The sequence below is a fragment of the Mesorhizobium sp. WSM4820 genome (assembly GCF_055811075.1).
On the sequence record NZ_JBVVQN010000006.1, the window covers coordinates 93,802 to 209,144 of the forward strand.

Genomic DNA, 115,343 nt, shown 5'->3' on the forward strand with positions numbered 1-115,343 from the left:
TCCACCACCCCGGCGCCCCCCCCTCCCTCTCAAACCCCCCCCGGGCGGGGGGCCCCCCCCCCTCCCCCCCGCCCGCCGTTGTGGGGGCGGCCGCCCTGACCTGAAGCGATTGCCCTGCTGGACCGAATTCGGCCGGCGCCTGGCGTAGCAAAAGTCGATTCCGATTTTCGGGGTCATGCGCTACGGTCGCGCCAAAGCATCGGGCCCAAAAGTGGAAACCGGTTTTGGGAAAACCCGATGCTCAAACATAAAAGCTGGATGTGAGCGGCGGAACGGGTCGACTAGTCCGCCGCTCGCATCCAGCATCCGAGGAGAGGCCATGATGTTCCAGACCTTTGATTCCGCAGGCGACCCCGCCGTCGGCAAGCCGCGTGTGGCGTTGCTGCGTCAATGGCTGGCCGCCAACGGGCTGGATGGCTTCATCGTGCCTCGTGCAGACGAGCATCAGGGCGAATATGTCGCCGACCGCTCGGCGCGGCTGAAATGGCTGACCGGCTTCAGCGGCTCGGCCGGCGTCGCCATCGTGCTCGGCGACCGTGCCATCATGTTCGTCGACGGCCGCTACACGCTGCAGGTGCGCCACGAGGTCGATCTCGACATCTTTTCGATCGAAAGCCTGGTCGACAATCCGCCCGCCACCTGGATCAAGGACAATCTCGGCAAGGGCGTGCGGCTTGGCTTCGATCCGTGGCTGCAGACGATCGGCGACGTGAAAGCGCTGAAAGCGTCGGCCGAAAAATCGGGAGCGACATTGGTGCCGCTCGAGAGGAATCCGATCGACGCCATTTGGGAGAACCAGCCCGAACCGCCGCTGGCGCCGGTCGAGCTTCATCCTATCGGCTTTGCCGGCGAATTGGCCAAGGACAAGCTGGCGCGGCTGGCCGAGTCGATCGGCAAGGATGGCGCCACCCATGCCGTGCTGACCGACCCGTCCTCCATCGCCTGGGCCTTCGACATCCGCGGCGGCGATGTGCCGCACACGCCGCTGGCGCTCGGCTTCGCCGTGCTCGCCGCCGATCGATCGCACCTGCTTTTCATGGATCAGCGCAAGTTTTCACGCACCGTCGCGGCCTATCTGACGCAGCTCGCCGAATTGCACGAACCCGGTGAATTCGAAGCTGCGATCGCGGGATTGGCCAAGGGCGGCGCGAAGATCGCGCTGGATCCGGTGCTGGCGGCGGAGAAGCTCAGGATGCTGGTCGAGGACAATGGCGGCACCGTCATCACCGCGCCAGACCCTGCCCGCATTCCACGCGCGACGAAAAACCAGGCCGAAATCAACGGCGCCCGCGCCGCGCATCGCCGCGATGGCGCCGCCGTTGCCAACCTGCTTTGCTGGCTCGACCGCCAGGAACCCGGCAAGCTCGACGAGATCGCGGTCGTCACCAAGCTTGAGGAGTGCCGCCGCAGCACCGGCGAGGAAACGCAAATGCCGCTGCGCGACGTGTCCTTCGATACCATCGCCGGCGCCGGCCCGAACGGCGCCATCATGCACTACCGCGTTTCCCGCGCCACCAGCCGAAAGCTCCAGTCTGGCGAACTGTTCCTGCTCGATTCGGGCGGGCAGTATCAGGACGGCACCACCGACATCACCCGCACCGTACCGATCGGCACACCGACCGAGGAAATGCGCGAACGCTTCACGCTGGTGCTGAAGGGCATGATCGGCATTTCCATGCTGCGCTTTCCCCCGGGCACGCGCGGCTCCGAGATCGACGCCGTGGCGCGCCTTGCCCTGTGGAAACACGGTTGCGATTTCGCCCATGGCACCGGCCACGGCGTCGGCTCCTATCTGGCCGTGCACGAGGGCCCGCAACGCATCGCCAGGACCGGCACCGAAAAGCTGCTGGCGGGCATGATCGTCTCCAACGAACCGGGCTACTACAAGGAGGGTTCTTACGGCATCCGCATCGAGAATCTCATCCTGGTAACGCCGGCCGAGCCGATAGAGGGCGGCGACATCGCCATGCACGGCTTCGAGACGCTGACGCTGGCGCCGATCGAAACCAGGCTGGTGCGGTCGGACCTTTTGACGCGCGACGAGTTGCATTGGCTCGACACATACCACGCCCGCGTGCTGGCCGAGATCGGACCGATGCTCGACGGCGAGGCGCTGGCCTGGCTGGAAAAGGCAACCGCACCACTGCCGCACGACCAGAAGATTTGATTTTTCGGAAAGGCGGTGGGTCAGCTATCGACGCGGGATGCCGGTCTGCAGGGAATGGCCTGCAGCCTTATCGCTGCCTTCTAACGCCTCAGCCCGGGTCGCCGACGGATTTTGCAGCGAAACCCGTTGAAGACACATGGCGGGTGCAGGATGACGGTCGTGTCGGCAGAAGGTCTGGCGTGGTGGAACGAGAAGGCAGAGCGTGGGCGAAACCGACGAGCGGCTGCTGGCGCTGATCGCTCAGAACAATGCGGCTGCGGTGGAAGCCATGGTCGAGCGCAAGCTGCCGCGGCTGATCCGTCTCGCCACGCGAATGCTGGGCGACCGCGGCGAGGCCGAGGATGTCGCGCAGGAGACGTTCTTGCGCATCTGGCGGGCGGCTCCGGGCTGGCGCGCCGGCGAGGCGAAGTTCGACACCTGGCTGCATCGCGTCGCACTCAATCTCTGCTACGACCGGCTGCGCAGGCGGCGGGAGACGCCGGTGGCGGAACTTCCCGATCGCCCCGACCAACGCCCGGGCGTGGAAGCGGATATGCTCGCGGCCGACGATCAGCACCAGGTGCGGCGCGCGCTGGCCGAGCTGCCGGAGCGCCAGCGCGAGGCGATCGTGCTGCAGTATTATCAGGAGCTTTCGAACAGCGATGCGGCAGAGGTCATGGGGATCAGCATCGAGGCATTGGAAAGCCTGTTGTCGCGGGCGCGGCGGCAGCTGCGCTCCAGGCTCGGACGAGACAGGGACGAAATGACATGACTCCAGATAGGTTTTCCGAGCTCGTTGCCGCCTATGGCGGGTCGCCGCAGCGCTGGCCTGAAAACGAGCGCGCGGCAGCGCTGGACTTCATCGCCGCCAATCCGGCTCAAGCCGAAGCCGCACTTGCACCGGCGGTGGAGCTCGACGATCTGCTGTCGCGCCATCGCGTCGCAGCTCCGGACGACGCGCTCGCGCGAAGGATCATCGCCACGGCGCCGTCTGCGCTTTGGCGCCGCACCCAACTCGTCTGGCGGTGTGCCGGATTGGCCGGCATCGGACTGGCGGGCGCGCTGGCCGGGGCGCTGACAGTCGCCGTGCTGCTGCCGCCCAACAGCGCCCCTGACGATGGCGACACCTATGCGCTGACCGCATTCGGCGACATGCAGGGGGACGTGCAATGAGCGAACGCAGCATCAGGATCCTGCTTGCCGTCTCGCTGGCACTGAACGTTTTCGTGCTCGGCGCCGCCGCCGGCGCTGGCTATATATGGCAGGCGCAGCAGGGGCAGCGCGACAGGGCGGGCGACCAGCGCGGCCTGCGCTTCGCCGCGGCCGGCCTGTCGCCCGACCAGCGCAAGGCGTTCCGCCAGGCGCTCGCAGAGGCGCGGCGCCAGTCGGCTGCCGACATCGAAGCGGCTCGGGTCGGCCGCGAGGCGGTGGCGCGCCTGATCGAGGCTGAGCCGATCGACGCAGCGGCGGTCAATGAGACGCTCGCCTCGGTCCGGCAAGCCGATATGGCGCTGCGCGGCCGGCTCGAACAGGCAATCGTGACCTTCGCGACGGGACTGACGCCAGCCGACAGGGCGCGACTTGTCGACGGCCTGCGCGGCCGCAGCAACATGCTGCGCCGAGCGGGCGAAAAATAGAGCTGGAAACAGCGACGGATTCCAGTCGCTGCCGCGTTGAAGCCTCCAAAAGCAATGCTGACGGAGGCACCATTGGCAAGTCCGAGCGATGTCGCGGTTGCGCTCAACCGCTTCGGCCTGGGCGCCCGGCCCGACGACGAGGCGCCGGCCGACCCGAAATCCTGGCTGATAGCGCAGTTCGAAAGCTACGACGCAAACCCGGCGGTCTTTTCCGGCGCGCAGGACTCGGCCACACTCGGCGCCGGCTATGCCGAAGCGATGCTCGAGGCCAAAGACGCCGACGCCGCCGCAAAGATGGCCGCCCGCAAGGCGGCGCGCCAGGAGGCTCAAGCGCTTTATCGCGACGAGGTCGACATGCGAGCACGCGCAGCGCTCGAAACACCGACCCCCTTCGTCGAACGGCTCGTGCATTTCTGGTCGAACCATTTCGCCATCTCGGCGGAGAAACCGCAGGTGACCCTGATCGCCGGCGCCTTCGAGCGCGAGGCGATCCGCCCACATGTGCTCGGCCGCTTCGAAGATATGCTGCTCGCCGCCGAGCGCCACCCGGCGATGCTGTTCTATCTCGACCAGGTGCGCTCGATCGGTCCCAACTCGAAACTTGCCAAACGCGCCGCAAAACGCAACGCCAAGCGCAAACCCGGCATCAACGAGAACCTGGCCCGCGAAATCATGGAACTGCACACACTCGGTGCACGCTCCGGCTACAGCCAGGCCGACGTGACCGAATTAGCACTGGCGCTGACCGGTTTCAGCACCGGACGCGCTAAAGGGCGAGGCCAGGCCGGCGCTTTCACCTTTCGACCCGGGCTGCACGAACCGGGCCAACGCACGATCATCGGCCAGACCTACGACCAGCGCGGCGACAAACAGGCGCTCGCCGTGCTCGGCGACCTCGCGGCGGCCGAGGCAACCGCAACGCACATCGCAACCAAGCTGGCGCGCCACTTCATCGCCGACGAACCGCCGGCCGCGGTCGTGACGCGGCTCGCCGAAGCCTTTCGCCGGTCAAAGGGCGATCTCGTCGCGGTCTACCGCGCGCTCCTCGACAGTCCAGAAGCCTGGCAACCAGCAGCGGCGAAGTTCAAGACGCCGTGGGAATGGACGATCTCGGCGCTGCGCGGCCTGGGCCGCAGCGAACTCGGCAAGCCGCGTCTGGCGCAACTGCTCAACCAACTCGGCCAACCGGCATGGCGGCCGCGTTCGCCGGCCGGCTATGACGATGTTGCCGGGAGCTGGGCAGCACCCGACGCACTGGTCCGCCGGGTCGAGGTGGCGCAGCGCCTCGCCGCGCAGGTTGGTGATATCGATCCGCGAGATCTCGCGCGAAAACTCTTTGCCGGCTCACTCGGCGACCTGACGATGGCCGAGATCGAGCGCGCCGAGAGCCGGCGCACCGGCATCGCGCTGCTGCTCGTGTCGCCCGAATTCCAACGAAGATGACTTTCAGCGAAGATGATTTCCAGAGGAGATGACAAGATGGAACGCCGTCAATTCCTTACTCTCGCCGGCGCCGGCCTCGGCTCGATGCTGATCGCGCCGCGCATCGTCTTCGCCAATGTGGAAACCGATCGCCGCTTCGTTTTCATCATCCAGCGCGGCGCCGCGGACGGGCTGGACACCATCGTTCCCTATGCCGACCCCGCCTACCGCGCACTGCGCGGCCCATTGGTTATCGACGATCCGATAAAGCTTGACGGCACGTTTGGCCTGCATCCTTCGCTCACCGGTCTCCGCAAGCTGCATCAGGACAAGCAGGCGCTGTTCGTCCACGCGGTCGCTTCGCCCTATCGCGAGCGCTCGCATTTCGATGGTCAAAATGTGCTCGAAAGCGGCGGCAGCTCGCCCTATGAGCGCAAGGACGGTTGGCTGAACCGGCTGGTCGGCATGCTGCCGAAGTCTCGCGGCGAAGCAATCGCTTTTGCACCGACCATCCCGCTGGCGCTTCGAGGCGAGGCAGACGTCACCTCCTATGCGCCGTCCGCCCTGCCGGAGGCGCCGGACGACCTGATGATGCGCGTCGGCAAGCTCTATGACGCCGACGAACAGCTGCATGCGCTGTGGAGCAGCGCGATGGAGACACGGGCGTTGGGCGCGGTGAACGCGCAGCGCAAGGACGCAGCGAGCGTCGGCCGCACCGCCGCGGGCTTCCTCGCCAAGGCCGGCGGACCGCGCGTTGCCATGATCGAAACCAGCGGCTGGGACACCCATAGCGGCCAGCAAGCCAGGCTGGCCAACCAGCTCAGAGCGCTCGACGCGCTCATCGATGGGTTGCACGTTGGCCTCAGCGATGTCTGGAAGGATACGACCGTGCTGGTCGCCACCGAGTTCGGCCGCACTGTCGCCGTCAACGGCACTGGCGGCACCGACCACGGTACGGCATCGGCTGCGATGATCGCTGGCGGAGCGGTGAATGGCGGGCGGGTGCTGGCCGATTGGCCGGGACTGTCTGCCGGTGCGCTCTACCAAGGACGCGACCTCGCCCCGACGCTCGACCTCGACGCGCTGATTGCGGTGACATCAGCCGAAACGTTTGGTCTCGATCCGCAAGAGACGATGCGCAGGCTCTTTGCAGGAAGTCGATTCGATCCCGCGATCTCCAACATCGTGCGCAAGTAAGACTGGCGTACTCAGCCGGTCCGGTTACCCGACGAACTGCCGGGCCAGCACCAGCACGACGGCGCCGGCCAAAAACATCGCCATCAGCCCGCCGCGCAGCGAGACCAGCCCGGCAACGATCAAAGCCGCCCATTCCGCCGGCCCGCCGCCAAGTGCTGCCGGCGCCACCAGCGTCGTCAGCACCGCCGCCGGCACGGCGTTCAGCCCCGCCTCGACGCGCGGATGGATGTTTTCGAAGCGCGAGATCACCAGATGGCCGCCGATGCGGGTCAGATAGGTCGCGATCGCACCGGCGATGATGATCCACAAGGTTGTGCTCATGGCCGCGCCTCCACGCCGCTGTGGCGCGGCGGCAGGATGACCGCGAGCAGCACGCCGGCCACGGCGCCAATCGAGACGTGCCAGGGCGAGCCCACCGTCTTGTAGGCTATGATGGAGGCAGCAGCACTGGCGACGACCACCGGCAGCCACAGTGGCCGTTTGCGAAAGCCCATAACCAGTCCGAGAAAATAGATCGGCAGCAGAAAATCGATGCCCAGCGCATGGGTATCGGGAATAAGCCTGCCGAATACCGCGCCAAGCGCGCTTTCGGTCACCCAGAACACATAGACCGGCAGGCCAAGCCCCATATACCAGGCGAAGCCGACCGTCTCGCCAGCCTCCGCCTTGCGCTCGGCCACGGCGAACTGCGGATCGGTGAGCAGGAAATAGCCGACTGCCTGCTGCACCGGCGGCCAGTGCGCGATGCGCCGGCCGATGCCCGCGGAATAAAGCACATGGCGGAAATTCACGGCGAAGATCGACAGCACGATCAGCCATGGCGCGACATGCTGCCCGAACAATTCGATGCCGACCATCTGGCTGGCGCCGCCAAAAACCATGGCGCTCATCAGCAAGGCTTCAAGCACCGAAAATCCGTTGTCGACGGCGAGCGCCCCGAACAGCAGTCCAAACGGCGCCGCCGCCACCACGACGGGCATGCTGAGCCGCACGCCTTGCCAGAAATCGCTTTTTGCGCGGTTTTCGGAGATTGCTTCCGCCGACATCAGCCACTCCTTAGAGCGCCGCTCGTCCTTTTGGACGAGCAAAGGACGCTCTAACACTTTGAATCCACGCGTCGGGCCATCCGAAAATCAATCCCGATTTTCGGGCCGATGCGGGGAGAAAGATCGTATGTAGGGAGCGCGGTCAGCCTTGTCACACCAATTCGCTTGAGCCGACGATCAGCGGAAATGATCCCTCGACGCAGGTTCCAGGCGTGCGCGTTTCGGCCAGTGCTCAGTCCACCGGGACCTTGGCTTCGATCGCCCTGCCCCAGTCGAGCAGCGGCTTGGCCCGCAAGGCGAAATCGACCAGCTCGTCGACCAGCGCCGGCCCGTGGATTCCCGCAGGGTCGATTTCGTGCCGGACGGCGAAATGCCGGTTGCGGATGGCCGCCGCGAGATCGGCCGCCGTGACATGCTCGAAGCCGCGTGGCGCGCGCTTCATGCAGCCTTCCGCATCGAGTCCGAGGCGGTTTTGCTTCAGCGCCTCGATCAGCGCCCGGAATTCACCCGGCCGCGTCGCGATGGCGTTGCGCATTGCCAGCAGCAGCGCCGGTCCGGGCTGCCACCAGGCGACGCCGGCAAAGCAGCGCTCAAGCCCGATATGGACGAAGAACACGCCCTGTTCCATCTTGGTGCCGTCAGGCGAGAGGATTGCCGACAGATGCCGGTTGTAGGGTCGCTTGTCCCTGGCGAAGCGCACGTCGCGATTGATCCGGAACAGCGACTTCTTGCGGTCGCCGCGCAAGCCCAGCCCTGCCGCTGCGAAGCGCTCGGAGAGCGTTTCGACCAGATCGCCGAAGGGGTCGCGCAGCTCGCTTTCGAAGAGGTCGCGGTTTTCCAGAAACCACTCCCGGCTCTGGTGAAAATCGAGCGCCTTAAGGAAGGGAATTGCCTTTTGGCCGAAACCGGTGAACGCGCCTTCCGTCACGCCTTGCCGATCCGCGCCAACCAAGCGTCTTCGTCGATCACTTCGATGCCGAGCTCGGTGGCGAGCTTGAGCTTGGAGCCGGCACCTGGTCCGGCAACGACGAGATCGGTCTTCTTCGACACCGAGCCGGCGACCTTGGCGCCGAGCTTTTCGGCCATCGCCTTGGCCTCGTCGCGCGACATCTTTTCCAGCGCGCCGGTGAAGACCACCGTCTTGCCGGAGACCGGCGACGACACGCCACCGACCGGCTCCTCGTCGAGCACAGTTACTTCCGCCAGCAATGCATCGAGCGCCTGCCGGTTATGATCTTCAGCGAAGAAATCGACCACTGCTTCGGCAACGATCGAGCCGATGCCGTTGATGCCGTTCAGTTCCTGCCAGGCAGCGTTGCCAGGGTCGCCCTTGCCGGCCGGCATGACGGCGTTCTGCCCGGCTTCGCGGAAGGCGGCAAAGGATAGGAAATGGCGGGCCAGCCGCTTGGCGTTGGTCTCGCCGATGTGGCGGATGCCGAGCGCATAGAGGAAGCGCGAGAACTCGACCTGCCGCCGATCGTCGATTGCCGCGAACAGCTTGCGTACCGAGGTCGCGCCGAAACCGTCAACGTTCTCGAGCTTGGTCAGCGATGCTGCCTGCCGCTTCTTCAGCGTGAAAATGTCGGCCGGCGAATAGATGCGTAGTGACGGATCCTCGGCGTGGAAGAAGAACTCGATCTGCTTCTCACCGAGCCCCTCGATATCGAAAGCACCCCGAGAGACGAAATGGCGCAGACGCTCCACCGCCTGCGCGGGGCAGATCAATCCGCCGGTGCAGCGCCTGACTGCTTCCCCCTCCTCGCGCACGGCGTGGCTGCCGCAGGCCGGGCAAAGCACTGGGAAAGCATATGGCACACTGTCGGGCGGCCGCTTTTCCATGACCACGTCGATGACCTGCGGAATGACATCGCCAGCACGCTGGATGCTCACCGTGTCGCCGATGCGAATGTCGCGGCCTTCGCGGATCGGCTGGCCGTTGTTGCCGATGCCCTTGATGTAGTCCTCATTGTGCAGTGTCGCGTTGGTCACCACGACGCCGCCGACCGTTACCGGCACCAGCCGCGCCACTGGGGTCAGCGCGCCGGTGCGGCCGACCTGGATGTCGATGCCGGTCAGGATCGTCGTCGCCTTCTCGGCCGGGAATTTGTGCGCGATCGCCCAGCGCGGCGAACGCGAGACGAAGCCCAGCCGCTGCTGCAGCTCAAGGCTGTTCACCTTGTAGACGACACCGTCGATGTCGTAGCCGAGCGTCGCCCGGTTGGATTCGATCAGCCGGTATTGCTCGAGCAGTCCCACGACGCTGTCGAACAGCTTCATCAGCGGATTGACCCTGAAGCCAAAGCGCTCGAACGCCGCCACCATGCCCATCTGCGTGTCGGCGGGCATGGCGCTCACCTCACCCCAGGTATAGGCGAAAAACCGCAGCGGCCGGCTGGCTGTTATCGAGGTGTCGAGTTGGCGCAAGGAGCCTGCCGCCGAGTTGCGCGGATTGGCAAAAACCTGCTTTCCGGCCTCGGCATTGCGGCGATTGAGCTCGGCAAAGTCGGTGAGGCGCATATAGACCTCGCCCCGCACTTCCAGCACATCGGGAAAATCGCCTGAGAGCACGTTGGGAATCTCGGCGATGGTGCGTGCGTTGGCCGTCACATCCTCGCCGACCTGGCCATTGCCACGCGTTGCCGCCGTCACCAGACGTCCGGCCTCGTAGCGCAGCGACAGCGACAGGCCGTCGATCTTCGGCTCGGCAGTCATCGCCAGCGGCGCGTCGGCGCCGAGCCTGAGGAAACGGCGGATGCGGCCGACGAAATCGATCACGTCCGCATCGGCGAAAGCGTTGTCGAGGGACAGCATCGGAATGGCATGGACGATCTTGCGGAATTTCTCCGACACCGCCGCGCCGACTTTGCGTGACGGCGAATCCTCGCGCACAAGGGCAGGAAACCGCTGCTCGATGGCAAGGTTGCGCCGCCGCAGCGCATCGTAGGCCGCGTCCGAAATCGTCGGCGCGTCCTCGGTGTGGTAACGCTGGTCGTGGGCGGCGATTTCCTCGGCCAACCGCTTCAGCTCGCTGGCTGCTTCACTTTCGCTGAGCGAATCGACTGGTTTTTCGGGCATGCACGGCTCCTCGACGCTGACCCGGAACGATTTCCTGGGCCATGCGCGAAATCAAATTGCTACAGCGTCCTTGCGCGTTCGAAGGACGCGCGGCGCGCCACAATAGATCAGGATTTTGAGAAAATCATTGCTGAACAGCAGGATGGAGCCACATCCTGACTCGATCCACAACGCCGAGCATGAGCTCCGCTAATGCATGTCGCGCAAAAGCATGCCCTCGGGCTTGAACCGAGCGTGCGCAGCGGTTTTGCGATAACGACATGCATAAAAACAAGAACCTAAAGCGCGTCGCATGAATCCGTTCAAATGCGACGCGCTTTAGGCCGCGGTGTTTTCGCGAAGCAGCCGCTCGGCGGCCGCACGCGCCTCGTCGGTGATGGTCGCCCCGGCAAGCATCCGCGCGATCTCTTCCTGGCGCGCCGCCCGGTCCATCTCGGCGATGCCGGTGGCGACGCGATCGGCGCCGCCGGATTTGGAGATCAGGAAATGCGTCGCCGCGCGTGCCGCCACTTGCGGCGCGTGCGTGACCGACAGCACCTGCACGCGCTTCGACAGCCGCGCCAGCCTTTGCCCAATGGCGTCAGCCACCGCGCCGCCAACGCCGGTGTCGATTTCATCGAACACCAACGTCGGCGCCGAGCCGCGGTCGGCCAGCGCCACCTTCAGCGCCAGCAGGAACCGCGAAAGTTCGCCTCCGGAGGCGACTTTCATCATCGGGCCCGGTCTTGTGCCGGGATTGGTGCGCACCCAGAACTCGACCTGATCGATGCCGTCTTCCATGCGGCTCTCGGCCTCGCTTGTCATTTCGACGATGAAGGCTGCCCGTTCGAGCTTCAGCGCCGGCAGTTCGGCCATCACCGCCTTGGTCAATCCGACCGCCGCCGCATGGCGAAGCGACGAAAGCTGGGCAGCGGAAATGTCATAGGTCTCGCGCGCGGCGCCGGCCTGCTTCTGCAGCCCGTGCAGGCGCTCCTCGCCGGCGTCGAGATCGGCGAGGTCGGCGGCCATCGTATCGCGCAATTGCGCCAGGTCGTCGACCGCCACACTGTGCTTGCGTGAGGCGGCGCGCAGCGAAAACAGCCGCTCCTCGGCCTGTTCCAGCCGCCGCGGATCGTATTCGGTGGCGCGAAGTGCAGCTTCCACGCCCGATTGCGCTGCGTCGAGCGACAGCATCGCCTCATCGAGCGATTTGACCACGTCGTCGAGCAGGCCGGGCGCCTCCGTCACCTTGCGCTGCAGCCGCCGCAACAGGCTGGCGAGTTGCGGCAGGGGCGAAGACGGGCCTGACAGCACATCTTGCGCATCGTGGATTTCCAAGGCGATCTTTTCCGCCCGCATCATCGAGGCGCGCAACTCGGCAAGGTCGGCTTCCTCGCCTGGCTGGGGGTCGAGCTTCGTCAATTCGGCGACCGCGGCGCGCAGATAGTCGGCTTCGCGGGCCGCCGCTTCCACCTTGGCGCGATGCCGCGAAAGTTCCTGTTCGCAGGCCCGCCAGTACCGCCATGCCTCGCCGGTCGCCCGCACAGCGCCGAGATGACCGCCAAAACTGTCGAGCAATTCGCGATGGGCGCCGGGATCGACCAGGGCACGTTCGTCATGCTGGCCGTGGATCTCGACCAGCGCGTGACCGACATCGCGCATCAGTGTCACGCTGGAAGGCTGGTCGTTGACGAAGACGCGGGTACGGCCATCCGCCGTCTGCACGCGGCGCAGGATGATGTCGCCATCGTCCTCGATAGCGTTGTCGGCAAGCAGCATGCGGGCAGGATGGTTGCGCGGCACGTCGAACACGGCGATGACCTGGCCCTGTGCCGCGCCATGCCGCACCAGCGAGGCGTCACCGCGGGCGCCAAGCGCCAGCGACAGCGCGTCGAGCAGGATGGATTTTCCAGCACCGGTTTCGCCGGTCAGCACCGAAAGACCGGACGAGAAGTCGATGTCCAGCTTCTCGATCAGAACGATATCGCGGATCGACAGTCTGGAAAGCATGGTGACGCGCCGCTCAGGCGCCGGTGATCAGCTTCCCGGCCTTGGCGATCCACGAGCCCGCATTCTCGCGCGGCTCGAGCCCACCAGTCTGCAGGAGCTTGTAGGAATCCTTGTACCACACGCTGTCGGGATAGTTGGTGCCGAGCACAGCAGCGGCAGTCTGCGCTTCCGATGTCAGCCCCATCGCGTAATAGGTTTCGGTAAGACGCGCGAGCGCTTCCTCGACATGGCGCGTATTGGAATAGGTCTCCACCACGACGCGGAACCGCTTGACGGCGGCGATGTATTCACGGCGCTCGAGATAATAGCGGCCGATCTGCATCTCCTTGCCGGCGAGCTGGTCGTTGGCGAAGCGGATCTTTTCCTTGGCGTCGTCGACATATTCGGAATCGGGCCAGCGCGTCACCAGATCCTGCATCGTCTGCACGGTCTGACGCGCTTCCTTCTGATCCTGGGTGACATCCCTGATTTGCCGGTAATAGCTCAGCCCGATGATATACTGGGCATAGGCTGCGTCGTCGGTCGACGGATAGAGCGTGAGATAGCGCTTGGCCGAACCGATCGCCTCGGTATAGTTGCCTTGGCGATAGTCGGCAAAGGCGCCCATCACCATCGATTTGCGGGCGTATTCGGAATAGGGATGCTGGCGGTCGACCGCACCGAATTTGCGGCTCGCCTCCTGCAGGCGCCCGGCATTCAGATTGGCGAGGCCCTGATTGTAGAGAACGTCTGCCGGCTCGGTCTGCTCGACATAGGTCGACAGGTCGACATCCTTTTCGGACGACATGCAGGCCGACAGGAACAGCGATGGAACAACCACCGAAAGCGCCAGCAAAACAGCCCGATGCGGCGCTTTCGATTGACCAATTCGCTTGAAGAACATGATTGGATTCCGCCCTTTCGGCGTCATTTCAGTCGACATCTCGCCCTGGGGCAGCAGGCATAACCATAATCGCCGTGCCCGGCAACGCTATCTCCGGCCATTCGCACATTTTTGTGGCAGCCTGGCGCAACCCGCACACTTGCGTGATTTCGCCGGCCGATGGTGCATTCATGCAACACAGGCCGGCGGCCATAAAACCCGAAAAACGTTAAGAATCAGATCATCCAGGGTGCGTAGACAGGTGCATAGACGGCGCTCTTTTCGACGGTGCGACCGCGCTCGCGGCGTGTCGTCTCGACGATCTCGAACGCCGAACGGTCCGACAAAAGGCGGCGCAGCGCTGCCGCATTCAGCCTGTGGCCGCCGCGATAGGAACGGAAGCAGCCAATGAACCGGGCGCCGGCCAGCGCCAGATCGCCCATGGCGTCCATCGTCTTGTGGCGCACGAATTCGTTGGGATAGCGCAAGCCTCCGATGTTGATCACGCGGTTGTCGTCGCCGATCACCAGGGAGTTTTCCAGCGAGGAGCCGAGCGCATAGCCGGCTGCCCACAACCGCTCGACGTCCTTCATGAAACCAAAGGTTCGGGCCCGCGCGATATCGCGGCGAAAAATGTCGGCGTTCATGTCGGATGCAAAGAGCTGACGGCCGATCGCCGGGCTTTCGAAATCGATCTCGATTTCGAAGCGCGTGCCGTCATAGGGCCTGAACTCCGCCCAGGAGGCTCCGTTCTCGATGCGAACCGGCTTGACCACCCGGATGTAGCGGCGCTTGACCGGCAGCGTATCGATGCCCGCCTGGTCGATAGCCTCGACGAACGCAATGGCGCTGCCGTCGAGGATCGGAACCTCACGGCCGTCGATCTCGATGACGACATTGTCGATGCCGAGCCCGAAAACCGTGGCCATCAGATGTTCGACTGTAGCGATGTGCTCGCCTGCCGGATCGCCGAGCATGGTGCACAGATCGGTGGCGCCGACCTCGGAAACCAGCGCGCGGAACTCCCGGACTTCGCTTCCATTCGAAAGCTGGAACACGACACCCGTATCAGCGTCTGCCGGCAGGAAATGAACGGTAACGGAATTGCCGCTGTGAACGCCGGTGCCGGTCAGCGTCGCACGCGATCTAAGTGTCGTCTGATAGTCGTGCAAAACAAACCCCATAGCCCATACTGCCTACGTCCGCTTCATAAGCCCAAGGGCGCGGCTCTTTGATCGGCAGGCAGGGCCACTTCCCCGAATCCCAGCAAACCGAAATTGATCGCGGCGAAGATAGTGGTCCGGCAGGAAGTCTCCAAATCACGGTTTCTTACTCTGTGTAACCGCGATCCGAAGCGGATGCGGTCTCCTAACTCCTTGTTTTACAGGCACTTTTAACATTAACAGGCAAACAATTTCTTGTCTGCCTGTTAACAACTATTACGGACCGTTAACAGGTCAGTTGGCCTGGCGGCGCAGGAATGCCGGAATCTCCAGCTGATCGTCTTCCTGGACAGCCCTGCTCTGCGGCGTCAGCCGGCCCTGGTCGTCCAACTGGCCGCGGCGTGGCGCGTAAAGCTGCGGATCCTGGCTGGCAAGGCGGCGCACTTCGGGTGCCGCCTGGCGCAGTTTCGGCTCGCGCGGCTGCGCCGGCTGCAGCCGTGCAGGCTCTTCTTCGCGACGGGTAAGGCCGTTGGTCAGGCGCTTGAGCAGTCCCATCGGTCCGCTGTTCTCGTGGTCGGCCGGGCGGCTTTTGGCTTCCACCTCGGCTTTCACCACCGGCGGAAAGTCCTCGACGCGCGGCATGCGCTGGGGCGCTGCCGGCTGAAGCACTTCACGCTGCGGCGCGGGCTGCATCGTTTGCTGAACCATTGGCTGCAGCATCGGCTGCGGCTGGGCCGGCGGCGCCTGGAAGATCTTGCTCTGCGGGCGGAAATCTTCCGCCTGGGAGGCCGGCGCGGGACGCGCCATCGCCGCCGCATTCGCCTCGGCGAGCTGGATTGCCTCGGCGACCGGATCGGCGGCGCGCGGCTCATAGCCTCCCTGCTGGACAGGCGCCGGACGGCTTTCCGTGACCGGAGCGGCCGGGCGGCTGACCGGCTTTGGCGGAGCCGTGCGGATGGCGATCGGCGCGGCAGCGATGTCTGCTGCCGATTTGTCGATGCCGGTAGCAACCACCGAGACGCGGATGACGCCTTCGAGATCCTCGTCGAACGTCGCACCCAGGATGATGTTGGCTTCCTGGTCGACCTCCTCGCGAATTCGGGTCGCCGCCTCGTCGACTTCGAACAGGGTCAGGTCGCGGCCGCCGGTGATCGAGATCAACAACCCCTTGGCGCCCTTCATCGAGGTCTCGTCGAGCAGCGGATTGGCGATCGCGGCTTCGGCGGCGGCCATGGCGCGCCCCTCGCCGGAAGCTTCGCCCGTCCCCATCATCGCCTTGCCCATCTCGCGCATGACCGAGCGGACGTCGGCGAAGTCGAGGTTGATCAGCCCTTCCTTGACCATCAGGTCGGTGATGCAGGCGACGCCGGAATAGAGCACCTGATCGGCCATGGCGAAAGCGTCGGCAAAGGTCGTCTTGTCATTGGCCAGCCGGAACAGGTTCTGGTTGGGGATGACGATGAGGGTATCGACGCATTTCTGCAATTCCTCGATGCCCAGATCCGCCGTCTTCATGCGGCGCTGGCCTTCGAAATGGAACGGCTTGGTGACGACGCCGACGGTGAGAATCCCCTTCTCGCGCGCCGCACGTGCAACGACCGGCGCGGCCCCCGTGCCGGTGCCGCCGCCCATGCCGGCAGTGACGAAGCACATATGGGTGTTGGAGAGATGATCGACGATCTCGTCGATGCATTCCTCCGCCGCGGCGCGTCCGACTTCCGGCTGCGACCCCGCACCCAGGCCCTCGGTGACATGCGCGCCGAGCTGGATCAGGCGATCCGCCTTGGACATGGTAAGCGCCTGCGCATCGGTATTGGCCACCACGAACTCGACGCCGCGCAAGCCGGCGGTGATCATGTTGTTGACGGCATTGCCGCCGCCGCCGCCGACACCGAACACGGTGATACGCGGCTTCAGCTCGGTGATGTCCGGCTTTTGCAGATTGATGGTCATTGTCTCCGTCCTTTGCCTTTCCCGCCGCTTCGCCGCTGCGGCCGCCTATGGGGCTGTCCCCGTCAATTTAAAAACTGTCTCTCAACCACTGACTCATTCGATGCAGTTTTCCGCCTGTTCCGGTCATCCTGAGACCAGAAATTCCTTTCGCCGGATGGCTCTCGAAATTCGCCATCTGCGGGTAGATCAGAAGCCCGACTGGCGTCGAGAAAGCCGGCCCCTTGGCCGCCTCCGGCAGGCCCGCTACACCGAGCGGACGGCCGATGCGCACATTGCGTCCGAGAATGCGGCGCGCTGCCTCGGGCAGGCCGGAAAGCTGGCTGGCACCGCCGGTCAGCACGACGCGCTTGCCGGCCGCGTTGCCGTAGCCGGACCTGTTCAGCCGGTCGCGCAACAGTTCGAGCGTCTCGTCGATGCGCGCCCGGATAATGCGCGTCATCACCGAACGCGGGATCTGAAGCGGCACCTCGCCGTCCTCGCCGATCGGCTGTATCGAGACCAGGTCGCGGTCGTCGGCACTGCCGGGCAGCGCCGAGCCATGCATCACTTTCAGCCTCTCGGCGGCATCGAGCGAGGTTGACAGGCCCTTGGCCATGTCCAGCGTGACGTGGTTGCCGCCGATGGCAATGGCGTCGCCATGAACGAACTTGCCTTCCGAAAACATCGAGATCGTCGTGGTGCCGCCGCCCATGTCGATGCAGGCTGCGCCCATCTCGAGTTCGTCGTCGACCAGTGCGGCAAGCCCGCTGGCATAGGGCGTCGCCACCATGCGCTCGACCGACAGGTGCGAACGGTTGATGCAAAGCTCCAGATTGCGCAACGGTGCCGCGTCACCCGTCAGCACGTGCATGTCGACGCCGAGCTGGTCGCCGACCATGCCGCGCGGATCACGCACGCCGCGCTCGGCGTCCAGCGAAAAACCGACGGGAAGCGAATGGATCACTTCGCGCTCGGCCCGCAGCGCCTGCTTGGCGCCGGCGGCAAGCACGCGCTTGATGTCGGCCTCGTCCGCCTCATGGCCGCCAAGGTTGATGGTTGCCGAGAAGCTTTCGCTCTTCAGCCGGCCGGCCGTCATGTTGACGATCAGCGAATCGACGGTCAGCCCGGCCATGCGCTCGGCGGCATCGACGGCAAGGCGGATGGCGTGCTCGGCCCTGTCGAGATCGATGACGACACCCGATTTCACGCCTTGCGATTTCTGGTGGCCGATGCCGATAACCTGTATGCGATGCGAGCGCCCGCGCAGCAGCATGCCGTCCTCGCGCGGCTTGAGCTTGGCCACCACGCAGCAGACCTTGCTCGAGCCGACATCCAGCACCGTCATGATGCCGGACCGGCGCGACGAGGCATCGCTGTTGCCGCCAAGCCAGCTCATATCTTCGTCTCCGGCTTGCGCTTCGGCATTTTCGGCTTTTCATTGAGCGTGGCCTGACGCTGCGTCGCCGCCTCCGGCGTCAACTGGACGACGAGGCGATCGGAAAGGCGCATGTCGACGGCGGCGATATCGCGCGTCAAAAGCCCGTTCTCTCGGTCCATCCTGAGCAGATCGGCGATCGCCTGGTCCTCGCCATCCTCGGGGAGCTTGACCGTGATGCCGTTTTCCAGCTTCAGGTCCCAACGCCGTTCGCCGATGCGGATGTAGCCTTTGATCCGTGCGGCAAGCTCTGGGTATTTCTTGATCCTGGCCAGGAAATCCGGCGCCTTGGCCGGGGCGCCGGTGCCGACGATCAGCGGCAGCAGCGACTGCTTGCCGCCGGAGAATGGCGCGATCACGGCGCCGGAGCGCTCGATGACCGAAAGCTCGCTGCCCTGCTGCCAGAGCGCGAAGGGCTCACGCTCCTCGATGCGCACCTCCAGCGTGTGCGGATAGACCTTGCGCACCGCCGCAACCTCGACCCAGGGCAGCGTGGCGATACGTTCCCGCGCGGCTTCGGCATCGAAGCCGATCAGCGACGTCCAGCCGTCGAGCTGCATCCTGTCGAGAATATCGATCTCGGAGGTTGCGCGGTTGCCGACGACCTTGATCTGGTCGACGGCAAAGCCGGTGCGGGCGGTGATGCCCTGGACGATAGCGTCGACATGCCCGCCGAGATAGGCGCCATAGGCACTGCCCGATACGAGCAGCGCCGCCGACAGCACGGCTGCGGAAAACGGCGGCACCTCGAAGTCGTCCTCGCCCAGACGCGCCAGCATGCGCGCCGGCCGGCGAAGCAGGCGCGGCAGCACGAAATGGTCGAACGACAACGCCACACCGAACAGCGTCGGCCCGGCCGCGCCCTTCCCCTTGCCCTGTCCCCACCTCAACGCAGACACGAAGCGTCCTCCACCATCCAACTCAACAAATCGCCGAACGAGTGTCCCGCCTGCGCGGCGATCTCAGGCACCAAGGATGTCGGCGTCATGCCGGGCTGAGTGTTGACCTCGAGCCAGACAATTTCGCCGTTCTCGGAGTGTCGATCATCATAACGGAAGTCCGACCGGGAAACGCCCCGGCAGCCGATAGCTTGGTGAGCCCTGAGCGTCAGTGTCTGTATTTTTTGGTAAATATTCGGTGAAATTTTTGCAGGGCATTCGTGTTTTGATCCGCCCGCGATGTATTTTGAATCATAGTCGTAGAAGGAATGGCCGGTCGGGATGATCTCGCAGACGCCAAGCGCCACATCGCCCATCACCGCACAGGTCAACTCCCGCCCGTGCACATAGCGCTCCGCCATGACGGTATCGCCATACTTCCAGTCGGACGAACCGATGACCTGCGGCGGATGCGACTGCCCTTCGTGCACGATGACGACACCGAAGCTCGACCCCTCATTGACCGGCTTGACGACGTAGGGCGGCTTCATCGGGTGCTTGTTCTGGATGGCGAAGCGATTGACCACCTTCGATTCGGCAACCGGTATGCCGACAGACTTGGCGATCTTCTTGGCTTGCTCCTTGTTCATGGCAAGGGCGGAGGCGAGCACGCCGGAATGGGTGTAGGGGATGGCAAGATATTCGAGGATGCCCTGGATGGTGCCGTCCTCGCCGAAAGGACCATGCAGCGCATTGAAGACAACATCAGGCTTGAGCTCGGCCAGCACCGATCCAACATCGCGCGAGACGTCGACGCGAGTGACCTGGTAGCCTTCCGTCTCGAGCGCATCGGCACAGGCTTTCCCCGAAGACAAGGACACGGGCCGCTCGGACGAGAATCCACCCAGAAGGACGGCCACGTGCTTGCTTTTCATTTCCCGTCATTCCCTATCACGGCGGGCCCTTTCACTGCGGGTCTGCATCTCACACGCCCCGGAAAGGGCCATACACTCAAACGCTCGGAGCAGTCCCTGCTCTGATGATTTCTGCACCATCGAGTCCCCAAGCCTCCCGGCAGGCAGCCCCTGACGGAAAAACGCTGGTGACGCGTCGAAACGACTCAAATCAGGAAACGCTTCAGGGCAGAGAATCAGAGAGTTGAATCGCTGGCAAGTCCTTACGATTCCGCGAGATTCACTTTCCGCAAAAACGGCTGCGAAAACTGTGTTGTTGAGTCCTTACAGCAACTGTCCGAGGAATTCCTGGACCTCGTGCCCTGGCCGGAACTTGCCGATGCGCTTGATTTCCCAATGCAGCCGGATGCCCGACCGTTCGAGCACGCGCGCGCGCACCGTCTCGCCAAGATATTCAAGGTCGTAGCCGGTCGCGGTTCCCGTGTTGATCATGAAGTTGCAATGCATCGGCGACATCTGCGCACCGCCGATCATCAGCCCCCGACAGCCCGCTCTGTCGATCTCCTTCCAGGCCGAGGTGCCCTCCGGATTCTTGAAGGTCGAGCCGCCGGTCTTTTCGCGGATCGGCTGCACGGTCTCGCGATGGTGCTGGACGGCGTCCATTGCCGCCTTGATCGCGGCCTTGTCTGCCAAAACGCCTTCGAACACCGCTGATGTGAAGATCAGCCCGGCAGGTGCTGCCGAATGGCGATAGGCGTAGCCCATATCGGCGTTGCTCAGCGTATGCACATTGCCCTTGCGGTCGAGCGCCCGCACCTCGACAACGCGCTCGCGCGTCTCGACGCCGTTGGCGCCGGCATTCATCCTCAGCGCACCGCCGATGGCGCCCGGAATGCCGTGGTAGAACTCAAAGCCGCCTATGCCAGCCTGATAGGCGACAGCGGCAAGGCGTTTGTCGGGCGTCGCCGCACCCGCCTTGATTGTGGTCGGCGCAATCACTTCGGCTTCGCCAAAGCCCTTGGCCGAAAGCCGGATAACGAAGCCCGCAATACCGCCGTCACGGACAAGCAGGTTCGAGCCGATACCGACGGTGGTCAGCGGTATCTCTTCGGGCACTGCTCCCAGGAATGCAGCGAGATCGTCCTCGTCGGCCGGCTGGAACAGTGCGTCGGCCAGCCCGCCGGCGCGGAACCAGGTGATCTTGTCCATCTCGGCATTGGGCGTGATGCGGCCGCGCAGGCCGGCAAGCCGGCCGCCAAGCTTGTCGATCAATGCCTGGCCACGCATCATGAGACAGTACCGCCGAGTTCCCTGGGCAGCGCGTAGGCCCATTGGGTGATGTTGCCGGCACCGAGGAAGACGATGAAATCGCCTGGTTTGGCCAGGTCGCGGATAACCGGCGCAATCGCCGCGGGGCCTTCGATGTAGCGCGCGTCGCGATGGCCGCCGGAGCGGATGCGCGACACCAATGCCTCGGACGTCACCCCGTCGATCGGCTCTTCGCCTGCCGCATAGACCGGCGCCACCATCACCGTGTCGGCATCGTTGAAGCAGACGGAAAACTCGTCGAACAGGTCGTGAAGCCGGGTGAAGCGGTGTGGCTGGGCAATGGCGATGACGCGGCCCTTGGTGGCATCGCGCGCCGCCTTGAGAACCGCCGTGATCTCGACCGGATGGTGGCCGTAATCATCGAACACATCGACGCCGTTCCACGAACCGGTACGGGTGAAGCGCCGCTTGACGCCGGCGAAGGACGACAGGCCCTTCCTGATCGCCTCGGCCGAAAGGCCGAGCTCATGCGCGACGGCGATCGCCGCCGTCGCATTGGCGACGTTGTGACGGCCGGGCATCGGCAGGCGCAGGCCTGATATCGTCGACTGGCCGCCGGTCTTGCGGTCGCGGATCACCACGTCGAATTCCGAGGTCGGGCCATCCATGCGGTGATTGATGAAACGCACGTCGGCCTGTGCGTTCTCGCCATAGGTGATGACGCGCCGGTCCTCGATGCGGCTGACCAGCGCCTGCACCTCCGGATGGTCGGTGCACATGACGCCGAAGCCGTAGAACGGCACGTTTTCGACGAACTGGCGAAAGGCCTCGCGCACCTTGTCGAAGGAGCCGTAATGGTCGAGATGTTCGGGATCGATGTTGGTGACGACGGCAATCTCGGCCGGCAGCTTCAGGAACGTGCCGTCGCTCTCATCGGCCTCCACCACCATCCATTCGCCATCGCCCATGCGGGCGTTGGTGCCGTAGGCATTGATGATCCCGCCATTGATCACGGTCGGATCGAGCCCGCCGGCCTCGAGCAGCGTCGCCACCATCGAGGTCGTCGTCGTCTTGCCATGCGTGCCGCCGATGGCCACCGCCTGCCGGAAGCGCATCAGTTCGGCCAGCATCTCGGCGCGACGGACGATGGGAAGCAGTTTCTCGCGTGCCGCCTTCAGCTCCGGATTGGATTTCTTGATCGCCGTCGAGACGACGACCACTTCGGTATCGCCGATATTGTCGGCATGATGACCGACAAAGCACTCGATGCCCTTGTCGCGCAGCCGCTGCACATTGGCGCTGTCGGCCTGGTCGGACCCTTGCACCTGGTAGCCGAGATTATGCAGCACCTCGGCGATGCCGCTCATGCCGATACCGCCGATGCCGATGAAATGCACGAGGCCGATCGTCTGCGGCATCTTCATACGTGCGTCTCCTTCCTGAATTCCGATACGCTTTTCTTCGACGCAATAGCCTCTGTCAGATCGGCGAGCAACCGTGCCGCGTCCGGTTTTCCGGCCGATTTCGCCGCCGCTGCCATTGTCGTCAGCCGCTCCGGATCGTCCATCAGCGCTCCGACGAGCTCGGCGATGCGCTCGGACGAAAGCATCGATTGCGGATGCACTTCGGCGCCGCCTGCCGCCGCCAATGCCGCCGCATTGGCGGCCTGGTCGTGGTCGAGCGCATGCGGATAGGGCACCAGCAGCGCCGGCCGGCCGATCACCGCGATTTCCGATACGGTCGATGCGCCGGACCGCGACATCACCAGGTGCGCCGCAGCCAGGCGCGCCGCCATGTCGGTAAAGAAGGGCGACACCTCAGCCTCGACGCCAAGGGCGGCATAGGCCGCCTTCACCCGCTCGACATCGTCGGCACGCGCCTGCTGGGTGATATCAAGCCGCTTGCGTTGTGCATCGGAAAGCTGTCGAACCGCCGCCGGCACCGCATCGGAAAAGAACTGTGCGCCCTGGCTGCCGCCGAACACCAGAAAGCGGAACCGCTGCTCCCCGGTCGACGCCGCATAGGGCGTCTTTGCCGCCTCCAGCACTTGCGGCCTGACCGGATTGCCGGTCGTCACCGTCTTGGCGCCTGCAGCGCTTGAATCTTCCGGCAAGAACCCGCCGGCGATGGCATCGACACGGCCGGCGAGCGCCCGGTTCGCGCGCCCCATCACCGCGTTCTGCTCGTGGATCAGCGTCGGCACCTTGCGCCGCGTCGCCGCATAGAGCGGAGGCAGCGTCGGATAGCCGCCGAAACCGACCACGACGGCTGGCTTGACCCGACCGATCACGGCCGATGCCTGCCGCACGCCGCCCCAGATCTTCCAGAAGGCGGCGAGCACGGCGAACGGGTTTTTCGAGCCAATGGTCGCCGACTGGATCGGATGGATGCCCGCCGCCGGGAACTGGCCGGCAAAACGCTCGGCACGGTCATCGGCGGCCAGATGCACCGTCCAGCCGCGCCTGATCAGCTCGTGCGCCAGCGCCTCGGCCGGGAAGAGATGCCCGCCCGTGCCGCCGGCCGCCAGAAGGATCGCGCCCCTCGACATTTCACTCCGCCGGCATGGCGCGCCGCGACGGCGCGAAGCCCAATTGCTTGCGCTTTTCCGGCCGCTTGCGCGTCAGCGCCAGCACCATGCCCATCGAGATGGCGATGGCGATCTGCGAAGAGCCGCCATAGGAGATGAACGGCAAGGTCATGCCCTTGGCCGGCATCAGCTGCAGATTGACGGCCATGTTGATGACCGACTGCAGACCGAAGACCGTGACCAGGCCGCCGACCGCATAGCGTGTGAAATCGTCCTGCTCCTTGAGCGCGGTGCCGAGGCCGCGCAGCACGATGAAGGCGAAGATGGTCATGATGAAGAAGCACATGATCAGTCCGAACTCCTCGCCGGCCACCGAGTAGACGAAATCGGCATGGCTGTCGGGTATCACCCGCTTGACGGTGCCCTCGCCCGGCCCGACGCCGAACCAGCCGCCATTGATCAGCGCATCGCGGCCCATGTCGACCTGGAACGTGTCGCCCTCGCCGGTCATGAAGCGATCGATGCGGCCGGCGACATGCGGGAACACGGTGTAGGCGGCAAACACGCCGCCGACGCCGACAGCGCCCAGCGCGATGATCCACAGCCATGGCAGCCCGGCCATGAAGAACATCACCCCCCAGGTGCCGAGCACCAGCATGGTCTGGCCGAAATCGGGCTGCGCCACCAGCAGCGAGATGACGAGGGCCAGCAGCAGCATGGCGAACAGATTGCCTGGAATGTCGGGCTGGCGCTTGTGTTCGGCAAACAGCCAGGCGCAGATGACGACGAAGGCAGGCTTCAGGAATTCCGACGGCTGCAGCGACACGCCGGCGAGCGACACCCAGCGACGCGCGCCCTTCACCTCGACGCCGATGTAGAGCACCGCCACCATCAGCACCAGCGTGATGCACAGCATCGCCAGGGCCATGCGCCTGATCTGCCGCGATTCCAGGAAGGAGACGGCCAGCATCACGCCAAGTGCGGGAATGGTGAAGATGATCTGCCTCGTGGCGAAGTGGAAACTGTCCAGCCCGATGCGCTGGGCCACCGCCGGGCTTGCCGCGAAGGACAGCACGATGCCGAGCCCCATCAGCGACAGGAACGCAGCCAGGAACCAGCGATCGATCGTCCACCACCAGGTGGCAACCGGGCTTTTGTCGAGACGGCTTTGCATTATCGTGCCCCTCCGATGAGCTTCACGCCATCAATAGTGCTCGCAGCTTGCCTGAAGGCTTCGCCGCGCACTTCGAAATTCTTGAACTGGTCGAAACTGGCGCAGGCCGGCGAAAGCAGCACCACCACCTCGCCGTTGCCATCGTCCCTGGCCGCGTCGCTTGCGGCATGCTCGACTGCTGCGGCCAGCGTGCCGGAGATCTCGTAGGGCACCGCCTCGCCGAGCGTCGCCGAGAAGGCTGGTGCGGCCTCGCCGATCAGATAGGCCTTGGCGATGCGCGGAAAGAGGCCGCGCAACGGCTCGATGCCACCCTCTTTCGGCAACCCGCCGGCGATCCAGTAGATGCGCGGAAAGGAGGACAATGCGGGCGCTGCCGCATCGGCATTGGTCGCCTTGGAATCGTTGATGAACAGCACATGGCCCTTGCGGCCGACCTGCTCCATGCGGTGCGCCAGCCCGGGAAAGCTGTCCAGCCCCGACTGGATCTCGCCCAGCTCGAGCCCGACCTTGAGGCAGGCGGCGAGAGCGGCCAGCGCATTCTGCGCATTGTGCTGGCCGCGCAGCGAGCCGATGCCCTCGAGAAAGGCGACCCGGCTGTAACGGCCGTGCACCGCCTCCATCAGATCGGTGCCGTCGGCGAAATAGCCGTCGGTCAGCGGCAGGCGCTTCGAAATGCGGATGACGTGCCGGCCTGCCCGCTCCAGCCGGTCGGCGAGCTGGGCGCACCAGGAATCGTCGACGCCGACGATGGCCGTTTCGCTGCCGGCCGCCAGCCGCTCCTTGATCGCGGCGTAGTGCTGCATCGTGCCATGACGGTCGAGATGATCGGGCGTCAGGTTGAGCAGGACGCCGGCGGTCGGATTGATCGAGGGCGCCAGGTCTATCTGGTAGGACGAGCATTCCACGACATAGTGCCGCCCCGGTTCCGGCGGATCGAGGGTCATCACCGCGCGGCCGATATTGCCGCCCATCTGCGTGTCGCGTTCGGCCGATTTCAGGATATGCGCCGTCAGCGCCGTGGTCGTCGATTTGCCGTTGGTGCCGGTTATGGCGATGAAGGGTGCAGCCGGCGCCAGCAAGGTCCGCTGCCGGCAGAACAGCTCGATGTCGCCAATGATCTCGACGCCTGAAGCGCGCGCCAGTTCCACTGTCCAGTGCGGCTTCGGATGCGTCAGCGGCACTCCGGGCGACAGCACGAAGGCCGAGAACTTCGCCCAGTCGGCGCCACGCAGGTCGCCGGTCGCGATACCGACGGCCGCGGCATTGGCGACACTGCCGGGATTGTCGTCCCAGGCGAGCACGTCCGCCCCGCCCTCGATCAACGCGCGCGCAGTAGCGATCCCCGAGCCGCCGAGCCCGAAGAGTGAAACGCGCTTGCCTGCGAAGGATGCGGCGGGGATCAAGCGGCCTCCTATCGCAGCTTGAGGGTCGACAAGCCGACCAGCGCCAGGATGACGGCGATGATCCAGAAGCGGATCACCACCTGGCTTTCGGTCCAGCCGAGCTTTTCGAAATGATGGTGGATCGGCGCCATCAGAAACACCCGCTTGCCGGTCATCTTGAAGTAGCCGACCTGGATGATGACCGACAGGATCTCGACGACGAACAGGCCGCCGACGATGACCAGCACGATCTCGTGCTTGGTGGCAACCGCAACCGTGCCGATCAGGCCGCCAAGCGCCAGCGAGCCGGTATCGCCCATGAAGATCGCCGCCGGCGGTGCGTTGAACCACAGGAAGCCGAGGCCGGCGCCGATCACTGCGCCGAGGACCACCGCCAATTCACCGGTGCCGGGCACGAAATGTATCTGCAGATACTCGGCGAACACCGCATTGCCGGACAGGTAGGCGATGACGCCGAAGGACGCCGCCGCGATCATGATCGGCACGATCGCCAGACCGTCGAGGCCATCGGTCAGGTTCACCGCGTTGCCGGCGCCGACGATGACGAAGCACGAGAACGGGATGAAGAACCAGCCGAGATTGATGAGGAACTCCTTGGCGAAGGGGAAGGTCAGCGACGACGAGAACGGCGCCTGGCCGTTGTGCATGATCACCCAGGCGGCGATGCCGGCGATGACGAATTCAAGCCCCAGCCGCGCCTTGCCGGAAAAGCCAAGATGCGATTGCTTCGTCACCTTGAGATAATCGTCGTAGAACCCGATCGAGCCGAAACCCAGGGTCACCAGCAGCACCACCCAGACATAGATGCTGGACAGGTTCGCCCACAGCAGCGACGAGCCGATGATGCCGCACAGGATCATCAGCCCGCCCATGGTCGGCGTGCCGGCTTTCTTGAAATGCGTCTGCGGCCCGTCGGCACGGATCGGCTGGCCCTTGCCCTGCCGCAGCCTCAGCGAATTGATGATGGCCGGGCCGAAGATGAAGACGATCAGCGCCGCGGTGATCAGCGCGCCGCCGGTGCGGAAGGTTATGTAGCGGAAGACGTTGAAGACCGAGATCTTGTCCGCGAATTCGACGAGCAGTGTGAACATGCGATTCGGTCCCCGGACCTGGCTCTAGGTCTGTTTGGCGGTTGCGGCTGCCGCCGGAAATTTGCTGAGCAGTGCGTCGACCAGTTTGGAAAACCCGATGCCTTTCGACGATTTGATCATCACCACGTCGCCCGGCTTCAGCGCCGACAGAAGCACCAGTTTCAGATCCTCTGCGCCGGCGCGATACTCTGTCTCGATCTCATCAGGCAGGATATCGGCCAGCGCCCGCATTTGCGGGCCGGCAAGAAACACCGTGCGCGTGTCGGTGCCGACGATGAGATCGGCAAGGGCAGCGTGCAGCTTCGCCGAATGGTCGCCGAGCTCGAGCATGTCGCCGAGCACCGCGATGCGCCTGCCTTCGCCCGACACCGGCGTCGCGTTGAGCAACGCCATTGCTGCGCTCATCGACGCCGGATTGGCGTTGTAGCTCTCGTCGATCAGCGTGATCGGACCTTTCGGGTGGCGCAGCACATGACGCTTGCCGCGTCCGCGTTCGGCCGAAAGATCGGCCAGCGCCAGCGCCACCCTGGCGATGTCGGCGCCGACCAGGTGCGCGGCGCCCAGCACGGCCAGCACATTCTGCACCATGTGTCGGCCCGGCGCGCCGACCCTGGCGGTGATCTCCTGACCGCCGATCTTGGCGGTGATCACGGAATGATCGGCATGCAGCGCGCATGTCAGCAGCTTGAAGGTTGCACGGGCATTCTCGCCAAAGCCGTAGATGTGCTCGACGCCGGCGGCTCTCGCCATCTTGTCCAGAAGCTTCCAGCGCGGGTCGTCGCGGTTGAGAAGGACGGCGCCGTCCGGTTCCAGTCCTTCGAAAATCTCGGCCTTGGCCTTGGCGATCTCGTCCAGATTGCGGAAGAAGCCGAGATGTGCCGCGGCGATCAGCGTGACGATGGCGACATGCGGCCGGACCATCCTGGCCAGTGGCCGGACCTCGTCGGGATGGTTCATGCCGATCTCGAACACGGCATAGTCGCAATCCACAGGCATCCGCGCCAGCGTCAGCGGCACGCCCCAGTGGTTGTTGAAAGACTGCGCCGATGCGTGCACCTTGCCGACCACTGACAGCACATGGCGCAGCGCTTCCTTGGTGGTGGTCTTGCCCGCCGAACCGGTCACCGCGATGATCTTGGCATTCGAGCGCGCGCGGGCGGCCAGCCCCAGCTTTTCCAGCGCGGCCAAGACGTCCTGCACGACGATCATCGGCGCCGTCAGCCGCCCGAGCGACGGCAGCTTGCCCTCGGCGACGACTAGCACGCCGGCGCCGGCCTTGATGGCGGCGGTCGCGAAATCATGGCCGTCCATCGCCTCGCCCTTGATCGCGAAGAAAGCATCGCCCGGCTCAAGGCTGCGGCTGTCGATCGAGATGCCGCTGATACCCTCCGGCATCGGACCGAGCGGTCGTCCGCCCATGGCGGCGACGAGATCCTCTGAGGTCCACAGGAAGCTCATGCGGCGTGCTCCTGGAGCGCGGCGCGGACTTCCTCATGGTCGGAAAAATGCAGCGTTTCGGCGCCGACGGTCTGGCCTTCCTCATGCCCCTTGCCGGCCACGATCAGCGTATCGCCGGCATGGAGCATGGCGACTGCCTGGTGGATCGCCTTGCGCCGGTCACCGATCTCGATGGCGCCGGGTGCAGCGGCAAGAATCGCGGCACGGATCGTTTCGGGCACTTCCGAGCGCGGATTGTCGTCGGTGACGATGACGACATCGGCGAGCCGCGTGGCGATCTCGCCCATGATCGGACGCTTGCCACGGTCGCGGTCGCCGCCGCAGCCGAACACGACGATGACGCGGCCGGTGGTGAACGGCCGGACCGAAGCCAACACGTTTTCCAGCGCGTCCGGCTTGTGCGCGTAATCGACATAGACGGGCGCACCGTTGGCAGCGGTGCCAACAAGGTCCAGCCGGCCCGGGGCGCCCTTCAATTTCTCCAACGCAATCAGGGCTTTGGCGGCAGGTGTTCCAGTAGAAATGGCGAGGCCCGCCGAAACCAGGGCATTGGCGATCTGGAAATCGCCGGCCAGCGGCAGATCGATCTCGTGGAGAACGCCATCGACTTCCACCTCGGCACGCTGGCGGTGGCGCTCGTGCTCGACCCGCTTCAGTGTCAGGAACCCGCCGTGGCGGCCGACCGTCAGCACATCCAGTCCCGCGACCCTTGCCGCCTGGATCGTCGGCTCCGACCAGGGATCGTCGGCAAAGATGACGGCCGGCGCGCCCTTCGGCAGCAGCGCGTCGAACAGGCGCAGCTTGGCGCGATGATAGTCCTCGACCGTCGGATGATAGTCCATATGATCGCGGCCGAGATTGGTGAACCCGCCGGCTGCGAGTTTCACGCCGTCAAGCCGGCGCTGATCGAGACCATGGCTGGAGGCCTCCATCGATGCGTGGGTGACGCCGGCATCCGCCAGTTCGCGCAGCAGCCTGTGCAGGTCGACCGGGTCGGGAGTGGTCAGCGAGCCGTACTCGTTGCGGCCCGGCGCCACCACGCCGGTCGTGCCGATCGAAGCAGCGGCAAAGCCTGACTGCTCCCAGATCTGCCTGGTGAAAGCCGCAACCGATGTCTTGCCGCTGGTGCCGGTCACCGCGACCATGGTTTGCGGCTGCCTGCCGAAGTAGCGGGCCGCACTCAGCGCCAGCGCCAGGCGCGGATCGTCGACAGCGAAAACCGGCACCGGCAGTCCGGTGACGGCGCCGCTGCCCTTGCCGGTCACGATCGCTGCGGCGCCGCGCTTGGCGGCATCGGCGGCATAGGCCGCGCCATCGGTCTTGGTGCCAGCGAGCGCGAAGAAGACCACGCCCGGTCCTACCTGGCGGGAATCCGAAGAAATCCCGGTAACCTCCGTATCGAAGGACGCTGTCCCCTCGACAGGCAGGATACCGGCTAGGTCTTTCAGCTTCATCGAACCCCGTTCATAGCAACAAAATAGCGCGCAGTTGCCGGCGCGCCCTCAGAATCACTGATAGGAAACCAGCGTTGCGCCATTTTCATGGCTGAAATCTGGCTTCACGCCAAGCATGGAAGCCGAACGTCGGATAATGTTTGCAGCCATGGCGCCAGCATTCGAGGCGGCCGTCGCACCCATGCCGGGTTTTTCCGGCTTCGGTTCGTCGGCGATGGTAAGCACGATGTATTGCGGATCGTCCATCGGGAACGCCGCGACGAAGGCATTGAAGTTCTTGTCCTTTGAGTAGCGGCCGTTGACAACCTTCTCGGCCGTTCCCGTCTTGCCGCCGACGCGATAACCTGGAACCCTGGCGTTCCTGCCTGAGCCTTTCTCGGCATTGAGTGCATAGAGATAGCGCATGTTCTCGGAGGTCTTGTCGCTGACGACTTTCTTGGCCACCGACATCGCCTGTTCCTGCGCCCGTCTCAGAAATGTCGGCTGGATCAGATAGCCGCCGTTCATCAGCGCGGCACAGCCGACCGCCGTCTGCAGCGGCGTCGTCGACACACCGTGACCAAAGGCGATGGTGATCGAATGGACCTGTTTCCAGACTTTTGGCTCGGTCGGGCGGGCGACCTCAGGCAGTTCCGTCTGCATTCTCTCGAGGATGCCCAGGCGATGCAGGAATTCGCGGTGCCCCTCGATGCCGACCGCTTCGGCTTCCTTGGCCGAACCGATGTTGGACGAATAGATGAACACTTCGGGCACCGACAGCACCCGGGACTTGCCATGAAAATCATGGATGGTCTGGCGGCCGATCCTGATCGGGCGCGTAGCGTCGAAACGGCTTTCCAGCGTCACTTTGCCGGAATCGAGCGCCATGGCGGTGGTAAAGCTCTTCAAGGTCGAGCCCATCTCGTAGAGCCCGGCCGACATGCGGTTCAAGCGGTCCTTGTCGTGCGCATTATAGGGGTTGTTCGGATCGAAATCCGGAACCGAGGCCATCGCGACCACTTCGCCGGTCTTGACGTTGAGAACGACGGCGCCCGCCGCGATTGCGCGGTATTTTTCCATGCCGGTGGCGACCTCGTCACGCACGATATGCTGGACGCGCAGGTCGATCGAGAGCTGCACCGGCTTCAGATCCTTGGCCACCGCCAGACCGGACGCCTGAAGATCGCTCAGCCCCTGTTCGTCGATGTATTTCTCCATGCCGGAGATGCCCTGGTTGTCGATGTTGGTGAGGCCGACAATGTAGGACGAGGTTTCGCCGGCCGGGTAGAAGCGGCGCTTTTCGGTGCGGAAGCCGATGCCGGGAATGCCGAGCTGCAGAATCTCCGATTGTTGCTTGGGCGTCAGTTGCCGCTGCAGCCAGACGAAGCCGGCGCCGCTCTTCAGCTTGTGATAGGTCTGCTCGTAGTCGATTTCGGGAAGCACCGTCGCCAGTTTTTCGATCGCCTCGTCGGCGTCGACAATGCGGCGCGGTTCGGCAAACAGCGACGCCGTCTTGATGTCGGTCGCCAGAACTTCGCCGTTGCGGTCGACGATGTCGGGCCGCGACGCCGTCACCCGGCTCTGCGGACCGCCGGACAGGTCGGGGTTCTGGAAACCGAGATAGACCAGCCGCCCGGTGATGGTCAGATAGATGCCCAAAAACACCGCCATCGTCATCACGACGCGGGTCCTGCCCTTGCCGCCGGTCGCCTTGCGGGCGCCTTCGACCACAATCGATCCGTCGTCGCCGGACTTGGCGCGGCGCGTCAGCAGACTGGTGATCACTGGAAGTCTGGCGATCATTGGACGATGCCTCCGGTGACCACGGGGTCGTTGCCCATCGGTTCCCTGCCGGAATTGTCGGCCATGCCGCCCAGCCGCTCGGACGAAAGGTCCTCGATGGTGAGGGATTTTGCCGGCAGATCGTCCAGCCCGATGATCTGGCGGGCGCTGACCGGCTCGAGTTCGAGTTGCGATTTATAGGTCTCGGCCAGCTTTTGCAGGCGCGACGGTTGGGTAAGCAGGCTCCAGTCCGCCTTGAGGAGATCGATCGTATCCTCCTCGTAGCGGATCTGCGCCTGGATCTTGTGCACCGCCGCCAATTGTTCCTCGGCCTCGCGCTTGGTCTTGAAGGTCAAGGCCGCGGCCGAAACCATGACGGCGATAAGGACTATGTCGCTGGTACGAAACACGTGCTCACCTCTCTCCCGACCGCTCGGCACCGGGAAGTTTTGGATCAGGAAGTTTTGGAAGTCCGAAAATCGAAAAATCGCCGGCGCGCGCCGGCGCGTCGGTGCGGATCGCCGCGCGCAGCCTTGCCGAGCGCGCCCGCGGATTGGCCGATATCTCGGCCTCACCGGGCGTCACGCCGCTGCCCACCTTGTTGAAGGTGGCGCTGCGCGCCTGCGCCTCGGGCAGGTGCCGCGATCCGGTCGCCGCATCGGCGCGATCGGCGATGAAGCGCTTGACGATGCGGTCTTCCAGGGAATGGAACGTTACTACGGCCAGCCGTCCGCCCGGTTTCAGCACGCGTTCAGCCGCAAACAGCGCTTTGGCCAGTTCGCCGAGTTCGTCATTGACGAAAATGCGCAGCGCCTGGAAGACGCGGGTCGCTGGATGGATCTTGTCCTTCGGCGCGCGGCCGATATGCGTTTCAATGGCGTCTGCAAGGTCGAGCGTGCGCTCGAACGGATGTTTTTCGCGACGGCTTTCAATCATGCGGGCGATGCGGCCGGCATGGCGCTCTTCGCCAAGAAACCCGAAGATGCGGGCAAGATCGCCCACCTTGAAAGAGTTGACGACATCGGCGGCGCTGAGGCCAGCCTGCGCCATGCGCATATCGAGCGGTCCGTCGGCACGGAACGAAAAACCGCGCTCCGCCTGATCGATCTGCATGGAGGAGATGCCGATGTCGAGCACGACGCCGTCAGCGCTTTCGACATGCTCGTCCAATGTCGAGAACGGCGCCTGGACGAGCCGGAGCCTGCCGCCCGATTGTTGCTCGAGAACACGACCGGCAGCAATCGCATCCGGATCGCGGTCGATCGCGACAACCGAGGCGCCCCTCGCCAGAATGGCTTTGGTGTAGCCGCCGGCGCCGAATGTGCCGTCGACGACCACCTCGCCCGTTTTGGGCGAAAGCGCCTCCAGCACTTCGGCAAGGAGGACCGGAATGTGACGGGCCGGTCCGCCAACGGCGTGAGGGTCATCGCCGTAGCCCGCCATCATTCCGGCCGCTCCCCAGGCTTCGTCCCCTGCCGAAGCTGCAAAAGCCGGGCGCGTGCTTCCGCCCCATAGGCGGTGAGCCGTCCAGGTTCCCAGATCTGAAAGAAATTGCCGCGGCCGACAAAAGCCGCTTCCGCGGAAATGCCGGTATGCTCGCGGATGAAATCGGTCATCGAGATGCGGCCGTCCTGATCGAGCTTGAGAAAGGTTCCATCGCCATGGCAGAAGAACGACATGTCGTCCGAGGTCTGCAGGAAGGGGTCTTCCTGCGCGATGCGCTGCTCGTAGCGGTCGAGCAGGTCGAGCCCGCCGACATCCATCGCCGGACGGTCCAGGCAGCGCAGCGCATAGAGTTCCGAATAACCGCGCTTCTGCACAACCGCACGGAAATGCGCTGGAACGGACACCCGCCCCTTCGCATCGATCCTGTTCACTGCGCTTGACAGAAACCGGTCCATTACGCGTTACGGCCGCTTGCGCCGCCGCACCCCTCTGCATCTTCCCGCCCGCGCCGCCGCAGCGCGGTCCCTGCCCAAAACTCACTTCGTTCCAGATGGCAAAAACAGGCGAACGCGCAGCCGCCGCGGCTGCCCGATTGGCGTACGCTTCACCCTGACGCGGAACGAAGGCTTGAATATCTGAATGGGATATCATGGGGCACTATGGGCGTCAACGGGAACAGGCTTCACAAAACGCGCGCCACAACCGATGAGGGCAGCTTTGACGGCACTCCCGTGTTTATGCTCCATTAAGCCTAACGAACCGTTTAGAGCCGATTGGCCTAACCGGAGGCGGCTTGCCGCGGAGCGCCACCACACATAGCGTTGGCTGTCTTTTCTCGGTCAGAAACAGGTTCTTTTCTCGGTCAGAAGGTTGAAAATACATGTCCGAAACAGCCAAGTCGCGCGCGGCCACCCTCGCCCATTTGCGTGGCGTCAAGCTCGCCAAGGGCGATCCGGTCTCGCTGCCGCTGACAATGACGACCACTTTCCATCTGCCCGGCAATCCGGCCGGCGTCAGCCAGTACGGGCGCTACGACAATCCGACGTGGGAAGCGGTGGAAGACATGCTCGGCCACCTCGAGGACGCGCCGTCCGTGGCGTTCCCGTCGGGCATGGCCGCGATTGCGGCGGTCTTCTTCGCGCTGCTCAAGGCGGGCGATCGCATCCTGTTGCCGTCCGATGGTTACTACACGCCGCGCCTGCTTGCCGAGCGCTTCCTCAAACCTTTCGGCCTCCCGTTCGACACACGACCGACCAAGTCCTTTGTGGACGGCGGTTTTTCCGGCTACCGACTGGTGTTCGTCGAGACCCCATCCAATCCTGGGCTGGACATTTGCGACCTGGCCGGCGTGGCGCGCCTTGCGCACGAGGCCGGCGCGCTGGTCGTCGCCGACAACACGACGATGACGCCTTACGGTCAGCGCCCGCTCGACCTCGGCGCCGATATCGTCGTTGCCGCTGACACCAAGGCGCCCAATGGCCATTCCGATGCGCTGTTCGGCCATGTCGCCAGCCGTGACGCCGGGATCATCACCGCCATCCGCGAGTGGCGCAAACTGTCGGGCTCGATCCCCGGACCATTCGAAGCCTGGCTGGTCCATCGAGGCCTCGAGACGCTGGAAGTCCGCTTCGAGCGCATGTGCAAATCGGCCGAACTGATCGCCCGGCGCCTGACAAATCATCGGGCCGTGAAATCCGTCCGCTTTCCTGGACTGGAGGATGACCCTTCACACATTCTGGCGACCACCCAGATGGAGCGTTTCGGCTTCCTCATCGGCCTCGACCTGGGGAGCGAAGCCAGGGCCGAAGCGTTCATCGGCGCCTGCGCGCTGATCCAGCCGGCGACCTCCTTCGGCGGCGTCCACTCTTCGGCCGAGCGGCGCGCCCGTTGGGGTGATGCAGTGCCGCCCGGCTTTGTTCGCCTGTCGGTCGGCTGCGAGCCGGTGGAAGCGCTTTGGCAGGCGATCGAGGCGTCGCTGGCCCCGGGGCTAGACTGCGTCGACGGTTGAGCGAACCGATCACGAAGCCAGATCGTCGGCTTCGATATTGCGCCGGCCATGCAGCACACGCAGGATCTCGACTGCATCCTCGCCGACACGGTACAGTGTGAGGTATTCGCCGACGACCAGATGGCGGATGCCGTGCGCGATGTCTTCGCGCGGTGCGCCCGAGAAAGGATAAGTCGTCAGTTGCTGCCAGCGCGCTTCGATCCGGTCGAGCAGCCGGTCCGCTGCAGCCTCGTCGCCTCGCGCGATATGAAGCCAGATCGCGATCAAATCCTCTTCTGCATTTGCAGTTCGGACGATGGGCAGCAAATTCATGCTGCGTTATCGGATTTCAATCGTCTACGTGCTTCGGCCTTGATTTCATCGATCGACGCAAATCGTCCCGGTCCGCTGTCGATCCCCTCCTGCACCAGCTTGCGCAACTCCTCGACCGTGTAGCCGTGCAAGTCACGGCGGTCCTTCCATTGCCTGAGTGCGTCGCGGATCACCTCGCTCGCCGAAGCATATTCGCCGGCGGCGACCACATCGTCGACCGCCGCCGCCAATTCCGGCGAAAGCGTGATGCTGCGCTTGTCGACCTGACCCATGGTGCGCTCCTGATACTGCCCGTACTAATGCATGTCGCGCAAAAGTGTGCAGCGGTTCTGCGATAACGACATGCATAAACAACAACCTAAAGCGCGCCGCGAGAGGACGGTCGAACGCGACGCGCTTTAGGAAAGTACGATTTAATCGCACCAGTTTCAAGAAACGCTTGCTCCATGCACAGCCCAGTAAAAGCTGATTCAGTCAATGAAGCGCCTGAACCAGCAAGCGCGCCCGAAGACGCAACCTGCTGATATCAGGGAATTTCCTTGTAAAAATCTGGACGAAAATTGCCAGCTGGCCTGTAAGCCGGGTTCTGTATGGCCCTCGCCCCTTGCGGCGCGAGAACGTGGCGGCCATTCATCTTGGGCGCATGTTGCCATGCGCCTCACGCAACCTACCCGGGCGGTGAGCCGGAAACAGCCCTCGAGGGTTTCCCCTCGCACCGCCCCTATTCGGTCTTGCTCCCGGTGGGGTTTACCGTGCCGCTCCTGTTGCCAGTCGCGCGGTGGGCTCTTACCCCACCCTTTCACCCTTACCACGACGGATCGTGGCGGTTTGCTTTCTGTGGCACTTTCCCTAGGGTCGCCCCCGCCGGCCATTAACCGGCACCGTGTCTCCATGGAGCCCGGACTTTCCTCACCCGCAGCCTTTCGGCTTCGCGGGTGCGGCCGCCCGGCCAGCTGGCAAGGCGTATAAAGGGATTCACATTCGAAAACGCAAACAAAAAAGCAGGTCCCAGTCTATTACGATCTATTACGTCTATTACGCCGGCGCTCCAAGCGCGGCCAGCTGCACTTTGACCTTGCCGCAATAGGCCGCGGAAATCGGGTTCATCCGCTTGGCGCCATGGCCGGCATTGTACTTCAGGATCGTGCCGCAGGTCGTGCCGTCGCCGAGGTTGCGCGCCATGGCGAGGTATTTCATGCCGTATTTGATGTTGGTCTCGGGATCGTGGAGACCCTTGATCGAGCCGCTGTAACCCATCATCCGCGCCGTCGACGGCTTGATCTGCATCAGGCCGATCTCACCGGCGCGGCCGACCTGGTTCGGCTGAAACCTGCTCTCGATCATGATGACGGCCTTGGCGAGCGAGACCGGCACACCATTGCTGGCCGCATGACGCTCGATGATCGTCGAATACTGGCCGCTATCGCCAGCGGCCGCCGGCTTCGGCGCCGCCGCCCGGCTTTGCCGGCCGATCGATGCCGTCGTCGCCTGGTCGATGCGGGTCCTGTTGCGCTTCACATGCCGCTTGGAGACTGACTTCTTTGCAACGACTGCCTTCTTTGCAACGACTGCCTTCTTTGCAGAGACCTTTTCCGCCTTTGCGGATGCTGGCTTTTTCGCTTTCACCGCAGCAACTTTTTTCGCCTTTGCGGAGGCTGTCCTTTTTTCTCCGGCATCTTGCCCGGCTTTCGGCGTGGCAGTCTTATCGGACGCGGTCATGAAACCCTGGTCGGCCCGCTGGCTCAAAGGCGCGCCATTGGCCGCACCGATGGCAAAAGTCATTACGCCGGCAGCAACAGCTGCCGTTAAAACGGTCAATTTCTGCATGGGATCCTGTTCTGTTTGAACCGCGCGAAGAACTTCACGCAGCTACGCCAATCAACGTCGGAACATTTGGGAGACTGTAGGTCCGACGACTTGCACGGATCGCCTTTGACGGTCGAATTGGCGGCAAAAAAGGCGGGGCAAGTCACTTTAAATGACAGGCTGTAACTTACAGCCAGGAAAAGACTACTTGGACGGAACTGCCCTCACCGAGCCAAGCAGCCGTTCCAGCGTGCGAATTGTCGATCCGTCGGCCACGCCATCCACTTTGCGTTGCCGGAAATGCCTCTGGAAAGCCTCGACCACGATTTCGGTTTGCCGATCGAAAGCGCCTGATATCTCCACGCCATAACCGTAGAGCGCCAGCATCGACTGCAACGCCTCGACCTCGGCAGACGCATCGCCGGCCTTCAGCACCGCGCCGCGCCTGACGGGTGCCGCTTCGACAAGATGGCCGACACCGGCCTCGAACAGGGCCTTCCAGGGGAATCTCTCGCCTGGGTCGATCTTGCGTCCCGGCGCCACGTCGGAATGGGCGAGCACCCGTTGAGCCGGGATGGAATGGCGCTGAACAATCCTCTTGCACAGGCCGATCAGGGCATCGATCTGCCGTTTCGGAAAATTCCGGTAGCCCAGCGAATGTCCCGGATTGACGATCTCGATGCCGACCGAACAGGAGTTGATGTCGCTACGTCCGAACCAGGAACTCTTGCCGGCATGCCAGGCACGGTCGCTTTCCCTGACCATCTGGACGATGCGGCCGTCCTCATGGACGAGGTAGTGCGACGAAACCTCGCTGGCTGAATCGCACAGCCATGCTTCGGCGCCGGCGCCGGTCTCCATGCCGGTGTAGTGCAGCACGATCATGTCGACCGTCTCGCGTCGTGGACCGAAATTCGGCGATACCCTGACCTCGGCGATCGGCTCGTCGGGCAGGAAGCCGCTCATGCGTGCCGCAGGCCCCGTTCGATCATCTCATAGGCCGCGTTGATCGCCGCTATCCTGCTGGTTGCGATCTTGATGAATTCCTGCGGCAGGCCGCGTGCGATCAGCCGGTCGGGATGGTTGTCCGAAACCAGCTTGCGGTAACGCTTCCTGACCTCCTCGAAGGTTTTTCCCCGCTCGATGCCGAGCACGACATAGGGATCGGCCGCACCCAGATCGACGTGCCGGGCCAGAATGCTCTGGTAATGCGCCTCCTCGATCCGGAAGATCTCGGCGATGCGATGCAGGAACTGACCTTCGCGCTCGTGGACCAGCCCGTCGGCCTTGGCGATATGGAACAGCCCGTCGAGAATGTCCTCCAGCATCGCGCAGTTCGAATGGCCGGAGCCGCAAAGCTGCGCCATGCGTGCGGCATAGGTCTCGAAGCCGGCGATGTCGCGCTTGGCCAGATCGTAGAGCCGCGCCACATTGCGCGTCTGCTCCTTCGGCACTTCGAATATCTGCTGGAAAGCGCGCACCTCGTCCTGGGTGACGATGCCGTCGGCCTTGGCCATCTTGGCCGACAGCGCGATCATCGCCACCGAGAAGGCGACGCGCCGGCGCAGGTCGGGGTCGCCGGAGAAAACCGTGCGCACAGCCTCGACCACGTCGGCGACGCCGGACGAGGTTGAGGACGAAACGCGGGTGATGAAGTCGCCGAGGCGATCCCAAATCGACATGGGCACCTATTAGGGCTAACTGGCCGCCGCTATCAAGCCCACCGCTATCAAGCTGAAGACAATGCCGCAGGGCCGGCCCAGCCGATTTCGCGCCCTCCCGAGCAGGCGGCCTCCCTGAGCAGCTGGCGCAACCGTCGATCATGGAAATTAGCAGGCAGCAACGGCCATGGCGCGCGAAACTGCAAGCCTTCGTCACCTCGCCATTTCGGCCCCTTCTGCTGGGCCAAAAAGTGACAGGCGAAACCGAGCTTGCGGCGGCGGCCCGCAAGAAGATTGTCCTGAAGTCAGAAGGCCGGCAGGATGCCGGCCTTCCGTTCATCACATAAGAATTACTGCGCCGGCGCAGATGGCTGTGCCGGAGCCGGCTCGGCCGGCTTGGTCGCGTCGGGAGCCGGCTGCATCGGCTGTTCGTTCGCCGGCGGATTGGTGCTCTGCGTGGTGGTAGCGTCCCCGCCCGTGCCGCTGTCGCTGCAAGCCGCAACGCCAAGCAGGGCAAGCGCCGAAACCGACGCAAGAATGAGTTTCTTCATGACATCTCTCCTCTAATCACGCCCCCGCTACCGGTGACGATCGAGGACAGAATGCACCAAATGCCCCATGGGTTTCATAACGTTGCATTTCCGTATGTAACATCATCTGCTTTTTGCGTTGCCGGCGAAGCCATGGCGAATTAACACCAGACCATGTCGAATTAGCACATTTGAATCAATAAAATGCCCGGGAGAGCTGCCGTGACCGTCAAATGGGATTTCTGGATCGACCGCGGCGGCACCTTCACCGATGTCATCGGCCGGGACCCGCAAGGCGGGCTGCACCCGCGCAAGCTGCTATCCGAAAATCCCGAAGCCTATGCCGACGCCGCCATCCAGGGCATTCGCGATCTGCTCGGGCTAAAATCCGGCGCGCCGATCCCATCCGGCCTGATCGGCGACATCAAGATGGGCACCACCGTTGCCACCAACGCGCTTCTGGAGCGCAAGGGCGACCGTGTGCTGCTGCTCATCACCAGGGGATTTCGCGACGCGCTGAGGATCGCCTATCAGGCGCGGCCCGATATCTTCGCCAAGCAGATCATCCTTCCCGAACAGCTCAACGAGCTCGTCATCGAGGTCGACGAGCGCGTGCGCGCCGACGGCCGCGTCGAAAGGCTGCTCGACATCGCCGCCATGCGCCCGGCCATCGAACAAGCCAAGGCCGACGGCATCGACGCGGTGGCGATCGTGTTCATGCACGCCTGGAAATATCCCGACCACGAAAAGGCGGTTGCAAAAGTCTGCAGGAAACTGGGGTTTTCGCAGATCTCGGTCAGTCATGAGGTCTCGCCGCTCATCAAGCTGGTCGGCCGCGGCGACACGACGGTGGTCGACGCCTATTTGTCGCCGATTCTGGCAAGGTATGTGCAGAGGGTGGCGCAAGAGCTGGGCCTCCTCTCCCCCCTCGACGGGGAGATGGCTGCGCAGCAGCCAGAGAGTGTCATCTCAGAAGGCACCGCCAGAGCGTCGAACCCAGTCGAACCGACCCCTCCCGGCGGCTTCACCGCCACCCTCCCCTCGAGGGGGAGGGAATCCCCTCGCCTGATGTTCATGATGTCATCCGGCGGCCTTACCGCCGCCGATATGTTCCAGGGCAAGGACGCATTGCTGTCCGGTCCGGCCGGCGGCGTCGTCGGCATGGTCGAGACAGCAAAGCTCGCCGGTTTCGACAAGGTCATCGGCTTCGACATGGGCGGCACCTCAACCGACGTCGCCCATTATGACGGCGACTATGAGCGCGCCTTCGACACCGAGGTTGCCGGCGTGCGCATCCGCGCGCCGATGATGCGCATTCACACCGTCGCCGCCGGCGGCGGCTCCATCCTGCACTACGAGGCCGGCCGTTTTCGCGCCGGGCCGGATTCGGCCGGCGCTAGTCCCGGCCCGGCCGCCTACCGACGCGGCGGCCCGCTGGCCGTCACCGACGCCAATGTCATGCTGGGCAAGCTGCAGCCCGACTTCTTCCCGGCCATTTTTGGACCCGGCCAGGACGAGCCGCTCGACGTGCAAACCGTGCGCGAGAAATTCGCCGCACTCGCCGCCGAAATCGGCGACGGCCGCGCGCCGGAGGCGGTCGCCGAAGGGTTCGTCACCATCGCCGTCGAAAACATGGCCAACGCCATCAAGAAGATTTCCGTGCAGCGCGGCTACGACGTCACCGAGTATCTCCTGAACTGTTTTGGCGGCGCCGGCGGCCAGCACGCCTGCCTCGTTGCCGACGCACTCGGCATGGAGGCGGTGCTGATCCATCCCTTCTCCGGCCTGCTGTCGGCCTATGGCATTGGATTGTCCTCGATTTTTTCGTCGCGCCAGCAGGCGCTGCTGAAACCGCTGGCGGAAGTGTCCAGGCCGGCAATCGACGAGCTCATCGCGACGCTGCGCAAAGCCGTCATCGACGAGCTTGCCGCGCAAGGCATTGCCGAGGACGCCGTCGCCTCGAAACCGGTGCTGCAGATCCGCTACGACGGCACCGACACCGCGCTGCCGGTGAATTTCGGGCACGGTTCGATCGCACGGGCCAAGGCGGATTTCGAAGCCGCCCACAAGGCGCAGTTCGGCTTCGTCTATGACGACAAGCCGATGATCGTGGAATCGGTCGGCGTCGAAGGCATCGACAGCGGCGACGCCGGCCGCGAGGAAAGTGATTCAATCCTTGAGGACATCGCCGCAAGCCCTTCGGAAAATAGGCAAATCTTCATCGACAGCGCTTGGCGAGACGCCGGCATTTTCCGCCGCGAGGCGCTTAAACCGGGGCACAAGCTAGGCGGCCCGGCCCTGGTCATCGAACCGAACCAGACCATCGTCGTCGAGCCGGGCTGGCAGGCCGAAATCACCGCCAGGAACCACGTGCTCCTGCGTCGCATCGAGAAAAAGCGCCGGCTGGCGGCGCTCGGCACCGAGGCCGATCCGGTCATGCTGGAGGTGTTCAACAACCTGTTCATGTCGATCGCCGAACAGATGGGCGTGACGCTGCAAAACACCGCCTCTTCGGTCAACATCAAGGAACGGCTGGATTTCTCCTGTGCCGTCTTCGACCGCAATGGCGCGCTGGTCGCCAATGCGCCGCACATGCCGGTGCATCTGGGCTCCATGGACCGTTCGGTGGAAACCATCATCCGGCTCAACTCCGGCGACATTCACCCCGGCGACGTCTTCGCACTGAATGCGCCTTATAATGGCGGCACGCATCTGCCTGACATTACGGTGGTGGCGCCGGTCTTTGAGGATGGGCGCCCAATCTCCCCCCATGTGGGGGAGATGTCGGCGAAGCCGACAGAGGGGGGCGCTGTCCCGCCAACGCCTCCAATTGGCGAGACGGCATATCGCGAAGCCGAGCGCTCGACGTTGTCCCCCTCTGCCCTGCCCTCTTTGTCACCAATTGGCATCTCCCCCACAAGGGGGGAGATCGGCCAATCGGCAAAGATCCTCTTCTACGTCGCCTCGCGCGGCCATCATGCCGACATTGGCGGCACGGCGCCCGGCTCGATGACGCCGCTCGCCACCACCGTCGACGAGGAAGGCGTGCTGTTCGACAATTTCCGCATCGTCGATCGCGGCCGCTTCCGCGAGAAGGAGCTGGAGACACTGCTCACCGACCACCCCTACCCGGCGCGCAATCCGCACCAGAACATCGCCGACCTCAAGGCGCAGATTGCCGCCAATGAAAAGGGCGTTGCCGAGTTGCGCGAGATGGTCGCGCATTTCGGCCTTGGCGTGGTCGAGGCCTATATGGGCCATGTCCAGGACAATGCCGCCGAAAGCGTGCGCCGCGTGCTGGAGCGGCTGCCCGACAACTCCGTATACGAGTATCCGACCGACACCGGCCAAATCATCAAGGTGAAGATATCGGTCGACCGGCAAAAGCGTGAGGCGACCGTCGACTTCACCGGCACATCGCCGGTCATGAAGAACAACTTCAACGCCCCCGAGCCGGTCGCCCGCGCAGCCGTGCTCTATGCGTTCCGCGTCATGGTCGAGGACATGATCCCGATGAATGCCGGGTGCCTGAGACCGATCAACATCATCATTCCCGAGGGTTGCATGCTGAAGCCGACCTACCCGGCCGCGGTCGTCGCCGGCAATGTCGAGACATCGCAGCACGTCACCAATGCGCTGTTCGGCGCCATGGGCGCGATGGCCAATGCGCAAGGCACGATGAACAACCTCACCTTCGGCAACAAAAAATACCAGTATTACGAGACGATCTGCTCCGGCTCGCCGGCAGGCCGGATGAACAGCGGTCGCGGCTTTGCCGGCACCTCCGGCGTCCACACCCACATGACCAATTCGCGCCTGACCGACCCGGAAGTGCTGGAGTTGCGGTTCCCCGTCCTGCTCGAGGATTTCCACATCCGCGAAGGCTCCGGCGGCAAAGGCAAATGGAGTGCCGGCGACGGCACCGAGCGCACCATCCGTTTCCTCGAAAAGATGGAATGCGCGATCCTGTCCTCACATCGCAATCGCCCGCCGCAAGGCCTGGACGGCGGCGGCGATGGCGAGGTCGGCTCGACCAAGGTTCGCCGCAAGGATGGCCGCATCGAAGTCCTGAAGGCTTGCGACCAGACGGTGCTCGAGGCCGGTGAAGCCGTCATCGTGACGACGCCGACGCCGGGCGGATTTGGCAAGGCCTGAACTCGCCTCAACAGACTGTCACCGGCCTGTCATCCACCTGCGCTACCCGCTTGCGGCAAAGCAAACGGGGAATCGCCTTGCCATGACCGACATTTCCGGAGAACTGGTTTTTCGCCGCGGCAAGCAAGTTGGCAAGGCCGTCTACCAGAACCGCCCGCTGTCGAAGGCCGGCCTCTCAGAACGGCTCTTCGCCTTGCTGTTTTCCGGCCTCGTCTATCCGCAGATCTGGGAAGACCCCGACGTCGACATGGAGGCGATGCAGCTTGGCCAGGGCCACCGCGTCGTCACCATCGCCTCGGGTGGCTGTAACATCCTTGCCTATCTCACCCGGTCACCGGAACGGATCGACGCCGTCGATCTCAACGCCGCCCATATCGCGCTGAACCGCATGAAGCTCGAAGCGGTGCGCCATCTGCCGTCGCAGGGTGACCTGTTCCGTTTCTTCGGCGCTGCCGAAACCCGTCACAATTCGCAAGCCTACGACCGTTTCATCGCGCCGCATCTCGACCCGGTCAGCCGTCATTACTGGGAACATCGCAACTGGCGCCGGCGTCGCCGCATCGCCGTCTTCGACAGCAATTTTTACCAGACCGGACTGCTCGGCCTGTTCATTGCCATGGGCCATCGCACCGCCAAATTCTTCGGCGTCGATCCGGCCGGCATCATGGAAGCCAAAAGCCTCGTCGACCAGCGCCGCTTCTTCGACGAGGAACTGGCGCCGGTTTTCGAAAAACCGCTGCTGAAATGGGCAACATCGCGAAAAGCCTCGCTGTTCGGCCTCGGCATTCCGCCGGCACAGTACGATTCGCTGATCACCTCGGGCGACGGCACCATGGCCAGCGTGCTGAAGGCCCGGCTGGAAAAGCTCGCCTGCGATTTTCCGCTGGAGAACAACTATTTCGCCTGGCAGGCTTTTGCCCGCCGCTACCCCAATCCCGGCGAGGCGGCGCTGCCTGCCTATCTCGAAAAACGCAACTACAAAACGATCCGCAACAATGTCGACCGCGTCGCCATCCACCATGCCAATCTGATCGAGTTCCTTGCCGGCAAGGATGCCGGTTCGGTCGACCGCTTCGTCCTGCTCGACGCGCAGGACTGGATGACCGACGACCAGCTCAATGCGCTGTGGGCCGAGATCACCCGCACCGCGTCGACCGATGCTCGCGTCATCTTCCGCACTGCGGCCGAACCCAGCCTGTTGCCCGGCCGGGTCTCGAAGTCGCTGCTCGACCAGTGGAGCTATGCGGACGAGGCCTCGCGCGAATTCTCGGCCCGCGACCGTTCGGCCATCTATGGCGGCTTCCACCTCTATGTGAAGCAAGCCGCATGAGCGCGACCGAACTGCCGGCCAGGCACGGCGAACCGCCGGCCGGGCACGGCGAACTGATGGACGGCGTCTACCGCTGGCAGCGCCACATCTACGACCTGACCCGCAAATATTACCTGCTCGGCCGCGACCGGCTGATATCAGGGCTGGAAGTGCCGGCCGGTGGCACCGTGCTCGAGCTTGGCTGCGGCACCGGCCGCAACATCGTCCTCGCCGCCCGCCTTTATCCCGACGCCCGCTTCTTCGGTCTCGATATTTCAGCCGAAATGCTGGAAACGGCCACTGCTGCCATTGCCCGCGAAGGTCTTTCCGGCCGCGTCAAGCTGGCGCGCGGCGACGCCACTGATTTCGACGCGAAGGCGCTATTTTCCGTCGAAAGTTTCGACCGCATTTTTGTCTCCTATTCGCTGTCGATGATCCCCGGCTGGGAGAAGACGATTTCGGCGGCACTTGCAGCCCTGTCACCCGGCGGTTCGCTGCACGTCGTCGATTTCGGCCAGCAGGAGGCCCTGCCCCGCTGGTTCCGCACGCTGCTGCGCGGCTGGCTGAGAAAATTCCACGTCGATCCGCGCGAGGCCCTGCGAGACGTCCTGGAATCGGAATCTGCAAAGATCGGCGGAACCCTTCGGTTTAGAACGCTTTTTCGCGGTTACGCCTGGCTGGCTGTGATCAAGATCGCCGTCTAGCTCCTCAGCACGGAGGATTTGGCTTTTGACTGACGGGCGCTGACGACCGGCCTGCAGCTGGCAGCTTCGCTGCGCCTGCACATCAACGTTGGACATTAGCGAAAGCCGCAATCACGGCCAATCTCCCCCCTTGTGGGGGAGATGTCCGGCAGGACAGAGGGGGGCGCCTCGCTCTGCCATCAAAGGTTCTGCACAGTCGTGATCGTGCAAGGCCTTTGGCGACGGCTGCATAGACGCTGCGGCGAGCGACCGCCACATTCCTCTAATCCAGCGCCTTCACCAGCGCTGCCAGCATGGTCTGCGGCCGGTAGCCGAGCTTGGCCGGCGTCAGGCCGAGCCGCACCACCACAAGCTGCTCCGACGGGATGATGGCGACCGTCTGCCCGTCATGGCCTTCCATCCAATAGCTATCCCTTGGCAGGCCCGCAGCGATGCCGGCGCCGGGGCTCTCCTCGTCGCCCGGACCCTCGATCCACACTTGGCCGCTGCCATAGACTTTCGAGGCGGGTGCGGCTTCCCGCATCCAGGCGACGAAGCCGGCAGGCAGGATCTCCTGGCCGTTCCAGACACCGTCCTGCAGCAGGAACTGGCCGAAGCGCGCCCAGTCGCGGGCGGTGGCGTAGAGATAGGACGAGCCGACGAAGGTGCCATGCTCGTCGGCCTCCAGCACAGCGCTCTGCATGCCGAGCGGGTCGAACAGCGAAACCCTCGGCCACGCCAGCGCCTTGTTCTTATCGCCGATCGCATCCTGCCAGAGCCGCGACAGCATCACTGCCGTGCCGCTCGAATAGGAAAATACCTTGCCCACCTCGCCGGTCAGCGGCTTGGATCCGGCAAAGCCCGCCATATCAGGCTCGAGATAGAGCATCCGCGTCACGTCGGTGACGTCGCCATAATCCTCGTTGAACTCCAGCCCGCTCGACATCGCCATCATGTCGGCGAGACTGATGGCGGCGCGGCCGTCCGCTTTCCAGGGTCCGAACAGGCCCTGGTTGGTCATCACCATCTTGCCGTCCTTCACCACCGTGCCGACGATCGCGGCATTGACCGTCTTGGTCATCGACCAGCCAAGCAGCGGCGTCTTTTCGGTAAAACCTGCACCATAACGCTCGGCGACGATGCGGCCGTTCTTGACCACCACCACAGCCCGCATACCGGCGCCGGTCATTGCAGGATCGTCGAGGATTTTCACGATTTCGGGGTTTTGCGAGGCATCAACTCTGTCGCCCTCCGGCCAGAGCACGTCGAGCGGCGGCGCCGGTGTCAGCGGCGCCCCGGCGACTGCTTTGGCCCTGGCGCTGTCGCCATCCGGAACCGAAGCACAGCCGAGCCCGTCGCGAACGACGGCGACGCTCTTGCCGAACACGCCGAACAGCCCGGCCGAAACCGTCCCCTGCTCCCAGTCGACCGACACCCGCATCAGCCTGAGCAGCGGGTGGCCCGGCGCCTGCACGTCGACGGCGAGCACCTGATCGGCATCGCGTCCGGCGATAAAGACATTCGAGCAGACGATCTTGGCCGTATAGCCCGAGCCGACGCGGATCAGTTCCGGCGGCGCCAGATACAGCCAGGCAGCGAGTGCTGCGACCGCCAGCACGGCCAGCCCGAGCAGCCATTTCACCAGCCTCAGAACAGTCTGCATTCTTCCGACTCTCCCCGGACGCTCATCCATGCCATTGATTTGCCGCCATTGCTTCGGCAAAATCGCGGTTCTGGTCGAGCGCTGTCAACGGAATATCAACCATGATCGGCGATCACTGATGCATGTCGCCCAAAAGCATGCCCCCGGGCCCGAACCGGGGGTGCGCAGCGGTTTTGGGATAACGACATGCCATAAAAAAGATCAAGGCGCGCCGAAGCGGCGCGCTTTGGGATAGGAGAGCGGTCCTGTGGGGCGATCGCTTGGGGGCACGGTCGAGGGACCACCTGCAGCAACAACCCATCAGCGGCCGGCTGAAACCGGTTCAGGAGTAGCGATGCGCCGTTTCGCGGCTTTCATTATGCTGACGCTGCTGGGCGCCTGCTCGACCGTCGCCGATCTTGCGCCTCCCTCATCGGGCGCGCCGAGCGTTGCGGTGCGCGCACCCCGTTTTGACGACTCCGACCCGCATGAGTGGGACAGCGGCGCGCCGTGGAGCTATGCCGTTCATGGCACCGACGTCTCCAAATACCAGACCTCGGTCGATTGGCCGGCGGCCAGGGCCAGCGGCATTTCCTTCGTTTTCGTCAAGGCGACGGAAGGTGGCGATCGCTTCGACGCGTATTTCAACGAGCATTGGAGCCGCACGAAAGCCGCCGGAATTCCGCGCGCCGCCTATCATTTCTACTATTTTTGCACGCCGGCCGCGACGCAGGCGCGCTGGTTCATCCAGAACGTGCCCAGAGACCGCTCGGCAATGCCGCCGGTTCTCGACATGGAATGGAACCCGCAATCGCCGACCTGCAAGCTGCGTCCCAATGCGGCCACGGTGCGCAGCGAGATGAGCACTTTCCTCGAAATCGTCGAAAAGCACTATGGCAAGAAGCCGATCATCTACACCTCGATCGATTTCTTCGACGACAACGGCCTGTCGGCCTTCCGCGGCTATCCCTACTGGCTGCGTTCGGTGGCCGGCCATCCGCGCAAAAGATACGGCAGCCACCCGTTCACCTTCTGGCAGTACACCGGAACCGGTATTGTGCCGGGCATCTCAGGCAAGGCCGATATCAACGTGTTCAACGGCTCGGAAGCCACCTGGAACAAATGGCTGCGGCAGAACACCCGTTGACAGCGGGCCTGCAGCCTGCTTTTCGACACAGCCAATGAAGGACGCCTGCAACCGCCGGTAATCTTCTCGGGAGGATGGCGATGCGATTGCGCTTGGAAATTCTCGCGGCGCTGTTTCTGGCCGCCACGGCGCCGGCGGTGGCACAGCAATGTGGTGGCGATTTCCAGGCATGGAAGCAGGGCGTTGTGGCCGAGGCGAAGAATGCCGGCGTCGGCACTGCCGGACTCGAGGCGCTGGAAACCGCCGCTCTCGATGGAAAGGTGCTGGCGCGAGATCGCGCTCAAGGCGTCTTTACCCAGACCTTCATCGAGTTCTCGAACCGCATGATATCGGCCTATCGGCTGAAGCAGGGCGCGGTCATCTTAAAGGAATATGCCGACGTGTTTGCCCGCGCCGATCGCGAATTCGGCGTTCAGGCCCCGGTCATTGCCGCCTTCTGGGCGCTGGAAACCGATTTCGGCGCCGTGCAGGGCGATTTCCAGACGCTGAACGCGTTGGTCACGCTCTCTCACGACTGTCGTCGCCCGCAGCTCTTCCGGCCCCAGATCGTGCCATTGTTGACGCTGATCGATCGCGGCGTGGTCCCGGCCGACGTCACCGGCGCCTGGGCGGGCGAAATCGGCCAGACGCAGATGCTGCCTTCCGACTATCTCGGCCGAGGCGTCGACGGCGATGGCGACGAAGTGATCGACCTGCGCGGCAGCGCGCCTGATGTGATCATGACCACGGCCAACAAGATCACGTCGCGCGGCTGGAAACGCGACCAGCCCTGGATCGAGGAAGTCCGCGTGCCCGACGACTTGCCCTGGGACCAGACCGGCCGCACCAACAAGCTGCCGCTGACGCAATGGGCTCAGTGGGGTGTCACCAACCCGAACGGCACGCCGCTTGTCGACAACGGCCTGAAGGCAGGCCTCGCACTGCCTATGGGCCGCAAGGGGCCGGCCTTCCTGGTGTACGACAATTTCGACGTCTACCTCGAATGGAACCAGTCCTTCACCTATGCACTGACTGCGGCAAATCTCGCCGCGCGGCTGGCAGGTGCGCCGCAATTCGACCCGCGCAATCCCGAACCCGGCCTCAACGGCGACCAGATGAGGGCATTGCAGACAAAGCTCGAGGCCAGAGGCTATGACGTAGGCACGGTCGACGGCATCCTGGGCACCAACACCCGCGAAGCGATCCGCAAGGAGCAGATGCGGCTAGGCCTGCCGGTCGACGGCTGGCCGACACCGGAGCTTTTGGCGAAACTGTAGCAGGTTAGTGAATAGTAGTGAGTAGTGTATGGTGAATGGTGAATGGTGAATGGTGAATGGTGAATGGTGAATGGTGGAACTAGGTACTGACTACTGACTTATTAACTATTCACTATTCACTATTCACTATTCCTATTCACTATTCACCATTCACAAATCCGTCATCGCCTGGCAAGCAGAAAGTCGATAAACACTCGCAAGGCCGGCGGAACCTGCCGGGAGCTTGTATGATATAGGTAAAAGCCCGGAAATCTCGGCGACCAGGCTTCGAGAAAACGGATCAGCTTGCCGGTTTCGATCCACGGCCGAACCTGGTAATCCAGCATGTAAGCCACGCCGATCCCATCCAGGGCCGCCCTGATCATCAGTTCCGTGTCGTTGACCGTCAGACCGCCGTTCACGGCTATTTCGAAAGCGCGCTGGCCTCGCGCGAACTCCCATCGATAGATGTTGCCGCCACCGGGCCACTGGAAATTGATGCATTGGTGATGGTGCAGATCGGCAGGATGACGGGGCATGGGGTGATCCTCGAGATAGCTGGGCGCCGCCACCGCAGCCATCTCCAGTTCGTCGCTGAGTTTCACCGCCACCATGTCCTTATGCAGCCGCTCACCAAGCCTGATTCCGGCATCGAATCGTCCCTCGACAATGTCAGTCAGTGTGTCGTCGACGATGATGGTGAGGGCAATATCGGGATAGGCCCGGCGGAAATCGCCGAGGATGGGCACGATGAAACGCATGGCGGCGATGCGTGGAACGTTGATGCGCAACGAGCCTGCCGGTCGATCGCGCGATGCATGCGCGTCGGCGACAGCCCCTTCGAGTTCACTGAATGCCGGAGCGAGGCGGGCAAACAGCGTTTCGCCTGCAGTGGTCGGCGACACGCTGCGTGTCGTGCGGTTGAGCAGCCGGACACCGACACGCTCCTCCAGCCCGCGTATCGTCTGGCTGAGCGCCGGCGGCGAAATCCTGAGCCTGGCCGCGGCGCGGACAAAGCTGCCTTCCTCGACGATCGTCGCGAACGCCTTCAGCTCGGAAAATTCGGTCCCTCGCATTATGTATCTCAGACTTAACAAGGCTGTTCGATAATAGACTATTATCTGAGCAATTGCATGCCCCTAACTTCGACATGGAACCGACGCTCGATTTGGAGCGGCCGTAGCCAGACGAGAAAAGGACAGCAGCTATGTATCATTCGCTTGATGGCAAAACCGCGCTCGTGACCGGCAGTTCGCGCGGCATCGGCCGCGCCATCGCCGAGGGGCTAGCGGCAAACGGCGCGGCCGTGGTCGTCAATTATGTCGGTAACGAGAAAGCCGCCCAGGAAGCCGTTGCTGCCATCCGCGAGAATGGCGGCAAGGCCGTCGCCATTCGGGCCGATATCTCCATTGTTTCCGACATTCGCCGGCTGTTCGATGAAACCGAGAAGCAGATGGGCGCGATTGACATCGTCGTCGCTAATGTCGGCGTCGCCGTCATAAAGCCGTTCGTCGAGGCCACCGAAGCCGACTTCGACCACGTCTTCGGCGCCAATGCCAAAGGCACCTTCTTCACGCTTCAGGAAGCGGCGCGGCGCGTGCGCGACGGTGGCCGCATCATCGCGGTTTCCACCGGTGGAACCAAGATGTTCTTCACCCAGACCGCCCTTTATCTCGGCAGCAAAGGAGCCGTCGAGCAGTTCGTCCGCGTCCTCTCGCGCGAACTCGGACCGCGCTCCGTCACCGTGAATGCGCTTTCGCCGGGCTTTACCGACACCGACCTGCTTCCGCAGCGGGACCGGGCCGTGGCTGCCGGCATGTCGCCCTTCGGCAGGATCGGAGCGCCGCGCGATGTTGCCGACATCGCGGTTTTCCTCGCCTCCGACGAGGCCCGCTGGCTGACCGGCGAGAACATCCAGGCCGGCGGCGGCGTTGCTTAGTGGGTAGTGAATAGTGAATAGTGAATAGTGAATAGTGAATGGTGAATGGTGAATGGAGTTAGATGTTGATTACAGACTACTGACTACTGACTACTGACTACTGACTACTGACTATTCACTATTCACTATTCACTATTCACTACTCACTAATCCGCCATCGTCTCCAGGCTGGCAAACCCCTGCGGCGCGTCACCTTCATCGAACGGCGTCGTCACCTCGACGAACGTGTCGGGATAGAAGCCGTTGAACCGTGTCCTCAGCGACAGCGAATAGGCGCCGATATGGCCGATCTCGATCCAATCGCCGGTATCGACCGTTTCCGGCAGCCAGAACGGCCGCGACAGGATGTCGACGGAATCGCAGGTTGCGCCGCAGACCTTGAACGGCACGATGGTCTTCTCCTCGCCGTTGCGCGAGCGGATCGCCGGGTCTGGAATGAAGCGCGCCGGCAGCGTGATCTTGCCGGTCCATGAATCCGACAGCGACGCCCAGATGCCGTCATTGATGTAGAGCCGCTTGCCCTTGCGCAGCAGCACACGCACGATCAGCGACAGGCAGCGCGCCACGATCACCCGGCCCGGCTCCGCCACCAGCGGCATCTGGTCGAACTGGTATTCCTTGAGGTCGCCCGACAGCCGCGACATGATCTGGCCGAGCGACGGCATCTCGATCTGCTTGCGGTTGGGATCATGGCCGTATTCGGCGGGAAAACCACCGCCGACGTCAAGGCCGGCAATGTCGAAGCTGACGCGGTTGCGCACCCAGTCGGCCGAGGCCAGCGCGCGCTCATAGGTGTCGGGATCCTCGATCTGACTGCCGACATGAAAGCACAGGCCGACCTTGTAGCCGGTCCGGTTCAGCCGTTCGGCCAGATCGACCGCATTGGCCGGTCCGGCGCCAAACTTCTTCGACAGTTCGTAGGCGGCCGATCCTTTCGTCTGGATGCGCACGAACACGGTGATCGCACCCGGATCGATATCGAGCGCCCGCACCACGCGGGTCAGCTTGGTGATCTCGTCCTCGTGGTCGAGCGAGATGACCCGGATGCCATATTTCTCCAGCGCCAGCTTGATGTCCGACTGTGCCTTGACCGGATGCATGTAGAGCATCTCGGCGTCCGGCGAGACCGCGCGCACGGCGGCGAATTCGCCGGGCGAGGCCACGTCGAAAGCGCCGACGCCGGCCTCGACCAGCGCCTTCAGCACGATCTGCTCGCCATTGGTCTTGACCGCATAGGCGGTCTTGCCGGGAAACATGCCCATGAACTGCCTGGCGTCCGCCTTCAGCACCTGCGGGCGGAAGCAATAGATCGGATCGTCCGGGCGAAGCGCCAGCGCCGCTTCGCGCGCATTTTCGAATTGCTGCATGGACGAATCCCTTGGCTTAGACTGCGCACAATTAATCCAACCTATGCGGGAATGAAAACAATTCTGTGTCTCGCACCCCTGACGCTGCGGCGCTACGGCAGATGATGGAATGCTAGTCCACTGTTCTGGTTTCGGGTGGCCCTTGCCGTCGAACAGGATATGGCCTGAACAGAAGCCTGATTGACTTGGCATTCAGAACCATCCGGGAGGATGATCCATGGCGATTTCGACGACGGCAATGCGCGGCCCCATGGTCTTGAAAGACTGGGCGCAGCTTCTGCTGCTCGGTGCGATCTGGGGTGGCTCGTTCTTCTTTGCCCGCATTGCGGTTGCCGAGATTCCGCCGCTGGTGCTGGTGCTGTTTCGCGTCGCCATCGCGGCGCTGGCGCTGCATCTCTATCTCGGCCTGCGCGGTCCGTCCTTCCGCATCGCCTTGCCGCATGCCGGCCTGTTCTTTCTGCTGGCGCTCGTCAACAACGTCATACCGTTCTCGCTGATCTTCGCCGGCCAGACCGAGCTTGGCGCCGGTGTCGCCTCGGTGCTCAATTCGACGACGCCGTTCTGGACGTTGATCCTCGCCAACGCGCTGACATCAGACGAAAAGCTCTCCTGGAACAAGCTTGCCGGGATCGCGCTCGGCATCGTCGGCACGGCGGTGATGATCGGTCCCGGCCTGCTTGCCGGGCTGGGCGGTCCGGTCTGGGCGAAATTCGCGCTGGTCGGCGCCTCGCTGTCCTATGCGGTGGCCCTGATGATCGCCCGCCGCTTCAAGGGTGTGCCGTCACCGGTCATCGCCACTGGACAATTGACCGCTTCGACCATCATCATGATCCCGATCGTGCTGCTTGGCCACGGCACTGCCAACCTGTTTTCGGCCTCGCCGCCGGTCTGGGCGGCGGTGTTAGCGCTGGCCCTGCTGTCCACCGCCTTCGCCTACATCCTCTATTTCAACCTCGTCGCCTCGGCTGGCGCCACCAACGCCTCGCTGGTCACGCTCATCGTGCCCGCCAGCGCGATCCTGCTCGGCTTTCTGTTCCTGGGCGAACGGCTCGAATTGTTCGAGCTCGGCGGCATGGCGCTGATCGCGCTTGGCCTCGTCACCATCGACGGCCGCCTGTTCGGCCGACGCTGATGCATGTCACCAAAGCGCGCCCAGGCGCAACACGCTTGAGAGCTTCGTATCCAATCGAACGACGCTCCAATTCGTCGAATCTTCGCATCGACCCGAAATCGATCCCGACTTTCGGCGACGGTAGCGCTGCCATACCCATTCTTGCCCCAGCTCCGTCACATTTTGTACACAGGGCCGAAGCGGGATTTTGCCGAAGAGTTTCAATGCCTAACGGCAAATGGCCTGTCGCAAATTCCACATTGTCGTCGCATTGCAGCATAGTTTCCGCTTGCCTGTGGCAGAAATGCCCCTAGACTCTGGCCATAGCTCTTTAAGAGGAGGCTATGACATGGGGCTTACCAGGCCAATCAACGCATTGATGATTTGTGCTGCATTTGCATTCATCGGGGCGCTGATTATGGGCTTTCTTCCGTAGACCCGCCAAGCAACGGAAGCAGCACAAAATAGTCCAAGTCATTGAAAAGGCCGGGTTTTTTACCCGGCCTTTTTGCATCCCGGATTTGACAGAGACTTACGCCGCGGCGGACCCCGCGGCTTCAGCCTCATGCGAGCGGATGCCGATCATGTGGCAGACGGCGAAGACCAGATCGGCGCGGTTCATGGTGTAGAAATGAAAATCGCCGACGCCGCGCTCGACAAGGTCCAGCACCTGCTCGGCCGCCACCGCGGACGCCACCAGCGCATGCGTCTGCGGGTCCGTCTGCAGCCCGTCGAAGCGCTCGGCCATCCACGCCGGCACCAGCGCACCGCAACGCGCCGAGAAATTGGCGACCTGGGTAAAATTGTGGACCGGCAATATGCCCGGCACGATCGGTATGTAGATGCCCGCCCGCCGCGCCCGCTCGACATAGCGCTCGTAGAGGTCGTTGTCGAAGAAGAACTGGGTGATCGCCCGCGTCGCGCCATTGTCGACCTTGCGCTTCAGCATATCGATATCGGTGGCGAAATCCGGGCTCTCCGGATGCTTTTCCGGATAGGCCGAGACCGAGATGTCGAAATCGCCGACACCTTTCAGCGCCCCCACCAGTTCGGCGCCGTTGGCATAGCCGTCCGGATGCGGACGATAGGCGGCGCCGACGCCCTCGGCCGGATCGCCGCGCAGGGCGACGAAGCGGGTGACACCCATGTCGGCGAATTCCTGGATGACTTCATCGACCTCGTGACGCGCCGCATCGACGCACGTCATGTGCGCCGCCGGCGTCAGCGTCGTTTCGTTGAGGATGCGCTTGACCGTGCGCGCCGTGCGCTCGCGGGTCGAGCCGCCGGCGCCATAGGTGACGGAGACGAATTTCGGCTTGAGCGGCTGCAGCCGGGTAACTGTGTCCCACAGCCTTGCTTCCATCTCGTCGCTCTTCGGCGGGAAGAACTCGAACGAAACCCTGATCTTGTCGCCAATGTCAGGGCGGCGGGAAAAGCGGAACTGGTTCATCAGGCGGTTTCCCCTATCGGAAAGGCATTGGCCGGTTGTGCGTGGTTGGAAGGATCGGCGATCAGCATGCGCTGGTCACGGCCGAGCCACAGTTTTACGGTGAGCCTGGGTTCATTGCCGGCGCGCGGCTCGAATTCCTGGCTCTCTTCGAGGTCGAGCCCGGCCTCGGAAAACCACTCGGTGATCTGCCGGTCGGCAAAGCCGAGCCGCACATGCGCGTGGGCGTCGCGCAGGAATTCCAGCGAATGCGGAGCGAAATCCACGATCACCAGCCGGCCTGCCGGACGCAGCAGCCTTGCTGCCTCGCGGATGGCGCGGGCAGGATCGTCAAGATAGTGCAGCACCTGGTGGATGGTGACGAGATCGAAGGCGTCGCGCTCGACCGGCGGCGCAAAAATGTCGCCCTGGCGCACCTGCGCATTCGAGATGCCGGCCTTGTCGAGATTGGCGCGCGCCACCGTCAGCATCTCGCGCGACATGTCGATGCCGATGCCGCGCCGGTAGAGCGGCGAAAAGATCTCGAGCAGCCGCCCGGTGCCGGTGCCAAGGTCGAGCATCGACTGGAACGGCCGCTTGCCGACGAGCTTGAGCAGCGCTGCCTCCACGGCGCGGTCCGGCACATGCAGCGAGCCTATGTGATCCCAGCTTGCGGCATTTACGGAGAAATATTCGGCGGCGCGATCCTGCCGCTTGCGCTTGACCGCCGCCAACCGCTCGAGGTCACGCTCGACCTGCGGATCGGCGCCCCGGATACCGGAGACCAGCCTGAGCACGAAGTCCCGCGCCGCATCCGAATCCGACAGCCGGAAGAAGGCCCATGAGCCCTCCTGATAGCGCCCGATCAGCCCCGCCTCCAATAAAAGCTTCAGGTGGCGCGAGACGCGCGGTTGCGACTGGCCGAGGATTTCGGTGAGATCGGAAACGGTGAGGTCGCCGCGCGACAGCAACGCCAGGATGCGCAACCGGCTGGATTCGGCCGCCGCCTTCAATGTATCTACCATGGTGTCGAGCGCGACATGCATGCGAGCATTCTCTTTGAAAAAGATATAAACATATGTTTATGTCGATTTTGATAGGCTTGCAAGCGCTATGTCGCTCCCGGACAAGAAAATGACGCATGCGTGGTGGATCGCGCACAGCCGGAAGCAGGATCGGGGCGAAAACCATGTTCGAAACGCGCAGCGGCGAAAAGCTTCTGGAAACTGATCCCGCCGATATGGCGCCGGACGGCCACGTCGTCTTCATCGGCCGCATCGCCTCGCCCTGGACCACGCGGGAAACTTGCCCCAAGAACATGAAAGCCGCGCGGGAAACGGGCAAGCCGGCAGTTCTCACCATCGACCTGCCCTATCGCGAGGGCCTGCTCGGGCTTGAACGCGCCAGCCACGTCATCATCCTGTCCTGGCTGCACCACGCACCGCGGACCCTGATTGTTCAGAAACCCCGCCATGCGGCTGAACCGAAGGGCGTTTTTTCGCTGCGCTCCCCGGCCCGGCCGAACCCGGTCGGGTTGCATATCGCCAGGCTCGTCGCCCTCGACATCGAAACGGGTCGTATCGATGTCGATGCCATCGACCTGCTCGACGGCACGCCGGTGATCGACATCAAGCCTTATTTCGCTTCGACCGATGCCTTTGCCGACGCGACCATTGCCGGACGGGACGAGCCCGGACAGGTCATACCCGGACAGGTCGGGCGATGAACGCGCCGACCGGTCGCCGCCGCGCCATCGCCAAGGCGCTGACAATGCTTTTGCCGCTGGCGCCCTATGCCGACATGGAGAAGATCCGCGCCGACGCCGGCGCGGTGCATATGAAGAGCTTGCCGCCGAGCATTGCCGTATGGCTGGCGACAATAGCCCATATCCGTCATGTGCACACCGACTACGAGAAACTGCTGGCCGAAGGCTACGATCGCGACTCGGCGCGTTTCTTCGTCATGGAACAGACCAACAGGGTGCTGACCCGTTGGCGCGCCACCCGTCTGCTCCAGGATGAGGACGAGGAATAACCAGATACCCCGATGGCTCATCCGCAACCCCGGCCTGTGTCTTGTGCCAACCGCCGCAGCGCTCTATCGCGTTCGACGAAGACGACCTGACGGAGGACGTGATGAGCAACTTGATCGATCCGCACGCCAAACCACTGCCCTCGCTCTCCGACCGTCACATAGACCCGCACTCCTACCCCGATGGTGTTGCCTTCCTGGACGGGCAGTATCTGCCGATGTCGCAAGCCAAGATCTCGGTGCTGGATTGGAGCTTCCTGCATTCCGACGCCACCTACGACACGGTGCATGTCTGGGACGGTCGTTTCTACCGCCTCGACCTGCATCTCGATCGCTTCTTCGGCGGGCTGGACAAGCTGCGCATGACGATCCCGTTCGACCGCGATGGAGTCGCCGAAATCCTCCACAATTGCGTCGCGCTGTCGGGTCATCGCGGCGCTTATGTCGAGATGCTGTGCACGCGCGGCGCCTCGCCGACCTTCAGCCGCGACCCGCGCGACGCGGTCAACCGCTTTATGGCGTTCGCCGTTGCCTTCGGCTCGATTGCCAATGCCGAGCAATTGCAGCGCGGCCTGCATGTGACGATCAGCGATAAGGTGCGCATCCCACCGGCCTCGATCGACCCGACAATCAAGAACTACCACTGGCTCGACCTGGTGCGAGGCCTCTACGACGCCTATGACCGAGGCGCCGAGACCGCGCTGCTCCTCGATTTCAACGGCAATATCGCGGAAGGTCCCGGCTTCAACGTCTTTTGCGTGGACGACGGCAAACTAGCGACGCCGGCTGTCGGCGTGCTGCCAGGCATCACCCGCCGCACCGTCTTCGATCTCTGCGCGGAGGCAGGGCTTGCCGTTGCCGCGGCCGATGTCAGCGTCGCTGCGCTGCGTCAGTCCGATGAGGTCCTCATCACCTCGACCGCCGGCGGCATCATGCCGGTAACGATGATCGACGGTGTTCCGGTCGCGGACCGCAAGGTCGGTGCGATTACCAGGCGCCTCATGGCGATCTATTGGCAAAAGCACGGAGATCCGGCCTGGTGCAGCCCGGTGCACTATCCCTGACCATCCCTGGGCTCAGGCCCGGTAAATCCACTGCTCGGGCACACGCACCGAAATCTCCTCGCCGGCCGTGATGCGGCCTGGTTTTTCCACCCAGGCGACAAGGCCGCGCAACCGCTTTGCCGCCTTCGGGAACAATAGCGCGCCGGCTTCACGGTCGGCCATTCCGGCATTTTCGGCGACCGATCGCCCGGCGATGCGGCAAGGTCTGTTCTGCGCGTCGACCTTGACGGTGACGCCTCCTTTAAAGAACAGCAGCGTGCCGGACGGCAGCATCGAGAGATGCGGCAGGCCTTCGATCAACAGATTGGCGCCGATCCACTCCGGCTTGATCTCGGCGATGGCCATCCGCCCTGCCACGATCGCCAGCTCGTCCGCGGCCACGATCGACAGCTGCCGCTCGTTGCGCATCTCGGTGCCGCGCGGATACCAGGGCTCGCGCCCGCCGGAGCGCCGCGTGGCGCCGGCGTGGAAATCGCCGTCGATGCCGTCGAAGCCAAGCCGCAATTCATCCACCGCGCGTGTCTCGAAATGATCCGATGGCGCGACGTAAAGCGCGGCCACCCGCGCGACAAGTTTCCGCGCCGGGATGATTTCGACCGGTTTTACCGTCTCGGGGAAGAGGTCCAGCATAGGCTTCGCTCCGTGCGTGATGCCAAGCAATTAGCCGCAGTGAGTTCATCAGGTCCAGCCTAAAGCACTGATGCTCCAGTCAAGCAGGCTGATGCGATTACACCGGCGCCTTCCAATGCCGCTGCCGTTCGCGCCAATCAGAGCATGCGCAACAGCGCCCCGCCGATCGAATAGCCGGCGCCGAAGGCGCAGAGCAGGCCATAGTCGCCGGCGTTCATGTCAGCGTGGTTTTCCGACAAGGCGACGACCGCACCGGCGCCGGCGGTGTTGCCGAGGCGCTCCAGCACCATCGGCGCGCGGTCATGGTCGACCTCGTGGCCGAACGACAGCTTCAGGATCATGGCGTTCATACGTGCATTGGCCTGATGCAGCCAGAAGCGCCGGATCGCTTGCGGCGTCAGCCCATGCTCGGCCAGGAACTCGACGATGAATTTGTGCCCGGCGACGGTGACTTCCTTGAACACCTTGTTGCCGACCTGATTGATCAGGTTGCCTTCCAGGTTGATCATATACGGATCGTCCTGGGCGGTGCGCGTGTAATAGCCGAGATTGGTGCGGATGTTGTTGGACATCTGCGTCCAGGTCCGGGTGTCGAGCACCTCGAAACGTCCCGGCCGCTTGTCGCCCTGGGCAAGCCCCTCGACGACCATCGAGACCGAAGCATCGCCGAAGATGAAATGCGTCTGCCGGTCGCGGAAGTTGAGATGGCCGGTGATGATTTCGGGCGTCGTCACCAGCACGCGCCTGTGTGCGCCCGCCCGCACCAGATTGACCGCGATATGCAACGCCGCCGCCGCCGACGAGCAGCCAAGGCCCATGTCGAAGCCGGCGCCCCTCGTGCCCATCGCCTGCTGCATCTCGATGGCGATTGCCGGATAGGGCCGCTGGTGATGCGAGGCCGAGCAGATCACCAGGTCGATATCAGGTGGCTCCAGGCCGGCATGGTCGAGCGCTTTCCTGGCCGATGCGATGCCGAACTCGGCTTCCAGCGACAGTGCGTCGTCCGGCCGCGCCGGAATGCGCGGCGCCATGCGGGTCGGGTCGAGAATGCCTTCCCGCTCGATCACATGGCGCGTCTGCACGCCCGAAGCATGGACGATGAAGGCGCTGTCCGACTTCTGCAGCAGCGTCTCGCCCGAAGCCTGGCGGCGGACATTCTCCATCTCGACCCAGGCATTGAAGCTGTCGACCAATTCCTCATTGGTGATCGAAGGCTCGGGGATTTCAACGCCGATGCCGCTGATGATGACGCGATGCATTTTCAGTTCGTCCCCATGCGCAGGCGCTACGGCTTGATGTGGGCGCCGCGAGAGTTCGGCGCAACATTATTCGCATCAAGCTAGTTTAAGCCGGCTTAAATCAAGGGCCTGAGGTACAAGACCACAACCTTGCGTGGCTGAAATACGCGTTGTGGCGAATCAAGCGCAGCCAGGCAGTGCGTCTCGGTGTGGCAGCGCGCCGCGCGACGATGAAAAGGCGCGGGAAACGCAGCAGCACCTTGCCGTTCGCCGTCTTCGGATAGGCTCCGGTTATCCCAGCGGTGTAGCGCGTGAGAAAAAACCGTCGCTCGTTCTCGTCGAGCGGATCGAGGAACGGCTTCAGCCCCGTCGACTTCAGCCACTCGACGATTGCCCCGGCATCGGCCAGCGGATGATTGTAGGCGGTGTGCCAGATGTCGAGCCGGTCGGAGAACGGCGACAAAAGATCGTAGTAGAACGACACTGGCGGCAGCGGCCCGCGCGCAGCACCCTCGAGCTTTTCGGCAAACGGCATTTCAGCCGCCGTCTCGCGCATCAGCCGGTGCGAGGGCTCGCCCATATTGTCGGGCATCTGCACGGCAAGCGCGCCGCCGGGCGCCAAAAATCCCATCAGCCGCTGGAAGATCGCCGGATGCTCGGGCAGCCACTGGAACACCGCATTGGCGAAGATCACGTCGACCGGCTCTTCGGGCTGCCACGCCGCCGCATCCGCCAGTTCGAAGGCCACATCCGGCAGACGCGCCCTCGCCTTCTCGATCATGTCAGCCGAGGTGTCCAAACCGCTGACCTGCGCGCCCGGCCAGCGCTCAACCAGCAATTCGGTCGAGTTGCCCGGCCCGCAGCCGATATCGACCACCCGGCGTGGCGCCGCCACCGGCACCTGCGCGGCGAGATCGCGCGCCGGCCGCGTGCGCTCGTCCTCGAATTTGAGATATTGGGCGGCGGACCAGTCTGCCATTTCAGCTCCTCAGATCATTTGAGAATTCGCCGCCCTAAAAACCCCTATCGCGTCAGCCGCTTGTACGTCATGCGGTGCGGGTTGACGGCGTCGGGGCCGAGACGGCGGATCTTGTCCTGCTCGTAATCCTCGAAATTGCCCTCGAACCATTCGACATGGCTGTCGCCCTCGAAGGCAAGGATGTGCGTCGCCAGCCGGTCGAGGAACATGCGGTCGTGCGAGATGATGACGGCGCAGCCGGCGAAGTTTTCCAGCGCGTCTTCGAGCGCCGCCAGCGTTTCGGTATCGAGATCATTGGTCGGTTCGTCGAGCAGCAGCACATTGCCGCCGGTCTTCAGCATCTTGGCCAGATGGACACGGTTGCGCTGGCCGCCGGACAGATTGCCGACCTTCTGCTGCTGATCGCCGCCGCGGAAGTTGAACGAGGCGCAATAGGCGCGGGTGTTGGCCTCGAACTTGCCGAGCTTGACCACTTCGGCACCACCCGAGATTTCTTCCCACACGGTCTTGGTCGGGTCGAGCGCATCGCGGCTCTGGTCGACGTAACCGAGCTTGACGGTCTCGCCGACGCGGATCGTGCCGGCATCCGGCTTTTCCTGGCCGGTGATCATGCGGAACAGCGTCGTCTTGCCGGCGCCGTTCGGGCCGATGACGCCGACGATGCCGCCGGGCGGCAACTTGAATTCGAGGTCGTCGATCAGCAGCGTGTCGCCAAAGCCCTTCGACAGGTCCTCGACCTCGATCACCACATTGCCGAGCCGCTCGCCATGCGGAATGACGATCTGGGTGTCGCTCGGACGCCGCTTGTCGGCCGCATCCAGCAGATCCTGGAACGCCTGGATGCGCGCTTTCGACTTGGTCTGCCGTGCCTTCGGGCTGGACTGGATCCACTCGCGCTCGCGGCCGATCGCCCGCTGGCGCGCATCGTCCTCGCGGCCCTCCTGCTTGAGCCGCTTGGCCTTGGCTTCGAGATATTTGGTGTAGTTGCCCTCATAGGGAATGCCGCGGCCGCGGTCGAGCTCGAGGATCCAGCCGGTGACATTGTCGAGGAAGTAGCGATCGTGGGTGATGATCATCACCGCGCCCGGGTAGGCGCGCAGATGCTTTTCCAGCCACGCCGTCGTCTCGGCATCGAGATGGTTGGTCGGCTCGTCGAGCAGCAGAAGGTCGGGCTGACGCAGCAGCAGTTGGCACAGTGCCACGCGGCGGCGCTCGCCGCCCGACAGCTTGGTGACGTCGGCTTCCTTGGGCGGGCAGCCCAGCGCTTCCATCGCCATCTCGACCTGCTGTTCGAGATCCCACAGGTTGAGCCGGTCCATCTCGTCCTGGAGCTTGGCCGACTCGTCGGCCGTCTCGTCGGAATAGTTCATCATCAATTCGTTGTAGCGTTCGATGATCGCGGTCTTGGCGGCGACGCCTTCCATGACGTTCTCGAACACGGTCTTGCTCGCATCGAGCGCCGGCTCCTGCGCCAGGTAACCGACGGTGGCGCCTTCGGCCAGCCACGCCTCGCCGCTCCACTCCTTGTCGATGCCGGCCATGATCTTGAGGATGGTCGACTTGCCGGCGCCGTTCGGCCCGAGGATGCCGATCTTGGCGTCCGGGTAGAAGGAGAGGTGGATATTCTCGAGCACCTTCTTGGTGCCGTAGGCCTTGTTGAGGCCGGCCATGTGATAGATGAACTGGCGTGCCACGCGCGCTTTCCCTGAAAAGTCGACTGGAATGTCGGATTGAATGGAAGTTGCGCGCTATGTAGGCGATGCCGCGCCGAACGGCAAACTGTTTTGGCATTTCGAACCGGCCTTGGGGCTAAGACGGGCTCGGCGTGTCACTGGAACTCGATCGGATCGACGATGCCTTTCGGACAGCCGGCATTGTTCGTCGGCACTGAGGCCAGCAACAGCTCACTGAGCGAAGAGTTCGGACCGATCGGGCCGGTCAGGCCGAGCGTCAGTTCGCCGATCAGCCGCCTGCCGCTCGAAGGATCCTTCACACAGGAGACGCGAACCCGCTCGCCGGCGCCGGGACCAAAGGCAATGTCGAGGGCGGCGCGGATCTGGCCAGAGGTCAGATCCCGGCCAATGTTTTGCGTGAAAAGATCACGCACCGGTGAAGCATTCGCCGCGCGCGTCAAGTTCAGCGCATCGGAAAAATACGCCTGCTGGCTCTTGCCGTAACAGGTGCCATGCTTGATCCATTCATGCCTGTCGAGAGCGGATGCGGTGCCTGGCATCACCCGATCGAGCTCCGACCGCGTGTTCGGCTCAAGCTCGACCGGCGGCAGGTCCTGCCAGCGCGCCGGATTGTCGTTCGCCTTGTCGGCCGCTGCCACCTGGCAATAGAAATTCCCTTTCGGCTGCGGCCACAGCCCATGCAAGGTGAAATGCGTCGCCTCAAAACCGGCCGCGGTCTGCGCCTTGCATTCGGTCTTGCCGGGCCTGGTTTCGCAAAACGCCGGCTGCCAGCTCAGCGCGAGGACATATTCGGGCTTTCGCGAAGCCGGCTCAGCAGGCTTCTCCTGGTCGGCCGGCACAGGTGCTGCCGGTTCCGTGGACGCGCTGCCGCCCGAAACATGGCCGCAATCGACCTTCACCCAGCGGCGCTCCGGATCGGCCCCGGGCACGCGGATCAGATAGTGCGTGGGAGCATCCTTGTTGCCAGCCAGCAGCTCGCAGCTCTGTCCCGCATCGGTCGCGATATTGCCGGGGTTCCTGCCGCTCCTGATGGCCTGGGTGGCTGGACAGGTGGCGTCGGCGACGAAAGAGCCGCTCATCATGACCTCGGCCCGCGCAGCACCCGTCAGCGACGCGGCGGCAAGCGCCGATCCAAAAACAAGACCTGTCAGCGTACGCATGGGTACTCTCCGGTTGAATAATGCTGGGCAACAGACTGCCGCCCTCTCTCGGTAGCAAGTTCTCCATGTCAGAATTGCGATACCCGCGTTGCGACGCAAGAACAGCGCTGCGAAACACCGCCGACGGATTGACGCAAAACCGGCGTCGGCGCACACAAACGTTCGCAGGCGTAAAAGACGCGTTGGAGACGAATCGATAATGTCATTCAGCCAGCAGCGCGTGCTGCAATCGCCGACCGGTGCGGCGCTCAACCTTTACGTGAAACGCGCCGAGGGCCGCCCGCGGGCGGTCGTCCAGATCAATCACGGACTGGCCGAACATGCGGCGCGCTATGTCCGCTTCGCTACCTTTCTCGGCGAGTGCGGCTTCCATGTCTATGCCCATGACCATCGTGGCCATGGCGCAACCAAGGCGCCGGACGCTCCGCTCGGCACATTCGCCAAAGTGGATGGCGGCGCCAAGGTCATCGCCGATGTCGCCGCCGTGCATGACCTGATCGCCGGCGACCATCCCGGCCTGCCGGTCATCATCTTCGGCCATTCCATGGGCGGCCTCGTCGCGCTGAATTTCATGCTTCATCATTCGAACCGGCTGCACGCCGCAGCCATCTGGAACGCCAATTTATCCGCCGGGCTCGCCGGCCGTGCCGCACAAATCATCCTGGCCTGGGAAAAATTCCGGCTCGGCTCCGACATGCCGTCGCGCATGCTGCCGAGACTGACCTTCCAGGCCTGGGGCAAGGCCGTTCCAGATCACCGCACTCCATTCGACTGGCTGTCGCGCGACGCGGCCGAAGTCGACAAATACATCGCCGATCCGCTGTGCGGCTGGGATGCCTCGGTGTCGATGTGGCGTGACCTGTTCGGCTTTGTCTTCGACGGCGCCGACGACACCAAATTTTCCGGCATCCGCAAGACCCTGCCGATCTGCCTGGTCGGCGGCGAAAAGGATCCCGCCACCGGCGGTGGCAAGGCGGTCAGCCATCTCGCTGGGCGCCTGCACAGGATGGGCTTTTCGAATCTCCTTTCAAAGGTTTACGCCGAGACCCGCCACGAAAGCCTGAACGAGGTGAATCGAAATATCATCATGGACGATTTCGCCGCATGGGCCGACAGCGTGCTGAAACAAGCCTGACCGAGATTGGCACGGTCCGATTGGCCCATTGCAAGAACCGTGACTTCGGCACGCGGGATTGATAGTGCATGTTGCCCAAAAGTGCGCAGCGGTTTTGGGATAACGACATGCATAAAAAGAAAACCAGAGCCTGCGCTTTCGATCAATCACGGTGATCCATGACCGAGCCTCCGCTGAAAGGCATCCGCGTAATCGAACTCGCCCGCATCCTGGCCGGGCCGTGGGCGGGGCAATTGCTTGCCGATCTCGGCGCCGACGTGATCAAGGTCGAGAGCCCTGATGGCGGCGACGATACCCGCAAATGGGGTCCGCCCTTCGTCATGAGCCATGACGGCGAAAACCTCTCGGCCGCCTACTACCATTCCTGCAATCGCGGCAAGCGCTCCATCGCCGTCGATTTCTCGACGCCCGAAGGCGCCGAGACAGTGCGCCGGCTGGCTGCGACATCGGACGTGCTGATCGAAAACTTCAAGCTCGGCGGGCTGAAGAAATACGGCCTCGACCATGACAGCTTGCGCAAAATCAACCCGCGGTTGATCTATTGCTCGATCACCGGCTTCGGCCAGGACGGGCCGTATGCGCCACGCGCCGGCTATGACTTCATCATCCAGGGCATGGCCGGCATGATGTCGATCACCGGCGAGGCCGGCCGCGAGCCGCAAAAGGCCGGTGTCGCCATTTCAGACATTTTCACCGGCCTCTATTCGGTGATCGCCATCCAGGCCGCACTTCGCCATGCCGAGAAGACCGGCGAAGGCCAGCATATCGACATGGCGCTCTACGACAGCCAGATCTCGGCGCTCGGCAACCAGAACCTCAACTATCTGGTCTCGGGAAAATCGCCGGTGCAGATGGGCAATGCGCATATGAACATCGCGCCCTACGAGGTGGTGCCGGTCAAGGACGGCCACATCATCCTGGCCATCGGCAATGACGGCCAGTTCGCCAAATTCTGCGCGGCTGTCGGGTTGGACAAGCTGCCATCCGACCCCGATTTCGCCACCAATCCCGCCCGGGTCGCCAACCGGGCGACGCTGCGCGAGCATATAATCGAGGCGCTGAAAACCGTCGATCGCGATCCGCTGCTGGCCAGGCTGGAGGCGGCAGGCGTGCCTGCCAGCCCAATCAACACGATCGGCGAGATGTTCGCCGATCCGCAGACCATCGCGCGCGGCATGCGGCTCGACCTCGACGACGGCCATGGCAATCTGTTGCCCTCGGTGCGCGCGCCGATGGTCATGTCGGGCACGCCGCTGGTCTATGAGCGGCCCTCACCGCGTCTCGGCGAACACACCGAAGAAATCCTTGCCGAACTGGAGAGGTCAGGAAAATGAAGACCGGCGGACAACTGATTGTCGATGCGCTCGAAGCCAACGGAACGGACCGTATCTATTGCGTGCCCGGCGAATCCTACCTTGCGGTGCTCGACGCGCTGCACGACTCGCCGATCCGCACCATCGTCTGCCGCCAGGAAGGCGGCGCCGCGATGATGGCCGACTGCCATGGCCGCCTGACCGGCAAGCCAGGCATCTGCTTCGTCACCCGCGGCCCCGGCGCCACCAACGCCTCGGCCGGCATCCACATCGCCATGCAGGATTCGGTGCCCGTCATCCTGTTCATCGGCCAGGTCGCCAGCCACGCCAAGCAGCGCGAGGCTTTTCAAGAGGTCGACTACGTCAGGTTCTTCGGCGACATCGCCAAATGGGTGGTCGAGATCGACGACGCCGCGCGCATTCCCGAATTCGTCACCCGCGCCTTCGCGGTGGCGACATCCGGCCGTCCCGGCCCGGTCGTCATCTCGCTGCCGGAAGACATGCTGACCAGCCTTGCCGAGGCGCCGGCAGCCCTGCCCTACACGCCGGTCGAAACGCGGCCGGGCGAGGCCGAGCTCGATGCTCTGAAAAAGCTTCTCAACAACGCAAAGCGCCCCTTCGTCATCCTCGGCGGCACGCGCTGGGATGCGGAGGCCGTCGCGCGGATGCGGACGATCGCCGAAGCCTGGTCGCTGCCGGTCGGCTGTTCCTTCCGCCGCCAGATGCTGTTCGATCATCTCCACCCCAACTATGCCGGCGATGTCGGCATCGGCATCAACCCGAAGCTGGCGACCGCCATCAAGCAGGCCGACCTCGTGCTGCTGATCGGCGGCCGCATGGGCGAGATGCCGTCCTCCGACTACACGCTGCTCAAGAGCCCCTACCCCGACCAGTCGCTGGTCCATGTCCATGCCGACGCCAGCGAGCTCGGCCGCGTCTACCGGCCGACGCTGGCGATCAACGCCTCGCCGTCCGCCTTCGTCGAAGCCTTTGCCGGGCGCAAGCCGGCCGCCTCGCCGGTCTGGGCGGATGAAACACCGAAGCTGCACGCCGCCTATCTCGACTGGTCGACACCGCCCGAAAGCGGCCCCGGCGCCGTCCAGATGGGGCCGATCATGAACTATCTCGAAAAAATGCTGCCCGACGACGCCATCCTCACCAACGGTGCCGGCAACTACGCCACCTGGGTGCACCGTTTCCACCGTTCCCGGCGCTTTGCCACGCAGGCGGCACCCACCTCCGGCTCGATGGGCTACGGCACGCCGGCAGCCGTCGCTGCCAAGGGACTGTTTCCCGAGCGCGACGTGATCGCCTTTGCCGGCGACGGCTGCTTCCTGATGAACGGCCAGGAATTCGCCACCGCCGTGCAGTACGATCTGCCGATCATCGTCGTCGTCGTCAACAATGGCATCTACGGCACCATCCGCATGCATCAGGAACGCGAATATCCGGGCCGCGTCGTCGCCACCGACCTGAAGAATCCCGACTTTGCCGCTTTAGCCCGCGCCTATGGCGGCCATGGCGAAACCGTCGACAAGACGGCCGATTTCGCGCCGGCCTTCGAACGCGCCCGTGCCAGCGGCAAGCCGTCGATCGTCGAGATCAGGCTCGACCCCGAGGCGATCACGCCGACCCGGACGATGAGCCAGATACGGGACAGGTCGTGAGCGCCAGAGGCATAGCTAGTCAGGCCGAGTTCCCTCCCACCCCCCTCTGCCCTGCCGGGCATCTCCCCCTCGAGGGGGAGATCGGATGTCACAACTGCTTTCGCCAATTTTCGAAGTTGAACAACAGGCGCGCCAAAGCCAAAGCTGCCGATCCCCCTTGAGGGGGAGATGCCAAGTTTTTGCCAAAGAGGGCAGGACAGAGGGGGCGCTTTCCCGCAAACTTCGACAGGCTAATGCAGCGCTTCGCCGGGCCGACGTTGCGCTACATCGTCGCCGCCTTCTCGATCTGCCCGCGGATCTCGCCGTCCTTGTGGGCCTCCGTATGAAGGTTGATATAATATTTGCCGGCCATCAGGTCGGCAGCCTGCGCGTCGGTCAGGATCGCCACCCCCTTGAACGGGCTTTTCGGAGCGCCCTTGAACGGGACGACGACGTCGGCATTTTCACCCTTTGCTGCCGGACCGTGAATATGTCCGGCCGTCGCCGGTCCACTGAGACCTGAAAACATCACATTCCAGGTGAGCTGTTTCGTGTCGGTGTTGAAGCCGAGAGTGGCCTCGCCTTTGCCCTCCGTGGTGACGGCTGGATTCTGCTGAGCGCCATCGAGCGTCGCCTTCATCTTCATCATGTCGGCCAAGGCCGGTGAACCGCACAGGAAGGGAGCCGAAACGGCGAGCGCCGAAAGCATCGGCGAGAAGGATTGCATGCGCATGGAATTCTCCGTTGTGGCGATGACATCCGCTGAAGCAGGATGCACTGGAACAACGGTTGTGGCGAGCGGATATTTCCACCGGTAACGGCTATTTTACATGCCAAAAAAGGGGGCGGTCGCCCGTCCCCTTTTTTTCGAATTGCGGGCCCCAGAGGCCCCGGTTGATGGCCCTTTACTTGATGGCCTTGTCGGTGATGGCGGTCGTGTAGGCGCCGGTCGGCTCCTTGGTGATGATCTTCTGGTCGAGCAGCGCCTTGGCGGTGCGCGCGTAGGTCGCCGGGTCGAGCTTGCCGTCGGCATTGTCGATCAGCTTGGCGACTTCGCCCATCATGCGCTTCTGGTGGTTCTCGTCCTGGCCGCCATTGTCCATGACGATGCCGGCCGCCTCGTCGGAATTGTCGACGGCGTATTTCCAGCCCTTCATCGAGGCGCGCACGAAACGCACCATCTTGTCCTCGAAGGCCGGATCCTTGAGCTTGTCCTCCAAGGCGTAGAGACCGTCCTCAAGCAGGTCGTTGCCCATGGCCGAGTAGTTGAACACGATCAACTCTTCCGGCTTGTAGCCGGCATCGATGAGCTGCCAGTATTCGTTGTAGGTCATGACCGAAATACAATCCGCCTGCTTCTGTATCAGCGGCTGCACGTCGAAACTCTGCTTCAGCACGGTGACGCCATCCGGGCCGCCGTCGGTCTTCAAGCCGAGCTTGTTCATCCAGGCGTAGAACGGATACTCGTTGCCGAAGAACCAGACGCCGAGCGTATGGCCCTTGAAGTCGGCTTCGGTCTTGACCGGGCCGTCCTTCGGGCAGACCAGCTGCATGCCGGCCTTCTTGAACGGCTGGGCGATATTGACCAGCGGCACGCCCTTTTCGCGTGCTGCCAGCGCGCCGCCCATCCAGTCGACGATGACGTCGGCGCCGCCGCCGGCGATCACCTGCTCGGGCGCGATATCGGGGCCGCCCGGCTTGATCTCGACGTCGAGGCCCTCGGCCTCATAAAAACCCTTGTCCTTGGCGACGTAGTAGCCGGCGAACTGGGCCTGCGTGACCCATTTCAGCTGCAGCGTCACCTTGTCTGCGGCCATCGCCTGGAACGCGGCAAGCGACATCGCGCCGGCCAGCATCGAAACAACAAGTCTTTTCATGCTTTTACCCTCTGGAGTTAAGTGTTCACCCTTTTAGGACCAGGACCTTCAATCCAACCCCTGATTCCAAACCCGCCACCGCCCTATCCACCACGGACGGAGGGATGCCAAAACGTGACTGCTCTCTCGAAAAGAGCGACCACGCCATAAAAGACCGAACCAGCAAGTGCTGCAACTGCGATTTCGGCCCAGACCATGTCGATATTCATCCGCCCGACTTCGGTCGAAATCCGGAATCCCATGCCGACCACCGGCGTGCCGAAGAACTCCGCGACGATGGCGCCGATCAGTGCCAGCGTCGAATTGATCTTCAGCGCGTTGAAGATGAAGGGGGCTGCCGCCGGCAGCCGCAGCTTGAACAGCGTCTGCCAGTAGCTCGACGCATAGGTGCGCATCAGGTCGCGTTCCATATGGCCGGAGGCGGCAAGCCCGGCGACCGTGTTCACCAGCATCGGGAAGAAGGTCATGATGATGACGACGGCGGCCTTCGACTGCCAATCGAAGCCGAACCACATGACCATGATCGGCGCCACGCCGATGATCGGCAGCGCCGAGACCATATTGCCGATCGGCAAAAGCCCGCGGCGCAGGAACGGCACGCGGTCGGCCGCGATGGCGGCAAGGAAGCCGGCGCCGCTGCCAACGACGTAGCCGAAGATCACCGCCTTGAAGATGGTCTGCCGCACGTCTGCGGCCAGCACCGGCAGCGAATTGGCGATGCGCACGCCGATCGCGCTTGGCGGCGGCAGCAGGATGAAAGGAATGCCGGCGCCGCGCGTCACCGCCTCCCAGATGATCAGGATCCAGGCGCCGAAGATCGCCGGAATGATCAGCCTCAAAGCGGTCGCCGCCCAGCGCGAGGCCGGGCGAAGCGCGGACAGCACCGTCACGCAGCGCCAGGCCAGAAGCCATGCCGCGGCAAGCAGCAGATAAAACGACGCGCGGGCGGTGCCCTCATTGCCGGTTATGCCGGCGAGCAGCAGCCACGCTGCGCCATGCGCGCCAAGGAAGAGCAACACCACCCCAATTGCCGGCGGGAAATTATCGACCCCAATTGCCAGGAGCAGCAACAAGAAAATCAAAGCCGCGGTACCGACACCGTAGCCGGGCGCCGCATCGACAAGCGGCCAAAGAAGCAGCGCGCCGGCAAGAAGGACAAGCGAGGCATACCCTTGCCACGCGCGGGGGTTGATCGACGAAAGGCTCAGGAGGGAACTCATGCCGGCCTCCCGCCCATGGCGCGGTCGACGAGTCGCCCGGCTATGCCGACCACCATCACCAAAAGGGCCGCCACCACCGAGCCCGCCACCAGCGCCGACCAGATATCGATTGTCTGGCTGTAATAGGCGCCGGCAAGCAGCTTGGCGCCGATCCCGGCGACGGCACCGGTCGGCAGTTCACCGACGATGGCGCCGACCAGGCTGGCGGCCACCGCCACCTTCATCGAGGTGAACAGGAACGGCACCGATGCCGGCACCCGCAGTTTCCAGAAGGTCTGCGAGGGGCTGGCATTGTAGGTGTGCATCAGGTCGAGATGGGTGAGTTCGGGCGAGCGCAGCCCCTTGACCATGCCGACCGCCACCGGGAAGAACGACAGATAGGTCGAGATCAGCGCCTTCGGGATCAGGCCGGTAACGCCGATCGCCGCCAGCACGACGATGATCATCGGCGCCACCGCCAGGATCGGAATGGTCTGCGAGGCGATGATCCACGGCATCAGGCTGCGGTCGAGCGTCGCCACATGGACGATGCCGACGGCAATCAGGATGCCGAGCGCCGTGCCGAAAGCGAAGCCGAGCAGCGTCGAGGACAGCGTCACCCAGGCATTGTAGACAAGGCTGCGATTGCTGGTGACCTTGCGCAGAAACGTGTTCTCGAAGAAATTCACCGCCACCTGATGCGGCGCCGGCAGCGTCGGCTTGGGCTGCGACATCGTCTTGCCGATGAATTCCACGATCCCCGGCGTCTCGCCGGCACGGCGGTCGAGATCGCGCTGGAACGGCGCGTTGAGGATGACGGCGAAAACATACCAGACGACCACCACGCCTGCGAGGATCGAGGTCACCGGAACGATCTTGTCGCGAAAGGAGTCCATCAGCGAAGCTCCCCTCCTCTCCCCAACGGGGAGAGGGTGGCCGGAGCGAAGCCGAGGCCGGGTGAGGGGGTAGAAATCTTTCCGTCGAGGCAAGCCAAGATCGTATCAAGGACCGCTCGACGTTCGGCCAGAACTTCATGGTTCCAGAACCGAAGAACGGAATAACCATGGCCATTCAACCAGGCCGTCCTGGCGGGGTCGGTTGGTGAATCCGCATGCTGGCTACCATCGAGTTCGACAATCAGACCCTTCTCGCGACAAACGAAATCCGCGATGAAAGGTCCAAGCGGCACTTGCCTCACAAATTTGTAGCCGTTGAGATGACGTCCTCTCAGTTCCCCCCAAAGTCGGTACTCAGCCTCGGTTTCGTCGACCCGCAGCTTTCGAGCGCGAGCGGTTGCCCCGGCATTTCTTTTCGTCGGATCTGTCGGCGCCGCCCCCTCACCCGACCTCCGCTTCGCTCCGGCCACCCTCTCCCCGTCGGGGAGAGGAGGGAGCTCATCCCGCTCAATCCTCATAGCTGTGCCCTGCCCTGCGCCGCGTCGCTTCGCTCCTTGCTTCGCCCTAGGATGACGAAGGCGTGGTTGGCCGCGCTCTCGATGAACGCCGCTTCGCGGCGGCTCCGCCCTAGGATGACGAAGGCATGGGTGGGCCCGCTGGCCCCGTCGGGGAGAGGAGGGAGCCCATCCCGCTCAATCCTCATAGCTGTGCCCTGCCCTGAGCCCGTCGCGCACCCGCGCGGCGATCGCCAAAAACTCCGGCGTCTCGCGAATGTCGAGCGGCCGCTTTTTCGGCAGCGTCGATTCGATGACGTCGCTGACGCGGCCTGGGCGCGGCGACATGACGATGATCCGCGTCGACAGGTAGACCGCCTCGGGAATGGAATGGGTGACGAAGCAGATCGTCTTGTTGGTCCGATCCCAAAGCTCCAGCAGCTGTTCGTTGAGGTGGTCGCGCACGATCTCGTCCAGCGCGCCGAACGGCTCGTCCATCAACAGAAGATCGGCATCGAAGGCCAACGCCCGCGCGATCGAGGCACGCTGCTGCATGCCGCCGGAAAGCTGCCACGGGTACTTCTGCTCGAAGCCGGACAGGTTGACGAGGTCGAGCGTGCGCTTGATGCGCGCCGCCTGCTCTGCCTTCGACAGGCCCATGATCTCCAGCGGCAGCGCCACATTGCGCTCGATCGTGCGCCACGGATAAAGTGCGGCCGCCTGGAAGACATAGCCATAGGCGCGGTTTTCGCGCGCCTGCTCCGGCGTCACGCCATTGACGGAGATGCTTCCTGATGTCGGTTTCTCGAGATCGGCGATGACCCGCAGCAAGGTCGTCTTGCCGCAGCCGGACGGCCCGATGAAGGAGACGAATTCGCCCTTGCCGATGGTCAGGTCGACATTCGACAGCGCCTGCACCGGACCGTCGCTGGTCTGGAAGGTCAGGCCGAGCTTGCTTGCCGAAACGACGGCTGGCGACTGTCCGGTCATAGGCCGCAGCCTGGCTTTTCGCGTCGCCGCCGCGGCGGCCGGTTACCCGTTGCTTTTGCCAAAATGCTGCTTTCCACTTATCTTGTCCCACTCGATCGAGAGTTTGCCCGATGTCGTCCAAACCCACCTGCCATCTTATCCGCCCCGAAAGCTCTTATGAAGGCAAGCAGGGACTGAGTTATTTCGCCGGCATCGCCGCCGAAACGGTCGGCTCTACCGGCATCTGCATGCACCTGCTCACCATGCCGCCCGGTGCCCGCGCCAAGGCGCATATGCACGAAAGCCATGAAACGGCGATCTATGTGCTCTCCGGCGAGGTCCATACCTGGTATGGCGACCGGCTCGAGCAGCAGACCGTGGCCAAGGCCGGCGACCTCTTCTACATTCCCGCCGGCGTGCCGCATCTGCCGGCCAATCTGAGCGACAGCCCGGCCTCGGCGGTCATCGCCCGCACCGATCCCAACGAACAGGAAAGCGTCGTGCTGCTGCCGCAACTGGATGGGCTGGTCGCCTGAGGCCGGCTTCAGTGCAATCGCTTCAGGTTTGCGCTGCCCCTGAGGGGCGGCGCCGACTTCGACAAACCCGCGCAAGCTCACACCCCGGTCGCCGGAATGCCTGATCGTTCCACCTTGCGCGGCGCGGAAATTTCCTTCCAGGTCGACAGCGCCCGATTGACCGCGGCATTCGGCTCGCGGCCGACGAATTCGCCATGGCCGGGCTTCGCCTTGACCTCGTTCCCCTGGATCGACAATTCGCCGCGCGAAAAGACGAAGCGCGGCAGGCCGGTCACCTCGAAACCTTCGAAGACGTTGTAGTCGATCACCGACTGCTGCTTCTTGGAAGTGATCGTCTTCTTGCGCTTCGGGTCCCAGACGACGATGTCGGCGTCGGCGCCTTCGACGATGGCGCCCTTCCTCGGATACATGTTGAGGATTTTGGCGATGTTGGTCGAGGTCACCGCGACGAATTCGTTCATCGTCAGCCGGCCGGTGTTGACGCCCGTCGTCCACAGCACCGGCAAGCGGTCCTCGAGCCCGCCGGTGCCGTTCGGGATCTTGGTGAAATCGCCGACACCGTTGCGCTTCTGGCTGGTGGTGAAGGCGCAATGGTCGGTTGCCACCACTTGCAGCGATCCGGCCTGCAGGCCGGCCCACAGCGAATCCTGGTGCAGTTTGTTGCGGAACGGCGGGCTCATGACGCGGCGCGCCGCATGGTCCCAGTCCTTGTTGAAATATTCGCTCTCGTCGAGCGTCAGATGCTGGATCAGCGGCTCGCCGAACACCCGCATGCCCTTCTGCCGCGCCCGGCGAATGGCTTCGTGCGCCTGCTCGCAGGAGACATGCACGACATAGAGCGGCACGCCGGCCATGTCGGCGATCATGATGGCGCGGTTGGTCGCCTCGCCTTCCACTTCCGGCGGCCGCGAATAAGCGTGCCCTTCGGGGCCGTTATTGCCGGCGGCCAGCAGCTTCTGCGACAGGGCGGCAACCACGTCGCCATTCTCGGCATGGACCAGCGGCAGCGCGCCAAGGTCGGCGCAGCGCTGGAACGACGAATACATCTCGTCGTCGTCGACCATCAGCGCGCCCTTGTAGGCCATGAAGTGCTTGAACGAGGTGATGCCCTTGTCGACGACGGTGGCCATCTCGTCGAACACCTGCTTGCCCCACCAGGTGATCGCCATGTGGAAGGAATAGTCGCAGGAGGCTTTCGAGGTCTTGTTGTCCCACATCTGCAGGGCCTCGAGCAACGACTGCTGCGGCGCCGGCAGACAGAAATCGACAACCATCGTGGTGCCGCCGGCAAGCGCGGCGCGGGTGCCGCTCTCGAAATCGTCGGCCGAATAGGTGCCCATGAACGGCATTTCGAGATGGGTGTGCGGATCGATGCCGCCCGGCATCACATAGCAGCCGCTAGCGTCGAACTCGTGATCGCCATGCAGGTCCGGCCCGATGGCGATGATCTTGCCGTGCTTGAACAGCACGTCGGCCTTCCAGCTTCGATCGGCGGTGACGATGGTGCCGTTCTTGATGACTTTGGACATTTTTTTGTTCCCTTGTTCTCTTCGCGCTTCTTGGTGAGCGACGTTCGGAATCCTGGTTTCTAGCTCACCCCACGATGACAGCTGTCTCCACTACCGCGTGGAACAGCACATCGGCGCCGGCCGCCGCCCATTCCTTGGTGATTTCCTCGGCCTCGTTGTGGCTGAGCCCGTCGACGCAGGGGCACATCACCATTGCCGTCGGCGCGACGCGGTTGATCCAGCAGGCGTCGTGGCCGGCGCCGGAGACGATGTTGCGATGCGTATAACCCAGGCGCTCGGCCGCATCCCGCACAGCCTTGACGCAGCCCGGATCGAAAGTCACCGGATCGAAATGGCCGACCTGGTCGATTTGATATTTGATGTCGAGCGCTTCGCAGATCTTGTCTATGCCTTCGCGGATGCGCCCGTCCATGGCGTCGAGCACCTCCTTTTCCGGCGAGCGGATGTCGATGGTGAACATGGTGCGGCCGGCGATGATGTTGCGCGAGTTCGGATAGACCTCCATGTGGCCGACCGCGCCGACGGCGTCGGGCTGGTAGTCCATGGCGATCTCGTGCACCAGTTCGATTACCCGCGCCATGCCGAGCCCGGCATTGCGGCGCTTCGGCATCGGCGTCGAGCCGGTATGCGCCTCCTTGCCGGTGAGCGTCATCTGCAGCCATTTCAGCCCCTGGCCATGGGTGACGACGCCGATGTCGATGCCCTCGTCCTCGAGGATCGGGCCCTGCTCGATATGCAGCTCGAAGAAGGCGTGGATCTTGCGCTCACCGACTTTCTCGCTGCCTTTCCAGCCGATGCGTTCGAGCTCCTCGCCGAACTTCTTGCCGTCCTTGTCGACATGTTCGTAGACGTCGGCCTGGTCGAGGACGCCGGCGAACACGCCGGATGCCATCATCGCCGGCGCAAAGCGCGCGCCTTCCTCGTTGGTCCAGTTGGTGACGACGATCGGATGTTTTGTCTTGATGCCGAGCTCGTTGAGCGAGCGTACGATCTCAAGGCCGCCAAGAACGCCGAGCACGCCGTCATACTTGCCGCCGGTCGGCTGGGTGTCGAGATGGCTGCCGACATAGACCGGTGGCAGATCGGGGTCGGTGCCCTCGCGGCGGGCAAACATCGTGCCCATCTCGTCGAGGCCCATTTCAAGTCCAGCCGCCTCGCACCAGCGCTTGAACAGCTGCCGCCCCTCGCCGTCCGCGTCGGTCAACGTCTGGCGATTGTTGCCGCCGGCAACGCCGGGGCCGTTCTTCGCCATCTCCATTATCGAATCCCACAAACGGTCTGAATTGATTCGCAGATTCTCGCCCGGAGCGGCCATTTTCTAAAACCTCATCGATTGTGGCGAAGCGCGCCGGCGTTCCCCTCCCCCTTGAGGGGAGGGTGGCCGCGAAGCGGTCGGGTGGGGTCGCCGAACATGCGCGCGACCTTCTCCTTCACCACCTGCGCAACATGCCATGCACTGTTTATGACATCAGGCTCATCAACGCGAAAGACATCGAACCCGAGCGATCGCAAATAGGCATCACGGACAGCATCGTGCCGCTTGCCTCGTTCCTGCTCGTGCAGATCGCCATCGACTTCCACGACCAGCTTTACCGCGAGGCAAGCGAAGTCGACGATGTAAGGCCCGATTGGGCACTGACGGCGGAACTTGATGCCGGCCGATTTCAGCTCGCGCAGTTCATACCAAAGCAAACATTCGCCCTTGGTTGCATGAACTCGAAGCGCCCGCGCCTTTTGACGCATTTCGAAGCTCACGCGGGCACGGGGCATCAGAAGCGTCCTCGCAGCAAGAGATCAGGTTGGCGCGCGTCGCCACCGACCCCACCCGACCGCTTCGCGGCCACCCTCCCCTCAAGGGGGAGGGAAAGTCGCGTTGCGTTTCTCAATCCACCCCCCTCAGCACTTCTCGCACATGGTCGATCAATTCGTTGATCTGGCCCTTGGTGATGATCAGCGGCGGCGACAGCGCGATGATGTCGCCGGTGGTGCGGATCAGCGCGCCGCGCTCGAACGCTTTCACAAAAGCCGAGAAGGCACGCTTGGTCGGACTGCCGGGGATGGGCGCCAGCTCGATCGCGCCGATCAGGCCGATGTTCCTGATGTCGATGACGTTCGGCTCGCCCTTCAGCGAATGCAGCGCGTCTTCCCAATACGGCGCCAGTTCCTGGCCGCGGGTCAGCAGGCCCTCTTCCTTATAGGTATCGAGCGTGCCGAGCGCCGCCGCACAAGCGATCGGATTGCCCGAATAGGTGTAGCCGTGGAAGAACTCGATCATATGCTCGGGGCCGGTCATGAAGGCGTCGTGGATTTCCTTCTTGACGAACACCGCGCCCATCGGGATGACGCCGTTGGAGACGCCCTTGGCGGTGGTCATGATGTCGGGCGTGACGCCGAAATAGTCGGCGGCAAACGGCGTGCCGAGACGGCCGAAGCCGGTGATGACCTCGTCGAAGATCAAAAGGATGCCGTGCTTGGTGCAAATCTCGCGCAGCCTCTCGAGATAGCCCTTCGGCGGCAGGATGACGCCGGTGGAACCCGCCACCGGCTCGACGATGACGGCAGCGATGGTCGAGGCGTCGTGCAGCGCGACGATGCGCTCCAACTCGTTGGCCAGTTCCGCGCCATGCTCGGGCACGCCCTTGGTGAACGAATTCTTCTCGGGCAGGTGGGTGTGCGGCATGTGGTCGACGCCGCCGAGCAGCGTGCCGAACATCTTGCGGTTGGTGACGATGCCGCCGACCGAGATGCCGCCGAAATTGACGCCGTGATAGCCGCGCTCGCGGCCGATCAGGCGGGTGCGCGAGCCCTCGCCTCTGGCGCGGTGATAGGCGATCGCCATCTTCAGCGCGGTCTCGACCGATTCCGATCCGGAATTGGTGAAGAACACGTGGTCCATGCCCTGCGGCGCCAAGTCGACCAAACGGTTCGCCAATTCGAAGACGATCGGGTGACCCATCTGGAACGCCGGCGCATAGTCGAGCTCGGCGGCCTGGCTCTGGATCGCCTCGGTGATCTTCGGCCGGCAGTGGCCGGCATTGACGCACCACAGGCCAGCAGTGCCGTCTAAAACCGTGCGACCGTCGCTCGTCGTGTAATGCATGTCCTTGGCGGACACCATCATGCGCGGCGCCTGCTTGAACTGCCGGTTTGCCGTGAACGGCATCCAGAATGCGCTGAGATCGTTCGGCGTGACTTTCAGCCGGTTGGACATGACCAAGACTTCCCCTTGTAACCTGTTTCGGTGCGGCTAACGCTTGGTCTTCCCGACACTTGGTCTCTGCTGCGTTTTCGTGCTACGCAAATTTTGACCGATTGGACAAACGTTAGCACCGCCCTGTCGGCGGTCAAGGGATTACTAGCGGAAATGCGGCAGCTGAGGCGCGCTCCACAGGCCGGAGAAAAACTGGTCCAGAAAATTGGTCCAGATGGCTCTCCAAGCCATGGTATGCCGCGGTGACGGCCGACATGGAAATTCCGGCCCCTCGCCGCACCCGCATCCAGCAGGAAAAGCGCGAGCTGATCCTGGAGGCGGCGCTCGAGGTGTTCTCGACCAGCGGCTTTCGCGGTTCGACCATCGACCAGATCGCCGAAGCCGCCGGCATGTCGAAGCCGAACCTGCTCTACTATTTCCGCCGCAAGGAGGATATCCACGAGACGCTGATGCAGCGGCTTCTCGACACCTGGCTGGCGCCGCTGCGCGAACTCGACGACATCGGCGATCCCTTGACCGAATTGCGCAGCTATATCAGGCGCAAGCTCGAAATGGCGCGCGATTTCCCCAGGGAAAGCCGCCTGTTCGCCAACGAGATCCTGCAGGGCGCGCCGCGCATCATGCCGATGCTGGAAGGCGAGCTGAAGACGCTGGTCGACGAGAAGGCCGCCGTCATCAAGGGCTGGATGCGCGCCGGCAAGATCGCGCCCACCGACCCCTGGCACCTGATCTTCTCGATCTGGGCGACGACGCAGCACTATGCCGATTTCGACGTTCAGGTCCGCGCCGTGCTCGGTCCCGACCGCGGCGGCGACGGCCGCTTCGAGGACGCTGCAAGGTTTTTAGAGCAATTGTTCATCGACGGGCTGAAGCCGAAGGGCTGACGCTTCAGCAATATAGTTTGACGGGTTGAGACCGTTTGCCAGAGGCTGCGGCGGCTGCCTCCGCGAGGCGGCCACCGAACCGTCAAAGCGGCTGCGCCGCCAGCGCCAGGAAACCTCCAGTCAGCGCCACGTTGCCGACAAAGCCGTTGATGCGCGACGCGCGCTCGGGCCCCTGATGATCCCAGAAATTGTGGAACATCGGCGTGGCCACCATCAGGAACAGCACCAGGCACAGAGCCGCGGCAGCGGTCCAGATACCTGATATCACCAGCGCTCCGGATACGATTTGCAGGACGATCCCCAACCACAGCATCAGCCGCGCCTGCGGCACGCCTCGCGTCGTCATCACCTGGGTCAGGAAGCCTGCATTCTGGATGTTGCGCAGGCCGGCAAAGACAAAGGCGCCGCCAAGCAGCAGGCGTGCGGCAAACAGAATCTCATTCTCAAAATTCAACAACATGGTCTTGATCCCAAAGCAAAAAGAGACGCACGGCGTTAAGGCCGCGCATTCCAGTTTCGCCCCCTCAGGCGGCCTTGGCTGCCGCTGCCGGATGAATGGCGTGGAAGGGAACGCAGAGCCGGTTCCAGGTGTTGATCATGCCGATCGCGACGGACAGCTTGACCAGTTCCTCTTCCGAGAAGTGTTCGAGCGTGCGAGCGTAGAGATCATCCGGCACGCCGCTGTCGGCGATCTTCGTCACCATTTCGGTCCAGGCGAAGGCGGCGCGTTCGCGCTCGGAAAACAGCGGCGATTCCTTCCAGGCGGAGACGAGATAGAGCCGCTGTTCGGTCTCGCCGTCGTGACGCGCCTCGCGGCTATGCATCTCGACGCAATAGGAACAGCCATTGATCTGCGACGCCCGCAGCTTGATCAGATGCAGCAGGCTTGCCTCGAGCCCGCACTCGTCGACCGCCTTGCTGAGCGCCGATACCGCTTTCATGATTTCCGGCGCCGCGCCGAAGAATTGCAGCCTCTGCTTCATTCTCTTTCCCTTCACGCTTGCTTGGTTGAACTGGATTTCTGCGGTCGTTGATTACGCTCGACAAAGGCGCAGTTGGCGGCGACTGAACGGGGATCGGCATCGCTCACGTATTCCGCAACGATGTCGGACAGCCGGGCCTCGGCAAGAGCGGCGCGATAGGCGCGCTCGGCCTTCAGCATCGCGACGCTGATGCCGCAAGGTTTGACATAGGCCGAAGCATCGAGCCTGGCCGGCCCGCGCTGACGGATTTCGCCGCAGCGGAAGGCCGGTTCGCGTCCTTCGACGGCGAGCACGATGTCGAGCAGCGTTATGCGCTCCGCCGGCCGCGCCAGCCGGTAACCGCCCGATGGCCCGGGCACCGATTCCAGGATGCCCGACGCCGTCAGCGCGTTGAGATGCTTGAGCAGATAGCTTTGCGACAGGCCGAACGCTTCCGCCATGGCAGCACCCGGCATGGTCGCGGCGCCTTCCACTCCGGCAAGCATGGCGGCGCAGTGGATGGCCGCTTCGACGCCCTCGCCCAGCTTCATTTTTTTGAGTCCAAATTCATGGATGTATCTTATCGTGGATAATTTTTATCCGCAATAGGAAATTAAGAGTCTCCACTCTGGATGGCTGCGCTGCCGGCGATTTTATACGATCGATGGCGCCGCCCCTCATTGCCCTGCCGGGCATTTCTCCCCGTATAGTGACGGGGAGAAAGACGCTATCACCGATGATTTTCGCCAATTATCGGCGGTGCAAAAAGGGCGGCGAGGTTGCGGCAATCCCCCTTCTCCCCGTCACTACACGGGGAGAAGGGGGACGCAGGTGGATGAGGGGCAGCGCCAACCTCGACAATTCAACCGGACGAAACCGATCTGGCGCTTCGACCAAACTTACTCCGCCGCCACCTTGGCCATCGGGTTGTTTGGATGCGTCGTCCAGTTGGCGTAGACCGGCGATACCGGTCTGCCGGTGCGCTGGTCGATGACGCCGGCCGCCAGCGGTTCCATGGTGATACAGTTCTCGACCGGACAGACATTGACGCACAGGTTGCAGCCGACGCATTCGGCCTCGATCACCTCGAAATGCCGCTTGCCGTCCACCATGCTGGTGATCGCCTGGTGCGAGGTGTCCTCGCAGGCGATGTGGCAGCGGCCGCATTTGATGCAGGCCTCCTGGTCGATATGCGCCTTGGCGACGTAATTGAGGTTGAGATATTGCCAGTCGGTGACGTTGGGCGTGGCGCGGCCGACGATATCGTCGAGCGAGGCATGGCCCTTCTCGTCCATCCAGTTTTCGAGACCGGCGATCATCTCCTGCACGATCTTGAAGCCATAGGTCATCGCCGCCGTGCACACCTGCACATTGCCGGCGCCGAGCGCCATGAATTCGGCAGCGTCGCGCCAGGTGGTGATGCCGCCGATGCCTGAGATCGGCAGGCCGTGGGTTTCCGGATCGCGGGCGATCTCGGCGACCATGTTCATGGCGATCGGCTTCACCGCCGGGCCGCAATAGCCGCCATGCGAGCCCTTGCCGTCAATCGTCGGCTCCGGTGCGAAACTGTCGAGATTGACGCCGGTGATCGAATTGATGGTGTTGATCAGCGACACCGCGTCGGTGCCGCCGGCATGGGCGGCACGCGCCGGCTTGCGTATATCGGTGATGTTCGGTGTCAGCTTGGTGATGACAGGCATGCGGGTGTTGGCCTTGCACCAGCGCACCACCATTTCGATGTATTCCGGCACCTGGCCGACGGCGGCACCCATGCCGCGTTCCGACATGCCGTGCGGGCAGCCGAAATTGAGCTCGATGCCGTCGGCCCCGGTCTCCTCGACCACCGGCAGGATCGCCTTCCACGCATGTTCCTCGCAAGGCACCATCAGCGAGACGACGATGGCGCGGTCGGGCCAGTCCATCTTGACCTGCTTGATCTCGCGCAGATTGGTCTGCAAGTCGCGGTCGGTGATCAGCTCGATGTTGTTCAAGCCGAGCAGGCGGCGATCGGCGCCCCAGATCGCGCCATAGCGCGGGCCGTTGACATTGACCACCGGCGGCCCCTCTTCGCCGAGCGTCTTCCAGACAACGCCGCCCCAGCCCGCCCTAAAGGCGCGGATGACATTGTAGGCCTTGTCGGTCGGCGGCGCCGAGGCCAGCCAGAACGGATTCGGCGATTTGATGCCGACGAAATTGTTTCTGATATCTGCCATGCTCATGCCCTCCCGTTCGAGGTCAGTGCCCGGTGGATCGATTCGGCCGCGTCGCGCCCCTGCGCGACTGCCGAGACGGTGAGGTCGTCGCCGCCATAGATGCAGTCGCCGCCGGCCCAGACGTTTGGCAGCGAGGTGCGGCCTTCGGCGTCGACCTTGATGCGGCCGGCTTCCAGCGCCAGCAAGGCGCCGCTGCCGTTGAGCGCAGCCGGGACAAAGCTCTGGCCGATCGCCTTGAACACCTGGTCGGCGGTGAGCGTCAGCCGCTCGCCGGTGCCGACGAGTTTCTCGCCATCCATCGCCGTATATTCAAGCTCGATGCCCGAGACCTTGCCGCCTTCGGCAATGACCCGCTTCGGCTGCAGCCAGTGACGGATGATGACGCCGTTGGCTGCGGCCAGGTCCTGCTCGAATTCCGAGGCGTTCATGTGCTCCTGGCCGCGCCGGTAGCAGATCGTCACCTCTTCGGCGCCGAGCAGCTTTGATTGCACCGCCGCGTCAATCGCCGTCATGCCGCCGCCGATGACGACGACGCGCCGGCCGACCGGCAGGCTGGTAAGATCGCTGGCCTGGCGAAGCTCGGCAATGAACTCCACCGCATTGGTGACGCCTTGCGCGTCCTCGCCGTCGGCGCGCAGCGCGTTGACGCCGCCAAGCCCCATGCCGAGGAACACTGCATCGTAATTCCTGGTCAGGTCCGACAGCTGGTAATCGCGGCCAAGCGCCTTGCCGTTCTGGATGTCGATGCCGCCGATCGAAATGACATAGTCGACCTCGGCCTGGGCAAAATTGTCGATGCTCTTGTAAGCGGCGATGCCGTATTCATTGAGACCGCCGGCTTTCGGGCGCGCCTCGAGGATGGTGACCTCATGTCCATGGCGGGCAAGCCGATGGGCGGCGGCAAGCCCGGCCGGTCCAGCGCCGACCACGGCGATCGTCTTGCCGGTCGGAGCGGCGCGCGGGTAAAACTGCTTGTTCTCAGCCATCGCGACATCGGTGGCATAACGCTGCAGGCGGCCGATCTGCACCGGCTTGCCTTCAGCCACTTCGCGCACGCAGACCTCTTCGCACAGCGTCTCGGTCGGGCAGACGCGGGCGCACATGCCGCCCAAAATGTTCTGGTCGAAAATCGTCCTGGCCGAGCCGATCGGATTGCCGGTCGAGATCTGGCGGATGAACAGCGGGATGTCGATCGAGGTCGGGCATGCGTTCATGCACGGCGCATCGTAGCAGAAATAGCAGCGATCGGACTCGACCAGCGCCTCATGATGATCGAGCGGCGGATGCAGGTCGGAAAAATTATCGGCATATTGCTCGGGCGAAAGCCGCCCGCCGGCAATGCCCTGCTTGAAATGACCAGTCGCCATTCCGCTTCCCCATTCCTTGTTGTTTTGCGGAAGGCTAGCACGTTTTGTTTTTTTATCAATTGGTCAATTTTCGACGCAAGCCGCTGAAAAGCCATGACAAAACATGATATCAATACTCATGTTTTCTATATTGGCCTTGGCTGTCGGAATTCCGTCGCGAAGATCGTCCTAGATGGATCACGCATGATCGATGACTGGAAACCCAAGGAGCACGACAATGCCAAACTCCCCGACGTCCTTCTTCTGGTACGAGCTGATGACCACCGATCTCGACGCCGCCGAAGCGTTCTACACCGACGTGGTGGGCTGGAAGGCGCAGCCCTTCGACGGCGCGCCCGGCATGCCGCGCTATGTCGTGATGAATGTCGGCGAGCGCGGCGTTGCCGGGCTGATGACGCAGCCGGACGAAGTGCGCAAGACGGGCATGCCGCCAGCCTGGGTCGGTTACATCCATACCGGGGATGTCGATGCTTCGACGAAATCGCTGAAGGGGGCCGGCGGTGCGGTTCACCGCGAACCCGATGACATTCCGGGCGTCGGCCGCTTTGCCGTCGTCGCCGATCCGCAAGGCGCGGTGTTCAACTTCCTGCAGCCTGACGGCCCTGACCAGCCGCCGTTGCCGGCTACTACTCCCGGCAATATCGGCTGGCATGAACTCTATACGACCGACTGGCGCGCGGCGTTCGATTTCTATGCCGGGCAATTCGGCTGGACCAAGGGCGACGCCATGGATATGGGGCCGATGGGCACCTACCAGCTGTTTGCCGCCGGCGGCGAACCTGTCGGCGGCATGATGAACAAGCCCGAGCAGGTTCCGGTGCCGGTCTGGCAGTTCTATTTCAATGTCCCCGCAATCGACGCGGCGGCCAAGCGTGTCACCGATAATGGCGGCACGATCCTGATGGGACCGATGGAGGTTCCCGGCGGCGGCTGGATCGTGATGTGCACGGACCCACAGGGTGCTCATTTCGCGCTGACGGCACCGGTGCGGTAGCTGGGTCAGGCGTCACGCTATTTGGCGTCATGCTTGTCGAAGTGGGCGATCCTTCGCGCCCCCCTCTGTCCGGCAGGACAGAGGGGGGCGCTGTCCCGCCGACCCCGCGCATTTTGGATAGCCTCCACCTAGCGGCGCCATCACCCTCGCATCCGCTCGAGATTCGCGTCGAACAGCGGCGTCGGCTGCACCCGTGCGGTGTAGCGCTTGCCCAAGAGCTCGACCTCGAAACCATCGGCCTCGTCGGCGATCTCCTTCAGCACATAGCCCATCGCCACTGACGTCTTCGAATGATGTGCGTAGCCGCCTGACGTGACCCAGCCGCGCACCGCGCCGTCGAACCAGATCGGCTCGTCACCGATGACGTCGGCGTCGGCCGCATCGACGACAAAGGCGCGCAGCCGCAGCTTGCCGCCTTGCTGGCGCTCGGCCAGTGCCGCCTGCTTGCCGATGAAATCGGTTTCTTTCCCGTAGGCGACGAAACGGTCGAGCCCCGCCTCCAGCGGTCCGTAGATCGGCCGGTATTCGCGCGCCCACGAGCCGTAATTCTTCTCCAGCCGCAGCGCGTTGAGCGCGCGCGCGCCGAACAGGCCGATGCCGAAGTCTTCGCCGGCCGCCATCAGGGTCTGGTACGCGGCACGCTGATATTCCGGCGCCACCCAGATCTCGTAGCCGAGGTCGCCGGTGTAGCTGACGCGGCCGACCAGGCACGGCGCCATGCCGATATCCATCCTGGCCGTCGCCATGAACGGGAACGCCGCATTCGACACATCCGCCCGCGTGACTTTTGCCAGCACGTCCCGCGCCCTCGGACCGGCAATCGACAGGCCCGTCAGTCTCGCCCCCAGCGCCTCGATATGGACCGAGCTGTCTTGCGGCAGATGCGCCTCGAACCAGCGCATGTGATACTGCTCGGCAATGCCGGAACCGGCGAGGAACCAGCCCTCCCCGCTGGAATTGCCGCTGCCGAGATTGGCCAGCGAAAAGTCGCCGATCAGCCTGCCGTCTTGCTTCAGCATCGGCGCCAGCGTCATGCGGCCGGGCTTTGGCAGCTTGCAGGCAAGCAGGCGGTCGAGCCAGGCCGCCGCGCCCGCGCCCGTCACCCTGTATTTGGCGAAGGACGAGATTTCCGACAGGCCGACACTTGTCCGCACCGTCCTCACCTCTTTTGCGACATGCTCGAAATCGCTCGAGCGCCGCCACGAGAACTCGTCCCTGACGCCTTCGGGCGCATACCACAGCGGCACTTCCAGCCCATAGGCCACGCCCCACTGCGCGCCCTTCGCCGACAAGAGGTCGTAGACCGGCGTGGTCTTGAGCGGCCGCCCGGCAGGCAATTCCTCATTGGGGAAGCGGATGGAAAAACGCCGCGAATAATTCTCGCGCACCTTGGCGTTGGTGTAGGCCATCGTTGCCCAGTCGCCGTAGCGAGAGACGTCCATCGCCCAGATGTCGGCGCCGGGATCGCCCTCGATCATCCAGTTCGACAGCGCCAGGCCAACACCGCCGCCCTGCGAAAAGCCGGCCATGACGCCGCAGGCGACCCAGAAGCCAGGCAGGCCGCGCACCGGCCCGACCAACGGGTTGCCGTCGGGCGCGAAGGTGAAGGGGCCGTTGATGATCTGCTTGATGCCGGTGTTCTGGAAGGCCGGGAAATGCCGAAACCCGACTTCCAATGACGGCGCGATACGGTCGATGTCGGGCTCGAGAAGCTCGTGGCCGAAATTCCACGGTGTCTGGAGCTCGGACCATGGCTTGTTGGCCTTCTCATAGGTGCCCATCAGCATGCCGCCGCGCTCCTGGCGCAGATAGAGCTCGCCGTCGAAATCGACCGCGTGGATGATCTCCGTGCCGGTCTTCTGGTTCCAGGCGGCGACCTCCGGCATGTCCTCGGTGATCAGGTACATGTGCTCCATGGCCAGCACCGGCAGTTCGAGGCCCACCATGCGGCCGACCTCGCGCGCCCACAGGCCGGCGGCGTTGACGACATGCTCGGCCACCACCTCGCCCTTGTTGGTGATGATCCGCCACAACCCGTCGGCGCGGCGCACGATATCCTCGACCTTGGTGAAGCGCTCGACCTCGGCGCCAAGTTTTCTGGCAGCCTTGGCATAGGCGTGGGTGACGCCGGACGGGTCGAGATGACCGTCCTCCTTGTTGCGCACCGCGCCGACGAACTGTTTCGGGTCGAGCAGCGGCATCAACTCGGCCGCCTCATCAGGCGAGATCTCCTCGAGGTCGATGCCGAGATAGCGGCCCTTGGCGACAACGCCGCGCAGCCAGTCGAGCCGCGCCTCGGTCGCCGCCAAAAGCACGCCACCGGTCAGATGCACGCCGGTCGCCTGGCCGGACAGCTCCTCGATCTCCTTGTAGAGCGAGATCGTGTATTTCTGCAACTTGGCGACGTTGGGATCGCCATTGATCGTGTGCATGCCGCCGGCCGCGTGCCAGGTCGAGCCGGAAGTCAGCTCGTCGCGCTCCAGAAGCACAATGTCGGTCCAGCCGTGACGGGCGAGATGGAACAGCACCGAACAGCCGACAACGCCTCCGCCAATGACCACGACCTTCGCATGCGATTTCATGAGTTTTTCTCGTTATTTCAGGGGGTGAGATGAATCGGGGCGGGAGGAAACCGGAATGACGTCGCGATCCGTCCAACACCCCTCATCCGACCGAGCTTCGCTCGGCCACCTTCTCCCACATGGGGAGAAGGTCGGGCGCTCTCCCTTCTCCCCTTGTGGGAGAAGGTGGATTGGCGCGAAGCGCCAAGACGGATGAGGGGTGTTGGACGGATCACCAGCTTTCACGGCTCGCCCTGCCCGATCGCTTCCTTGCGCCTGGCCACATACGCCTCCAGCGCCTCGCGCACGGCAATATCCATCGCCGGATCGACATGATCCTCCAGCGCTTTCTTCCACAGCCGCGTCGCCCGCGCCGTGGCGTCTAGCCCGCCGGCCTCCTGCCAGGCCTCGTAGTTCTGCCAATTCGAGAGCATCGGCTGGTAGAAGGCGGTTGCATAGCGCTCCAGCGTGTGCGGCTCGCCGAAGAAATGGCCACCGGTCGGCACCGCACCCAGCGCCTCGACGGCGAGTTCCGCCTCGTTGACTTCGATCGGGCGCAAAAACTCCATCATGTGCTGGATCATCTCGACGTCGATGATGAACTTTTCGAACGATGCAGTCAGCCCGCCCTCCTGCCAGCCGGCTGCGTGGTAGACGAGATTGCCGTGGCCGAGCACCGCGCCCCACAGCGCCATCAGCGTCTCGTAGGCGCCTTGCGCGTCGGCGGCGTTGGAGGCCGAGCCCGGCGTCGTCCGGTAGGGCAGTCCATAGCGCCGCGCCAATTGCCCGGAGGCGATGTTGGCCTTGGTGTTCTCTGGCGTGCCAAAGGCCGGCGCACCGGACTTCATGTCGACATTGGAGGTGAAGGCGCCATACATGACCGGGGCGCCAGGGCGGACAAGCTGCGTCAAGACCACGCCGAACAGCGCCTCGGCGTTCTGTTGCGCCAGCGCGCCGGCAAGCGTCACCGGGCTCATCGCCCCCATCAGCGTGAACGGCGTCACCGCAACCGACTGGCCGAACTCGGCCATGGTCATCAGCCCTTCGGCCATCATCTCGTCGAAGCGGCGCGGCGAGTTGACCGAGATGATGGTGGTGACGCCGGGATCGTCGCGCATCTGGTCGAGGCTCAAGCCCCGCGAAATCGCCATCATTTCGATGCCGTCCAGCGCCCTGCCGCGGCCGATCGCCGAGACGTGAAAACTCTTGTCGGTCAGCGTCAGATTGGCGAAATAGGTATCGAGGTGGCGTGAATTGGCCGGCAGTTCCACCGGTGCGCAGACCTGATTGCCGAGCATGTGGATGCAGTTGAAATGCTGCGCCAGCCGGGTGAGATCGCAATAGTCGCGCAAATTGCCGGCGCGCCGGCCGCGTTCCATGTCATGCACGTTCGGCGGTCCGGCGACGAGCGTAAAATTGATGGTGTTGCCGCCGAGATGGACTGTGTGGGCCGGGTTGCGCGGCGCCAGCGTATAGCTGGACCGCGTCATCTTCAGTGCCTCGTCGACCATGCCGCGGTCGATGCGGACAGTCATCGACGCATGATCGACCTTGGCGCCGGCCTTCTCGAACAGCGAAAGCGCCCGCGGGCTCATCACCTCGATGCCGAAATTCTCCAGAATGTGCATCGACGCCTGGTGGATCGCCTCGATCTGGTCGGCCGAGAGCATCGCCATCGGCGGATAGGGATTTGTCACGCGGCGCAACGGCAGTTGCGGGATGGCGGCCGGTCCCCTGTTGCTGGTTCGCTCGGCGCCGCGCTTGCGTCTCGGTTCGGTCATGCGGCGCATCAAAGCGCCGGCACGACGATCGGGCTGTCAGAAATCCGCCACCTGCGGGCGCGATTTTAGCCAAGGCGGCATTTTGGTATTTTCGTGCCGACAAAAGCGACGGAAAACGTCGGAATATCTATCCTCGCTGTGTCGCGGCCAAAGCGGCCGATCAGCCGTTAAGGAACGCTGCAAGATTCCTTTTATGTTTTCGGCCTAATCCTCTTGCGATGGGTCGGTCGAGTTTTCGTAAAATTGTAGCCGTTACCGTGCTGCTGGCGCTGTCGGCCTGCGCGACGCCGCCGAGCCATATCAACAATGTCTGCGCTGTCTTCGACCAGAATGACGGCTGGTTCGACAACTGGCAGGCGGCGGCCGAACGCGCCGAACAGAAGCACGGCGTGCCGGTTCCCGTGCTGATGGCGACGGTGCGCAAGGAATCCGGCTTCAAAAGCAACGCCAGGCCGCCGCGCAAGAAGCTGCTCGGCTTCATTCCCTGGAAACGTGCCTCCAGCGCCACCGGCTTCTCGCAGGCGCTCGACGGCACCTGGGCGCAATATCAGAGCGAGACCGGCAGTTGGGCGGCGCGCCGCACCAGCTTCGCCGATGCCGTCGATTTCGTCGGCTGGTATCATTCCAAGACATCAGACACGCTCGGCGTCGCCCGCAACGACACCTACAATCTCTATCTGGCCTATTATCTCGGCTGGACGGCCTATGGCCGCGGCAACCGCGGCGATGCCGGCGTGCAGCGCTATGCGCGGGCCACCGAGCAGATGGCTCGGGACTACGCCGCGCAGCTACGCCAATGCGCGCCTTGATGGCGCCACGGATCTAATCGTCCGTGAGCTTCGGCCTCTTGCCGTGCGGACGCTGCGGCGGAGCGCCGGCAAAGCCCGGACCGATGCCCTGCGGCGCGTCGTCGGGCACGCCTTCATTCGCGGCATGCTCCTTGTCGAACTTGATCACCGGCTCCATTTTCGCCAGCACGTCGTCGGCAAGCCAGCACAGGCTCATATGACCGTCGCCGAGATGCTTGACCGGCGGCACCTGCGTCTCGCAAAGGTTGTCCGGCACCAGCTTCTTGTAGCCGCAGCGGGTCTGGAACGGGCAGCCGGTTGGCGGGTTCATCGCCGACGGGATGTCGCCCTCCAGCACAATGTGCTTCTTGATCACGCTGGTGTCGGCGATCGGGATCGCCGACAGCAGCGCCTCGGTATAGGGATGATAGGGCGGCGAAAAGATCTGGTCGGTCGTGCCCTGCTCGACGATATAGCCGAGATACATGACGACGACGCGGTCGGCGATGTAGCGCACCACCGACAGGTCGTGGCTGATGAACAGCATCGTCGTCTTGTTCTTGCGCTGGATGTCCATCAACAGCTCGGTCACCGCCGCCTGCACCGACACGTCGAGCGCCGAGACCGGCTCGTCGGCCACCACCACCTTGGCATCGCCGGCAAAAGCCCGCGCCACGCCGATGCGCTGCTTCTGGCCGCCTGAAAGCTGGCGCGGCTTGCGGGTCTCGAACGCCCGCGGCAGCTTCACCAGGTCGAGCAGCTCCAGCATGCGCTTGCGGCGGTCGGCAACGGTGTTGCCGACATTGAACTTTTCCAGAGTGCGGATGATCTGCGAGCCGACCGTATGGCTGGGATTGAGCGTGTCGAACGGATTCTGGAACACCATCTGGATCGACGACACCGTCTCGACGCTGCGGTTCTCGACCCCGATCGACTGGATCTGCTGGTTGCCGAGCGTCACGCTGCCGGAGCTTGCCGTCTCCAGCCCGAGCAGCACCTTGGCCAGCGTCGACTTTCCGCAGCCGGACTCGCCGACGATGGCGACGGTCTCGGATTCGCGCGCCATGAACGAGATCGTCTCATTGGCCTTGACGACGCGGCCCTCGCTCGAGCCGAACACCTCGCTGCCGCCGACCTTGTAGTACTTTTTGAGATCCTCGATCTTGAGCACCGGCGCGCCGGGCTCGACGCGCTCGTTGACCTTCTTGGCGCCGGGCGGCAGCGCTTCCCAGTCGATCTCGTTGAAGCGCACGCAGCGCGAAAAATGGCCTTCATGGCCGTCGACCGCGATCATCGGGATTTCGGCGGCGTTGCAGACGCCCTCGACGAAATGGTGGCAGCGGGGGCCGAAATTGCAGCCCTTCGGCCGCTCGTGCGGCAGCGGCAATTGCCCCGGGATGGAGATCAGAGGCCGCGAATTCTTGTCGGCGCCGGGCAGCGGGATCGAGCGGAACAGGCCTTGCGTGTAGGGATGGCGCATCCGATCGAAGACGTCCTTGATCTTGCCGGTCTCCACCGCTTCGCCCGAATACATCACCGTGATGCGGTCGCAGGTTTCCAGGATCAGGCCGAGATTGTGCGACACGAAGATCATCGAGGTGCCGAACTTCTCGCCGAGCCCCTTGACCAGGTCGACGATGCCGGCTTCGACCGTCACGTCGAGCGCCGTCGTCGGCTCGTCGAGCAAGAGCAGCGCCGGCTTCGACAGCAGCGCCATGGCGATGACGATGCGCTGTTGCTGGCCGCCGGAAAGCTGGTGCGGAAACGAGCGCATCATGCGCTCCGGATCGGGCAGCCTGACCGAGCGCACCATTTCCAGCGCGCGTTGATAAGCCTCTTCCTTCGACACCTTGTCGTGGATCAGCGGCACTTCCATCAGTTGCTGGCCGACCTTCATCGCCGGGTTCAGGCTGGCCATCGGCTCCTGGTAGATCATCGCGATCTTGTTGCCGCGGATGGCGCGCAGTTCCTCGTCGGACAGCTCGCCCATGTCCTTGCCCTGGAACTTTATCCGGCCGCCGACGATCTTTCCGATGTTGGAGAGATCGCGCATGATGCCGAGCGACACGGTCGACTTGCCGCAGCCGGATTCGCCGACGATGCCCATCGCTTCGCCAGGCATGACCGTGCACGAAAAATCCATGACGGCCGGTATCTCGCCCTTGCGGGTGAAGAAGGAGATCGACAGGTTCTCGATCTCGATGATCGGCCCATTGGTCGGCCCATTGGTCGGCTTGGCGGGATTTCGAACTGCCTCATTCATGGGTCGCTCCAATCCTGGTTCTTTCAGCATATCGGGTCGAGAACCCGTCCATCAATCTTTCATCGATTGCTCACGCAGCGAGTCGGCCAACAGATTAAGGCCCAGCACGAACGACATCAGCGCGATCGTCGGCGGCAGCGCCGGATGGATGAAGGAGCGCAGCAGCCGGCTGGCATCCTTGATCGCGGTGCCCCAGTCCGGGCTCTCGGGCGCCAGCCCCAGGCCGAAATAGCCGAGCGTGCCGAGCAGGATCGTGGTGTAGCCGATACGCAGGCAGGCATCGACGATCAGCGGCCCGCGCGCATTGGGAAGTATCTCCCACAGCATGATGTACCAGGGCGATTCACCGCGCGTCTGCGCCGCCGCCACATAGTCGCGCGTTTTGATGTCCATGACCAGGCCGCGCACGATGCGGAACACGCCGGGGCTGGAGGCGAACACCACCGCCACGAAGATGTTGAGCTGGTTGGGATCGATATGGATGATCCTGAACGGATCGGCATCGAAGACCAGGCCGGCATAGACCCAGCCGCCAACGATCAGCGTCAGCCCCAGCAGGATGTAAAGCCGGTCGGGCCGTTTCTTGTAGCGCGTCCAGAACAGCACGCTGAAGAAGATGATCGGGAACATGAAGAACAGGCCGGCCATCGCATAGGGGATAGGTGTCTCCATGATGCCCGGCGTCACCAGGAGGTAGAACAGCAGGATTACCGGGAAGGCGAGCACCAGATTGGCGAGGAATGACAGTACCGTATCGATCCTGCCGCCATAATAGCCGGCCGGCAGACCGAGCGTGATGCCGACCATCAGCGCAAACCCGGTCGCCGCCGGCGCGATGATCAGCACGATCTGGCTGCCGTAGACCATGCGGCTGAACACGTCGCGGGCAAGCTTGTCGCCGCCGAACAGGTAGACAAGTCCCGATTGCGGCTCGACCGCGCCCGGTAGCGCGTCCTTCATGATCGGGATCTGGACAAGCGGATTGAAGGGCGAGACGGTCGACGCGAAGATCGCCGTGAACAGCCAGAACAGGCAGATGCCGACGCCGACGATGCCGACGCTGCTGTCGAAGAGCTGACCGTAGAGGCCAAGCCTCTTCTTGTAGGCGAAGCTCGCCCCCATCACCAGGACGAGAGCGATCCAGACCGGCCAGAAACGCGCAAGCACGCCAAGCACCACATTGAAGGCGCCGATATATTCAAGCTGCATCCGCTCGATCCCCTATTGAACTCTGATACGCGGATTGAGAAACGCGTAGCCGACATCGGAAATGAGCTGCGTGATCAGGACGATGAACACCGAGACCAGGGAGCAGCCGAGCAAAAGATCGATATCGTTGTTGCCGGCCGCCTCGACCAGCGTGTAGCCAAACCCCTGGTAGCGGAACATCACCTCGACAATGACGACGCCGGTGAGCAGCCAGGGAAATTGCAGCATGATGACGGTGAATGGCGCGATCAGCGCGTTGCGCAGCGCGTGCTTGACCACGACGCTGCCGAAGGAGAGGCCCTTCAACCGGGCGGTGCGGATATATTGCTGCGTCATCACCTCGACCATCGAGGCGCGGGTCATGCGGGCGATATAGCCGATGCCATAGATCGCCAGCGTCATCACAGGCAGCGTGAAATTGTAGAAGGTGATGCCGCGGCTGGCCGAAGCCGCCGAACCGTTCAGCAGGCCGAGCCATGAGGCGAAGATGACGGTGAAAATGACGCCCGACACATATTCGGGCGTCGCCGTCGAGGCAATCGAGGCGACCGACAAGGTCCGGTCGGTTCGCGAGCCTTCGCGCATGCCGGCGAGGATGCCGATCAGCAGCGAGATCGGCACCATCACCACAAGCACCCAGAACATCAGGATTCCGGTAGCACCAAGCGCCGGGAATAGCTTCGACGCGACCGTCGTCTTGAACTTGGTCGAGCAGCCGAAGTCACCCTGCAGCACGCCGGAAAATGTCGGCTCGACAGGATCGTTGCAGAAGGAAAAACGTCGCGCCGGTTTGCCCGTTGCCGGGTCTGTGACCGGCTGTTTGGGCACGATACCCAGCCATTGGCCATAGCGGGAGAAGAAATTCTGGCGATAGCCATGGTTGACCAGCCAGCTTTCGAGCTGCTCGGCCGAGGTGTGCATTTCGGTCTGGCTGATTGCCAGCTTTTTCAGATTGGGATCGAGATTGATCAGGAAGAACACGACCATCGTCAGGCACAGCATCGTCAATGCCATGGTGCCGAGGCGTCGAAGGATGAAAGAAAGCATGGCGGTCCCCTGCCGGTCTGGTTGGGGTTGAGGCCGGCTTGGAGCCAGTTCAGCTGCGATCGGCAGAGCTGGCTGTCAAACGGACCCTCAGAATGCGATCAACCCTGTCTTATTGCACGCCCTCTCCGAAGAGTCCGCGCTTTCTTGCTGCGCCGACCTTCGGTTGTGGGATCATGCAAGGCGTGGGTGGAAGGGGCGAACCGCCCCTTCCACGATCGATCCGATCAGGCCTCCTCGTCGAGCCAGACCTTGCCGTAGTCGCGCTCGAAGGTCGGATGCATGCCGTAGTTCTTAACGGCAGCGACCGAATGGCTGTAGAGCTTGCGCCAGTAAGGCTGGATGATGATGCCGGAATCCTGCAGGATCTGCTCGATGTCCTTCATCATTTCCTTGCGCTTGGCGGGGTCGGCAACGGCGAGCGCCGCGTTGAGCTTGGCATCCCACTCGGGATTCGACCAGCCCGTCTCGTTCCAGGCTTCACCGGTGCGATAGCCGATCGCCAGAACCTGGACGCCGAGCGGCCGCATGTTCCAGTTGGTCATCGACAGCGGGTATTTGGTCCAGTCGTTCCAGAAGGTCGAACCCGGCAGCACCGTACGCTTGACCTTGATGCCGGCGTCGCGCATCTGCGCGGCGATCGTATCGCCGGTATTCTTGTGCCAGTCTTCGTCGACCGTGATCAGCTCGTGCTCGAAATCGGCCTGGCCGGCTTCCGCCATCAGCGCCTTCGCCTTGGCCGGATCGCGGGCAATCTTCGCCAGCTCGAAATATTCCGGATGGATCGGCGAGACATGGTGGTTTTCGGCGACAGTGCCGGCATTGCCACCGCCCAGCTGGAGCACGACAGCGTTGTCGACCGCGAGCTGCAGGGCGTTGCGGACCTTCTGATCGTCGTAAGGCTTGTTGGTCACATTGGTGCGGCAGACGATCGTCGAAGCGGTGACGACCTCGGACTTGACCAGGTCGACACCGTCGAGGATCGACACATAGTCGGCCGACGTCTCGAAGTTGGTATGGACCTCTCCGGATTCGAAGGCGCTGACCGTGGCCGCCGGATCGGTGCCGTAATCGATGAACTCGATGCCGTCGAGAAAGACTTCGCCGTCCCACCACTTGTTGTCTTCGCGGCGCTTGTAGACGACTTTCTGGCCGACATCGTAGGAGACCAGTTCAAATGGGCCGGTGCCGATCGGGCAGGCTTTGAAATCGCCGCCCTTTTCGTCGAAGGTCTTGTGGACGACGAGACCGGGATAGTCGCACACGTTGGGGATGAGCGCGATATCCGGCGTGCTGAGCGTCAGCTTGATCGTGTGATCGTCGACCTTGGTGACGGCGCTCTCATCCAGCTTGTCGTCCTTGACCAGCGAGCCGAGGCGACCGGGCATGGAATTGCCTTCGGCTTTCTTGTCGCCCCAACGCTTGAGGTTGAAGATGACATCGTCGGCGGTGAACGGATCGCCGTTGTTCCAGGTGACGCCCTTGCGCACATGCAGCGTGTATTCGGTGGCGTCGTCGTTGACGTCCCAGCTCTCGAGCAGGTAGGGGCGGAACGTGTATTCATTTGTGTACTTGACCAGCGGCTCGAGCGCCTGGCGCTCGGCATTGGCGATTTCCGACCAGTCTGCCTTGCGCGGATCCTTCGGATCCTTGATCCACATAGCGACCTTCAGTATGCCGCCCTTCTTGCCCTGCACGTCCTGCGCTCTCGCCGGCGTCGGGTCGGCGAGACCGAGCATGCCATAGGCCATCGCCGTGGACGCGCCGAAGACACTGGCCAAAGCGAGAAACTCGCGGCGATCGACACGTCCCGCCCTGGCTTCCTCGGCCATCGCATGGATGTGATCCGGAACGCGGTCGCCATTACTCTTGTAGATTGTCATCGAGAACTCCCATTGTTGGCTTTCTGCCTTTTACCATTCCGCATCCGGGCCGTGATGTCAAAAACGGCACGGATTGGGAACATGCCAAGGAATGTGCAACTTTGGAAGGGAAGCAGTTCGCGTGATAACGACAGTCTTGGCGCAAAATTGCTATTGCCCGGCAGATTTCGTTCGAATCTCCGGCATCGATCAAACTGAGACATTCACTGCCGCGCCGCACGTCCCGTCGGGCGCGCAACGGACGCTGTAGCGGTTTGATTTTGCGCCGAAATCGATTTCGATTCTCGCGGTCGTGCGCGAAGCTTTGCACCGCGCCGGCCGATCCCGGATGAGTGCCAATACGGCGACGAGGGCTGTCGGATTGCCGGACCCTATCTCGCCGGCCGGCTTCAGTACTCGCGTTCGTAGAAAATGCCACCCTTGGCTTCGCCGGCATCGGTGGCTTCGCCGCGCAATTTGACGCCGCGGCCGACGTCGAGATCGATCGCTGCCTTGCCCGAACCCGGCTTGTCGCCCTTCTGGATCGTCACATAGGTGCGGTCGTTGAGATATTTTCCGGCCGAGACCGCGGTGCCGCCCTCCTCGTCGGTGACGACGTCGAGATCGTCGACGCCGATGGCGCTGCGCAGGTTCTGGAGCAGCGAGGTCGAGCCGCCGATGCCGGCCAGTTGCGCGGCGGCTTCGGCAAGCTGGGCGATCTGCAGCGGCGACAGGTTCGACATCGAGCGGCCGAAAATCAGTTGCGCCAGGACCTCGTCCTCTGGCAATGCCGGCACCGACGAGAAGTTGAATTTCGGATTGGTCGCCTCGCCCGAAACCACGATGGTGACGGTGGTGCTGCTCGTCGTCGATGTCGCCGTGAGATTGAGATAAGGCACCAGCGACCCCGAAAAGCCGACCGTGCCTTCGGTGAAGGTCAGCCGCTTGGCCAGGATCGACAGCCGACCGCGCTGCAAGTCAAAGGTGCCGACCGCTTGCGGCGACGATGCCGGGCCGGTCAGCCGCAACGAACCGCCAAGCTCGGCATCGACGCCCCTGCCCTGGATGAAGATCTGGCTGGGCGCGTTCACGGTGACATCGAGGTTGAGGCCGCCGCCACTGCTGCTGCTGCTCGCCGTCGCCGGGCGCAACGCCTTGTCCTGCGCGCGCACGGCGGCCGGTGCGTTCTTGTGCCTGATGTTGAGCGCCGCCAGCGAGCCCGGCAGCTTTTCGGGAACGGTGATGACGGTCTTGGCCAGGTTGATCGTGCCCGAGATCACCGGCGCCGATGCGAGTGGCCCCTTGATGGTCAGGTCGCCGCCGAGATTGGCGGTGACCACCCTGCCGTCGGTGTAGCGACCGTCGACGAGCTTGACCGACAGGTCGGCCGGAAAGCCTTGCGCCGGATTGATGCCGACCGTGCCGCTGGCCGACAGGCTGCCGCGCGTCGACAAATTGCCGGTCAGGCGGTTGATCCTGGCGACGCCATCGCCGATCGCCACATCGGCGGTGATGTCGTTGATCGCAAGTCCCGAGCGTGCATCGATCAGGCGGGCACCTGACGTGCGGACCGTGCCTGTGATCACCGGCGCCGTCGCCGGGCCGCGCACCTTCAGATTGACGTCGGCCGTGCCGCTCAACGACAGGCCTTGTGCGGCCAGTGTCCGGGTCAGGAAGGCGAACGGCACCTTGCCGGAAAAGTCGAGATCAAGCGTCGGCGTGCCTGATGTCGTCATCGTGCCGCCGCCCTTGAGGCCGAGACCGGCGGCATCGCTCATGTTGGCCTCGAAGGTCAGTCGGTTGCCGGAAAACGTGCCGGAGGACGAAACGCCCATGCCGCCGAAACCGGCGCCGCGGGTCTGCGACGTCTGGACGCCTGCGGCGTCGACCTTGAAGGCGACGGCCGGATTGGCCGGCGCGCCCGTCACCTTCACCGTGCCCGAGATCGAGCCGGCGGCATCGAGGCCGGGCGAGAAACTGTTGGCAAGCGATATCGGCACCCGCGCCAGCGTCGCGTTGAGATTGAGCGCCTCCCCGACCTTGCCCGAAACCGTCGCCGTGCCGCCGCCGAGGTTGAGTGCGAGCCTGTCCAGGCTGGTGGTGCCGTTGGCGATGGTGATGGTCGAGGTCTGGGCGATCGCCGCCTTGACGCCGCGCATCGTCGCCTGACCGGAGGCGAGCTCGACCGTCGTCGTGCCATTGGCGACCCTGACGCGGCCGGCTGCCTCGGCCGGAATGTCCTTGACGGTGGCGCCGCCGGAAAAGCCGGTCCAGTCGCCGTCGCGGGTCAGATCGACATCGATGCCGCGAACGACGGTGCCGCCGGAGGTGACGCTGTCGGCACGGATTTTTCCGGAGATCACCGGTGCCGCGAGATAATTGCCGATCGATGCATCGATGGTCACCGTCTTCGCCGAAACATCGCCGCGTGTAATCGAAGCGGTCGAAGCCTTGACGGTGACGCCAGGCGCATTGCCGGCCTTCGAGAAGACGATCGTGCCGCGGATGTCGCCTTCCGCCTTTTCCAGCGCAAGCGCTGCCAGCGGTCCGATGTCGGGCAGGTCGAGCGCCACGGTGCCTTCGGGCACGAACGCCTCGTCAAGCGCCAGGTCGCCTGATATCCGGTTCTTGCCGAGCGACAGCAAAAGCCCGTCGATGGCGCGCTTGCCGTCTGACGTCGCCAGCACCGCGCTGCCTTGCAGGGGCTGGCCCGCGACGTTTCCGGTCAGTTGGACATTGGCCGCTGGGTTGGCGGCATCGGCCTTCCCGGTGGCGGTGAGGCTCAACCCGGTGATCTCGCGTTCGGCAACCGAAAGCCGCTCGCTGTTGACCGTCAGCGACAGGTCGGGCGCGGTGCTGGCGCCTTGCGCGTTCAGCGCAAAGGTGATGGCGCCGTTGGCGTCCCCTGACAGAAGCGAGATGTCGGCCAGCGCGCCCTTGATGTCGACGGTGAGCTTGTTGTCGGCAAGGCTGGCCTGCCCGTCGGCGGTCAGCGCGCCGGACACCAGCCTGATCGCATCGGCGGTGACATTGCCATTGGCGTCGCGCTTCAGCGCGGCACTGAGTTCCGTCCGCTGCGCGAGCACGCCGCGCGCTGCCGCCGGCAGCGCCGCGGAAACGGCGTCGGTCTTGAGGTTGAGGTCGATGGCGCCGTCGGCCAGCGAGATCCTTCCATTGAAGCCGCTGTTCAGCGCGTCGCTCGTCACCGACCCGCTGTCGATGACAATGCCGTCGGTCGCCAGGCTGCCGGCGACTTGTGCCGTGATCTTGCCGGCGATCAGCGGCGCTATGGTCGGATTGTCCAGGCCGATCTTGTTTGCCGTCACCGTGCCGGAGACCGGCCCCGTCCGGCTCTTCACGTCGAAAGCGTCCGAGTGCAATGCCAGCGTGAGCCCCTCGACATCGCTGAATTTCGTCGCGACCGACGGCAGAACAGCGGAAATGTCGAGCTGCGGCTGCGTGCCCTGCCCTGCAGCCTTTACCGAAAGCGCCTGCAGCTCGAGCTTGATCGGGCTCTCGGTGCTGCCGAGCGCCAGCGGCAGGCTCGGGCCGGTCGAGGCCAGGTCGAGCGCAAAATCGCTGGCGCCGTTCGGATTGATGGTGCCGGCAGCCTTGCCGGAAATCTTGTCTCCTGAAAGTGTCGCGCGGTCGATGGCGACGCCGCCGGCGGAGGAGAAGCTGCCTGCCGCATCGAGCTTGAGCGGCCCAAGCCCCGCCTGGCGGGTCTGGCTGGTCTCGGCGCCGCTGAGTTGCGCATCGAAACGAATGTCAGGGGCTGCTGACGGTCCCGTCACTTGCGCCGTTCCACCAAGCGTGCCCGCGGCGTCGAGGCCGGGTGAAAAATCATTGGCCAACGCGGCCGGCAGCCCGGAAAACTCTGCCGCAAGATCGAGCGTCTGGCCGGCGGTGCCGGATACGGTCACCGATCCGCCGCCGACATCGAGCATCAGTTTCTCGATGCTGGCGGCGCCGTTGGCGATGCTCAGGGTCGACGGCTGCGCGATCGCCGTCCTGATGCCGCGAATGGTCGCATCGCCGGAGGCGATCTCGACGCTTGTCGTGCCGTCCGCGATCCTCACCCTGCCTTCTGCCGTGGCCGGAATTCCGGCGACGGTGGCGCCGCCGGAAAACCCGGTCCAGTCGCCGTCGCGCTTCAAATCGACATCGATGCCGCTGATCACGGTGCCGCCGGAGGTGACGCTGTCGGCACGGATCTTACCGGAGATCGCCGGTGCGGCGACATAGTTGGCAATCAGCGCATCGATGGTGACCGTCTTTGCCGAAAGATCGCCGCGCGAAATTGAATCTGTGGTCGCCTTGATGGCGACATGAGGCGCATTGCCGGTCTTCGAGAAGACGATCGTGCCACGCACGTCGCCGTCAGCTTTTTCCAGCGCCAGGGCTGCGAGCGGACTGATATCGGGTAGATCCAGCGCAACCGTGCCGAGCGGCAGGAATCGATCGTCGAGAGCAAGGTCGCCCGAAACTTTGTTGTCGCCCAGTGACAGGCTTAGTCCGTTTATGGACCGCTTTCCCTGGCGCGTTACCAGCGACGCCTTGAAATCGAGTGGCTCGTCATTGACGGATCCGGTGAGCGAGATATCGGCCGCCGGGCTGGCGATGTCGCCCTTCCCCGTCGCGGTGAGCTTTAGCCCGGTGATTTCTCGCGCCGCCACCGAAAGCCGGTCGCTGTTGACCGTCAGCGACAGGTCGGGCGCGGTGCTGGCGCCTTGCGCGTTCAGCGCGAAGGTGATGGCGCCCTTGGCATCCCCGGACAGAAGCGAGATGTCGGCGAGCGCGCCCTTGACGTCGGCGCTGACCTTGTTGTCGGCGAGGCTGGCCTGCCCGTCGGCGCTGAATGCACCTGATACCAGCCTGATGGCGTTGGCGATAACATTGCCGTTGGCGTCGCGCTTCAGTGCCGCGCTGAGCTGCGTCCGCTCGGCGAGCACGCCGCGCACTGCCGCCGGCAGTGCCGCGGAAGCCGCAACCGCCCTGAGGTTGAGATCGATGGCGCCATCGGCCAGGGAGACCCTTCCATTAAAGCCGCTGTCCAGTACCTCGCTCGTTACCGAGCCGCTGTCGATGACGATGGTATCGGTAGCGAGATCGCCGGCGACCTTGGCAGTAATCTTTCCGGCGAGCAGCGGCGCGATGGTCGGATTGTCCAGGCCGATTTTGTCCGCCGTCACCGTGCCGGAGATCGGCCCTGTTCGGCCCTTCAGATCGAAGGCGTCGGAATGGAGCGCAAGCGCGATGCCTTCGGCCTTGGCGAGGTTGGTGGCGACCGACGGCAGTGTCGCGGAGATATTCAGCGTCGATTGCGTGCCCTGCCCCGCGACCTCCACCGACAGCGCCTGCAACTCGAGCTTGATCGGGCTCTCGGTGCTACCAAGCGCCAGCGGCAGGCTCGGGCCGGTCGAGGCCAGGTCGAGCGAAAAATCGCTGGCGCCGTTCGGATTGATGGTGCCGGCAGCCTTGCCGGAAATTTTGTCCCCGGCAAGCGTCGCGTTGTCGATGGCGACGCCACCGGCGGAGGAGAAGCTGCCTGCGGCATCGAGGTTGAGCAGCCCGAGCCCCGCCTGGCGGGTCTGGCTGGTCTCGGCGCCGCTGAGCTGCGCATCGAAACGAATGTCAGGGGCTGCTGACGGTCCCGTCACTTGCGCCGTTCCACCGAGCGTGCCCGCGGCGTCGAGGCCGGGTGAAAAATCATTGGCCAGGGCGGCCGGCAGCCCGGAAAACTCTGCCGCAAGATCGAGCGTCTGGCCGGCGGTGCCGGACATTGTCACCGATCCGCCACCGACATCGAGCATCAGTTTCTCGATTCTGGCGTTGCCATTGGCGATGCTCAGGGTCGACGGCTGCGCGATCGCCGCCTTGATGCCGCGAATGGTCGCTTCGCCGGAAGCGATCTCGACGCTTGTCGTGCCGTCGGCGATCTTCACCCTGCCTTCGGCCCTGGCCGGAATGCCGGCGACGGTGGCGCCGCCGGAAAACCCGGTCCAGTCGCCGTCGCGCCTCAAATCGACACCGATGCCGCTGATCACGGTGGCGCCTGATGTGACCGTATCGGCCTTGATCGTGCCGGAGATCGCCGGCGCCTTGAGAAAGTTGGCGACCAGCGCGTTGACGGCGATGGTCTTCGCCGCCAGATCGCCGCGGGAAATAGACCCGCTCGTCATATCGATGACTACCGTCGGCGCGCCACCATCATTCGAGAGGCGGATGCTGCCCTGCACGTCGCCGGCCGCCGTCTGCCCGGCAAGCGCGGCCAGCGGGCCGATATCGGGCGCTTCGAGGGTCAGCGTGCCGAGCGGCAGCAAGCTGTCGTCGAGCACGAGATCGCCCGAGACCTTGTTGTCGGCCAGCGACAGGCTAAGCCCGTTGAGGGAACGCGTTCCGTCACGCGTCACCAAAGATGCCCTGAGATCGAGCGGCTGGTCGTCGACGGACCCTGTCAGTGCGACATCGGCAGCGGGATTGACGATGTCGGCCTTGCCCGTCGCTGTCAGCTTGATCGTCTTGACCGTCCGGCCCGACGCGGTCAGGCTGTCGCTGTCGGCCGAGACCGAGAAATCCGGCGCCGAGCGCGCGCCGCTCGCCGTCAGCGCGAAATCGACGGCCCCGCCGACCGGTACGCCAACCATCGGCGACAGCACCGAGACATCGCCGAGCGTGCCCCTGATGTCGGCCTGGATGTCGGTGCCCGTCGCGCTGGCGGTGCCGCTGGCGCTGAGCGAGCCCGAATTGAGTTGCAGCGCATTGGCGGCAAACAAGCCTTGCGGGTCGCGGGTCGCGGTCGCCGAGAATGTCACGCGCTCGCCGAGAATCGGGCGGATCTGCGGCGGCAGCGCAGTCGAGACGGCATCGGCATTCATCTTGAGCGTCATCGCCAGATCGGCCAGCGTCACCCTGGATGTCACCGAGGCATTGAGCGCATCGCTGCGCAGCGTGCCTTGATCGACGACAATCTCGTCCTTGCTGACCGACCCGGCGAGGTCCGCGGTGACCCTGCCGGTCACCAGCGGCGCCAGCGTCGCCACGTCGGTGTTCAGGCCGCCGGCGATAAGCTTGATGGTGACCGGTCCGCTGCGGTCCTGGATGTCGAAGCCGTCGGAATGGATTTCGGCCACCAGATCGTCCACCCGCGTGCCGCCCGCCACCACCGAGACCAGGGACGCGCCGATGTCGATTATCGGCGCCTTGCCGCCGCCGAACGCGCGGGCCGTGGCGCCGGTGATCGCGACCGTCACCGGCTGCGCCGCGGCGCCGAGGCTGAGCACGATTGGTGGACCCTTGGCGGCGAGTTCCACCGAAAGGTCGCTGGCGCCGTTGGGGTCGATGCTGCCCGCGGCGGTGCCATGCACGGCATCGCTGTCGATGCTGGCGCGCTCGACCTCGACGCCGCCCGTCACGATCGCGGTTCCGGCGAGGTCGAAGCTGGTCTTGCCGGCAAACAAGGATTTCAGATTGTCGGGCAAGAAGCGCTGGAAGTCGCCGTCGCCCTTGGCCTCGACATAGTTGCCCTTGTCGGTGAGCTGGTGGCGACCTGTGAGCTGGGTGACGATCTGGCCGTCGACGACGAAGGTACCGATGCCGCTCCAATTGGCGACCGGCCCGGTGCCGGTGACGACGATGTTGACCGGCGGCGCATCCGGCAATTTGAGCAGATTGGCGATGATGCCGCCGGCGGGCTCCGACGCCTTCAGATCGAGGTCCAGCTTGTTGTCGGCGGGCGCGAAATGGATGTTGGCGTCGAGCTTGCCTTGCTTGCCGTCGCGGCGGGTGATGTTGAGGCTGGTTGCGAGCGCCAATGGCGCCGCGTCGGCCTTGAACGATCCCCTGGCGGCGAGCTCGGCGATACCGCTGCCGGCCAGCGCCTGCCCGAGCGCGATTTCCGGCAGGTCGATCTGCTTGACGTCGAGTGACACCGGCAGCGTGCCACCTTGGCTCGGCTGCGTGCCGGCCACCGGCAGCCGCGCCAGTTCGATGCGATCGGCGGCGACGCGGCCGGCGCTGAAGTTCTTCGACAGAAGCGCCAGCGGCGACCAGTCGACCGCCACCTTGCGCGCCACCAGCCAGGCGCCCTGGCGATCCTCCAGCACCACATGGTCGACCGTCAGCGCGCCGGACCAGATGCCGTCGATGCCGCTGACCGTGACCTTCTGGTCATCGCTCGACGCCACGGTCGAGATGATGCCGGCGAGATTGGCGCGGCCGCGCTCGGTCTTGGTCAGCACGACGAGCGCACCGACCACCGCCGCCACCAGGACGAGCAGCGTGTAAAGGGCAATGCGAAGGATGCGCTTGAACATTGTCATCAAAACGCCTGGCCGATGCCGGCATAGATGCCGAAATCCGGGTCGTCGGGATCCGGGTTGAGCGGCACCGCCGCGTCGATGCGCAGCGGTCCGAACGGCGTAATATAGCGCAAGCCGACGCCGGCGCCGACCTTCATGTTGGAAAAATCCGGGAATTGATCGGTCGAGACGGTGCCGGCATCGACGAACGGCACGACGCCGATCGTGTCGGTGATGGCGATGCGCATCTCGATCGAGGTCTCGAAGATGGACAGCCCGCCGATCGGCTCTCCGTCGGCGTCCTTCGGACCGATGCCCTGATAGGCATAACCGCGCACCGAGCCGCCGCCGCCGGAATAGAAACGGCGGTCGGCCGGAACATCCTGAAGGCCGGCGCCGATGATCGAACCGATGGCGACGCGTTCGGCCAGGACGAACTTCGAGGCCGCGTCGAGCGCCTGATAGGCCGATCCTTCGCCCCTCAGCTTGACGAAGGCGGCACCGTTCAAAATGTCGTAGCTCGGCTCGGCATAGGCCAGCGCCCTGAATCCGGTCGTCGGGTTGAGCCGGTTGTCGCGGTTGTCGTAGACATAGCGCAGCGGAATGCTGGCGATCAGAAAAGTGTGCTTGCCGAAGGAATCGGTGATCTTCGAATAGTCGAGCGCGACCTCCGCCGAAACCGTCTGCTGCCTGTCGAGGTCATAAGACAGGCCCGTGCTGCCCTTGACCGAGAAACGGTCGTAGGCGTCGGGATGCTCCAGCACGGTGTTGACGTTGGCGAAGAATTTGGACGCCGGCCCGACCACGCCCGGCTTTTCGAACATGATGCCGGCATTGTAGTTGAGCTCGGTCAGTTCGTTGCTGCCGATGCCGCTGATTTCGCCCTCGATGCGCAGTTTTTCGGCACGGCCGAACAGATTGCGGTGACCCCAATAGCCTTCGAGGCCGAGCCCCTCGGTGTTGGAGAAGGTGCCGCCAAGACCGAAATAGCGCGGCTTGCGCTCGCTCACTTCAACGCCGATCGGGATGTTGCCGTCGGCGTCGAGACCGTCGGCCTCTTTCAGCGTGACGCTGTTGAAGACTTCCAGCCCGAGCAGCCGGTCGCGCGCCTCGTCGACCTCTTCCGGCGAATATTGGCGGCCGCGCTTCAGGCCGGTCATGTATTCGGTGAAAGCGCGGTCGACCTTCTCGGTGCCTTCGACCGTGGTGTCGCCATAGCCGGCAACCGGCCCGGCGGCCACGGTCAGCGCCACGTCGAGCGTCGAGGTGGCGTGATCGGCAACGATCTCGCGGGCGGTCACCTTGGCCAGCGGCCTGCCGTCCTCCTTGAGCGCCCGCACGATCGACGCCTCGGCCTTGAGCACGACACCGGAACCGGCATCGCCGCCGGCGATCAGGCCGAAATCGGCGCCCGACAGCCCCGCCGCATCGCCCTCCAGGCTGATGTCGCCAAGCGTGAACTTCGGCCCGGCCGCAATGTTGATCACCACCGGAATCGGCTGCGGACCCGAGAATTCGGCGTCGGGCGGCAAATCGTCGAGCGGCTTGCCTTCGATGGTAATGGTGACGACGCCCTCGTAGCGGGCGTCCGCATAAAGGGCGGCGACAAGCTGATCGCGGTCGGCACGCGCCTTGGCCAGCAGGCCGAGCGAACCGGAGACCGGACGTTCTTCGTCGTCCTTCAGCGCCGAGGCGTTTTCGAGTTTTTCGGCGAGATCCTCGTCGGCGTCGGGCGCCTCTATGGTCACCGCATAGCGCAGCGGATCGACGATGTCGGCATCTTCATCCTCCGACGATCCCCACAGCTTGATGCCGAAGATCTCGAAAGCGGCCGCATTTCCGCTCGCGCCAACCAGTGCAGTCGAGCATAGCAAGGCGGAAAGCAAGGCGAGCGAAAACACGCGCCGTGGCGCGGTTCCTCCCGACATCTGCCTTTCATACGCCGACATTACAACTCTACACTAGCGGCCAAAGCTAAAATTGGAATGAAGTTCTGAATTGCTCGTAAACGGGCCACAATCCAATTGCCACAATCCAACTGTCTTAAATGGACAGGGCTTGGAATTCACACCTTCTGCGTCGCCGCAAGAAAGCGTGATCCCTGTCCTGTGGAGGTACTACCGGTCATCGGCCGGAAAGGAAACCGTTGGCAGGCGGGAACCTGCCGCGTCCTTGTGTTGACAAGCTGGACCGAAGCTTGAACATGTCTGGACGTACGTGGACGTAACGTAAGCAGTGTCCGGAGGGGTGTCATGGCAATGCGCGCGGCTCGTGGTCTGTCGATTCTTTTCCTTCTCTTTTTCGCCTGGGGCAGTGTCGCGCAAGCGGCCGAAGCGCGCCGGGTGGTGACATCGGACAATTCCGATTACTTCGGCTTCGATCTCAGATCCGACCAGAACGTCAGCCTCGATCAGTGCACGACGACATGTCTTGGCGATCCCGCCTGCCGCGCCTTCACCTACAACCCCAAGGCCAAATGGTGTTTTCTCAAATCCGATTATAACACGCTGAAGCCCTTCAAGGGCGCGGTCGCCGGCAAGGTCGTCAACGTCGAAGGCGACCCCGACATCGGCGCGCCGCCGGCGCTCGCCTTCTTCCCCGCCTGGATGGCCGACCAGGCCCAGCAATACCGCAACAGGCTCACCGGCCCGGCCTACACCAAGCCCACCGAAGGGCTGACGGCGCTGCGGGAGGCGGCAAGGCAAGCGTCGCAGACCGGCGACCACCGCCTGGCCGTTCAAAAATACGAGGCTTTGGTTTCGGTATTGCCAGACGATGGCCAACTCTGGCTTGAACTGGCGCGGGAAACACTTGCCGTGCAGCCGACCGCCAACAGCGCCGAGGCGTCGACCCTGCCGGCGAACGCCACCTCCGCCGGCTTCAACGCCTACAAATTGCTGCGCACCACAAAAACCCGTGCCGAAGCGCTGGCACTGCTTGGCGACGGGCTCGATCGCCGCGACCTCGCTCGGCCGGCGCTGCAGGCCTACGAAGCGAGCCTCGCGCTGGTCAGTTCGCCCTGGGTCACGGCCGCCTATCAGGACCTCAAGGCGCGCAAGGGCTTCCGCGTCGTCGATCATACGGTCGACGCCGACACCAGCGCGCCACGCATCTGCGCGCAGTTTTCCGAAGACCTGGTTAAGACCGGCGTCGACTACGCGCAATTCGTCACCGTCGACAACGCCGCCCCCAAGGGTGTCGAGGCCAAGGACAAGCAGATCTGCGTCGAGGGGCTCGAGCACGGCCAGCATTACGACGTGACCTTCCGTCCCGGCCTGCCGGCCGCCATCGGCGAGGTGATCTCCAACCCGGTGGTGCTGTCGATCTATGTGCAGGACCGCGCCCCGTCCGCCCGTTTCACCGGCGACAGCTTCGTGCTGCCGGCCGGCGCTCGCCGCGGCATCCCGGTCGTCACCGTCAACATGAGCGCCGCCGAAATGAAGCTTTTTCGCATCGGCGATCGCTCGCTGACCCAGCTTCTGTCCGGCTACCAGTTCCTGCGCCAGCTTGACGGCTACGACATCTCCAACATTTCCGACCAGATGGGCGAGCCGGTTTGGCAGGGCCAGCTCGCCATCGCCAACGACCTGAACAAGGAGGTAACAACCTCCTTCCCGGTCGACGAAGCGCTGCCGCAGCGCAAGCCCGGCGTCTATGTGCTGACCGCGCAACCGGTCGACGAGAACGACGACGACTATGATTCGCGCGCCACGCAATGGTTCGTCGTCTCCGATATCGGCCTGTCGACCTATACCGGGCAGGACGGGCTGAACGTCTTTGCCCGTTCGCTCGCAACCGCCAAGCCGATATCAGGTGCTGAACTGACGCTGCTGGCCAGGAACAACGAGATCCTCGGCACCGCGACCACGGACGCGCAAGGCCGCGCCGTCTTCAACCCCGGACTGACGCGCGGCGACGGCGGCATGGTGCCGGCCGTGCTGACAGCCAAGCAGGGTGACAGCGACTTCGTCTTCCTCGACATGGGCCGCGCCGGCTTCGATCTTTCCGATCGCGGCGTCACCGGGCGTCCGGCGCCGGGCGCGCTCGACGTCTATGCCTGGACCGAACGCGGCATCTACCGCGCCGGCGAGGACGTCCATGTCGCAGCACTTGCCCGCGACAGCGCCGCCAAGGCGGTCGAGAACCTGCCGCTGACCTTCATCTTCACCCGTCCCGACGGCGTCGAGAACCGCCGCATCGTCAGCGACGGCGCATCGGCCGGCGGCCATGCCGTCGACCTGCCGCTCGAAGCCAACGCCATGCGCGGCACCTGGACGGTGGCGATCCACACCGACCCCAAGCAGGCGGCGGTCGCCAGCCAGATGTTTTTGGTCGAGGATTTCGTGCCGGATCGCATCGAGTTCGACCTGTCCTCCGACAGCCGCGAGATCGCGCAGGGCGAAACCGCCAACGTTACCGTCGACGGCCGCTTCCTTTATGGCGCGCCGGCCGCCGGGCTGGCGCTCGAAGGCGAACTGACGCTGTCGACCACCCGCGCCTGGGACCGCTTCAAGGGCTATTCCTTCGGCCTCGCCGACGAGCAGTCGGCGGAACCGTCAGTCACCCCGTTCACCGGCCTGCCGGTGGTCGGCGACGACGGCAAGGCGACCTTCCCGGTTTCCGTCGACCAGTTGCCCTCGACCACCAGGCTGGTCGATGCCAAGGTTACGGTCAGGATGCGCGAGACCGGCGGCCGCGCCGTCGAACGCTCGCTCAACATCGCCATCCGGCCGCAGGGCCAGATGATCGGCATCCGCCCGGATTTCGACGGCGACGAGGTGCCGCAAGGCGGCACGGCGAAGTTCGGCCTGATTGCCGTCGACCCCGACGGCAAGCGTGAGGCGCTGCAGGGCGCGCAATGGTCGCTGGTCAAGGTCGAACGCAATTACCAATGGTACCGCTCCAGCAATTCCTGGAATTATGAGCCGGTCACCTTCACCAAGTCGGTGGCCAGCGGCCAGGTCGACCTGACCGCCGACGGCGAGGCCACCGTCTCGCTGCCGGTCGACTGGGGCCGCTACCGGCTCGAGATCGAGACATCAGACCCGCGAGGCCCGGCGACCAGCTACGAATTCGACGCCGGCTGGTATGTCAGCTCCACCACCACCGAAACGCCCGACGGCCTCGAAATCGCCCTCGACAAGGACAACTATGCGGCGGGCGAAGTGGCCAGGCTCAAAGTGTCGCCGCATTTTGCCGGCGAGCTGCTCGTCATCATCGGCGCCGACAAGCTCCTGAAGACCGTCACCGCCAGCGTGCCGGCCGGCGGCAGCACCATCGACATCCCGGTCGGCGACGACTGGGGCGCGGGCGCCTATGTCACGGCAACGCTGTTCAGGCCGGGCGAGGCGCAGGAAACCCGCATGCCGGCGCGCGCGATCGGCGTCAAATGGCTGAAGGTCGATCCGGGCTCGAAAAAACTCGTGGTCAGCCTGACGCCGCCGGACAAGACCATGCCGCGCCAGCAGCTGTCGATCCCGGTTTCGGTGGCCGGCGTGCAGCCGGGCGCCAACGCCTATGTCATGGTCGCGGCCGTCGATGTCGGCATCCTCAACCTGACCAACTACAAGGTGCCGGATCCGGAGACCTGGTTCTTCGGCCAGCGCATGCTCGGCCTTGAAGTACGCGACCTCTACGGCCGCCTGATCGACGGCTCGCTGGGCACGACCGGCAAGCTGCGCAGTGGCGGCGACGGCGCCAACATCCAGTCGCAAGGCAGCCCGCCGACCGAAAAGCTGGTCGCCTTCTTCTCCGGTCCGGTCCAGCTCGACGCCGACGGCAAGGCGCGGATCGACTTCGACATCCCGCAGTTCAACGGCACCGTGCGCGTCATGGCCGTCGCCTGGACCGAGGACGGGGTCGGCCATGCCCAGTCCGACGTGATCGTGCGCGATCCGGTGGTGATCACCGCCGGCCTGCCGCGCTTCCTAGCGCCCGGCGATTCGGCCGTCATGCGGCTCGACGTCACCGACGCCGACGGTCCGGAGGGCGACTATGCGCTGTCGATCGACACGTCAGGCGATCTTTCGACCGGCGATGCCGCGCTGCCCGAAAAGCTGACGCTGGCCAAGGGCAAGCGGCAGACGCTGACCGTGCCGCTGATCGCCGAGGCGCCGGGCAACGCCTCGATCACCATCAAGCTCGCCCATGCCGACGGCACCGCTGTCGAGCAGACGCTCTATGTCCCGGTGCGCCCGGCGCAATTGCCGGTGACCACCCGCATGGTGGTCGACCTCAAGGACAAAGGCGGCTCGCTGCGCGTCGACAAGGAGCTCTTGGCGGCAAGCCTGCTCGACGGCGCTTCGGTCAGCGTCGGCGTTTCACAGGCGGCGGCCTTCGACGTGCCATCGCTGCTGATGACGCTCGACCGCTACCCCTATGGCTGCGCCGAGCAGACCACCAGCCGCGCCATGCCGCTGCTGTATGTCAACGAGATGGCGTCGGGCGCCGGCATGGCCAGCGACGCCGATCTGCACGGCCGCATCCAGGATGCCATCTACAAGGTGCTGAGCTACCAGGCCTCGGCCGGCAGCTTCGGCCTGTGGGGCCCGGGCTCCGGCGATTTGTGGCTCGACGCCTATGTCACCGACTTCCTGACCCGGGCGCGCGAGCAGAAATACGACGTGCCGGCGCTGGCGATGAACCAGGCGCTGAGCAATCTGCAAAACGCGATCGGCTATGACCAGGACGTCAAGGATCGCGGCAGCGAGATCGCCTATGCGCTCTATGTGCTGGCCCGCAACAAGAAGGCCTCGATCGGCGATCTGCGCTACTACGCCGACACCCAGCTCGAAGCCTTTACCAGCCCGATGGCCGTCGCCCAATTGGCGGCGGGCCTGGCGCTCTATGGCGACACGCAGCGCGCGGAAGCCACCTTCCAGGCCGCCCTGCAACTGGCCAATTCGAGCTCGGCATACGACTACTACAGGTCCGATTACGGCTCGCCACTGCGTGACGGCGCGGCGATGCTGGCGCTTGCCGCCGAATCCAAGCCGGTGCCGGCGATCGTGCCGGCGCTGATCAAGCGGGTGACGCAGGAACGCGCCGCCGTCAGATGGACCAGCACGCAGGACGAGTCCTGGATGCTGCTGGCGGCGCGTGCCCTGAAGGCCGGCAATGATGCGATCGCGCTGACCATCAATGGCGCGCCGCATGCCGGCGCCTATTCGGACCAGATCGCCGGCAGCGACATTGCCGACAGTCCGCTGACCGTCGCCAACACCGGCAGCAACCCGCTGCAGGCGGTCGTCACCACGGTGGCCTCGCCGATCCAGCCGTTGCCGGCCGGCGGCGACGGCTTCACCATCGGCCGCACCTACTACAAGCTCGACGGCACCGAAGCCAATGTCACGCAGGCGACCCAGAACGAACGCTATGTCGTCGTGCTCAATATCTATGAGCAGAACAAATGGCCGTCGCGGCTGGTGATCACCGATCTGCTGCCGGCCGGCTTCGAGATCGACAATCCGGGCCTGGTTTCCAGCGCCCAATTGTCGAATTTCTCCTGGCTGGCCCAGACCGACGCCGCCCATCTCGAATTCCGCGACGACCGTTTCGTCGCCGCTTTCAATCCGAACGACGGCGAAGGCGACCGCAACATCACGCTCGCCTATGTCGTGCGTGCGGTGACGCCGGGCACCTATGCCCATCCGGCGGCAACCGTCGAGGACATGTACCGGCCGCAATATTCGGCCCGCACCGCGACTGGCATGATGGAGGTCAAGGCGCCGTAAGGCAAAGATGGCGAACCATGGCGATGGCGATGCCCCTCATTGCCCTGCCGGGCATTTCTCCCCGTATAGTGACGGGGAGAAAGAGGCCTGCGCCGAAATTTTCGCCAAACTCGAACGCTGCAGAAAAGCCGCTGTGGGCCGTGACAGCCCCCTTCTCCCCGTCGCTAGACGGGGAGAAGGTGCCGGCAGGCGGATGAGGGGCAACGCGGTGCTCTCCAAGAAATTCCTGCGCCGTTCAGCCATCGCCGCCGCCTCCCTCTCCGGCTTCGTCGCGCTCGCCGCCGCCACCCTCTGGCAGCTCGACCGCGCCTTTCCGCCGCCGCTGCCGGCGGCGCTGACGGTATCGACCGAAGTCCAGGACCGCGACGGCCAGCTGTTGCGGGCCTTTGCCACGCCGGACGGCTATTGGCGGCTCGCCACCCGCCTCGATCAGGTCGACAGACAGTTCGTCGACATGCTGGTGACTTACGAGGACAAGCGCTTCTGGGACCATCGAGGCGTCGACGTGCTGGCGCTGGCCCGCGCCGCCGGCCAGTTCGTGACCAATGGCCGTATCGTCTCCGGCGGCTCGACGCTGTCGATGCAGCTCGCCCGGCTGACCGAACCGCGCGACAGCCGCAGCCTCGGCTCCAAGCTCAAGCAGCTGCTGCGCGCCCTGCAGATCGAGCGGCGGCTCAGCAAGCGCGAGATCCTCGAACGCTATCTGACGCTGGCGCCCTATGGCGGCAATCTCGAAGGCGTGCGCGCCGCCTCGCTGGCCTATTTCGGCAAGGAGCCGAAGCGGCTGGACGTCTCGGAGGCGGCGCTGCTCGTCGCGCTGCCGCAACTGCCGGAAAAGCGCCGGCCCGACCGCAACCTGGCAATCGCCCAAGCCGCCCGCGACCGGGTGCTGACGCGCATGGTCGCATCGGGCCTGCTCGGCGAGCGCGAGGCCGCACGTGCCGCGCTCGACGATGTTCCCGCCAGCCGCCGCCCGCTGCCGGCACTCGCCGCCCATGCCGCTTATGCAGTGCTGCCCCGGGCCGTCCCCGGCCACAAGCTGCGGCTGACGATCCGCAAGAGTGTCCAGGAAGGGCTGGAACAGGTGGCCAGGGATGCCGCCGCCAGGCTCGGCCCTCGCCTGTCCGTCGCCATGGTGCTAGCCGACGCCCGTACCGGCGACATCCTCGGCGAAGTCGGCTCCGCCGACTATTTCGACGCCAGCCGCTCCGGCTGGATCGACATGACCAGGATCGTCCGCTCGCCCGGTTCGACGCTAAAACCGTTCATCTACGGGCTCGCCTTCGAGCAGGGATTGGTGGCGCAGGAAACGCTGATCGACGACAGGCCGACGGATTTCTCCGGCTATCGGCCGAAGAATTTCGACATGGGCTATCAGGGCGACGTCAGCATCAGGCAGGCGCTGCAGCTGTCGCTCAACGTGCCGGCGATCAGTGTTCTCGACGCGGTCGGGCCGGCGCGGCTGCTCGCGCGCTTTCGGAAGGCCGGCGTCACGCCGATCCTGCCCGTCAACAAGGCGCCGGGTCTCGCCATCGGCCTTGGCGGCGTCGGCGTGACGCTGCGCGACCTCGTCCAGCTCTATGCCGGGCTCGCCAATGGCGGCAAGGCACACACGCTGCATGTCGGCACCGAGCCGGCGAATGCCGAGCGCTCGACCGCTACCATCCTCAACGATCAGGCGAACTGGCAGATCACCGACATATTGTCGGGCGTCAAGCCGCCCGAGGGCGCCGCCCGGCGCGGCATTGCCTACAAGACCGGCACCTCCTACGGCTACCGCGATGCCTGGTCGGTCGGCTTCGACGGGCGCTATGTGCTGGGCGTCTGGGTCGGCCGCCCCGACGCCGGCGCGGTGCCCGGCCTGTCCGGCTATGTCTCGGCCGCACCGATCCTGTTCGAGGGCTTTGTCCGCTCCGGCCTGGCTGCCGTGCCGCTGCCAGGCCAGATGGCCGGCGTCACCAGACCCAGGCGCGACGATCTGCCGGTGACATTGGCGCGCTTCGGTTCTGGCGCCGACGGCCTAGTCCAGGCGACGCCGACCGAGCCCGCGCCGACGATCATCTTTCCGCCCGACGGCGCCCACGTCGATCTCGCCGCCACCACCGCCGACGCCATGCCACTGGTGCTGAAGCTGCAAGGCGGCCGCGCCCCGTTCCGCTGGCTGGCCAATG

General features: G+C 64.0%; 88 protein-coding genes, 1 other RNA gene and 1 pseudogene (1 of these 90 running past the window's edge). 27 read left to right on the forward strand and 63 right to left on the reverse strand.

Translation table 11 applies throughout. The annotated features are described in order from the left end of the window. Positions 1–319 precede the first annotated feature (319 nt). From AC0L2R_RS12050 to AC0L2R_RS12075, 6 genes are all read left to right on the forward strand, one after another. Positions 320–2,167, forward strand: coding sequence for an aminopeptidase P family protein (locus tag AC0L2R_RS12050; RefSeq protein ID WP_473509104.1), 1,848 nt, complete (start codon positions 320–322; stop codon positions 2,165–2,167). Positions 2,168–2,369: 202 nt separating this feature from the next. Continuing rightward, positions 2,370–2,918: an RNA polymerase sigma factor gene (locus tag AC0L2R_RS12055; protein WP_473509106.1), complete on the forward strand. Its 549-nt coding sequence runs from the start codon at positions 2,370–2,372 to the stop codon at positions 2,916–2,918. Next, positions 2,915–3,319: a hypothetical protein gene (locus tag AC0L2R_RS12060; protein ID WP_473509108.1), complete on the forward strand. Its 405-nt coding sequence runs from the start codon at positions 2,915–2,917 to the stop codon at positions 3,317–3,319. Before AC0L2R_RS12055 ends, AC0L2R_RS12060 begins: the two co-directional genes overlap by 4 nt. Then, positions 3,316–3,783, forward strand: coding sequence for a periplasmic heavy metal sensor (locus AC0L2R_RS12065; protein WP_091594172.1), 468 nt, complete (start codon positions 3,316–3,318; stop codon positions 3,781–3,783). The genes AC0L2R_RS12060 and AC0L2R_RS12065 overlap by 4 nt, the downstream gene beginning before the upstream one ends. Positions 3,784–3,855: 72 nt before the next feature. Continuing rightward, on the forward strand, positions 3,856–5,226 hold the full coding sequence (locus tag AC0L2R_RS12070; protein ID WP_473509110.1) for a DUF1800 domain-containing protein: 1,371 nt from the start codon (positions 3,856–3,858) through the stop codon (positions 5,224–5,226). A gap of 36 nt (positions 5,227–5,262) precedes the next feature. Continuing rightward, positions 5,263–6,402, forward strand: a complete 1,140-nt coding sequence (locus AC0L2R_RS12075; RefSeq protein WP_473509112.1) for a DUF1501 domain-containing protein — start codon at positions 5,263–5,265, stop codon at positions 6,400–6,402. Positions 6,403–6,426: 24 nt separating this feature from the next. On the opposite strand, the gene AC0L2R_RS12080 is transcribed toward AC0L2R_RS12075, so the two are convergent. The 23 genes from AC0L2R_RS12080 to mraZ all read right to left on the reverse strand — a co-directional run bounded on the left by AC0L2R_RS12080 (position 6,427) and on the right by mraZ (position 33,734). Next, on the reverse strand, positions 6,427–6,723 hold the full coding sequence (locus AC0L2R_RS12080; RefSeq protein WP_091594168.1) for an AzlD family protein: 297 nt from the start codon (positions 6,721–6,723) through the stop codon (positions 6,427–6,429). Then, entirely contained in the window at positions 6,720–7,448 is a 729-nt protein-coding gene (locus AC0L2R_RS12085; protein WP_128167158.1) for an AzlC family ABC transporter permease, read from the reverse strand. Before AC0L2R_RS12085 ends, AC0L2R_RS12080 begins: the two co-directional genes overlap by 4 nt. A gap of 232 nt (positions 7,449–7,680) precedes the next feature. Beyond that, complete coding sequence (locus AC0L2R_RS12090; protein ID WP_473509114.1) at positions 7,681–8,376, reverse strand: DUF2461 domain-containing protein; 696 nt, start codon at positions 8,374–8,376, stop codon at positions 7,681–7,683. Next, complete coding sequence (gene ligA, locus AC0L2R_RS12095; protein WP_473509116.1) at positions 8,373–10,523, reverse strand: NAD-dependent DNA ligase LigA; 2,151 nt, start codon at positions 10,521–10,523, stop codon at positions 8,373–8,375. Before ligA ends, AC0L2R_RS12090 begins: the two co-directional genes overlap by 4 nt. 318 nt (positions 10,524–10,841) lie before the next feature. Further along, complete coding sequence (gene recN / locus AC0L2R_RS12100) at positions 10,842–12,512, reverse strand: DNA repair protein RecN (protein ID WP_473509118.1); 1,671 nt, start codon at positions 12,510–12,512, stop codon at positions 10,842–10,844. 13 nt (positions 12,513–12,525) lie between these two features. Then, a complete protein-coding gene (locus AC0L2R_RS12105) occupies positions 12,526–13,395 on the reverse strand; it encodes an outer membrane protein assembly factor BamD (RefSeq protein ID WP_473509120.1) in 870 nt (289 codons plus the stop codon). A 215-nt stretch (positions 13,396–13,610) separates the two neighbouring features. Then, a complete protein-coding gene (gene lpxC, locus AC0L2R_RS12110) occupies positions 13,611–14,558 on the reverse strand; it encodes a UDP-3-O-acyl-N-acetylglucosamine deacetylase (protein ID WP_091594160.1) in 948 nt (315 codons plus the stop codon). 273 nt (positions 14,559–14,831) lie between these two features. After that, positions 14,832–16,490, reverse strand: a complete 1,659-nt coding sequence (gene ftsZ / locus AC0L2R_RS12115) for a cell division protein FtsZ (protein ID WP_473509122.1) — start codon at positions 16,488–16,490, stop codon at positions 14,832–14,834. Between the two features lie 67 nt (positions 16,491–16,557). Further along, on the reverse strand, positions 16,558–17,865 hold the full coding sequence (gene ftsA, locus AC0L2R_RS12120; protein WP_023798744.1) for a cell division protein FtsA: 1,308 nt from the start codon (positions 17,863–17,865) through the stop codon (positions 16,558–16,560). Continuing rightward, on the reverse strand, positions 17,862–18,803 hold the full coding sequence (locus AC0L2R_RS12125; protein WP_473509123.1) for a cell division protein FtsQ/DivIB: 942 nt from the start codon (positions 18,801–18,803) through the stop codon (positions 17,862–17,864). The genes ftsA and AC0L2R_RS12125 overlap by 4 nt, the downstream gene beginning before the upstream one ends. Further along, positions 18,791–19,717 (reverse strand): D-alanine--D-alanine ligase, encoded by a 927-nt coding sequence (locus AC0L2R_RS12130; protein ID WP_473509125.1) that lies wholly within the window; start codon positions 19,715–19,717, stop codon positions 18,791–18,793. The genes AC0L2R_RS12125 and AC0L2R_RS12130 overlap by 13 nt, the downstream gene beginning before the upstream one ends. Positions 19,718–20,020: 303 nt before the next feature. After that, positions 20,021–20,986, reverse strand: a complete 966-nt coding sequence (murB, locus tag AC0L2R_RS12135; RefSeq protein WP_128167162.1) for a UDP-N-acetylmuramate dehydrogenase — start codon at positions 20,984–20,986, stop codon at positions 20,021–20,023. Beyond that, a complete protein-coding gene (gene murC / locus AC0L2R_RS12140; RefSeq protein WP_473509126.1) occupies positions 20,983–22,389 on the reverse strand; it encodes a UDP-N-acetylmuramate--L-alanine ligase in 1,407 nt (468 codons plus the stop codon). The genes murB and murC overlap by 4 nt, the downstream gene beginning before the upstream one ends. Then, complete coding sequence (murG, locus tag AC0L2R_RS12145; RefSeq protein ID WP_473509128.1) at positions 22,386–23,513, reverse strand: undecaprenyldiphospho-muramoylpentapeptide beta-N-acetylglucosaminyltransferase; 1,128 nt, start codon at positions 23,511–23,513, stop codon at positions 22,386–22,388. Before murG ends, murC begins: the two co-directional genes overlap by 4 nt. Position 23,514: 1 nt before the next feature. Beyond that, the gene (gene ftsW, locus AC0L2R_RS12150; RefSeq protein ID WP_091594150.1) at positions 23,515–24,666 is read right to left on the reverse strand and encodes a putative lipid II flippase FtsW; all 1,152 of its coding nucleotides are present in this window, start codon (positions 24,664–24,666) and stop codon (positions 23,515–23,517) included. Then, positions 24,666–26,069: a UDP-N-acetylmuramoyl-L-alanine--D-glutamate ligase gene (gene murD / locus AC0L2R_RS12155; protein ID WP_473509130.1), complete on the reverse strand. Its 1,404-nt coding sequence runs from the start codon at positions 26,067–26,069 to the stop codon at positions 24,666–24,668. Before murD ends, ftsW begins: the two co-directional genes overlap by 1 nt. An 8-nt stretch (positions 26,070–26,077) precedes the next feature. Next, positions 26,078–27,160, reverse strand: a complete 1,083-nt coding sequence (gene mraY / locus AC0L2R_RS12160; RefSeq protein ID WP_023798736.1) for a phospho-N-acetylmuramoyl-pentapeptide-transferase — start codon at positions 27,158–27,160, stop codon at positions 26,078–26,080. Between the two features lie 24 nt (positions 27,161–27,184). Further along, entirely contained in the window at positions 27,185–28,618 is a 1,434-nt protein-coding gene (locus AC0L2R_RS12165; RefSeq protein ID WP_473509132.1) for a UDP-N-acetylmuramoylalanyl-D-glutamyl-2,6-diaminopimelate--D-alanyl-D-alanine ligase, read from the reverse strand. Then, the gene (locus AC0L2R_RS12170; RefSeq protein WP_473509133.1) at positions 28,615–30,072 is read right to left on the reverse strand and encodes a UDP-N-acetylmuramoyl-L-alanyl-D-glutamate--2,6-diaminopimelate ligase; all 1,458 of its coding nucleotides are present in this window, start codon (positions 30,070–30,072) and stop codon (positions 28,615–28,617) included. The genes AC0L2R_RS12165 and AC0L2R_RS12170 overlap by 4 nt, the downstream gene beginning before the upstream one ends. A 54-nt stretch (positions 30,073–30,126) precedes the next feature. Further along, on the reverse strand, positions 30,127–31,854 hold the full coding sequence (locus AC0L2R_RS12175; protein WP_473493955.1) for a peptidoglycan D,D-transpeptidase FtsI family protein: 1,728 nt from the start codon (positions 31,852–31,854) through the stop codon (positions 30,127–30,129). Then, positions 31,851–32,243, reverse strand: a complete 393-nt coding sequence (gene ftsL, locus AC0L2R_RS12180) for a cell division protein FtsL (protein WP_473509135.1) — start codon at positions 32,241–32,243, stop codon at positions 31,851–31,853. The genes AC0L2R_RS12175 and ftsL overlap by 4 nt, the downstream gene beginning before the upstream one ends. Positions 32,244–32,247: 4 nt before the next feature. Next, on the reverse strand, positions 32,248–33,279 hold the full coding sequence (gene rsmH, locus AC0L2R_RS12185; RefSeq protein ID WP_473509137.1) for a 16S rRNA (cytosine(1402)-N(4))-methyltransferase RsmH: 1,032 nt from the start codon (positions 33,277–33,279) through the stop codon (positions 32,248–32,250). Further along, positions 33,276–33,734 (reverse strand): division/cell wall cluster transcriptional repressor MraZ, encoded by a 459-nt coding sequence (mraZ, locus tag AC0L2R_RS12190; protein WP_473509139.1) that lies wholly within the window; start codon positions 33,732–33,734, stop codon positions 33,276–33,278. The genes rsmH and mraZ overlap by 4 nt, the downstream gene beginning before the upstream one ends. A 425-nt stretch (positions 33,735–34,159) precedes the next feature. On the opposite strand from mraZ, the gene AC0L2R_RS12195 reads away from it, so the two are divergent. Continuing rightward, on the forward strand, positions 34,160–35,287 hold the full coding sequence (locus AC0L2R_RS12195) for a cystathionine gamma-lyase (RefSeq protein ID WP_473509140.1): 1,128 nt from the start codon (positions 34,160–34,162) through the stop codon (positions 35,285–35,287). Positions 35,288–35,296: 9 nt separating this feature from the next. Here AC0L2R_RS12195 and AC0L2R_RS12200 read toward each other — a convergent pair whose 3' ends face one another. The 4 genes from AC0L2R_RS12200 to AC0L2R_RS12215 form a co-directional block, all read right to left on the reverse strand. Next, on the reverse strand, positions 35,297–35,599 hold the full coding sequence (locus tag AC0L2R_RS12200; RefSeq protein WP_473509142.1) for a type II toxin-antitoxin system RelE/ParE family toxin: 303 nt from the start codon (positions 35,597–35,599) through the stop codon (positions 35,297–35,299). Next, positions 35,596–35,871, reverse strand: a complete 276-nt coding sequence (locus AC0L2R_RS12205; protein ID WP_123151966.1) for a type II toxin-antitoxin system ParD family antitoxin — start codon at positions 35,869–35,871, stop codon at positions 35,596–35,598. Before AC0L2R_RS12205 ends, AC0L2R_RS12200 begins: the two co-directional genes overlap by 4 nt. A gap of 287 nt (positions 35,872–36,158) precedes the next feature. After that, positions 36,159–36,556: RNase P RNA component class A (rnpB, locus tag AC0L2R_RS12210), an RNA gene on the reverse strand. Between the two features lie 78 nt (positions 36,557–36,634). After that, positions 36,635–37,117: a lytic transglycosylase domain-containing protein gene (locus tag AC0L2R_RS12215; protein WP_329609676.1), complete on the reverse strand. Its 483-nt coding sequence runs from the start codon at positions 37,115–37,117 to the stop codon at positions 36,635–36,637. A gap of 7 nt (positions 37,118–37,124) precedes the next feature. Here AC0L2R_RS12215 and AC0L2R_RS12220 point away from each other — a divergent pair, with 7 nt between their 5' ends. Continuing rightward, positions 37,125–37,445, forward strand: coding sequence for a hypothetical protein (locus AC0L2R_RS12220; protein WP_473509144.1), 321 nt, complete (start codon positions 37,125–37,127; stop codon positions 37,443–37,445). Positions 37,446–37,609: 164 nt separating this feature from the next. On the opposite strand, the gene AC0L2R_RS12225 is transcribed toward AC0L2R_RS12220, so the two are convergent. The 3 genes from AC0L2R_RS12225 to AC0L2R_RS12235 all read right to left on the reverse strand — a co-directional run bounded on the left by AC0L2R_RS12225 (position 37,610) and on the right by AC0L2R_RS12235 (position 39,617). Next, positions 37,610–38,371 carry an N-acetylmuramoyl-L-alanine amidase gene (locus AC0L2R_RS12225; RefSeq protein ID WP_473509146.1) on the reverse strand — a complete coding sequence of 254 codons (762 nt, stop codon included), beginning with the start codon at positions 38,369–38,371 and terminating at the stop codon, positions 37,610–37,612. Beyond that, a complete protein-coding gene (locus tag AC0L2R_RS12230; RefSeq protein ID WP_023798724.1) occupies positions 38,368–39,087 on the reverse strand; it encodes a J domain-containing protein in 720 nt (239 codons plus the stop codon). Before AC0L2R_RS12230 ends, AC0L2R_RS12225 begins: the two co-directional genes overlap by 4 nt. Before the next feature lie 329 nt (positions 39,088–39,416). After that, positions 39,417–39,617 (reverse strand): hypothetical protein, encoded by a 201-nt coding sequence (locus AC0L2R_RS12235; RefSeq protein WP_023798723.1) that lies wholly within the window; start codon positions 39,615–39,617, stop codon positions 39,417–39,419. Between the two features lie 201 nt (positions 39,618–39,818). Between AC0L2R_RS12235 and AC0L2R_RS12240 the strand changes: the two genes are divergently transcribed. From AC0L2R_RS12240 to AC0L2R_RS12250, 3 genes are all read left to right on the forward strand, one after another. Beyond that, the gene (locus AC0L2R_RS12240) at positions 39,819–43,751 is read left to right on the forward strand and encodes a hydantoinase B/oxoprolinase family protein (RefSeq protein WP_473509148.1); all 3,933 of its coding nucleotides are present in this window, start codon (positions 39,819–39,821) and stop codon (positions 43,749–43,751) included. 82 nt (positions 43,752–43,833) lie between these two features. Next, positions 43,834–45,081, forward strand: a complete 1,248-nt coding sequence (locus AC0L2R_RS12245) for a BtaA family protein (protein WP_473509149.1) — start codon at positions 43,834–43,836, stop codon at positions 45,079–45,081. Further along, entirely contained in the window at positions 45,078–45,764 is a 687-nt protein-coding gene (locus AC0L2R_RS12250) for a class I SAM-dependent methyltransferase (RefSeq protein ID WP_473509151.1), read from the forward strand. The genes AC0L2R_RS12245 and AC0L2R_RS12250 overlap by 4 nt, the downstream gene beginning before the upstream one ends. A gap of 262 nt (positions 45,765–46,026) precedes the next feature. Here the strand turns inward: AC0L2R_RS12250 and AC0L2R_RS12255 are convergent, their stop codons facing one another. Continuing rightward, the gene (locus AC0L2R_RS12255) at positions 46,027–47,406 is read right to left on the reverse strand and encodes a serine hydrolase domain-containing protein (protein ID WP_473509153.1); all 1,380 of its coding nucleotides are present in this window, start codon (positions 47,404–47,406) and stop codon (positions 46,027–46,029) included. 334 nt (positions 47,407–47,740) lie between these two features. Here AC0L2R_RS12255 and AC0L2R_RS12260 point away from each other — a divergent pair, with 334 nt between their 5' ends. Together AC0L2R_RS12260 and AC0L2R_RS12265 are read left to right on the forward strand one after the other, a co-directional pair. Continuing rightward, the gene (locus AC0L2R_RS12260; RefSeq protein ID WP_473509155.1) at positions 47,741–48,532 is read left to right on the forward strand and encodes a glycoside hydrolase family 25 protein; all 792 of its coding nucleotides are present in this window, start codon (positions 47,741–47,743) and stop codon (positions 48,530–48,532) included. A gap of 80 nt (positions 48,533–48,612) precedes the next feature. Then, on the forward strand, positions 48,613–49,788 hold the full coding sequence (locus tag AC0L2R_RS12265) for a lytic murein transglycosylase (protein WP_473509156.1): 1,176 nt from the start codon (positions 48,613–48,615) through the stop codon (positions 49,786–49,788). A gap of 161 nt (positions 49,789–49,949) precedes the next feature. On the opposite strand, the gene AC0L2R_RS12270 is transcribed toward AC0L2R_RS12265, so the two are convergent. Next, positions 49,950–50,843, reverse strand: a complete 894-nt coding sequence (locus tag AC0L2R_RS12270; RefSeq protein ID WP_473509158.1) for a LysR family transcriptional regulator — start codon at positions 50,841–50,843, stop codon at positions 49,950–49,952. Between the two features lie 131 nt (positions 50,844–50,974). Here AC0L2R_RS12270 and AC0L2R_RS12275 point away from each other — a divergent pair, with 131 nt between their 5' ends. After that, positions 50,975–51,706 (forward strand): SDR family oxidoreductase, encoded by a 732-nt coding sequence (locus tag AC0L2R_RS12275; RefSeq protein WP_473509160.1) that lies wholly within the window; start codon positions 50,975–50,977, stop codon positions 51,704–51,706. 146 nt (positions 51,707–51,852) lie between these two features. On the opposite strand, the gene AC0L2R_RS12280 is transcribed toward AC0L2R_RS12275, so the two are convergent. After that, positions 51,853–53,073, reverse strand: coding sequence for an alanine racemase (locus tag AC0L2R_RS12280; RefSeq protein WP_077383117.1), 1,221 nt, complete (start codon positions 53,071–53,073; stop codon positions 51,853–51,855). Between the two features lie 217 nt (positions 53,074–53,290). Between AC0L2R_RS12280 and AC0L2R_RS12285 the strand changes: the two genes are divergently transcribed. Next, entirely contained in the window at positions 53,291–54,205 is a 915-nt protein-coding gene (locus AC0L2R_RS12285; protein WP_473509162.1) for a DMT family transporter, read from the forward strand. A 511-nt stretch (positions 54,206–54,716) separates the two neighbouring features. Here AC0L2R_RS12285 and metF read toward each other — a convergent pair. Then, a complete protein-coding gene (metF, locus tag AC0L2R_RS12290) occupies positions 54,717–55,634 on the reverse strand; it encodes a methylenetetrahydrofolate reductase [NAD(P)H] (RefSeq protein WP_023798712.1) in 918 nt (305 codons plus the stop codon). Next, a complete protein-coding gene (locus AC0L2R_RS12295) occupies positions 55,634–56,656 on the reverse strand; it encodes an ArsR/SmtB family transcription factor (protein WP_473509164.1) in 1,023 nt (340 codons plus the stop codon). The genes metF and AC0L2R_RS12295 overlap by 1 nt, the downstream gene beginning before the upstream one ends. Before the next feature lie 143 nt (positions 56,657–56,799). On the opposite strand from AC0L2R_RS12295, the gene tsaA reads away from it, so the two are divergent. From tsaA to AC0L2R_RS12310, 3 genes are all read left to right on the forward strand, one after another. Beyond that, positions 56,800–57,336 (forward strand): tRNA (N6-threonylcarbamoyladenosine(37)-N6)-methyltransferase TrmO, encoded by a 537-nt coding sequence (gene tsaA / locus AC0L2R_RS12300; RefSeq protein WP_473509166.1) that lies wholly within the window; start codon positions 56,800–56,802, stop codon positions 57,334–57,336. Beyond that, on the forward strand, positions 57,333–57,644 hold the full coding sequence (locus tag AC0L2R_RS12305; RefSeq protein WP_473509168.1) for a DUF2293 domain-containing protein: 312 nt from the start codon (positions 57,333–57,335) through the stop codon (positions 57,642–57,644). The genes tsaA and AC0L2R_RS12305 overlap by 4 nt, the downstream gene beginning before the upstream one ends. Before the next feature lie 101 nt (positions 57,645–57,745). After that, positions 57,746–58,705 carry an aminotransferase class IV gene (locus AC0L2R_RS12310; RefSeq protein ID WP_473509170.1) on the forward strand — a complete coding sequence of 320 codons (960 nt, stop codon included), beginning with the start codon at positions 57,746–57,748 and terminating at the stop codon, positions 58,703–58,705. A gap of 12 nt (positions 58,706–58,717) precedes the next feature. On the opposite strand, the gene AC0L2R_RS12315 is transcribed toward AC0L2R_RS12310, so the two are convergent. The 5 genes and pseudogenes from AC0L2R_RS12315 to AC0L2R_RS12335 form a co-directional block, all read right to left on the reverse strand. Continuing rightward, entirely contained in the window at positions 58,718–59,335 is a 618-nt protein-coding gene (locus tag AC0L2R_RS12315) for an MOSC domain-containing protein (RefSeq protein WP_473509172.1), read from the reverse strand. 137 nt (positions 59,336–59,472) lie between these two features. Beyond that, complete coding sequence (locus AC0L2R_RS12320; protein ID WP_128167198.1) at positions 59,473–60,594, reverse strand: beta-ketoacyl-ACP synthase III; 1,122 nt, start codon at positions 60,592–60,594, stop codon at positions 59,473–59,475. 193 nt (positions 60,595–60,787) lie between these two features. Further along, positions 60,788–61,552: pseudogene (gene tam / locus AC0L2R_RS12325) on the reverse strand (trans-aconitate 2-methyltransferase); the annotation flags it as partial. Positions 61,553–61,596: 44 nt separating this feature from the next. Beyond that, a complete protein-coding gene (ettA, locus tag AC0L2R_RS12330; protein WP_027153822.1) occupies positions 61,597–63,246 on the reverse strand; it encodes an energy-dependent translational throttle protein EttA in 1,650 nt (549 codons plus the stop codon). 134 nt (positions 63,247–63,380) lie between these two features. Continuing rightward, entirely contained in the window at positions 63,381–64,406 is a 1,026-nt protein-coding gene (locus AC0L2R_RS12335) for a ribonuclease T2 family protein (RefSeq protein ID WP_473509174.1), read from the reverse strand. Between the two features lie 199 nt (positions 64,407–64,605). Between AC0L2R_RS12335 and AC0L2R_RS12340 the strand changes: the two genes are divergently transcribed. The 3 genes from AC0L2R_RS12340 to AC0L2R_RS12350 all read left to right on the forward strand — a co-directional run bounded on the left by AC0L2R_RS12340 (position 64,606) and on the right by AC0L2R_RS12350 (position 68,521). After that, positions 64,606–65,541: an alpha/beta fold hydrolase gene (locus tag AC0L2R_RS12340; protein WP_473509176.1), complete on the forward strand. Its 936-nt coding sequence runs from the start codon at positions 64,606–64,608 to the stop codon at positions 65,539–65,541. Between the two features lie 158 nt (positions 65,542–65,699). Next, entirely contained in the window at positions 65,700–66,875 is a 1,176-nt protein-coding gene (locus AC0L2R_RS12345; RefSeq protein WP_473509177.1) for a CaiB/BaiF CoA transferase family protein, read from the forward strand. Next, positions 66,872–68,521, forward strand: coding sequence for a thiamine pyrophosphate-binding protein (locus AC0L2R_RS12350; protein ID WP_473509179.1), 1,650 nt, complete (start codon positions 66,872–66,874; stop codon positions 68,519–68,521). Before AC0L2R_RS12345 ends, AC0L2R_RS12350 begins: the two co-directional genes overlap by 4 nt. A 262-nt stretch (positions 68,522–68,783) precedes the next feature. On the opposite strand, the gene AC0L2R_RS12355 is transcribed toward AC0L2R_RS12350, so the two are convergent. The 6 genes from AC0L2R_RS12355 to AC0L2R_RS12380 all read right to left on the reverse strand — a co-directional run bounded on the left by AC0L2R_RS12355 (position 68,784) and on the right by AC0L2R_RS12380 (position 73,956). Continuing rightward, positions 68,784–69,233: a CHRD domain-containing protein gene (locus AC0L2R_RS12355; RefSeq protein ID WP_473509181.1), complete on the reverse strand. Its 450-nt coding sequence runs from the start codon at positions 69,231–69,233 to the stop codon at positions 68,784–68,786. Between the two features lie 172 nt (positions 69,234–69,405). Continuing rightward, positions 69,406–70,377 carry an ABC transporter substrate-binding protein gene (locus AC0L2R_RS12360; RefSeq protein WP_023798699.1) on the reverse strand — a complete coding sequence of 324 codons (972 nt, stop codon included), beginning with the start codon at positions 70,375–70,377 and terminating at the stop codon, positions 69,406–69,408. Positions 70,378–70,460: 83 nt separating this feature from the next. Then, positions 70,461–71,597: an ABC transporter permease gene (locus AC0L2R_RS12365; protein ID WP_473509182.1), complete on the reverse strand. Its 1,137-nt coding sequence runs from the start codon at positions 71,595–71,597 to the stop codon at positions 70,461–70,463. Further along, on the reverse strand, positions 71,594–72,472 hold the full coding sequence (locus tag AC0L2R_RS12370; RefSeq protein WP_128180650.1) for an ABC transporter permease: 879 nt from the start codon (positions 72,470–72,472) through the stop codon (positions 71,594–71,596). Before AC0L2R_RS12370 ends, AC0L2R_RS12365 begins: the two co-directional genes overlap by 4 nt. Next, positions 72,472–72,990, reverse strand: a complete 519-nt coding sequence (locus tag AC0L2R_RS12375) for an endonuclease domain-containing protein (RefSeq protein ID WP_473509184.1) — start codon at positions 72,988–72,990, stop codon at positions 72,472–72,474. The genes AC0L2R_RS12370 and AC0L2R_RS12375 overlap by 1 nt, the downstream gene beginning before the upstream one ends. A 174-nt stretch (positions 72,991–73,164) precedes the next feature. Then, the gene (locus tag AC0L2R_RS12380; RefSeq protein ID WP_091600271.1) at positions 73,165–73,956 is read right to left on the reverse strand and encodes an ABC transporter ATP-binding protein; all 792 of its coding nucleotides are present in this window, start codon (positions 73,954–73,956) and stop codon (positions 73,165–73,167) included. A gap of 110 nt (positions 73,957–74,066) precedes the next feature. Between AC0L2R_RS12380 and AC0L2R_RS12385 the strand changes: the two genes are divergently transcribed. Beyond that, the gene (locus AC0L2R_RS12385; protein ID WP_473509186.1) at positions 74,067–74,471 is read left to right on the forward strand and encodes a cupin domain-containing protein; all 405 of its coding nucleotides are present in this window, start codon (positions 74,067–74,069) and stop codon (positions 74,469–74,471) included. A 77-nt stretch (positions 74,472–74,548) separates the two neighbouring features. On the opposite strand, the gene hydA is transcribed toward AC0L2R_RS12385, so the two are convergent. The 4 genes from hydA to aptA form a co-directional block, all read right to left on the reverse strand. Then, positions 74,549–76,000 carry a dihydropyrimidinase gene (gene hydA / locus AC0L2R_RS12390; RefSeq protein ID WP_473509188.1) on the reverse strand — a complete coding sequence of 484 codons (1,452 nt, stop codon included), beginning with the start codon at positions 75,998–76,000 and terminating at the stop codon, positions 74,549–74,551. 64 nt (positions 76,001–76,064) lie between these two features. After that, positions 76,065–77,315 carry a Zn-dependent hydrolase gene (locus tag AC0L2R_RS12395; protein WP_473509189.1) on the reverse strand — a complete coding sequence of 417 codons (1,251 nt, stop codon included), beginning with the start codon at positions 77,313–77,315 and terminating at the stop codon, positions 76,065–76,067. An 11-nt stretch (positions 77,316–77,326) separates the two neighbouring features. Beyond that, entirely contained in the window at positions 77,327–77,770 is a 444-nt protein-coding gene (locus AC0L2R_RS12400; RefSeq protein ID WP_473509191.1) for an endonuclease domain-containing protein, read from the reverse strand. A 112-nt stretch (positions 77,771–77,882) separates the two neighbouring features. After that, complete coding sequence (gene aptA / locus AC0L2R_RS12405; RefSeq protein ID WP_473509193.1) at positions 77,883–79,211, reverse strand: omega-aminotransferase AptA; 1,329 nt, start codon at positions 79,209–79,211, stop codon at positions 77,883–77,885. 254 nt (positions 79,212–79,465) lie between these two features. On the opposite strand from aptA, the gene AC0L2R_RS12410 reads away from it, so the two are divergent. Beyond that, on the forward strand, positions 79,466–80,095 hold the full coding sequence (locus AC0L2R_RS12410) for a TetR family transcriptional regulator C-terminal domain-containing protein (RefSeq protein WP_287210897.1): 630 nt from the start codon (positions 79,466–79,468) through the stop codon (positions 80,093–80,095). Between the two features lie 82 nt (positions 80,096–80,177). Here AC0L2R_RS12410 and AC0L2R_RS12415 read toward each other — a convergent pair whose 3' ends face one another. The 5 genes from AC0L2R_RS12415 to AC0L2R_RS12435 form a co-directional block, all read right to left on the reverse strand. Then, the gene (locus tag AC0L2R_RS12415) at positions 80,178–80,555 is read right to left on the reverse strand and encodes a DoxX family protein (protein WP_473509195.1); all 378 of its coding nucleotides are present in this window, start codon (positions 80,553–80,555) and stop codon (positions 80,178–80,180) included. A gap of 64 nt (positions 80,556–80,619) precedes the next feature. Beyond that, positions 80,620–81,078, reverse strand: coding sequence for a carboxymuconolactone decarboxylase family protein (locus AC0L2R_RS12420; RefSeq protein WP_473509197.1), 459 nt, complete (start codon positions 81,076–81,078; stop codon positions 80,620–80,622). An 11-nt stretch (positions 81,079–81,089) separates the two neighbouring features. Beyond that, positions 81,090–81,608, reverse strand: a complete 519-nt coding sequence (locus AC0L2R_RS12425) for an RrF2 family transcriptional regulator (RefSeq protein ID WP_473509198.1) — start codon at positions 81,606–81,608, stop codon at positions 81,090–81,092. A gap of 348 nt (positions 81,609–81,956) precedes the next feature. Continuing rightward, the gene (gene preA, locus AC0L2R_RS12430; RefSeq protein WP_091600279.1) at positions 81,957–83,270 is read right to left on the reverse strand and encodes an NAD-dependent dihydropyrimidine dehydrogenase subunit PreA; all 1,314 of its coding nucleotides are present in this window, start codon (positions 83,268–83,270) and stop codon (positions 81,957–81,959) included. 2 nt (positions 83,271–83,272) lie between these two features. Then, positions 83,273–84,637: an NAD(P)-dependent oxidoreductase gene (locus tag AC0L2R_RS12435; RefSeq protein WP_473509199.1), complete on the reverse strand. Its 1,365-nt coding sequence runs from the start codon at positions 84,635–84,637 to the stop codon at positions 83,273–83,275. 217 nt (positions 84,638–84,854) lie between these two features. Between AC0L2R_RS12435 and AC0L2R_RS12440 the strand changes: the two genes are divergently transcribed. Next, a complete protein-coding gene (locus tag AC0L2R_RS12440) occupies positions 84,855–85,631 on the forward strand; it encodes a VOC family protein (protein WP_473509201.1) in 777 nt (258 codons plus the stop codon). A 140-nt stretch (positions 85,632–85,771) separates the two neighbouring features. Here AC0L2R_RS12440 and AC0L2R_RS12445 read toward each other — a convergent pair whose 3' ends face one another. Both AC0L2R_RS12445 and AC0L2R_RS12450 read right to left on the reverse strand, forming a co-directional pair. After that, on the reverse strand, positions 85,772–88,213 hold the full coding sequence (locus AC0L2R_RS12445; RefSeq protein WP_473509203.1) for a GcvT family protein: 2,442 nt from the start codon (positions 88,211–88,213) through the stop codon (positions 85,772–85,774). A gap of 221 nt (positions 88,214–88,434) precedes the next feature. Further along, positions 88,435–89,973, reverse strand: coding sequence for a trimethylamine methyltransferase family protein (locus tag AC0L2R_RS12450; protein ID WP_473509204.1), 1,539 nt, complete (start codon positions 89,971–89,973; stop codon positions 88,435–88,437). Between the two features lie 218 nt (positions 89,974–90,191). Between AC0L2R_RS12450 and AC0L2R_RS12455 the strand changes: the two genes are divergently transcribed. Further along, a complete protein-coding gene (locus AC0L2R_RS12455; protein ID WP_473509206.1) occupies positions 90,192–90,782 on the forward strand; it encodes a transglycosylase SLT domain-containing protein in 591 nt (196 codons plus the stop codon). Positions 90,783–90,795: 13 nt separating this feature from the next. Here AC0L2R_RS12455 and AC0L2R_RS12460 read toward each other — a convergent pair whose 3' ends face one another. From AC0L2R_RS12460 to AC0L2R_RS12485, 6 genes are all read right to left on the reverse strand, one after another. Beyond that, positions 90,796–93,024 (reverse strand): dipeptide ABC transporter ATP-binding protein, encoded by a 2,229-nt coding sequence (locus AC0L2R_RS12460; RefSeq protein ID WP_128174264.1) that lies wholly within the window; start codon positions 93,022–93,024, stop codon positions 90,796–90,798. A gap of 51 nt (positions 93,025–93,075) precedes the next feature. After that, positions 93,076–94,233, reverse strand: coding sequence for an ABC transporter permease (locus tag AC0L2R_RS12465; RefSeq protein WP_128167239.1), 1,158 nt, complete (start codon positions 94,231–94,233; stop codon positions 93,076–93,078). A 12-nt stretch (positions 94,234–94,245) separates the two neighbouring features. Continuing rightward, complete coding sequence (locus AC0L2R_RS12470; protein ID WP_027153847.1) at positions 94,246–95,280, reverse strand: ABC transporter permease; 1,035 nt, start codon at positions 95,278–95,280, stop codon at positions 94,246–94,248. 224 nt (positions 95,281–95,504) lie between these two features. Then, positions 95,505–97,160 (reverse strand): ABC transporter substrate-binding protein, encoded by a 1,656-nt coding sequence (locus AC0L2R_RS12475; RefSeq protein ID WP_473509208.1) that lies wholly within the window; start codon positions 97,158–97,160, stop codon positions 95,505–95,507. A 389-nt stretch (positions 97,161–97,549) separates the two neighbouring features. Next, positions 97,550–105,460: a translocation/assembly module TamB domain-containing protein gene (locus AC0L2R_RS12480; RefSeq protein ID WP_473509210.1), complete on the reverse strand. Its 7,911-nt coding sequence runs from the start codon at positions 105,458–105,460 to the stop codon at positions 97,550–97,552. After that, a complete protein-coding gene (locus AC0L2R_RS12485) occupies positions 105,460–107,388 on the reverse strand; it encodes an autotransporter assembly complex protein TamA (protein WP_473509212.1) in 1,929 nt (642 codons plus the stop codon). Before AC0L2R_RS12485 ends, AC0L2R_RS12480 begins: the two co-directional genes overlap by 1 nt. A 303-nt stretch (positions 107,389–107,691) precedes the next feature. Between AC0L2R_RS12485 and AC0L2R_RS12490 the strand changes: the two genes are divergently transcribed. Both AC0L2R_RS12490 and pbpC read left to right on the forward strand, forming a co-directional pair. Then, positions 107,692–113,172 (forward strand): alpha-2-macroglobulin family protein, encoded by a 5,481-nt coding sequence (locus tag AC0L2R_RS12490; protein WP_473509214.1) that lies wholly within the window; start codon positions 107,692–107,694, stop codon positions 113,170–113,172. 193 nt (positions 113,173–113,365) lie between these two features. Further along, positions 113,366–115,343 carry the 5' portion of a penicillin-binding protein 1C gene (pbpC, locus tag AC0L2R_RS12495; protein ID WP_473509216.1) on the forward strand. The gene runs 128 nt beyond the window's last position, so 1,978 of the gene's 2,106 nt are visible here — the first part of the coding sequence; the start codon lies at positions 113,366–113,368; its stop codon lies off the right edge, out of view.

Bases quoted from the DNA above. Each gene is read 5' to 3' on its own strand.
- AC0L2R_RS12165 (WP_473509132.1), bottom strand. From the start codon at position 28,618: ATGAGCTTCCTGTGGACCTCAGAGGATCTCGTCGCCGCCATGGGCGGA.
- mraY (WP_023798736.1), bottom strand. From the start codon at position 27,160: ATGTTCACACTGCTCGTCGAATTCGCGGACAAGATCTCGGTCTTCAAC.
- hydA (WP_473509188.1), bottom strand. From the start codon at position 76,000: ATGTCCAAAGTCATCAAGAACGGCACCATCGTCACCGCCGATCGAAGC.
- AC0L2R_RS12060 (WP_473509108.1), top strand. From the start codon at position 2,915: ATGACTCCAGATAGGTTTTCCGAGCTCGTTGCCGCCTATGGCGGGTCG.
- tsaA (WP_473509166.1), top strand. From the start codon at position 56,800: ATGTTCGAAACGCGCAGCGGCGAAAAGCTTCTGGAAACTGATCCCGCC.
- AC0L2R_RS12445 (WP_473509203.1), bottom strand. From the start codon at position 88,213: ATGAAATCGCATGCGAAGGTCGTGGTCATTGGCGGAGGCGTTGTCGGC.
- AC0L2R_RS12395 (WP_473509189.1), bottom strand. From the start codon at position 77,315: ATGGCCGCTCCGGGCGAGAATCTGCGAATCAATTCAGACCGTTTGTGG.
- AC0L2R_RS12340 (WP_473509176.1), top strand. From the start codon at position 64,606: ATGTCATTCAGCCAGCAGCGCGTGCTGCAATCGCCGACCGGTGCGGCG.
- AC0L2R_RS12085 (WP_128167158.1), bottom strand. From the start codon at position 7,448: ATGTCGGCGGAAGCAATCTCCGAAAACCGCGCAAAAAGCGATTTCTGG.
- AC0L2R_RS12105 (WP_473509120.1), bottom strand. From the start codon at position 13,395: ATGTTCTTCAAGCGAATTGGTCAATCGAAAGCGCCGCATCGGGCTGTT.
- AC0L2R_RS12195 (WP_473509140.1), top strand. From the start codon at position 34,160: ATGTCCGAAACAGCCAAGTCGCGCGCGGCCACCCTCGCCCATTTGCGT.
- AC0L2R_RS12225 (WP_473509146.1), bottom strand. From the start codon at position 38,371: ATGAGCGGCTTCCTGCCCGACGAGCCGATCGCCGAGGTCAGGGTATCG.
- recN (WP_473509118.1), bottom strand. From the start codon at position 12,512: ATGCTTTCCAGACTGTCGATCCGCGATATCGTTCTGATCGAGAAGCTG.
- preA (WP_091600279.1), bottom strand. From the start codon at position 83,270: ATGGCAGATATCAGAAACAATTTCGTCGGCATCAAATCGCCGAATCCG.
- AC0L2R_RS12360 (WP_023798699.1), bottom strand. From the start codon at position 70,377: ATGAAAAGACTTGTTGTTTCGATGCTGGCCGGCGCGATGTCGCTTGCC.
- AC0L2R_RS12245 (WP_473509149.1), top strand. From the start codon at position 43,834: ATGACCGACATTTCCGGAGAACTGGTTTTTCGCCGCGGCAAGCAAGTT.
- mraZ (WP_473509139.1), bottom strand. From the start codon at position 33,734: ATGGACCGGTTTCTGTCAAGCGCAGTGAACAGGATCGATGCGAAGGGG.
- ftsA (WP_023798744.1), bottom strand. From the start codon at position 17,865: ATGAGCTGGCTTGGCGGCAACAGCGATGCCTCGTCGCGCCGGTCCGGC.
- AC0L2R_RS12320 (WP_128167198.1), bottom strand. From the start codon at position 60,594: ATGCATCGCGTCATCATCAGCGGCATCGGCGTTGAAATCCCCGAGCCT.
- AC0L2R_RS12470 (WP_027153847.1), bottom strand. From the start codon at position 95,280: ATGCTTTCTTTCATCCTTCGACGCCTCGGCACCATGGCATTGACGATG.
- AC0L2R_RS12425 (WP_473509198.1), bottom strand. From the start codon at position 81,608: ATGAAGCTGGGCGAGGGCGTCGAAGCGGCCATCCACTGCGCCGCCATG.
- AC0L2R_RS12465 (WP_128167239.1), bottom strand. From the start codon at position 94,233: ATGCAGCTTGAATATATCGGCGCCTTCAATGTGGTGCTTGGCGTGCTT.
- AC0L2R_RS12400 (WP_473509191.1), bottom strand. From the start codon at position 77,770: ATGCCCCGTGCCCGCGTGAGCTTCGAAATGCGTCAAAAGGCGCGGGCG.
- AC0L2R_RS12335 (WP_473509174.1), bottom strand. From the start codon at position 64,406: ATGCGTACGCTGACAGGTCTTGTTTTTGGATCGGCGCTTGCCGCCGCG.
- AC0L2R_RS12205 (WP_123151966.1), bottom strand. From the start codon at position 35,871: ATGGGTCAGGTCGACAAGCGCAGCATCACGCTTTCGCCGGAATTGGCG.
- rsmH (WP_473509137.1), bottom strand. From the start codon at position 33,279: ATGATGGCGGGCTACGGCGATGACCCTCACGCCGTTGGCGGACCGGCC.
- aptA (WP_473509193.1), bottom strand. From the start codon at position 79,211: ATGTCCAACCGGCTGAAAGTCACGCCGAACGATCTCAGCGCATTCTGG.
- ftsW (WP_091594150.1), bottom strand. From the start codon at position 24,666: ATGCAAAGCCGTCTCGACAAAAGCCCGGTTGCCACCTGGTGGTGGACG.
- AC0L2R_RS12475 (WP_473509208.1), bottom strand. From the start codon at position 97,160: ATGACAATCTACAAGAGTAATGGCGACCGCGTTCCGGATCACATCCAT.
- AC0L2R_RS12490 (WP_473509214.1), top strand. From the start codon at position 107,692: ATGGCAATGCGCGCGGCTCGTGGTCTGTCGATTCTTTTCCTTCTCTTT.
- AC0L2R_RS12370 (WP_128180650.1), bottom strand. From the start codon at position 72,472: ATGGACTCCTTTCGCGACAAGATCGTTCCGGTGACCTCGATCCTCGCA.
- AC0L2R_RS12260 (WP_473509155.1), top strand. From the start codon at position 47,741: ATGCGCCGTTTCGCGGCTTTCATTATGCTGACGCTGCTGGGCGCCTGC.
- AC0L2R_RS12285 (WP_473509162.1), top strand. From the start codon at position 53,291: ATGGCGATTTCGACGACGGCAATGCGCGGCCCCATGGTCTTGAAAGAC.
- murG (WP_473509128.1), bottom strand. From the start codon at position 23,513: ATGTCGAGGGGCGCGATCCTTCTGGCGGCCGGCGGCACGGGCGGGCAT.
- AC0L2R_RS12435 (WP_473509199.1), bottom strand. From the start codon at position 84,637: ATGGCGACTGGTCATTTCAAGCAGGGCATTGCCGGCGGGCGGCTTTCG.
- AC0L2R_RS12450 (WP_473509204.1), bottom strand. From the start codon at position 89,973: ATGACCGAACCGAGACGCAAGCGCGGCGCCGAGCGAACCAGCAACAGG.
- AC0L2R_RS12075 (WP_473509112.1), top strand. From the start codon at position 5,263: ATGGAACGCCGTCAATTCCTTACTCTCGCCGGCGCCGGCCTCGGCTCG.
- AC0L2R_RS12440 (WP_473509201.1), top strand. From the start codon at position 84,855: ATGCCAAACTCCCCGACGTCCTTCTTCTGGTACGAGCTGATGACCACC.
- AC0L2R_RS12080 (WP_091594168.1), bottom strand. From the start codon at position 6,723: ATGAGCACAACCTTGTGGATCATCATCGCCGGTGCGATCGCGACCTAT.
- murC (WP_473509126.1), bottom strand. From the start codon at position 22,389: ATGAAGATGCCGCAGACGATCGGCCTCGTGCATTTCATCGGCATCGGC.
- AC0L2R_RS12175 (WP_473493955.1), bottom strand. From the start codon at position 31,854: ATGATCGCCAGACTTCCAGTGATCACCAGTCTGCTGACGCGCCGCGCC.
- AC0L2R_RS12295 (WP_473509164.1), bottom strand. From the start codon at position 56,656: ATGCATGTCGCGCTCGACACCATGGTAGATACATTGAAGGCGGCGGCC.
- AC0L2R_RS12255 (WP_473509153.1), bottom strand. From the start codon at position 47,406: ATGCAGACTGTTCTGAGGCTGGTGAAATGGCTGCTCGGGCTGGCCGTG.
- ligA (WP_473509116.1), bottom strand. From the start codon at position 10,523: ATGCCCGAAAAACCAGTCGATTCGCTCAGCGAAAGTGAAGCAGCCAGC.
- ftsZ (WP_473509122.1), bottom strand. From the start codon at position 16,490: ATGACCATCAATCTGCAAAAGCCGGACATCACCGAGCTGAAGCCGCGT.
- AC0L2R_RS12350 (WP_473509179.1), top strand. From the start codon at position 66,872: ATGAAGACCGGCGGACAACTGATTGTCGATGCGCTCGAAGCCAACGGA.
- AC0L2R_RS12065 (WP_091594172.1), top strand. From the start codon at position 3,316: ATGAGCGAACGCAGCATCAGGATCCTGCTTGCCGTCTCGCTGGCACTG.
- AC0L2R_RS12280 (WP_077383117.1), bottom strand. From the start codon at position 53,073: ATGCAGCAATTCGAAAATGCGCGCGAAGCGGCGCTGGCGCTTCGCCCG.
- murB (WP_128167162.1), bottom strand. From the start codon at position 20,986: ATGATGCGTGGCCAGGCATTGATCGACAAGCTTGGCGGCCGGCTTGCC.
- AC0L2R_RS12385 (WP_473509186.1), top strand. From the start codon at position 74,067: ATGTCGTCCAAACCCACCTGCCATCTTATCCGCCCCGAAAGCTCTTAT.
- AC0L2R_RS12200 (WP_473509142.1), bottom strand. From the start codon at position 35,599: ATGAATTTGCTGCCCATCGTCCGAACTGCAAATGCAGAAGAGGATTTG.
- AC0L2R_RS12275 (WP_473509160.1), top strand. From the start codon at position 50,975: ATGTATCATTCGCTTGATGGCAAAACCGCGCTCGTGACCGGCAGTTCG.
- AC0L2R_RS12355 (WP_473509181.1), bottom strand. From the start codon at position 69,233: ATGCGCATGCAATCCTTCTCGCCGATGCTTTCGGCGCTCGCCGTTTCG.
- AC0L2R_RS12480 (WP_473509210.1), bottom strand. From the start codon at position 105,460: ATGACAATGTTCAAGCGCATCCTTCGCATTGCCCTTTACACGCTGCTC.
- AC0L2R_RS12345 (WP_473509177.1), top strand. From the start codon at position 65,700: ATGACCGAGCCTCCGCTGAAAGGCATCCGCGTAATCGAACTCGCCCGC.
- AC0L2R_RS12230 (WP_023798724.1), bottom strand. From the start codon at position 39,087: ATGTCGATTTGGGATCGCCTCGGCGACTTCATCACCCGCGTTTCGTCC.
- AC0L2R_RS12270 (WP_473509158.1), bottom strand. From the start codon at position 50,843: ATGCGAGGGACCGAATTTTCCGAGCTGAAGGCGTTCGCGACGATCGTC.
- AC0L2R_RS12170 (WP_473509133.1), bottom strand. From the start codon at position 30,072: ATGAAGCTGAAAGACCTAGCCGGTATCCTGCCTGTCGAGGGGACAGCG.
- AC0L2R_RS12310 (WP_473509170.1), top strand. From the start codon at position 57,746: ATGAGCAACTTGATCGATCCGCACGCCAAACCACTGCCCTCGCTCTCC.
- AC0L2R_RS12415 (WP_473509195.1), bottom strand. From the start codon at position 80,555: ATGTTGTTGAATTTTGAGAATGAGATTCTGTTTGCCGCACGCCTGCTG.
- AC0L2R_RS12365 (WP_473509182.1), bottom strand. From the start codon at position 71,597: ATGAGTTCCCTCCTGAGCCTTTCGTCGATCAACCCCCGCGCGTGGCAA.
- AC0L2R_RS12380 (WP_091600271.1), bottom strand. From the start codon at position 73,956: ATGACCGGACAGTCGCCAGCCGTCGTTTCGGCAAGCAAGCTCGGCCTG.
- AC0L2R_RS12050 (WP_473509104.1), top strand. From the start codon at position 320: ATGATGTTCCAGACCTTTGATTCCGCAGGCGACCCCGCCGTCGGCAAG.
- AC0L2R_RS12305 (WP_473509168.1), top strand. From the start codon at position 57,333: ATGAACGCGCCGACCGGTCGCCGCCGCGCCATCGCCAAGGCGCTGACA.
- AC0L2R_RS12455 (WP_473509206.1), top strand. From the start codon at position 90,192: ATGGGTCGGTCGAGTTTTCGTAAAATTGTAGCCGTTACCGTGCTGCTG.
- AC0L2R_RS12420 (WP_473509197.1), bottom strand. From the start codon at position 81,078: ATGAAGCAGAGGCTGCAATTCTTCGGCGCGGCGCCGGAAATCATGAAA.
- AC0L2R_RS12250 (WP_473509151.1), top strand. From the start codon at position 45,078: ATGAGCGCGACCGAACTGCCGGCCAGGCACGGCGAACCGCCGGCCGGG.
- AC0L2R_RS12410 (WP_287210897.1), top strand. From the start codon at position 79,466: ATGGAAATTCCGGCCCCTCGCCGCACCCGCATCCAGCAGGAAAAGCGC.
- AC0L2R_RS12315 (WP_473509172.1), bottom strand. From the start codon at position 59,335: ATGCTGGACCTCTTCCCCGAGACGGTAAAACCGGTCGAAATCATCCCG.
- AC0L2R_RS12130 (WP_473509125.1), bottom strand. From the start codon at position 19,717: ATGAAAAGCAAGCACGTGGCCGTCCTTCTGGGTGGATTCTCGTCCGAG.
- AC0L2R_RS12460 (WP_128174264.1), bottom strand. From the start codon at position 93,024: ATGAATGAGGCAGTTCGAAATCCCGCCAAGCCGACCAATGGGCCGACC.
- AC0L2R_RS12235 (WP_023798723.1), bottom strand. From the start codon at position 39,617: ATGAAGAAACTCATTCTTGCGTCGGTTTCGGCGCTTGCCCTGCTTGGC.
- AC0L2R_RS12265 (WP_473509156.1), top strand. From the start codon at position 48,613: ATGCGATTGCGCTTGGAAATTCTCGCGGCGCTGTTTCTGGCCGCCACG.
- AC0L2R_RS12485 (WP_473509212.1), bottom strand. From the start codon at position 107,388: ATGTCGGCGTATGAAAGGCAGATGTCGGGAGGAACCGCGCCACGGCGC.
- lpxC (WP_091594160.1), bottom strand. From the start codon at position 14,558: ATGGGGTTTGTTTTGCACGACTATCAGACGACACTTAGATCGCGTGCG.
- metF (WP_023798712.1), bottom strand. From the start codon at position 55,634: ATGAACCAGTTCCGCTTTTCCCGCCGCCCTGACATTGGCGACAAGATC.
- AC0L2R_RS12375 (WP_473509184.1), bottom strand. From the start codon at position 72,990: ATGAGGATTGAGCGGGATGAGCTCCCTCCTCTCCCCGACGGGGAGAGG.